This window comes from Arthrobacter sp. zg-Y179, from assembly GCF_020907345.1.
Classification (GTDB): domain Bacteria; phylum Actinomycetota; class Actinomycetes; order Actinomycetales; family Micrococcaceae; genus Arthrobacter_B; species Arthrobacter_B jinronghuae.
This window is the reverse complement of sequence record NZ_JAJJOB010000005.1, coordinates 563,241-675,766: the sequence shown is the minus strand read 5'-3', so window position 1 is coordinate 675,766 and position 112,526 is coordinate 563,241. Positions and strand designations below refer to the sequence as shown.

The window sequence follows — 112,526 nt, the reverse complement described above, 5'->3', positions numbered from 1 at the left end:
AGGCGTTGCGGGGAATCGGCGTGTATCTGGTCGGCGTCGGCGAGAACCTCCTGCCGTCCCTCCGCGGGCTCATGCGCCAAGCCAAGGCAGCCGGAGAGGCGATTGCGGACGCGGCGTCACCTGCCCCGCAAGCCCCTACCCAGGGGTGAGCGCTAGTCCTCGCGCAGCCGCCGGCGGACGATCAGGGCAATCAGCACTGCCACAGCGACCAGCACCACAGCGGCCGGAACAACCACCGGCCACGGGGATCCGGCGTCGTCGGACCGGTTAAGCACCGGGCTTTGACTTGCATCGGGCCGCAGGGGCGCAGCAGTAGACGGAGCGGGGGTGGCGGTGCCGGTGCCGGTGGCGGTGCCGCCGCCGCCGCCTGCCACCGTAAACCCGAATGTCCCCTCGATCGGGTGGGCGTCAGAGGACACCACGCGCCACTGAACCGTGTAGCTGCCGGCGGGCGCTCCGGTGCGGAGCTGCTGGGTGGCGGTGTTGTCCAGGATCCGCACCTGGCCCTGCGCCCAGTCTGTTCCATCCTCATCCAGGATCCGTACCTCGGAGCCGATGGCGGCAGGAACACTCGAAAAGGTCAGCTCCACGGATTCCGGAGCCGCATCCAGCACCGAGCCGTTGCCCGGAGTGCTGCCCGTCAGTTCGTCATGCGCCGCGGCGGGCGGAGCAGACACCAGCAGCACCGCGCAGAGGGCGAGCAGGAAAACAGCGGCCACGGGGGCGAAAACAGACCGGGAGAGGTAAGAGCGCACAGAAATCATCACCGTTTCAGCGTAACGGAGCGCCGTTCCGGGGCACCGTCATGTCCGGAACGATAAGATCTAAGTGCAGGATTCCCTCATCATCCCCCCACTGGTCAGTTCAGAGGACGCGTCATGCTCAAGCAAGGTTCAAAGCTGGACCGGTACTTCGAAATCACCAAGCGTGGTTCCTCCGTATCCGCCGAAGTGCGCGGCGGCCTGGCCACCTTCTTCGCCATGAGTTACATCGTGGTCCTTAACCCGCTGATCCTCGGCGGTGAGGACTCGATGGGTAACACCATGCCGGGGCCGGCAATCGCCGCGGGCACCGCCCTGGTGGCGGGCATCCTGACCCTCATCATGGGCATCTGGGCCAAGCACCCGTTCGCGATCGCCACCGGTTTGGGCGTCAACGCCTTCGTGGCCGTGACGGTTGCCTCGAATGACGGGTTGACCTGGCCGGATGTGATGGGCTTGGTCGTGATCGCGGGCCTGGCGATGGTGATCCTGGTCCTCACCGGATTCCGTACCGCGGTCTTCCGCGCCGTGCCGCCCAGCCTGAAGACCGCCATCGTGGTGGGCATCGGCTTGTTCGTGGCGCTGGTGGGCCTGGTCAATGCCGGATTTGTCCGGCGTAACCCGGATGCGGCCGGCACCACTGTGCCGCTGGGCCTGGGCAACGGCGGCCAGTTGCTGGGGTGGCCCACGCTGGTGTTTGTCTTCGGCCTGCTGCTGACCATTGTGCTGATGTCCCGCAAGGTGCGGGGCGCGATCCTCATCGGCATCGTCGCATCGACCGTTTTCGCCGTCCTTGTCGAATGGCTGGCCGATCCGGGCAGCCAGGGTGCCGGAGTGGCTTCCGGCTGGTCGCTGGTGACCCCGAGCATGCCCCAATGGGCTGCCCCGGATCTCTCCCTGATCGGCGATGTCAGCCTCGTAGGACCCTTCCAGACCCTGGGCGGAGTTGCCGCCTCGCTGCTGGTCTTCGTGATCCTGCTCAGCATCTTCTTCGACGCGATGGGCACCATGGTGGGCCTCGCCACCGAGGCCGGCAGCATCGACAAGGACGGCAACATCCCCCGCGTGGAGCGCGTTCTCCTGGTGGATGCCGCAGGTGCGGTGGCCGGCGGTGGTGCCGGTGTTTCCTCCAACCAGATTTTCGTGGAGTCCGGCGCCGGCATCGGCGAAGGTGCGCGCACCGGGCTCGCCTCCGTGGTAACCGGCCTGCTGTTCATCGTGGCCATGTTCCTGACGCCGCTGATCTACCTGGTGCCGTTCGAGGCCGTGGCCCCTGCCCTGGTGGTCGTGGGCTACCTGATGGTCTCCCAGGTGGGCAAGATCGACTGGAGCGACATCGGACTGGCCCTGCCGTCCTTCCTCACCTTCACGCTGATGCCGTTCACCTACTCGATCGCTGACGGCCTGGGTGCGGGGTTCATCTCCTTCACCATCATCCGCGTCTTCCAGGGCCGGGGCCGTGAGGTCCACCCCCTGATGTACGTGGTGGCAGCGGCATTCGCCCTGTTCTTCGGCATAGGTCCCATCAGGGAAATAGTGGGAATCTAGGCAGGGAGCTATTCCCCCGGTACTGCTAAACAAGAAGGGATCCGCGGCTGCGGATCCCTTCTTGTTTTTATCCGGTTTGGGCACCGGCAACCGCGTCAGCTAGGCAGTTGGAAAACGCTCCCACACCCGGTGGTTGGCCAGGAGCGCGGTAACGCCGGACGCAACTTCGGCGGCTCCGCCTACAACAACGCCGGCCGTTTGCGCCGGGATGCCGGCGGCCGCAAGAACCGAACCTCCGTCGCCCCAGGCACCAATGGCCTTGGCGTGGCGGAAGGCTTCGGCCAGGAGCAGGGTGACCCTCGGGTCAAGCGAGGGGTGCCCGCCGGGGTTGCCCGCCTTGGCATCCAGGCTGTCCGCCGCATCCGGTGCCGCGGCACCCGAGGCCGCCACGATCACGGCGTCGAATTCGGTGGAGCGGGCCGTCAGGTAGGTCCGCTGGACAGTGATTTCCGCACCCAGCTTGCCACCGTGCGGGGCAATGACCAGCGGAACCATGCCCTCCGCGTGGATAGCTGCCAGGACTTCGGAAACCGAGGCAAGGTCGGACGATTCATCGGCGACAACACCGACCACCCGACCTGCCACCGGCCAAGAGCCTCCGAGCTGGCTGAGCGCAGGGCTGGGGGCGGTATCGGCAACAGCGAGGGCGGGTGCCGGGGCCGTAAGGCCCAGGCCGGCTGCCACGTCGTCGGCAAGGCGCTTGTCGATATTGGCAAGCGACTGGAGCTGGCGCAGCCGGATGTTCTCCTCATAGCACTTGCCCAGTTCAAACGTGTAGGCCTGGACCACATGGTCCTGCTCCACCGGAGTCAGGGAACGGAAGAACATCCGCGCCTGGCTGTAGTGGTCATCAAATGTTGCCGGATTCTCGCGCACTTTACGGGCCGCGGGCACCTCGACGGGAACGTCAATGAAGGCACCCATGTCTGCTCCGGCCATAAAGGGGCAGCCGCCGTCGAGGGAGTTGGGCTGGTACGGCGCCACGCCGGAATGGTCCGCGCTCTGGTGGAACCCGTCCCGGAGCATGTCGTTGACGGGTGCATGCGGGCGGTTGATGGGAATCTGGCTGAAGTTCGGGCCACCCAGCCGGGTCAGCTGCGTATCGATGTAGGAGAACAACCTGCCCTGCAGCAGCGGGTCATTGGTGACGTCGATGCCCGGCACCAGGTGTCCGGGATGGAAGGCCACCTGTTCGGTTTCCGCGAAGTAGTTCGTGGGGTTCGCGTTGAGCGTCATGGTGCCGATGACCTGGACGGGGGCCAGTTCCTCGGGGACGAGCTTGGTCGGGTCCAGCAGGTCGATGCCCTCGAACATTTCGTCTTCGGTGTCGGGGAAGACCTGGATGCCCAGATCCCACTGCGGGAATGCGCCGGCTTCAATCGCGTCTGCGAGGTCGCGCCGGTGGAAGTCCGGATCCATGCCGTTAATGATCTGCGCTTCTTCCCAGACCAGGGAGTGCACACCCTGCCGGGGCTTCCAGTGGAACTTCACCAGGGTGGTTTCGCCCGCGGCGTTGACCAGGCGGAAGGTGTGGACGCCGAAGCCTTCCATGGTGCGGTAGGACCGCGGGATACCGCGGTCCGACATGTTCCACATGGTGTGATGCTGCGCTTCGGTGTGGAGCGAGACGAAGTCCCAGAAGGTGTCGTGCGCGCTCTGGGCCTGCGGAATCTCACGGTCCGGGTGCGGCTTCCCGGCGTGGATCACGTCGGGGAACTTGATGGCGTCCTGGATAAAGAACACCGGAATGTTGTTGCCGACCAGGTCATAGTTGCCCTCGGCGGTGTAGAACTTGGTGCTGAATCCCCGGGTGTCCCGGACGGTGTCCGCGGAACCGCGGGAGCCGAGCACGGTGGAGAAGCGAACAAAGACGGGGGTTTCCACGCCCTTGGCCAGGAAGCCGGCCTGCGTGACTCCTTCGGCGGCGCCGTTGGCCGTGAACACACCGTGGGCTGCAGCGCCGCGGGCGTGGACCACGCGCTCGGGAATGCGCTCGTGGTCGAAGTGGGTGATCTTTTCCCGCAGGTGGTGGTCCTGCAGCAGCACCGGGCCCCGGGGGCCGGCCTTCAGCGAGTGATCAGTGTCCCGCAACCGCGCACCCTGGGCAGTTGTAAGGAATTGTCCGCTCTGCGCGGTGGAGGCCTTCGGCGCCCCGGTGGCCACACCTGTGGCAGTAACGGTCTCCGGCCCGTCCTGGTCCGGTTTGGGCGGCAGCGGTTCGCGCGGCTGCGTCGGTTCGGCCAGTTCCGGGGCCTGCGACGCCGGGACGCCGGGAACGGGCAGGTCGGTTTCGGATGTGCTCTTGCTGAACATGTAGCCTCCATCGTGGTTGGTCCACCGCCACCCAAAGGCCGCGGCCGTCCTCACCACCCTACTGAAGTAAGCATGCTGACTGTTAACCCGAGGCTGCCGGACCGGCACCCTCCGGCGCCTCAGGGCACTACCCGCGGCGGGGCCGGACCGCCTATCCCGCCGGCACTTCCTGGACAGGATCGTCATGGAGGGGCCTGGAACCGGCAGCGAAGCTGCGCACCTTTTCGTCCGCCCACAGATGGGCGGGCACCGCTCCCCCAAGTAGGGTGCGGGGCAGGGACGGATCCTCCGCAAAGGGGGTGTCGCTGCCGGCCAGGATGATATTGCCGTAACGACGGCCCTTCAGCATGGCCGGATCGGCTATCGCCGCGGTGTACTCAAACGCCGCGCAGATGGTGGCGGCTTCGGCACGGGCGCCGCGCAGGTCCGGCGTGTCGCCGCAGTTCACCACGTAGACGCCGCCGGGGGCGAGCACCCGGGCCACATGCGCGGTGAATTCCGCCGTCGTCAGCGGCACCGGTGTCTTGGCGCCGGCAAAGACATCGCGGATCACCAGGTCGCGGCTGTCCTCATGCAGGGTTTCGGTGACTGCACGCGCCTCCCCCACCCGCAGCCGCAGCAGGGGTGCCCGGGGCAGGTCAAACCACCCACGGACCAGCTCCGCCAGCCTGCCGTCCAGTTCCACGGCAACCTGACGGGCACCGGGATAGACGGCGGCCAGGTACCGGGCCAGCGAACACGCCGCTGCCCCCAGGTGCAGGGCACGCAGCGAGGCATCCGGACGCCAGCGGGATTCCACCAGGGCGGCGATCCAGCGCATGTATTCGAAGTCCAGGTGCCGCGGGTCGGCAAGGTCGATATGCGAGCTGTGCACTCCGTTCACCATCAGGATCCAGCCGTCGGGGCTGAAGGAGTCCGGAACCAGTTCACACGTTCCCGTGTCGATCGGATAAGTGCCGGCCACCGGGCCGTTGCCCGCCACGGCGTCCACCGGGTCCTTGCCGGGGCGCTTGCGTCCCATCAGGGCCTCACCATCCGGATTTCCACCATGCCGGTGCCGGCCCAGACCTGCGGCAGGTCCTTGGAGGTTCCGTCTGCCGCGAAACCGTTGCGCCGGTAGAACGCCTGGGCGCGTGCGTTGTCCTCCAGCACCCAGACATACGCGGGTTCCGTTTCGACGGCGTGCTCCAGCAGGGCCTGTCCAACACCCTTTCCGTACGCTTCAGCCAGGATGTAAATGGACCACAGTTCCAGCGGAACGTCCGCGTCGCTGTCCCGTGCCGGGCCGGCGGACGCGAAACCAAGGAGCCGGCCGTCTTCCGAGTGGGCCAGCCAGTTCCGAATGGCCGGGTCCACTGCCTGTTCGGCCAGGGCTGCCCGCCGGTGTTCGACGGCGGCGCTGCGGTCCGCTTCCCGGCGCTGGAACACCTCATCCCCCAGTACATGGGCGTAACTCTCCCGCCAGGACTGCAGATGGACGGACACAAAGTCCTCGGCATCGCCGGGGAGTGCGCGCCGGATAGTAAAGCTCATGTCTCCAGCTTAAGTCGGCGCAGGCTGCGTCCCGGACGGCGAGCAGTCACAGCACCAGTGCGAGCGCGAAGCCGTCCCACCCCTTGCTCCCTACTGTCTGCAGTGCCGTGGCGTCGAGCCGAGGATGCGAGCCCAGGATGTCCACGGCGGCGCGGGTGCCCTGCACCGCTTCGTCGCCGGCGGGGTCCAGGACACTGCCGCCGCGGACCACATTGTCCAGCACAATCACGCTCCCCGGCCGGGACAGCTTCACCGCCCATTCCAGGTAGGCGGGGTTGTTGACCTTGTCTGCGTCAATGAAAAACAGATCGAACGGTTCCGCGCCGGCAAGATCCGGCAGGGTGTCCAAGGCGGCGCCCACCCGAATGGTCACGCGGTCCAGAAGCCCGGCCGCGGCGAGATTAGCGCGGGCCACCTCGGCATGGCGGGGTTCGTATTCACACGTGATGAGTTCGCCGTCGTCGGGCAGTGCCCTGGCCAGCCAGGCGGTACTGAACCCGCCCAGGGTGCCGATCTCGAGTATCCGCCGGGCACCGGCGATGCGTGCCAGCAGCATCAGGAACTTTCCCTGCGCGGCGGACACCTCGATGGCCGGAAGCGCGGCGGCCCCGGTCGCGGCGACGATGGCCTTCAGTTGGTCATCCGGCTGCACCACCCGGCTGCTGAGGTATTCCTCGACCTGCTCCCACTGCGACATCTCCTGCTCCCGTTCCGCCGGTGCGTCCGGCCGCTGCGTGCCTAGGCGTGCCCGCTGTTCTCGTCCAGTTCGCCGAGTGCCCTTTCCAGCCGTTCCACCTTGCCGGTCAACTCCCCCGTGTGCCCCGGACGGATATCCGCCTTGAGCACCAGCGAAACCCGGCTGCCGTACTGGCCAACCGCCTCCGTGGCCCGGCGGATAACATCCATCACTTCGTCCCACTCACCCTCCAGCGTGGTGAACATGGCGTCCGTGGAATTCGGCAGGCCGGATTCCCGGACGATTCGAACTGCGGCGGCCACGGCGTCGTGCACAGAGGCCGAAGGACCGGCGGCCGGGGTCTGTGGGCCGGTACCGGACGGAGCGACGGAAAAGGCTACAAGCATCTGCCCAGTGTGCCACTGCAGGCACCAAAAAACCCGCGCAGGCTGCCGGCCTGCGCGGGTTTAGAGGTTTGCTGGCGGACCGTGCGGCCCGCTGGACTCAGACTGCCGCGTCCCGGCTTGCACCGGCGGCGGCCACGTCTTCGAACTTCTCGTTCAGACGCGAATGCCGCTGGCCGTAGGCGAAGTACAGCAGGAAGCCGACGACCAGCCAGCCGGCGAAGTAGATCCAGGTCTCAACAGCAAGGTTGGTCATCAGGTACAGGCACAGCACCGCGGAAAGGACCGGGATCACCGGACCGAAGGGCACCCGGAAGGCCGGGCGCAGGTCCGGACGCTTCTTCCGCAGGACCAGGATGCCCAGGCTGACCACCACGAACGCGGAGAGCGTGCCGATGTTGATCATTTCCTCGAGTACATCGACCCGGGTGAACCCTGCCACTACGGCAACGAGGACACCGAGGATGATCTGCAGCCGGGCCGGCGTGGAGTGCTTGTCGCTGGTCCGGGAGAGCGAGCGGGGCAGCAGGCCGTCACGGGACATCGCCAGCACCACGCGGGCCAGGCCCATCAGCAGCACCATGATCACCGTGGTCAGGCCAATCAGGGATCCGACGGCGATGACCGATGCCGCACCGGTGTTTCCCACGAGGGCAAAGGCCGTTGCAAGGTTGGGGTCTTCGGCTGCGGCCAGTTCGGTGTAGGGGACCATGCCGGTCAGGGCCAGGGAAACACCGATGTAAAGCAGCGTGACCACGGCCAGGCCGGCGAAGATGCCCCGCGGAAGGGTCTTGCCCGGGTCCTTGACCTCTTCGGCAGAGGTGGCCACCACGTCGAATCCGATGAAAGCGAAGAACACGATGGCGGCGCCGGCAAAGACACCGAACAATCCGTACTGCGCAGGGGCGGCACCGGTCAGGAAGGAGAACAGGGACTGCTTCAGGACGCCCGAGCTTCCATCAGTGGCGGTGGAGACCGGATCCGGAATAAACGGCGTGTAGTTCTCCGCCTTGACGTAGAAGAAACCGGCGACGATCACGAAGAGCACCACGCCCACCTTGATGATGGTGAAAACGTTGCTCACCTGGGCGGAAAGCTTGGTACCCATGACCAGGAGGAAGGTAAAGACTGCGACGATCAGGAACGGTCCCCAGGTCAGCGAAATCACACCCAGTTCCAGCGTTGCCGGTACGTCCCAGCCGATCAGTGCAAAGACCTCGCTGAGGTAGATGCCCCAGTACTTCGCAATAACTGCCGCTGCGGTGAACAGCTCCAGGATGAGGTTCCAGCCGATGATCCAGGCAGCCAGCTCGCCCATCGTGGCGTAGGTGAACACGTAGGCGGAGCCGGCCACCGGAATGGCCGTGGCGAACTCGGCGTAACACATGATGGCGAGCGCGCAGGTGATTGCCGCCAGTACGAACGAAAGGGTAACGGCCGGGCCGGAGAACTGCCCCGCCGCCCGGGCGCCTACCGAGAAGATACCGGCGCCGACGGCAACCGCGACGCCCATGATCATGAGGTCCCAGGTGGTGAGTGAGCGCTTTAGCCGACGGCCGGGCTCGTCGGCGTCCGCAAGGGAACTCTCGATGGGTTTGGTACGGAAGAGACTCACGTGGATCCTCGCCTTATCTGAGGGAAAACTAACCGATCAATCGTAGGCTGGGCGCCATGCGGCTTTTATTTTAGTCTCACATGCTGAGACAACGGAGTCCAAGAAGCACCGGCTGCGCTACCGGCACCGGGGTGCTGGCTGGCAAGTGCCGCGGCCTTTTGGGAGGATGGATATGACTTACGCCACTTGCTAGCCAGGAGCGGCGAACCCCTGTTTCATCCCGGCAACGAACGGACGAGCAGCTATGGCCCGCGGAATCTATGTAAGCGCCATGACGCCCGGATCCGGCAAATCCCTGATCAGTTTGGGGCTGGCGGACATGCTCGGCCGGCATGCAGACCGGGTGGGCTTCTTCCGGCCGATCGTCGAGGGCGACAACCCGGCGCAGGATCCCATGGTGGAGCTGATGCAGAGCCGCTTCAACCTTGGGCCGGCCACCTGCCGCGGCGGCCTGACCCGGGCACAGCTGCGTGCGCTGCTGGTTGCCGGAGAGCGGGGCGAGGTCGATGCCCGCTGCCTGGCCGTCTACAGCGAAATTGCCGCGAACTGCGACGTCGTCATTGTCGAAGGCACTGATCTCTCCGGGCACGACGTCGCCCTGGAGTTCGACCTCAACGCCCGGCTGGCCAATGACCTGGGCACTGTTGTGCTCGCCGTCGTCAACGCCCAGGAAACCACCGCGGCGGAGACAGCCGACGCCGTCGACGTGGCCCGCCGCCAGTTGGCCGACGCGAAGTGCGACCTGCTGGCCGTGATGGTCAACCGGGCAGCACCCTCCGACGTCGAGGCCGTCACCGCCGCCATCCGGCCCGGACAGAGCGGCCGGCCGGTCTACGTCATTCCCGAACAGAGTGAAATCTCCCAGCCGTCGATCGCCGAAGTGCAGACGGCGCTGCAGGCCCGCCAGGTGGCCGGCAGCGCCAACCTCGAACGCGACGTTTCCGCGGTCAAGGTGGCCGCCATGACGGTGGCGAACTTCATCCCCCAGCTCTCGGACGGGACCCTGGTGATCGTCCCCGCCGACCGCGCGGACGTGATGGTCGCCACCCTGGCGTCCTCCTTCTCCTCCGACTTTCCCGTCGCCAGCGGCATGATCCTCACCGGCGGCATCGACGTGGAACCGGCCATCCTGGGGCTGCTGGCCTCGGCACCCTTTCCCGTCTTCGAAGTCGAAACGGACACCTACATCACCGCGCGCCGGGTCAGCCGGGTCCGCGGCGAGATTTCCAGCGGCAACCGGCGGAAGGTGGCGGCTGCGCTGGGCACCTGGTCTCGTCATGTGGATGAGGCAGAGATGCTGGAACGCCTGGCCCTCCCCCGCCCTGCCACCACCACCCCCCTGCGGTTCCTCAACGAGCTGATCGTGCGGGCCCGTGCCAGCCGGCAGCGGATCGTGCTGCCGGAAGGGTTGGACCTGCGGGTGTTGCAGGCGGCGGAGATCCTCAGCCGGCGCGACGTCTGTGCCCTGACGGTACTGGGGCCGGAGGGCCAGATCCGCGAGCTGGCAGCAAGCCAAGGCGTTGACCTGTCCAACATCAACCTCATCAACCCGGCAACCAGTGCCCTGCGGGAAGAATTTGCCCGCGAATACGCCACGCTCCGTAAGCACAAAGGCGTATCCCTGGAAGACGCCAACGAACGTATGCTCCACGGTGCATATTTCGGCACCATGATGGTGCAGCTGGGCAGGATGGACGGCATGGTCTCCGGCGCGGCCCACACCACAGCCAACACCATCCGGCCCGCACTGGAGTTCATCCGGACCCGGGACGGCGTCAAGATCGTCTCCTCGGTGTTCCTGATGCTGCTGGAAGACCGCGTCCTTGTTTACGGAGACTGCGCGGTGAACCCGGACCCGGACGCCGAGCAGCTGGCGGACATCGCCCTCGCCTCCGCCGGAACCGCCGAACAGTTCGGAGTCACGCCGCGGGTCGCCATGCTCTCCTACTCCACCGGATCCTCCGGAACGGGCGGCTCGGTGGAACGCGTACGGCAGGCCACCGAGCTGGTCCGCCGCGCCCGCCCGGACCTCCCGGTGGAAGGACCCATCCAGTACGACGCCGCGGTCGATGCCTCCGTAGCCGCTTCCAAGGCACCGGGTTCCTCGGTGGCGGGACAGGCCACGGTGTTCATCTTCCCCGACCTGAATACCGGAAATAACACCTACAAGGCCGTACAGCAGTCCGCCGGAGCCGTGGCCGTGGGCCCGATCCTGCAGGGCCTGCGCAAACCAGTCAACGACCTCAGCCGCGGCTGCACCGTTGAGGACATCGTGAACACCGTAGCCATCACCGCGGTGCAGGCACAGGAGGATTAAATGCTGGTTCTTGTCATCAATTCCGGTTCCTCTTCGCTGAAGTACCAGGTTCGGGAGACCGACACCCAGGAGCTGCTGGCCAAGGGGATCATCGACCGGATCGGCGACGTGGTCCCGGACCATGCGTCCGCGCTGGAGGAACTCAGCGCCCGGCTCCGCGACGAGCTGGACGGACGCACAATCGACGCCGTGGGGCATCGGGTGGTGCACGGCGGGGAACGCTTCAGCGAACCCGTACTGGTCAACAACGAAATTGTCCGCTCGATTGAACGACTCAGCCCGCTCGCCCCGCTGCACAACCCCGCGAGCGCCATGGGCATCCGCGCCGTCCATGACAAGTGGCCGAAGATCCCGCAGGTGGCCGTCTTCGACACCGCTTTCCACCGCACCCTGCCCGAACACGCCTGGCGCTACGCACTGCCCGACAGCCTGTACCGGCGTCACGGCATCCGTCGCTACGGCTTCCACGGCACCAGCTACGCCTACGTCGCACCGGCCGCTGCACGGTTCCTGGGCATTGCGCCTTCAGAGTTCGACGGCGTGATCGCCCATCTGGGCAACGGAGCCTCGGTGGCGGCGATCAAGGGCGGCAGGAGCATCGATACGTCCATGGGATTCACACCCCTGGAGGGCCTGGTGATGGGCACCCGCAGCGGAGACGTTGACCCGTCGATCCTCATTTTCCTGGCCCGGCAGGGGTACGACGCCGATACCCTGGACAACCTGCTCAACCGGGAGTCCGGGCTGCGGGCCCTGGCCGGCGAGTCGGACATGCGCGGCATCGAGGAAGCGGCCGACAGCGGCAATGAGCAGGCCCGGCTGGCCCTGACCGTGGCCGCCTACCGGCTGGCCAAGTACATCGGCGGCTACCACGTGGCCGTCGGCGGCGCGCAGGCGGTGGTTTTCACTGCGGGGATCGGCGAAAACGGCTGGAAGTTCCGCCAGCTGGTGGTGGACCAGCTGGGCCCCCTCGGCATCCGGCTCGATACCGAAGCCAACCTGGCAACCGGCAAGCAGGCCCGGCGGATCAGCACGCCCGACTCCGCCATTTCCGTCCTCGTGGTGCCCACCGACGAAGAGGAAGCCATTGCGGAGGCGACCGCCGCCGTCGTCGAACACCACACGGAATCCGCTGCTACGTTCTGAGCGTTTGCAACCGAAATCCGCCAAAAAGGCAAGAACGGCAGACAGCAGGACATCCGCGTTGGTACGGTGGCAGACCCGGTTAAGCAGCGGCCGGGAATACCTGTCGGCGTGGAGAAGACATGGAAAAGCCGCTTCGTGTTCTGGTCCGGATAGATACGCGGAATGCAGCCGCCTCGATTGAAGTCCGCGGAGCGCTCACGGGCGCCAGCTGCGGGAACCTGCTGAACATCCTCCGGCACACCGCCACCCTCGGCGCCGACATCTGCGTGAACCTGACGCGCACCGCCCGGATCGAAGCCGCTGCCTTGGAGGTGCTCGCCGGGGTCGCGGGCGACGTCGAGCGCTCAGCTCCCGCCCACCTGCAGCTGCGCGTGCACATCCAGCTTCCACCGGATGCCCTGCCCGGCCATCCGACCGCCGGCAGCCTTCCCCCGGGGAGCCGGGAAGCACTGGATAACGAGGCTGCACTGGAAATGGTCCTGCGCCGGGATACCCGGGTCCTTGCCGGACCCCGCGAAACCACCCCCGGGGACACCGCGGTACCCGCCGGAACCGCTCCGCGGTGGCGTAGCCTGCCGGCCCGGCGCTCCTAGCCTGCCCGCTCGCCCCTTCCTCCCCGCCGAAGGCATTCTGCTCGAGAAAACACCTGTTTTGTCAGTACGCTTATGAATTGACACAATGGGAGTTAGTTCTTTCAACGCACTTCAGAATGCAACCAGCAGGAGGATCGCACGTGAAAGCAGTTACATGGCAGGGTAAAGAGTCCGTCAGCGTAGAGGTGGTTCCGGATCCGGTGATCCAGGAACCAACCGATGCCATCATCCGCGTCACTTCCACAGCGGTCTGTGGTTCGGACCTCCACCTGTACGGTGTGCTGATGCCGTACATGAAGCCGGGTGACATCCTCGGCCACGAGTCCATGGGCATCGTGGAAGAGGTCGGCTCGGCAGTCACCAATCTGAAGAAGGGCGACCGCGTGGTCATTCCCTTCCAGATTGCCTGCGGCAGCTGCTTCATGTGCCGCCAGGGCCTCCAGACCCAGTGTGAAGTCACCCAGGTCCGCGAAAAGGGAATGGGCGCCCAGCTGTTCGGCTTCTCGGAGCTCTACGGTTCCGTTCCGGGCGGCCAGGCTGAATACCTGCGCGTGCCGCACGCTGACTACGGCCCCATCAAGGTCGGTTCGGAACTGCCGGACCACCGCTACCTGTTCCTCTCCGACATCCTGCCCACCGCTTGGCAGGGCGTGCAGTACGCCAACGTGCCCGACGGCGGCACCCTGGCCGTCTACGGCCTGGGACCGGTTGGCCAGTTTGCTGCCCGCATCGGCACCCACCTCGGCTACCGAGTCATCGCCGTGGAGCCCGAAGAGGAGCGCCGGAAGCTCGCTGCACAGTACGGCGTCGAGGTGCTGGACCTGCACAAGGACGTAGCCGACGAGCTGCGTGAAATGACCGACGGCCGCGGCCCGGATTCCGTAGTGGACGCCGTCGGCATGGAAGCACACGGCTCCCCGGTCGGCAAGGCTGCCCAGACTGTGGTTGGCCTCCTCCCGGACAAGCTGGCGCAGAAGGCCATGGAAACCGCCGGCACCGACCGGCTATCCGCCCTGCACGGCGCACTCGACGCTGTCCGCCGCGGCGGAACGGTATCCCTGAGCGGCGTGTACGGCGGCACGGCCAGCCCGATGCCGCTGATGAACATGTTCGACAAGCAGCTGAACCTGCGGATGGGCCAGTGCAACGTCAAGCGCTGGGTTGATGACCTGATCCCGCTGGTCGAGGATCCGGCTGATCCGCTGGGCGTAACCAACCTGGTGACCCACCAGGCCGGCCTCGATGACGCACCGGAGCTGTACCGGAAGTTCCAGGAGAAGGAAGACGGCTGCATCAAGGTCGTTTTCCAGCCCGGCATCCAGAACTAACCGATACCGGATCTGCCCTAAAAAGCCAGGACCCGCACCTTGCGGCGGGTCCTGGCTTTTAGCGGTTAAGCGCCCGGGCGGCTCGCCCGGGTTGCCAGCAGGGAAGGCGCGCAAATGTAATTCGCACCACAAGGCCCTGTGGCCCTACACTCATTGAGGTTCATAAACGAACACACGTTCGGCATGCGTACGGCATAGGCCGGGCACCCCCACCTCAAGAGCAAGTTAGGTAAGCCCCATGGAACTCAAGGAACGCATCGAAGCGGCTCCCATGAAGCGCATGCAGGTCGGCATTGTCGCAATCTGCGTCGCCCTGAACATGATCGACGGCTTTGACGTCCTGGTCATGGCTTTCAGTGCCAATTCGATCAGCGAGCACTGGGACCTCAGCGGTGCCCAGCTGGGCATGCTGCTCTCCTCGGCTCTCTTCGGCATGGCCGTGGGATCCATCCTGGTGGCCCAGGTGGCTGACATCATCGGCCGGCAGAAGACCATCCTGATCTGTGCCCTGGTGATTTCCGCGGGCATGTTCGCCTCCGCGTTCGCTCCGAGCTATGAAGTCCTCTTTGTCCTGCGCTTCATCACCGGACTGGCCATCGGCACCATGCAGGCGAGCCTCAACGTCTTCGTCTCCGAGTACTCCTCGGCCAAACGGCGCTCCACCGCGATCAGCTTCTACAGCGCCGGGCAGCCTATCGGCGGCATGCTGGGCGGCATCATTGCGGGCATCCTCATCGCGGCCTACAGCTGGCACGCGGCGTTCATTTTCGGCGGCATCATCACGCTGGCCATGATTCCGTTCATCCTGAAGCTGCTGCCCGAATCCCTGGACTACCTCATGACCCGGCGCCCGGACGGCGCACTGGACAAGACCAACCGGATCCTGGCCCGCCTGGACCAGCCGCAGATCACCGAACTGCCCCTCATCCCCAAGGGCACGGCGCTGACTATCGGCGCACGCTGGAAGTCCCTGTTCTCAAGTAAATACGCGGCAACCACCGTCTTCCTGTCCATCGCGTTCATGATGCTGATGGCCAGCTTCTACTTCGCGAACTCCTGGACGCCCAAGCTGGTCGCTTCCAGCGGCTTCACGGCGCAGGACGGCATCGACGCCGGCGTGCTCTTCAGCCTCGGCGCGATCATCGGTTCCATTGTCTTCGGACTGATCGCCGCCCGCTTCGCCGTCAAGTGGGTCCTGGTCACGTTCTTTGTCCTCGCTGCAGGCGGCTTCGGCGTGTACGCAGTCTCCACGGGCGCATTGCCCACGGCCCTGCTGGCAGCGGCCCTTCTGGGCTTCCTGGTGAACGCAGGCATCGCCGGCATGTTCTCCATCGGTCCCGTCTACTACTCCTCGGATGTACGGGCCACTGCAGTCGGGTTCATCACCGGCATGGGCCGGGTGGGTGCCATCATCTCGCCGATCGTGGCCGGTTCCCTGATCGACGGCGGCTGGGAACCCGGCAACCTTTACTTCCTCTTCATCGTTCCGATGCTTGTGGGCGGCGGAGCGATCGCCTGCCTGCGCACCAGCCGGAGCAAGGCGGCCGAACCGGCGGCCCTCCGCAAGGACACCGTCCCGGCCTGACCTGCCCCTAGTAACGCCCGATCTCCCGTGGTGGAAGCCGCTGGAGATCGGGCGTTACTGTTTTCCCGTCAATTTCCAGCCGCAGGTAGGTGCAGAACGGCTGCCGCCGACGGTCCGTGGGAGACCCGGGGTTCAGCAGGCGCATGCCGGCCGGCGTCACCGAGTCCCACGGGATGTGGCTGTGCCCGAAGACCAGCAGGTCCGTGTCGGGGAACTGAACATCCATGCGTGCTTCGCGCTTCAGGGAGGGCCCGGTCTCATGCACGACGGCGAGCCGCACCTCCTCGACCACCGCCCGGGCCACCAGCGGCAGCCGCTTACGCAGCCCGGCGCCGTCGTTGTTGCCGTAACAGGCGATCAGGCGCCGCGAGCGGGACTCGAGCTGGTCGAGCAGCTCCTCGTTCACCCAGTCACCGGCGTGCACCACAATGTCGGCGGCTTCAATGTCCGCCCAGAGGACCTCGGGAAGCACCTTCGCCCGCTTGGGCAGATGCGTATCCGAAAGCAGGAGGAGCTTCGTGGACATCCGCTATTTCCGCAGGTTCCAGGCCCAGAGGATCAACGGCAGCTGAAGCGGCAGGCGCAGGCTGTGGATTAACTTCTCCTTGTTCCCGCCGCGGGGGCCGAAGGCGCGCTGCAGGGCAGAGATATGCCCCGCGATGAAGGCAACGTACATGGCCGCCGTCCCCGTTGCCGCCAGCCGCCGCGTGCCTGGCAGCAGCAGTCCGGCCGCGGCCGCAAACTCAAGGACTCCGCTGGCGTGGGTCCACTGCCGCCGGGTCAGCACACCGAACTTCCCCTCGGTATCGGTGCTGATGCTGCGCGGAACCACCGCGTTGTAGAAGCGCGGGTTGCGGAAGTGGTTGACGGCGCTGGTGGTCAGCAGGGCCGCCATGGCCGCTGCTGAGAGCGTCTGTCGGTTCATCGGGTTCCTTCGGTTGTGGGGACGGCCGCCTGCCGGGATGGTGCGGGCGGCACTGCGGCGACGGCGACGGCGATCGCATCGGCTGCGCGGACCAGGGCCAGGTGGGAAAACGCCTGCGGGAAGTTCCCGGCCATGGTGTTGTTTTCTGCATCATATTCCTCACTGAGCAGACCAAGCTCGTTGGCGTACCCCACCAACTGGTCCATCAGCCGCCGGGCCTGGGGCAGCCGGCCCGTGTGGGCGTACTGCTCCACCAGCCAGAAGCTGCACGCCAGGAAGGGGTTCTCCCCCGCTGCCAGTCCGTCCACCCCGCTGTCGGTGGCGTAGCGCAGCAGGAGTCCGGAGCCGTTGAGCAGCTCCACCTCCAGCCGGCCAACCGTACCCAGCATTTTTTCGTCGTCGTACGCAACGAAACCCACATGCGGCAGCTGGAGCAGGGAAGCATCTACGGTGCCGCTGCCGTAGAACTGGGTGAACGAGTTCAAGGCGGGGTCCCAGCCTCGTTCCATTACCTCGTCGCGCAGCCCGTCCCGCAGGCCCTCCCAGACCTCCACCGGACCGTCGAGCCCGTAGGTCCTTGCGGCCTTGGCGGCCCGGTCGAAGGCAGCCCACATCATCACCCGTGAGTGGGTGAAGTACCGGGGCGTCCCGCGCATCTCCCAGATGCCGCGGTCCGGTTCTTCCAGGTGCCTTTCCAGGAAGGTCAGCAGCGCCCGCTGCAGGGGCCAGGAAAAGTGATCCTCCGGCACGCCCCTGTCCCGCAGCCGGTCCAGTGCCACCATCACTTCGCCAACGACGTCCGCCTGGTACTGCCCCACCGCCCCGTTCCCGATGCGCACAGGTGCAGCTCCGCCATAGCCGGGAAACTGCGGGAGGATCCGCTCAGGCAGTTCCCTGCTCCCGTCCACGGCGTACATGATCTGCAGGTCCTCCGGATCTCCGGCAACGGCGCGCAGGAGCCAGCTGCGCCATTGCAGGGCCTCGTCCTCGTACCCGTGGGTCATCATGGCCTCAAGCGTGAGGGCGGCGTCCCGCAGCCAGCAGTACCGGTAGTCCCAGTTCCGGTCCCCTCCTGCCGCCTCGGGCAGTGAGGTGGTGGGAGCCGCGACAATCCCGCCGGTATCCTCATGGGTCAGGGCACGCAGGACCAGCAGGGAACGCCGCACCGCCTTCTCGTAGGGGACGTCCCGCAGGAAGCGTCCGTCCCAGTCCTGCCAGTAGGCGGTGGTCCTGATCAGGGCGGCGTCCACATCCATGCGGGGCGGCACCGGCCGGTGCGAGGGATACCAGGTGAGGTCCAGGTCCACGCATTCCCCGGCCCGGACGGTGAAGCGTCCTACGTGGCGGTGATTGTCCGCGTCCGGCAGGCTCGGTCCGCGCAGGACAAGGGCACCGGGTCCTGCTATGGCGGAAAGGTGTTCGCCGCCGTCGTCCCGCCCCCGGAAAACCCAGGGAATGACCGTGCCGTAATCAAAGCGGATTTCCAGTTCCTGCCGCATCTGAACACTGCCGCTCAGGCCCTCGATCCGCCGGACAAGGGACGCCCGCCGGTCCTTAACCGGCATGAAATCCGTGACCCGAACCGCACCGGTGGGCGTCTGCCAGTGGGTCCGCAGCACGAAGGTGGACTCAACGTACCCGCGGTGCGTTACGGTCGCAGCAGTATCTTCCGGGGCCAGAAGCCACCGGCCGTGGTCGCTGCTCCCGAGCAGCGCACCGAACACCGACGGCGAATCGAACCGCGGCAGGCAGAGCCAGTCCATGCTGCCGGTCCGCGAGATAAGGGCTCCGGTATGCAGGTCCGAAACCAGCGCATAATCCTCTATGGGGGATGCCATGGCACTACTCAACCACACGGCGCCTAAGCAGATGCCTCGGTTCGTAGCGCAGCTGCGGCAATCACTGATTAGATTGGGGTGGTCCCGCGCAGAGGTTCCTTACGGCGGATCGGCAAGCAGGACCGGCACTGGATTAGGGAGCGGTATTGAAACACGCGTCAACCTCGAAGATGTCCTTCTCCGTGAAGGAGGTGCACGCGTGAGCGTGGTTGCCCAGCCCACCGATGAGCAGCGCGCCTATGCCCTGCGGCGCATGAAGATGCTCGCCACCGGCCTGCTGATCCTCCTGGCCGTCATCTTCCTCTTTTCCTTCGCACTGCAGGACAGGTACCCGTGGCTGGAATACGTCCGCGCAGCCGCGGAGGGCGGCATGGTGGGCGCCCTTGCCGACTGGTTCGCGGTCACGGCCCTGTTCAAGCATCCAATGGGTGTGAAGATCCCGCACACGGCCATCATCCCCGAGAAGAAGGACCAGATCGGGGCGTCGCTGGGCCAGTTCGTGGAACAGAACTTCCTGGCCGAGGACATCATCCGGGCCAAGCTCGATTCCATGCACGTCGCTGCGAAGGCGGGCGCTTGGCTGGCCCGGCCCGAGGGCGCCGAACGCGTTGCCACCGAAGGTGCCGCAGCCATCCGCGGGGCGCTGCGGGTACTCGATGACGACGCGGTCCGCGACGTCCTGGAATCCATGTTCCGCCGCCATGTGGTGGATCCGCAGTGGGGGCCGCCAGCCGGCAAAATGGCCCAGCGGATCTTTGAGGAGGGCCACCACCACCAGCTGGTAAACCTGATTGTGGACAGCCTGGCTGACTGGGTGCTGGCCAACCCCGAAGTGATCGGCCGGCTGGTAACCGAGCGTTCGCCGTCGTGGGTTCCCGCCTTCGTGGATGACCTGGTCGGCGAGCGCGTGCAGATCCAGGCCGAACGGTTCCTGATCGACGTGCAGGAAAACCCCAACCACCAGCTGCGCGTGGCATTGGACAACTACCTCACCGGAGTGGCCCGGGACCTGCAGGAGGATCCCAAGACCATGGCCAAGGCCGATGCCGTGAAGGAGCAGGTGCTGGACGACCCGCGGGTGCGCGAGTTGATGACCTCCACCTGGACCACCATCAAGAACGCGCTGATGACGGCCGCGGATGACCCGGACAGTGAACTCACCCGGAACTTCAAGTCCGCGCTGCAGGACTTCGGCACGCGGCTGATCAACGAGCCGGAGCTCGCGGCCAAGGTGAACGGCTACGTGGCAGACGCTGCGGGATACCTGGTCCGCACGTACAGCAACGACATTGCCGCCGTCATTACCGAGACGGTGGAGAACTGGGATGCGCAGGAAACCTCGGAGAAGATCGAGCTGCAGGTCGGCAAGGACCTGCAGTTCATCCGGATCAACGGCACAGTGGTCGGTTCGCTGGCCGGGCTGGCAATCTTCACCATCGCCACGGCTGTGTTCGGCTGAACCACCCCGTCTTCGGGTATGAAGGCACGCTTTACCCAGGAAAGGCCCGCCGGCAAATGCCGGCGGGCCTTTTTGCAGTTCCGGGGAAGCTGCCCCTAGGCGGACTTCTCCAGCTGGTCCAGTTCGCCTGCCAGCTGTCCGGGGATCGACGTCGGCGGTTCACCGAAGGCGGCCCGGGTCGCCTTGATAACGCCCTTGCCCATGGCACGGTTGCCCACGCCGCCGACGACGGCACCCACACCCAGCGGCAGGGCACGTCCGAGCAGGGCTGTGCCCTGCTTAGCCATGACCCGCTTGAGGAACTGCTTGCGGATGCTGCCGCCCACCGTGCCCATCAGGCCGGAGGGCATGCTGCCCATGCTGCTGCCCCAGGCCTGCGCGGTTCCGCGGCCGGAAAGGGACTGCATCATGGAGGTACCTTCCTCGCCCAGCATGATGGCCATGACCATGGTCCGGGACTTCTCCGGATCGGCCAGCCGGACTCCGTGCAGTTCAGCCACGGACTGTGCGTACAGGGCTGTGGCCTCGAGGAAACCAACCGTCGCTGCTGCTGACAGGCCAAGTGCCGCGACGGTTCCCACGCCCGGAACCACGGCGGTGGCACCGATGGCTGCGCCGCCGCCGGTCACCGCGTTGAGGTAGTGCCGGTCCAGGATGCTGATCAGCTCGGCGGCGTTGGCGGACGGGTTCTTGCGCTGCATCCTGCGGATGTTCGCCAGCACCAGGGGCCGCTGCACTTCCACGGCACGCTCGATGGCCTTTACGACCTGCGGCTTGGGCTTGCCGTCCGCACCCATTGTGGCTCGTCCGGCCAGTTTGGCTGCGGGATTGAACTTACGTCGCTTCACAGAACTCTCCTCGGGGAAATCCGGTACCGGCTACACACCTACGGTATTACTCCAACACCAACGGGTTTTACCTAAAGCAAAGGGCGGGGTCCGGCGGAATATTCCGCCGGGGCCCCGCCCTCTAAATCAACGCCGCGTCAGCGGCGCTTACGCGCTAATTAGGCGCGGTTGCCGCTCTTGCGGGTAACGAAGCCGTAGATCACCAGAACGATGAGGGCGCCGACGATTGCAACGAGCCAGGTCTGGATGGACCAGAAGGTGTCGAGCGGAACGTTGAACAGAAGGCCGCCGAGCCAGCCGCCCAGCAGGGCACCGATGACACCCAGGACCAGAGTGGCGATCCAGCCGCCGCCCTGACGACCCGGGAGGATCATCTTTGCAATTGCACCTGCGATGAGGCCAAGAATAAGGAACGCAATGAAACCCATGAGATTCTCCTTGCTATGTGAGTGACAGTGATTTGAAGCATGACCTTGTGAGCCACGCTTTCCTCCAGACTACTTGATCAGCAACCTTACGTCACAGTCCGGAGGGAATTCCCATCCAGCTGGGTGTGTGTTAGGTACCGCGGGTGTGGGCCCATTTCCATCCCATTGTTCCCGACGGCGTGTCGGCGTTCCCTACGGCGTGTCGGCGGCAAGGTATCGGCGGAGGAAAACCGCTACATCAGTGATTTCACGCGTACCTATGGAATGCCCCATTCCCGTATAGGTCCGTGCCGTCAGCGCCACATTCTCGTCAAGCCACTGCGCGGTGTAATCCACGGCATCTGCATTGATGACCCAGTCCTGCCGGTCCCGCCCCCAAAAGAACGGCACCCTCACGGGCAGCGGTTCCGCGGCGGCGAGGAGTTCGTTGCGGGCAATGAAACCGGAAAGGCCGACGACGGCGCGGAAATCCTGCGGCCTCAGCCGCAGGAGCGTTCCGGCCATGGCCATGCCCTGGGAGAATCCCACCAGCGAGATTCCGGTGAACCCGTATTCCGTCCGGGTCCGGTCCAGCCAGGCCAGCAGCGAGAGGGAGGATTCCAGGACCTCGGTGGTGTCCGAGTTCAGGAGCGGATCCAGCAGAAACCATCCGCTGGCTCCGCCCACGTCCAATGGCCCCCGCACGGCGGCTCCGACAGCAGAAGCCGGCAGGGCAATGAAGAGCCGCTCCATTGCCTGCTCGCCGGATCCGTATCCGTGCAGAAAGACCACCAGTTCGCGCCCCCGGCGCCGCTCCGCCGGTTCGGACCACGTTACGTTTTCCATCGGTTCAGCGTAGCGCCGCGCCCCGTTTAGAGGCCGTCGGCGCGGCCTCGCCCGGCGGCCATTGCCACGGGTGGTGCGGCAAAAGTAAAGTCGCATCAGCGCATAAACGTGGCCATCGCCACAGATCGCGGGCGTTCATGTATCCAAGCAGAAGCCACCTAAAGTACCGGGAACCGCACCGGCAAGCCGTTCTACTCCCTACAGCGGCCGGCCCTGGCAGGCACGGCCTGGACGGATCCCTTTCATGATCCTCACGCTTACTGCCAATCCCAGCCTCGACCGAACCGTTCAACTCCCCGGCGTATTGGAGCGGGGAGCAGTCCAGCGTGCCGTTGCCGCGGGAGAAGAACCGGGCGGAAAGGGCGTAAACGTCTCCCGGGCCTTGACCGTCTCCGGCGTCCGGTCCGTCGCCGTCCTTCCCGGCGCCGACGCCGATCCGGTCATGACCGGATTGCGGCAGGCCGGAGTCGAGTACCTGAACCTGCCCATCGAGGCGCCGCTGCGCAGCAACATCACGCTCACGGAGCCGGACGGCACCACCACCAAGATCAATGCTCCCGGTCCTCCGCTGAAGCCGGTGGAGCAGGAAGCACTGATCGCCCTGCTGGTCGGGGCCTGCACCGCCGGCGACAGTGGCCCGGGTTCCTGGCTGGTGCTGGCCGGATCGCTCCCCCCGGAGGTACCGCCGGACTTTTACGCTTCGGTGGCCCACACTGTGAGGGACCGGCTGGGGGCCCTGGCACCGCGCATAGCCATCGACTCCTCCGGACCGCCCCTCATGGGTGCGCTGCTGCACGGAGCTGAGCCGGACCTGCTTAAGCCCAATGCCGAGGAACTCGCCGAAGCCACGGGATTCTCTTCCGAAGCGGAACTCGAAGCGGACCCCTTGCTGGCGGCGCGGGCGGCGGGGATGCTGATTGAACGCGGCGTCGGCGCCGTGCTTGCCACCCTGGGCGCGAGGGGCGCACTACTGGTCACCGCCTCCGGAAGCTGGCTGGCCACCCGGCCTCCCGTGAAGGCCCGTTCGACGGTTGGCGCCGGCGATTCGGCCCTCGCCGGGTACCTGCTGGCCGAGGTCGCCGGTGCGGCCCCGCCGGACTGCCTCAGGCAGGCGGTGGCCCACGGGGCCGCTGCGGCCTCCCTTCCCGGAACCACTGTTCCCGCCGTGGCAGCTACTGATCCAGGAGCGGTAACGGTCACCACCCTCGACGGCACGGGCGGCGGTACCCCGCGGGGACCCGCGGCCGCCGGGAGCGCCACCGCTCCGCCGTCGTCTTCTAAGGAGGAAAGCTGATGTCGGACCTCATTACGCCGGACCTGGTCACGTTGGACGAGGATCTGGGCACGGACAAGAGCACTGTCATCGCGCATCTGGCCCGGGGTGTGGTAGCCGCGGGCCGGGCGACCAGCTACGAAGACCTCTATGCGGATGCGATGGGCCGCGAATCGAAGACCGCCACCGGTGTGCCCGGCGGCATCGCGATTCCGCACTGCCGATCCGCGGCGGTCACCAGACCGACGCTCGCTATGGCACGGATTCGTCCCGCTGTGGACTGGGGAGCGAAGGACGGCCCCGCCGACATCGTCTTTTTCATTGCGGCTCCGGAAGGAGCGGACCAGGAGCACCTCCAACTGCTCGCAAAGCTGGCCCGGTCCCTCATCCGTAAGGACTTCACCGCCTCCCTGCGTGCGGCTACTTCGCCGGTGCAGATCGTGGAACTGGTCGACGGAGCCCTCGGGCTCGGCCCCGCACCTGAGAGCGCCGGAAGCGCTGGAGGTTCGGGCGGCGCCGCAGCTGCGGGCACGGCCACCGGCGCCACGGCCGTGGGCAGCAACGCCGACTCCCGCGACGGGGGCCAGGCGGGCGGAACCGGCGACGGCGGACATGGAGCCGACGCTCCTGCCTCCGCCGGCGGCACCGGGGCGACCCACACGGACACCTCGAGGTCCCGGCACCTGGTCGCCGTCACCGCATGCCCCACCGGCATTGCGCACACCTACATGGCCGCTGATTCCCTCGCCGCGGCAGCTGCCGAGCGCGGCGTCGACCTGCAGGTCGAAACGCAGGGTTCAGCCAAATCCACTCCCTTGGATCCCTCGGTGATCCGCAACGCGGAAGCGGTGATCTTTGCCGTCGACGTCGATGTCCGGGACAAGGGGCGCTTCGCCGGGAAGCCGTTGATCAGCGGACCGGTGAAACGCGGCATTGACGAGCCGGGCGTGATGATCGACGAAGCCCTCAACGCAGTCAATGACCCGAATGCCCGGCGCGTGTCCGGGGGTGGCGGCGGCGGAGAGGAGAACGAAGGCGGCTCCGGCTCCGGCGGGGAAGGCTTCGGCGGACAACTGAAGCGGGCGTTGCTGACCGGCGTCAGCTACATGATTCCGTTTGTTGCCGGCGGCGGCCTGCTCATTGCCCTCGGCTTCCTCTTGGGCGGCTACGAGCTCGCCCTGTCGGTCGACGACGTCGCCAACGGCGACCGGATGCTGGACGGTACCTCGATCCTGAATCCGCCGCCGGAAGGCGTAATCCCCTATCTCGGGGCCGTGTTCTGGAAAATCGGCTCCCTGTCCATGGGCTTCCTGGTGCCTGCCCTGGCCGGCTACATTGCCTATGCCCTGGCTGACCGACCCGGCATAGCCCCCGGCTTCACTGCGGGAGCCGTGGCAGTGTTCATGGATGCCGGCTTCATCGGCGGCATCATCGGCGGCCTGCTGGCCGGCTATGCGGCCCGGTGGATCGGCGGCTGGAACGTTCCGTCGTGGATGCGGGGGCTGATGCCGGTGGTCATCATTCCCCTTTTGGCGTCAATCATCGCCTCCGGCCTGATGATGCTGGTCCTGGGCGGGCCCATTGCCGCCTTGACCCTGGGCCTGAACGACTGGCTCACCGGCCTCACCGGAGTGGCGGCCATCGGCCTGGGCATCATTCTTGGCCTGATGATGGGTTCCGACCTGGGTGGTCCGATCAACAAGGTGGCCTACGCGTTTGCCGTGGCCGGGCTCGGGGAAGGCAGCTTCGAGAACCAGGTGCCGTGGGAAATCATGGCAGCGGTCATGGCCGCCGGCATGGTCCCGCCGCTGGGCATGGCATTTGCCTCCACGGTGCTGGCAAAGAACCAGTTCAGCATGGCGCTGCGCGAGAACGGAAAGGCGGCGTGGCTGCTGGGCGCGGCCTTCATCTCGGAGGGCGCCATCCCGTTTGCCGCTTCCGATTTCTTCCGGGTTATTCCGTCCACCATGCTGGGCGGTGCGGTGGCAGGTGCGATCTGCCTGGGCACCGGGGTAACCTCACAGGCACCGCACGGCGGTATCTTCGTGTTCTTCGCCATCGGCAACCTGCTGATGTTCATCGTCGCCATACTGGCAGGAGCAGCTGTTACCGGCTTCGTCTACGTGGCTTTGAAGCGGTACGTAAAGCCCCGGAAAAAGGCGGAGGAACCAGCAATTGCCTAACGCACAGTCGATGAAGAGGAAGGCTTAGATGATGCGGACCATCCAGGGAATCGGAGTCAGTGCCGGACGCGTCCTCGGCCCCTCGCGCAGGATGCCGCCTCCGGTGCCCGAGCCTGATGCCGAGGCGAAACCCGCACCGGGCAGCACCGTGGACGGGGAGAAAAGCCGCCTCAAGGATGCCGCTGAAGCAGTTCGGGGGGACCTCAAGCACCGGGCGGAAACCGCCTCGGGCGACGCAAAAGCCGTGTTGGACGCCACGGCCATGATGGCTTCCGATCCGATGCTGCTCAAAGCGGCGGGCAAACACATCAACGCAGGCATGGCCACGGACCGGGCCATCTGGGAAGCGGGCATGGAGGTAGCTGCCATGCTCCAGAGCCTCGGCGGGTACATGGCTGAACGAACCCAGGACGTGCTTGATGTCCGCGCCCGGATTGTCGCCGAGCTGAACGGGCTGCCGGCACCGGGGATTCCGGCTTCCGATGTCCCCTTTATCCTCACGGCCGTGGAGCTGGCACCGGCGGATACGGCAACGTTGGACCCGGCAATGGTGATCGGGCTGGCCACCAGCGAGGGCGGCCCGCAGTCCCACACGGCAATCCTCGCCCGCTCCCTGGGCCTGCCCGCCGTCGTCGGAGCGCCCGGTGCGGACGAGGTGCCTGACGGCGCCGAAATCTTTCTCGACGGCGCGGCGGGCACCGTGGTGGTGGAACCCGGGGAAGAGGAACGGGAAGCCGCGCACAAATACGCAGCCCGCTCCGCACTCCCGGCATTCAACGGCACGGGGACAACCTCGGACGGACACAGGGTCCCGTTGCTGGCGAACGTTGGCTCCGGGAAGGATGCCCGGGCCGCGGCGGAAGCAGGTGCCGAGGGAATCGGGTTGCTCCGCACGGAGTTCTGTTTCCTCGGCAGGGACACCGAACCCACCATCGAGGAACAGGTTGCCGCGTACGGTGCGGTGTTCGAAGCATTCCCCGGCCGGAAGGTAGTGATCCGGACCCTCGACGCCGGTGCGGACAAGCCGCTCCCGTTCCTGACGGACGCAACGGAACCCAACCCGGCGCTGGGGGTACGCGGATTCCGGACCGACCGGACCACCCCCGGTGTCCTCGCCCGCCAACTGGAGGCTATCGCCGCGGCCGCCGGAGGCCACACTGCCGATGTGTGGGTGATGGCCCCGATGGTCTCCACCGCAGAGGAAGCCGCCGACTTCGCCGTGATGTGCGCGGCAGCCGGACTTGGCATGCCCGGAGTGATGGTGGAAGTGCCGTCAGCCGCCATTATGTCCGAAGCCATCCTTTCGCGGGTACGGTTTGCCAGCCTGGGCACCAACGACCTGACGCAGTACACCATGGCCTCGGATCGGCAGCTGGGTTCGCTCGCAGCACTGAATGACCCGTGGCAGCCTGCTGTCCTGCAGTTGATTTCCGCCACCGTGGCCGGCGCCTCCCGGGCTACGGCCCTGGACCCGGCAGCCGGCGCCAGGACCGTGGGCGTTTGCGGTGAGGCAGCCGCTGACCCGGCACTCGCCGTCGTTCTGGCCGGCATGGGAGTCAACACGTTGTCGATGACTCCCCGGGCGCTCTCCAGCGTGGGGGCGGTCCTGGCTTCCGTGAGCCTGGAGCAGGCCAAGGAGCTGTCAGCGAGGGCCCTGGCAGCGCACTCCGCAGCCGAAGCCCGGACCATTGTCCGCAGCCGGCTGGCCATCCTCGAGCAGCTCGGCCTGTAGGTGGTCAAGGCGGAACGAAAGCCAGCAGCTAAACCACGGAAGGAATGAAAAATGGCAGAGCGCAAAGCCACAGTGGCCAGCCGGGTGGGACTCCATGCCCGGCCGGCATCGATCTTCGCGGAAGCGGCAGCGGCCCAGCCCGTTGACGTGACCATAGCGATGGAAGGGGATCCGGCCGAAGAGGCAATGGACGCCTCAAGCATGCTCTCCCTGATGAGCCTGGGCGCGTCGCACGGAGATGTGGTGGTGCTGCGCTCGGACGGCGAGGGTGCGGAAACGGCCCTGGAGGAACTGGCAAAGATTCTCGAAACAGATCTGGATGCGACCTAGGCAGACCAGGCAAGAGGCGGGGCACCCATCCGTTCCATGAATGTCCCGCCCTTGCTTTCAGCACCGGCTACTGCCGGAAATGACGAAGCCAACGGCAGTGCCGTTGGCTTCGTTGTAACTTCACGCTGACCCCCCACAGGCAGCGGACGTTACATATTCATTATTCTGGCATACAAACATGAAAATGTGGACAACTTTACCCAATTGTCACCTTGTGTAGCTAGGAGTGAGCAGGCTCTGCTTTTCCTTGTTCTTTGCGGCGATACCGTAAAAGGCCACGGCCGCGAGCCCGGCTGTGAGAACAATGACCGAGGAATGCGGAAGGATGTAGTCCCACACGCCGGTCTGCCGGCCGGTCACCCACAGCACGGACCACGTCAGGATCTCGGCAAGGGCAACGCCTATCAGTGCCGATCCAACCCGCAGGAGGGCAGGCCGCCCCGCGGTCGCGGCGACACGGAAAGCCGGGATGATCAGGCAGGCGGCTATATAGGCGGGATAGATCCGGCCCAGCACCGAGTAGGCCCAGACATGTTCCTGGTGCATGTAGCCGTTGAGGCCCGGCGAAGACACAGGCAGGTCACCCATGCTGAACAGCACGGTGGTGGCTGTCACGGTTGCAGCCAGCACTACGAGTCCCGGCAACCCCAGAATGATTTGCTGTGCCTGGGGAGCCCGGAAGGCTGCAGCGGCACTGCCGCCAATAAGCGCTACGACTCCGTAGGTGGCATAACGGAGAATCAGGTTTGCATGGTTTTCTCCGCCCAGCAAAGCATCCACAGGCAGGTAAATCGACGGAATGCTCAGGGCCACTCCGACAGTGGTAGCGGCAAGCCCCCAAAAGAGCATTGGATTGCGGCCCTGCACAGCCAGCGGCAGCCGAACCAGGGTAAAGACCGCCACAACGGCCAGCGCGCCAAACTGAATGGCAGAGGCTATATTCATCCCAGGTTCTCCAAGAGCGTTAGATCATTTTCCACATCGTGTTCAAACTTCCTTAGTTGCTTTCCGACCCCGTCCAAGCGGTCCCGGGCCAGAAACAGCAGTTCCGAATCAGTGAGCGCAGCCAGAGCCTCCTGCTGGCCCTTCTGGGGCCAGCCGGCCTCGCCGGGCGTGACCAGGCCGGTGGCCACCAGTCCGCCCGGCAGCGAGGCACCCGCAATCCGCGCGGCCTCCACGGCCAATTCGGGTGCCAGCCGGCCTGCTGAAAGCTGCGCCGAAATATTCTGCGGTGCCACGCCGGTCCTGGCGCTGAGCTGCTGGCGCAGGTCTCCCGGGTCTACTGCCTCGAACCAGGAACGGATCGCGTTCCGGTGCGGATGCGTGGCAAGGTCCGGGCATTCGGGAGGCCCGGCCTGGGTGGCCCTGGCCAGGATCATCTGCAGGATGCAGATGTAGGAAACCTGGCTGATGAGTTCGGCGGGGCCGGGCCGCCACGGCCCGCCGAGCAGATCGGAGTATTCCTCGAAGTCAGAAAGTGCCTCTACCGGGTTTTTCCCGTACGCCCGGGCTACCCGGACGACGGTAATCTCCGCAACTTTGCCGCGGACAACCTGCTGGGCCAGAGTGGAGCGCTTGATGCCCGTCCGGCGGCAAACGTCCGCGTTGGATTCACCCGGAGCCACTGCGGTGCGCCAATTCTGGAAAGCCTTGGCAGACACCGCCATCTTCGGCCCCCTCGATTGGATTTACCCGGACAAATGGAATTATACTGTTGGAACTGGCTTCCCCTTCTGCGTTCCCCCCATATGCAGAGCGGGAAGCCAGCTTCAATTAACCAGCGGGACTGCCGCCCTGACTACTCCTGCGGCCAGGATACGTGGTGGCTGTATTCCGGATGCTTGCCCAGGTAGGCGGCCATGTAGGAGCAATACGGCTTGACCCGCCGCCCGCCGCCCACGATGTCCTCCACGGCGTATCGGGCCAGGCGTGATGAGTAGCCCTGATGCCGGAAAGCCGGCTCCATCTCTGTATGGGTCAAAGCAACGCCGTCCGGCTGTTCCTGATAATCGGCCATGCCCACGAGCGTGCCGTCCAGCCGCAGTTCGTACCGGTTCAGCGCTTCATTGCGCGTGACGCTGATGTCTTTGCTAGTCATGGCCCGAGACTGCCACGCATTCCCACCACGGTCCAGTCCCCGCAGTCAGGCCGCCTGCCCGCCGTCAGCTGCCGCTTCCGCACGGCGAAGCGAATCTTCCAGCGTGGTGACTGCTTCGGCGTAGGCAGCGGCCTCCGCCGCGGTGCCCACTTCGGGGCGCAGCTGCTCGGCAACCTTCAGCGCCCGGATAAAGGTCCGCGTTTCCGGGGTGCGTACATCCAGCAGCTGCGGGTTTTCCGCCGCGAGCCAGGGGTCCAGTTCATAGGCACTCCAGCGGGCCAGGACTTCCCGGTGCCGGGCGGCGGTGGCATTTACTGCGGCCTTCAGCTGTTGGCGTTCGCGGTTCCGACGACGACGCCGGTCCCGCCGCCCCACCCACAGGGACGCCGCGATGCTGCCCGCCACCACAACTGCCCCGACAGCGGCGGATGCGGCCGATGTGGCAGCCAACGCCCAGGCGGCGGTCAGGAGCACTCCCAAAAAGGCGGAGAACCCGACCCAGAAGAGGCCTTCCCCGTCCCGGGTAGCAAGCGCCCGGTCCACACCGGCAGACCCGGCCACGAGCACTGCCGCCAGCACCAGCAACGGCAGAACCGTTGAAGGATCCATACCGGGCATTTCCACCCTCCTGCGTATTGGCCGTCTTTATATTGGCCGTCTTTGCCTCCATTGCACCGAACCCGGCGGCAAAGGTCAATGCCGCCCCTTCCCGCCCGGGCAAACGGGCCCCTTGGGGCCGAACCAAGTATGCTGACGGTTTGGATTCGTTCCAACCACCCCATGAAACCCGCCGGAAAAGCGCCCTGTAGTGCGTTGTAAGGAAAGCAATGAAGATTCCCGCCCCGAGAGGGCCTGTCAGTGCCACCTTGATTGACCTCCTCCGGAACCGCGGCGGTTTAGGCCACGCCAACGCCTACGGTTCCTTGAACCTGCTGTTGGACGAAGCACTGGCTGCCACTGCGGATCTGCTCCGTGACGAAGACCTCCAGCTGACCCTGTTCTGCCTCTACGAGCTGCATTACAGCGGACTGGACGGAGTTGAGGATGCGGCCGAGTGGGATCCCGAACTGATCCGCGTGCGGGCACGGCTGGAGGCGGCCTTCGAGGATGTGCTGCGCCGCGCGGTGCCCGTCCCCGAGCTGCCCGCACCGGAAAGCGAAGCCGTCGCGGAGACCCTCTTCCGCCTGGCAGCCGACGACGACGGCCCCAGCGTTTCCCGGTTTGTCGCCAGCAAGGCCAGTGTGGAACAGCTTCGTGAGTTCCTGATCCTGCGCTCGGTCTACCAGCTGAAGGAAGCGGATCCGCACAGCTGGGCCATCCCGCGCCTGCCGGTGGGCCGCGCAAAGGCGGCGCTGATCGAAATCCAGGCCGATGAGTACGGCGGCGGGCGGGTGGAGCGGATGCACTCGAAGCTGTTCGGCACCACCATGGAGGGCCTGGGCCTGGATTCCGGCTACGGGTACTACATTGACCAGGTTCCCGCCCTGACCCTGGCGTCCTCCAACGCCATGTCGCTCTTCGGGCTGAACCGCCGGCTGCGCGGCGCCATTGCGGGGCACCTGGCGGCGTTCGAGATGACGTCCTCGATCCCCAACTCGTTCTACGCCCGAGGGTTCCGCCGGCACGGCTTCAACGACGATGTCACCTACTACTTCGACGAACACGTGGAAGCGGATGCCGTGCACGAACAGATTGCCGCCAGGGACCTGGCAGGCGGTTTGGCCGAGGCTGAGCCCGATCTGCTCGCCGACATCATCTTCGGCGCCGCGACCGTCCTGGCCATCGATGCCTTGCTCGGCGAGGAGCAACTGAATGCCTGGCAGGCAGGCGAGTCCGCACTGCTGCCCCTGGTGAATGACGGCGGCACGGCAGCGCTGGCGGCAACGGCGACGGCCGGCGGAGTGACCCCGTGACGGCTCCGGCAGCCGGCCCGGTGGATGCGCAGGACGCCAAGCAGGATGCGCTGACGGAGGCGAACGCCGGACAAGCGGAGGTCCAGGCGGAGGCGCAGGAGGCTGACTCGTGGAAGACGCGGGAAGGAGCCGCTCCCGCTTCCATCGTGGCCTGCCCCAACGGCCCCCTGCTGGTCCGCGGCGACTTTGAAATTGTCACGCCTGACGGGGTTCCGGTACCCCGGGACCGGGAAACCGTCGCCCTGTGCCGGTGCGGCGGTTCGGCCATCAAGCCGTACTGCGACGGCACCCATAAGTTGATGAAGTTCGATACCGCCCGCCGTCGTCCGGTTCCGGCACCGGCGCGCAAGGCGGCGGAAGAAGCGTAACCCGGCGGTGCCGGATACAGGAATGGCTTGCCTTCAGTGAAGGCAAGCCATTCTTTTTCTTATTGGGTGCGCCCAGCAGGGCTCGAACCTGCGACCCACGACTTAAAAGGACGTTGCTCTACCAACTGAGCTATAGGCGCTCCACCGACCGTTGCTTTTGACAGCGCACGGACCGACTGTCCCACTTTATCGCACACCACACAGATCGTGGAAAACCCCGGTCCGAGGCACCGCCCGGCAGCCTGGAGACCGCCTCGATTCCGCGTAAATCGCGGAGTATTCTTCCAGTATGAGTGAGTCCAATTCAACGCCGCGCCATCACAAGCCAAAGCCTCTTGCACCTGTGGACTTCGCCAACTTCCCCGGCGGTGCCGATCCGGCACGCGTTTCGGAGGCGGCCCATCTCGCCGCCCAGGCGCTGGTCCACCACGGCCGCGAGAGCACCGATCCGGAAGTCACCCGCCGGCTCGTCGAACTGACCGACCAGCAGGGGGTGGAAGCGGTGGCCGAGATGTGGGCTGAAAGCCCCGCCCGGTCCCTGCCCGGCGCCCTCTGGCGCCTGTATGCCCTCCGGGCGTCCATCCAGCGGAATCCGGAACGGATTGCCGCCTACTACGCGGCTGGCAAAGACGTTGCACAGGTATCCAAGGTAGTCGCCGGAGTAGCCGAGCCCCTGGGGGCGGATGAAGTGCGGGCTATGGCGGACACCATTCTTTCCGGTGCCTTTGAGGGTGATTTCGACGTCGCACTGGAGCGTTTTGCCGCATTCTGCCGCGTGGTGGCCCTCGGCCAGGCCAACCATGCCGATTCCTCGGAGGCCTCCAACGGGGACCGCGCCACCCTGCTGACGCGCAACGCGCGCCAGCTGGTACACACGGCCGAGGACCTGGAGCACTCGGCAGCCGCCTGGCGGCGCGGAGAGCTGGACTAGCCATGCCGTGCCGTGCACAGTGGCAAGGCCCACGGTGGCGCTCCTCACAGTGCCGCCCCGGCCCGCATGGCCGTGTTGACATCACCGGCCGAGCGTAGAAAACTGAAATTGGTGTCGGACTGCGGAACCCCCGGGCTTCAACTCTGAGCCGCTTCGAGCGGCCTTCCGCCGAGAGGCGCTCCCGGTCCGGCACCGTTACTTTTCCCCAGCTGGTTCTCAGCGGGATTCTTTCGCGGGCTTTCCCGTAATTCCAGCCCGGCCATCGGATATTCTTGGGGCTGTGAGCACCCTCGATACTTCCCCGGCCGATGTGTGTCCAGCGTGAAGCTTCAACTCTTCCCCCAAGAGAATGCGGGCCTTGAGCTGCTCTCCCGCATGGCGTCACAACTGCTGCGCGGCACCGGCGTGCTGGCGGAGATCCTCGGAGCCGAGCCCGAGGAATTCGAGCGTCTCACCGAGCAGCTGCATCAGATCGATGCCGAAACCACCGATCTGCACTTTGCACTGATGACGCAGATGCGGACCAGCTTCATCAACCCGCTCCCCCGTGAAGACCTCTATGAGCTTTCCCTGCTCCTGATGTCCGCCATGGAGTGCCTGGATGCCTCAGCGGAAACCATTTCCCTCTACAAGCTCACAGGGGTTTCCCGGCGGGCTTCCGAGCAGCTGGAAGTCATCGGCCGGCAGGCTGAGCTGACCGCCGCCGCCATGCGCCGGCTCGCCTCGCTGGAGGACCTGGAAGAGTACTGGATCGAAATGCTCCGGCTGGCCCGGCGGGCCGAACGGTCCCGCCGGATCTGGGTGGCGGAACTGATGCGTGAGTACAAGCCCATGGCCTATGCGCGGCACCGGGACCTCGCCGACCAGCTATCGGGAACCTCGGTGCAACTGCGCCTGACGGCCACATTCGTGGGCGGCGTCCTCGTCCGGGAATCCTAGGGTGGCGGCCTTCCTCCTGGCCGGCGTCGTCCTGCTCGCCGGAGCCTATGCCTTCCTCAACGGCTTCCATGACGCCTCCAACTCGGTGGCCACCTCCGTTCGTACGCGGGCGCTGACCCCCACCGTGGCCATCCTGCTGGCCGCCGGCTTCAACCTCCTGGGTGCGCTGGTGAGCACCACACTGGCCGTTGCCCTGACCGTCCGGTTCGTGGACCTTCCGGCCGGACCCGAGGGCCTCGGCATCCTGATTGCCGGGCTGCTGGCGGCCTGCGGATGGGGCGTGTGGACCTGGTGGCGGCGGATGCCGTCGTCGTCCACTTCCGCCCTGGTAGGCGGGCTGGTGGGTTCCGGCGCGGCCTCAACCCTGGTGGGCGGGCAGAACATAGCCGAGTCCTACCGGCTGATCTGGGAGCAGATAGCCCTGCCGCTGCTGCTGTCCCCCGTGATCGCCTTTGTACTGGCTTACCTGCTGGTTTTCCCGGCCACGTGGCTGATGCGTTACAGCTCTCCGCGCCGCGGGGACGCCGGAAACCGGATAGCGCAGTCCGTCTTCACCTCCGCCTTCTCCCTGGGCCACGGAATCCAGGACGGGCAACGGACCATGGCTGTGGTGGTGCTCGCCCTGCTGGCCGCGGGGCAAACCGTTGAAACCGGCATTCCCTTCTGGGTGCAGCTGTTTGCGGCGCTGGCCCTGGCCGGCGGCACGCTCTTCGGCGGCTGGCGGATCACGCACACGCTGGGGTACCGGCTGGTCCGGATGGACCCGCTGCGGGGCATGAGCGCCCAGGCGGTCAGCTCCGCCATGCTGTTCCTTGGTGCGCTCTGGCTGCACATTCCGCTTTCAAGCACCCAGACCATGACGTCCGCCATCGTCGGCGCCGGTACCAACCAGCGCTTTTCCACCGTCCGCTTCATTCCGCTGCGGGAAATCCTCGTCACCTGGCTGGTCACGGCGCCCGTAACCGCACTGCTCGGCGGGATCCTGCTGCTGGCCCTCAGCCCGCTCCTGTAGGCGCCGCTTATCCGAAGCGTCCGGAAACGTAGTCTTCCGTGGCCTGCTCGGCGGGGTTGCTGAAGATGACCGGGGTGTCGGCGTATTCGATCAACCGGCCGGGCTTACCGGTGCCCGCGATGTTGAAGAACGCCGTCTTGTCCGACACCCGCGCCGCCTGCTGCATGTTGTGCGTGACGATAACCACCGTGTAGTCACTCTTGAGTTCCTCGATGAGGTCCTCGATGGCCAGCGTTGAGATGGGATCCAGGGCGGAGCACGGCTCGTCCATCAGGATCACTTCCGGGGACACCGCTATGGCGCGGGCTATGCACAGGCGCTGCTGCTGGCCGCCGGAGAGCCCGGAGCCGGGCTTGTCCAAGCGGTCGCGGACCTCTTTCCAGAGGTTGGCGCCGGTGAGGGACTTTTCCACCAGGTCATCGGCGTCGGACTTCGAGATGCGCTTGTTGTTCAGCTTCACGCCTGCCAGGACGTTGTCCCGGATGGACATGGTGGGGAACGGGTTGGGCCGCTGGAACACCATGCCCACATGGCTGCGAACGGTCACCGGGTCGACGCCGGGGCCGTAGAGGTTCTCCCCGTCCAGCAGAACTTCACCTTCGACACGTGCGCCGGGAAGCACCTCGTGCATCCGGTTCAAGGTGCGCAGGAAGGTGGACTTGCCGCAGCCCGAGGGGCCGATGAAGGCGGTCACCGAGCGGGGTTCAATGTTGATGTTGACGTCCTGGACGGCAAGGAAATTGCCGTAATAGACATTCAGGTCTTTGACGTCGATGCGCTTGGACATGGTTTCCTTAAATCGCTTTACAGGGCTAGCGGGAGGTCCGGGGGGCGAAGATCCGGGCGATCAGGCGGGCGCCCAGGTTCAGCAGCATCACCATGATGATCAGGATCAGTGCCGCCGCCCAGGCCCGCTGGGTACTCGGATCTGTATTGGTCGGGGAGGTGGGGCTCATCAACTGCCGGTAGATAAAGGTGGGCAGCGTGCTCATCCAGCCCGCAAACGCGTTGAAGTTGATGGTGTTGACGAAGCCGGCGGTGACCAGCAGCGGTGCCGTTTCCCCGATCACGCGGGCAATCGCCAGGGTGACGCCCGAGGCAATGCCGGAAATCGCGGTGGGCACCACTACCTTCAGGATGGTCCGCCACTTACGCACACCCAGGGCGTAGGACGCCTCCCGGAGTTCGTTGGGCACGATCTTGAGCATTTCCTCGGTGGAGCGGACCACCACCGGGATCATCAGCACGGAGAGGGCGACGGCGGCAACGAAGCCGGTGCGGGTGCCCGGACCGAAGACGAGCCCGAAGAACGCGGCGGCAAACAGGCCGGCCACAATCGAGGGGATACCGGTCATCACATCCACAAAGAACGTTATGGCCCGCGAAAGTGTTCCGCCACGGCTGTATTCCACCAGGTAGACAGCGGCCAGCAGGCCCACGGGCACCGAGATGACCGTGGCCCAGAAGGTGATCAGCAGGGTGCCCACAATGCCGTGGTAGGCGCCGCCCAGCACCGCGGTCCCGTTCTCCATCGTGGCGTTGTCCACGGCGCCGGTCATCCCGCCCATGGAGGTGAGCAGGAAGTCCGGGCTGAGGCCGGGCAGTCCGCGGACCAGGACGGTGAAGATCACCGATACCAGCGGCAGCAGCGCCAGCAGGAAGGCACCGCAGACCAGGTTCGTGGCGAGGCGGTCCACTGCATGCCGCTTGCCCTCGACAATCCAGGTGACAACAGTGCCGCCGATAACGAAAAGCACGGCGGTGAAGATTGCGAAGGACGTGACGGAGAAACCGATGAGCGCGGACAGCGCCGCACCCAGGATCAAGGCAGCTGCCAGCACGATCCAGGGCGTATAGCGGGGCAGCCTGTTCTTGGTCAGCAGGGACCCGGGACGGCTGAGGGCGGAGGTTGTATCGAGCATCAGTTGGCTCCCGAGAATTCTTTGTGGCGGCTGATGATCCAACGGGCAACCACGTTGACCGCCAGCGTGATCAGGAACAGCACGAGTCCTGCAGCGATCAGTTCCGAGAGCCGGAGCCCGAACGCTTCAGGGAAGTTCAGGGCGATCTCGGCGGCGATGGTCTGGTTGCCCGGCCTGATCAGGCTGGCGATCAGCCCGCCGGAGGAGAGCACCAGCGCCACAGCCATGGTTTCACCCAGCGCCCGGCCCAACCCCAGCATGACGGCACTGATGACGCCGGGACGGGCGAACGGGAAAACAGCCATCCGGATCATTTCCCAGCGGGTGGCGCCCATGGCCAGGGCCGCTTCCTCGTGCAGCTTCGGCGTCTGCAGGAAGATTTCCCGGGTAAGGGAGGTAATGATCGGCAGCACCATCACGGAAAGCACGATTCCGGCCGTGAGCATGGTTTTGCCGGTCTGGCTGGCGGGACCGGCGAAAATCGGAATCCACCCGGCGTTTTCGGCCAGCCAGTTGTACGGACCCACCAGCGCGGGGGCCAGCACAGTCATGCCCCAGGCGCCGTAAACCACCGACGGGATGGCCGCGAGCAGGTCCACCAGGTAACCCAGTCCCTGTGCGAGCCGCCGCGGGGCATAGTGCGAGATAAACAGTGCGACGCCGATTCCCACCGGTGTGGCGATCAGCAGCGCGATAAGTGCCGCAATGACGGTTCCGATGACCAGCGGCAGGATGTACCGGCCGAACCCGCCGCCGCCGGAGATATCCGCCGGATCGGCCATGAACGTGGGCAGCGCCTGCCACATCAGGAAAACCGCCACGCAGAACAGGACGAACAGGATCAGGCAGCCGGCTGTCACCGTAATGCCGGAGAAGATCTTGTCTCCGGCACGGCCCGCGCCGCCTTCTCCCGTTATGGACTTGCTGGACACTGCTCAACCCTTCGAAATGCGTTGGTGCAGACTCTTTATCAGTGTAGGTACTCCGCCTTGGAGCGGACCCTGTCCTCCCCTGCAGAGAGCCGGGGAGGACAGGATCGGTGCGCTACGAACGCACCCGGATGGTTTCCATTGCCGCTTGGGCCCGGCTCCGGAGGTCCTCGGAGAGCGCCGCGCTGCCCGCGGCGTCGGACGCGGCAGCCTGGCCCTCGTCGCTCACTACGTAGTTCCCGAAGGCACGGACCAGATCCACGGTCTGCTGGTCCTCGTAGCTGGTGCAGAACACGTGGTAGCTCACCAGCACCACGGGATAGGCACCCGATTGTGCCGTGTCACGGTCCAGGTCCATGGCCATATCCGCTTCCGGACGACCCTCCCCTGTCACAGCGGTGGAGGATTCGACGGCGAGTGCGGCGGCGTCGGCGCTGAACGGGACGTAGGTATCGCCCACCAAGACGCTGACCTTGCCCAGGGAACCGGCTGCGGAGGCATCGGCATAGGTGATGCCGCCCTCGGTGGAGGCCACCGTGGAAATGACGCCGCCGGTGCCGGAGGCGCTTTCCCCGTTCGGCAGTCCGGCCGGCCATTCACCTGACGCCTTATCCGTCCACTTTTCCGGTGCTGCTTCGGCCAGGTATTCGGTGAAGTTTTTGGTGGTGCCGGATTCGTCGCCGCGGTGCACCGCCGTGATGGCAGTGTCCGGCAACTCCACTGCTTCGTTCTGTGCGGTGATGGCCGGGTCATTCCAGGCGGTGACCTCGCCGCGGAAGATCGCTGCAATGGTGGCCGCATCGAGGTTCAGATCCGTTACGCCGGGAAGATTGAAAGCCACCGCGATCGGCGAGATGTAGACGGGAACGTGGATGGCGCCGTCGGGACCGCAGACCTCCACGGCCGCAGCGGTTTCCTCTTCATCAAGGTAGGCATCGGACCCGGCAAACTGGACACCGCCGGCCAGCAGCGCTTCCCGGCCGGCACCCGACCCGTCCGGTGAATACTGGACGGATGCCTGCGGATTGGCGGCACCGAAGCCCGCAATCCAGGCCTGCATGGCCGCGTCCTGGGAGGACGCACCGGCGCCGGAAAGCGTGCCGGTGACGGAGCTTTCCGCACCGGTACCGGCCGGGACCGGCGCCGCACTGTCGGTGCCGCAGGCCGCGAGGCCCAGGGCAACGGCAGCCGAAACGGTTAGAACGGATGCAGTGCGGCCGAAATTCGAAACCTTCACCATCGGATCCCTTTCAAGGGGTTTGTTCGGCACTGGTGCGCCGGGAAGCTGATTGCGGAAAGCAGTCGAGCATGTGGAACCTCCAACACGTTCCTGTCCTAGGGTGGCGAACCAAGGTGAACGGAAAGTTAACGCCCGCCGGGCAGCCGCGGAACATCCGCTGGCCGCCGAATGTAACGCCGGATACAGCTTGCCCCCGGCTCCCCCTAGACTGGTTTCATGCCCCAACGCAGCTCCTTCGCCAAAAGCCGGGGTTTCCTGCTAAACCGGGCCCGCGTAGGGCTGCAGCGCAGCCGCAATTCCGTGGTTCCGGCCCTGCAAATGACCATCTGCGCCGTAGGGGCGTACGCCTTCGCCGAGTACGTGCTCGGACACGAGGGCCCGCTGTTCGCCGCGACGGCCGCCCTGATATCGCTGGGGTTCTCCCGGGAACCGCGGACCCGCCGCGTGCTGGAGGTGGGAATCGGCTGCACACTTGGCATCACCATCGGCGAAATCCTGCTCACCCTGCTGGGCAACGGTCTGGCCCAGGCCGCCGTCGTCCTCTTTTTCTCCGTGATGCTGGCCCGCTTTTTGGACCGCGGCGTCATTTTCACCACTCAGCTGGGGCTGCAGTCCCTGCTGGTGGTACTCCTGCCCGCCCCGGACGGCGGGGTCTTCACCCGCAGCGTGGACGCCATAGTCGGCGGTGTTTTTGCCCTGGTGGTGACCATGCTGGCGCCGCGGGATCCGCGCCGGGAACCGAAGTCCAACATCCGCGAGCTCCTGCACGAACTGTCTGCCGTACTGCGCCAGTGTTCCGAAGCCATCGCCAAGAGCGATTCCACCATTGCCTGGCATGCCCTGGTCCGGGCCCGCAATACACAGCCCCAGCTGGACACCCTGGCCCGCAGCGTCCGGGACGCACGGGAAGTCGCCCGGATTTCGCCCGCCTACCGGCGGTACCTGGCGGAATTGGGGGATCTGCGCGGCTCCATCGGCTATCTGGACCTGGCGGTCCGCAACAGCCGGGTTTTCGCCCGCCGGACGACGTCGGTCATTAACCATGCATCGCTGGGTGACGAGGCCATCGAGAACGTGTCGGAGGTGCTGAACGAGACCGCCGATGCCGTGGATGTCCTGGCCCGTGCGCTGGGCGGCGGTGAGGGGCCGGACGCCCGGCTCCGGCACCTTCGCCAGGCCCGCAACGAGCTGGCGGCCGTGGGTACCCGCCTGCATCCGAAATCACTGGGCATCACGGACCTGCAGGGCGACGCGCTCATCATGCTCTTCCGCCCCCTCGTGGTGGACCTGCTGGAATCCACCGGACTCACCCACGAAGAGGCGGTTACCTACCTCTCGGAGGTCTGAGCCCTGCGGAAAAAAGTGTCAGTGCCGCGGGATAGCCTGATTCCATGGCAACAAAGACTGCACGGCCCAAGACCGCCAACTTCCGCTGCTCGGAGTGCGGCTGGACTACGGCCAAATGGGTTGGACGCTGCGGCGAGTGCCAGGCCTGGGGAACGGTGGAGGAATCCGGCGAAGTCCTGGCCCGGACCACCGCCGCCGCCGTGGTTGCCCGCCCGGCCCTGCGGATCGGCGAGGTAGACGCGACCACTGCCGCCTACCAGGCCACCGGGGTAGGGGAACTGGACCGCGTCCTGGGCGGAGGCCTGGTGCCCGGTGCGGTCATCCTGCTGGCCGGTGAGCCCGGCGTGGGCAAGTCCACCCTGCTCCTCGACGTCGCCGCCCGCGTCGCCGGTCTGGGCCGCGACGTCCTGTACGTCACCGGGGAGGAATCCACGGCGCAGGTGAAACTGCGCGCCGAGCGGATCGGCGCCGTATCGGAGAACCTCTATCTCAGTGCGGAAACGGACCTCAGCCAGGCCCTGGGCCAGGTGGAGCAGGTCTCCCCCGGGCTGCTCATTGTCGACTCCGTCCAGACCCTGAGCAGTACCGCCGTGGACGGCAGCGCCGGCGGCGTCAGCCAGGTCCGCGAGGTGGCCGCGTCTTTGATCAATGCCGCGAAGACCCGGAACATGACCACCCTGCTGGTCGGCCACGTCACCAAGGACGGTTCCATCGCCGGCCCCCGGCTGCTGGAGCACCTGGTGGACGTGGTGTGCCAGTTCGACGGCGACAGGCACTCGCGGCTGCGGCTGCTGCGTGCGGTCAAGAACCGCTACGGACCCACGGACGAGGTGGGCTGCTTCGACCTGACCGAAGACGGCATCGAAGGGCTTGCAGACCCCAGCGGACTGTTCGTCTCGCGCACCAAGGACCCGGTCTCGGGCACCTGCATCACCGTGACGCTGGAGGGCAAGCGACCGTTGGTCGCCGAGGTCCAGTCCCTGGTCGCTGAAACCGGAAACGCCCAGGCCCGCCGTGCGACCAGCGGCGTTGACGCCTCCCGGGTAGCCATGCTGCTGGCGGTCCTGCAGCAGCGGGCTTCGATGAGTCTGGCCAAGGATGACAGTTACGTCTCCACCGTAGGCGGCGTGAAACTGGGCGAGCCGGCCACGGACCTGGCGGTGGCGCTGGCTGTGGCGTCGGCGAAGATGAACAAGCCGCTGCCGGCCCAGCTCATTGCCTTCGGCGAGGTTGGACTGGCCGGGGAGGTGCGTCCGGTACCCGGTATCGCCCGGCGGATCAACGAGGCCGAACGCCTCGGCTTCACGCACGCCGTCGTTCCGGCTTCCCCGAACGGACCGGGGAACGTCCCCTCCGGATTCAAGGTCCGGGAAGTCTCCACCTTGGCCGAGGCACTGGAACTGCTCTTCTAGCACTGCCGTTTCCGAAGATCCGGGCAATCACCGGTGAGCGGTATCACCGAAACTGTCTGACACGGCCTACTTGCCGGCTCGGGCAGGGACGTGCCGTGGTTCACGAGTTGGAGGGTCTGCCGCGATCTCCCACTAGTATAGGGACGGGCAAGCCTCAGCCCGGATCGTAGGCCCCCGGGCCGGAAGGAAGTGACCATGGCCCGCAGTCCCGAAGACGCGCTTAAGGCAACCCTGGCGCGGGTGGCACCCGGGACCGAGCTCCGCGACGGACTCGAGCGTATTCTGCGGGGCCGCACCGGCGCCCTGATCGTTCTCGGCTTTGACCGTGCGGTGGACAGCATCTGCTCCGGCGGGTTCGATATCGGCATCGACTTCTCCCCCACCAGGCTGCGGGAGCTGGCCAAGATGGACGGCGCGATCGTCTGTGACCGCGACGCCAGGAACATCCTGCGCGCGGCCGTGCAGCTGGTCCCCGACCACACCATCGAAACGCATGAATCCGGCACCCGGCACAGGACCGCCGAACGCGTGGCCATCCAGACCGGCTTCCCCGTGATTTCGGTCAGCCAGTCCATGCGGATCATCCAGCTCTACGTAGGCGGACTCCGCCACGTCCTGGAAGGATCCGAGCCGGTGCTGGCACGTGCCAACCAGGCCCTGGCAACCCTGGAGCGTTACCGCGCCCGGCTGGACCAGGTCACCAATTCCCTCTCCGCATTGGAGATCGAGGCGATGGTGACGGTCCGCGACGTAGCGGTCACGCTGCAGCGCCAGGAAATGGTCCGCCGCATTTCCGAGGAAATCTCGCAGTACGTCCTCGAACTCGGGGTCGACGGCCGCCTGCTGTCCCTCCAGTTGGAAGAACTGACCACCGGCCTCGGCCCGGGCAGCGAAATGATCCTGCGCGACTATGCGGACCTGAATGACGGAAAGCGCAACATCGAGGAACAGATCGCCACGCTTCAGAACATGAGCTCGTCCGAAATGGTGGATCTGGGCAAGATTGCCTCGGTGGTCGGTTTCCAGCCGGGCCAGGATTCGCTCGAAGCCGTGGTGCAGCCGCGCGGCTACCGGCTCCTGAGCAATATCAAGTCGGTTCCGCCAGCGGTATCCAACCGGTTGGTGGACCACTTCGGCGGCCTGCAGAACCTGATGGCTGCGAACATCGATGACCTGATGACCGTCGACGGCATCGGCGAGCAGCGCGCCCGGACCGTCCGGGAAGGCCTCTCCCGAATCGCGGAGACCAGCCTCCTCGACCGGTTTATGTAGGCCTATTCCAGTTCGAAAACAGCCGTTTCGCTGGTGACTTCGCCAAGCCTGGCAGTGAACACGTAGTAGCCCGGGTTCGGGTTGGAAGCCACGGCGGCGCAGCCCGGGGCTGACCGGTTCCGCTCCCAGGTGAAGTTGGCCGTCTCCGAGGCGCCCGGCTCCACCGTCTTGAGGTAGTCCTCACCGCCGTCCTGGCAGTCGGTGGAGGAGAAGATCCGGTCGGAGCCGCTGGCTACCGAAAACTCCATCTGCGAAGTCCCCACGTTGATCTCGCAGGCGGATTTCCCGGTGTTCGTGACGGTCAGCGCCAGGACCGGCGCCGCACCGGCCGGGTAGACCTGGGCATCGGTGGCGGCAGTAACCAAGACGGACTCTGCGGGGCAGGCGGATTCCGACGGGGTCGCCGCGGGTTTCGGAGCCTTCGGCGTTTTCGTCTCGGCCGCAGGCGTGGCAGCCGGGGCAGTAAGGACCGGAGACGGGACGGTGGCGTCGGCTACGGTCTGTTTTTCCGGTGTCAAAGGGCCAATCACGGCCGCAACCCCGAACCCGAGTCCCACCAGGAGCAGCACCGCGAGGACGCCTGCAACCAGCCGCCTCCGGCGGTAGACGGCGGGGCTCGGACGGCGCGGACCGGGGCGTGGTCCGGCCGGCTGCTGTCTTCCCATCCCATCCATGGTTCAAGGCTAGAGATCAGGACTCCGATTACGGGGCGCACCACGCCGGTTAGTAGAGTATTGCTGGTCATATGCAAGGGAGTGCAGCATGGATTCACAGGTGGAAGACCTGCACCGCCGGATTACCGGGTGGTTCGCCGGTAATGCCCGCGAGCTGCCCTGGCGGGACGCCGCGCGCACGCCCTGGGGTGTTCTGGTCAGCGAAATCATGCTCCAGCAGACGCCGGTGGTACGGGTACTGCCCGTCTGGACCGAATGGCTGCAGCGATGGCCGACGCCGGCCGGGTTGGCTTCGGAGCCCAGCGGGGAAGCCGTCCGGGCCTGGGGCAGGCTGGGCTATCCCCGGCGGGCACTGCGGCTGCACGCGGCAGCGAAGGCCATTGTCGAGGAGTTCGGCGGCGAGGTGCCGTCCACTTATCCGGAACTGCTGCGGTTGCCGGGAGTGGGCGACTACACCGCCGCCGCAGTGGCTGCATTTGCCTTCGGGCGGCACGAAACAGTGGTGGACACCAATATCCGCCGGGTGCATGCCCGGGCCGTAACCGGGAACGCCTTGCCCTCACCATCCCTTACCGCTGCCGAGATGCGGCTGGCCGCTTCCCTGCTGCCCCTCGACGCCGGCGACTCCGTGGCCTGGAATGCCTCTGTCATGGAACTCGGCGCACTGGTCTGCACCGCCCGCAGCCCTCGATGCCAGGAGTGTCCGATATTGGACCGCTGCGCCTGGGTGGCAGCGGGCAGGCCGGAACCCCATTACACGGCGAAAGGCCAGGCCTGGGCCGGAACGGACCGCCAGGTCCGCGGGGCCATGATGGCGGTGCTGCGCTCCGCGGAAGGCCCGGTCCGCCGGGAGTTGCTGCTCCATGCGCCGGTGGATCTGGCCGGCCCGAGGCTGGCGGCCGAACTGGATCCGCTGGGCACCCTGCACCGGCTGCAGGCGCCGCAGGAACAAATGGAGCGCGCTTTGGCGGGCCTGATCGCGGACCGGCTGGCGGCAGAAGACGCCAACGGAGTGTCGCTGCCGCTTTGACGGGCGGCAGGCTCAGATTTCTCCGAACCCGTTCCGCACCTGCTCGGCCACGAGTTCCACCGCCGTCGCCGCGTCGGGTCCGGTGGCGGTGACACTTAGCGTTTCGCCGGGCCGCAGGCCCAGCGTCATAAGCATCATGACCGATTTGCCATCCACGCCGTTGATGGTGATCTCTGCGTCCAGGTCCGCCAGTGACTGCGCCACGACTGAGGCCGGACGGGCGTGCAGGCCCATCGGGTTTATCAGCGTCCACGCGCCGCTGACGGTGTCCGCCGTATCGGGCGCCGGCTCCCCGGCGGCAGGCGGGCCTCCGGTGGCTTCGCCGGGTGCTGCGCTATCCGGAGTGTAGGACGCCCCCGCCGACTCCGCGGCGGCCGAAACCTCGGCAACGTTCCTTCCGGTCTGTGCCGCTACGGCTGCGGCCACCGTGCCCTCGACCAACGGCGCATCGGCCATGAGCACCCGCTGCTGCTGCTCCGGTTCGAGGAACTCCAGCGCCGATTCCGCCGTCATCACTGCGGAGCCAAGGTCCGTCAGCAGGACCGTGCCCTCGCCGGAGTCCGTGGCGGCAATACCGGCCATGATTTTTTCCAGGCTGGTGCCGATGCCGTCGTCGTCGGTGCCCCCTGCCGGAACTATCCGAACGTCCGCGGCCATCTGAGCCGCCAGCTCGCAGACCCCCTCGGCCAGCTTCCGGCTGTGCGAAACAACCACCAGGCCGACGCTCACGCCGCCGTCTCCGCCGCCGAAACCGCCGCCTGCAGGATCAGTGCCGTGGACGCGGCCCCGGGATCGAGGTGCCCCGCGCTGCGCTCCCCCAGGTAGCTGGCCCGGCCCTTGCGGGCGACAAGCGGTTCAGTGCCGGCCAGTCCGGCGTCGGCTGCGTTCGCGGTCGCCGTCAGGATCTCCACCGGACCTGAACCCGCCGACTCCGCCGTGACGGCGGCGTCCACCGCGGGAGTCCAGGCATCGATCATGGTCTTGTCGCCGGGTTCGGCCTTGCCGCGGGCAACTATTCCGTCCCGGGCGGCCGTCAGCACGGCGACCAGCTCGGCCGGTCCGAGGGCGGACGCACTGCCCGCCGCGGTGGAGGCACGCAGGAATGCCGTCCCGTACAGCGGTCCGGCGGCGCCGCCCACCTTCGACATGAGGGTCATGGCGACCGTTTTGAATACCGCTCCGGGGGTCTCCGGCACGCCGTCGGCGTCCAGTTTCTCCACCACCGCGCTGAATCCGCGTTCCATGTTCTCTCCGTGGTCGGCGTCGCCGATCTCCCGGTCCAGGGTGGTCAGCCGCTGGCGGTTCCCGCTCAGGGCAGCGGCGCTTAGCCGCATCCACCGATCTGCCCAGGCTGCATCCAGTTCCATGCCTATACTCCCCACCGCATGGCCGGGGTGTTTACCGGCGAGTCCCAGAGGTCCGTAAGTTCATCGTCCAGCCGCAGGACGGTCACGGACGCCCCCTCCATTTCCAGGGCGGTGATGTAGTTGCCCACCAGGGAACGCTCCACCCGGGCACCTCGGTCCGCCAGGATTTGGGCCGCCCGGCGGTACACGATGTACAACTCGCTCAGCGGAGTGCCGCCCATGCCGTTCACGAAGAGCAGCACCCGGTCTCCGGAGGCAACCCCGAGATCGCTGAGCACCGGTTCCATCAACTGGTCCGTAATGGAATCCGCCGTTGTCATTGGCACCCGGTGCCGGCCGGGCTCGCCGTGGATCCCCACACCCATTTCAATCTCGTCTTCCGCCAGGGTGAAGCTCGGTTCGCCGGCATGAGGCACCGTACATGGTGCCAGTGCAACGCCCATGGACCGTACGTTCGCGATTACGCGTTCGGCGATTTCCGCCACCTTGGCAAGGTCATCCCCGCGGTCCGCGGCGCCGCCGGCAATCCGCTCCAGCAGCACGGTCCCGGCCACCCCGCGCCTTCCTGCGGTGTAGGTCGAGTCCTCCACCGCGACGTCGTCGTTCACTACGACTGTGCGGATGTCGATGCCTTCGACGCCGGCAAGCTCGGCAGCCGTCTCGAAGTTAAGGATGTCGCCGGTGTAGTTCTTCACCACGAGCAGGACGCCGGAGCCCGAGTCGCTCTTCACGATGGCCGGGAGGATCTGGTCCGGGGTGGGCGAAGTGAACACGGCTCCGGGAACGGCGGCCGTGAGCATGCCCTGCCCCACATAGCCGCTGTGCAGGGGCTCGTGGCCGCTGCCGCCGCCGGAGACCAGGCCTACCTTGCCCTGTACCGGAACGTCGCGCCGGAGGACATAGTCCGGGTCCAAATGGATCTGGACCAGGTCGTGGTGGGCCAACCCGAAGCCTTCGAGTGATTCCGCCACCACCGAGCGGGGATTGTTGATGAGTTTCTTCATGACGCCGGGCTCCTTAGCGGTCGGACTGCCGAGCCCCGCGAGCACGCCAAGGCTCCCTTTCCCCCACCGACCCTACCCGGGCCGGAAGCAGTGCAACAGGGTGTCGGCGTGCCAGCTGCACCGGCAGCGCCTTAGAGTTCCAAAGCCGCCCGGGCATAAAAAAGCGGGAGGGGGCTAACCCCTCCCGCTCCTCGATAAAGCCTTACTTGCCCTTGAAAGCGTCCTTGACGTTCTCGCCGGCGTCCTTCAGGCTCGACTTGGCCTGGTCGCCGTGGCCTTCGGCCTCCATGCGCTCATTGCCGGTGGCCTTGCCTACGCCTTCCTTGACCTTGCCGCCAAGATTTTCGGCCTTATTCTGCATCTTGTCATCTGCGCCCATTGCTGAACCCGCTTTCTGATCGTGGCCCGTGTAAACACGGAACTGCTGCTGTTAGGCAACTTCTTACTGCTGCGCTCCACGGGACCGTTGATGATGCTAAGTATCCTGAGCTTATCCAGCTTCGAAGACAAAAGGCCAGCACGGCCCTGCCGGTTACTCTCTCTGCGAACGCGCCCCGGTCGGCCGCCGGGTTAGAACGAGCGGATCATCCGGGTGTTTCCCAGGGTGTTCGGCTTTACCCGGGCGAGGTCCAGGAACTCGGCAACGCCCTCGTCGGAGGAACGCAGCAGCTCGGAATAGACCTCCGGATCCACAGCGGACTGGTTGGCCATGACGGCGAATCCGTGCCGGCGGAAAAACTCCACTTCGAAGGTCAGGCAGAAAACCCGCCGCACACCGATTTCCACCGCATCGGCGAGCAGCTGTTCCAGCAGGAGATGGCCGATTCCGCTGCCGCGCAGGGCGGGATCAGCGGCCAGGGTGCGGACTTCGGCAAGGTCTTCCCACATCACGTGGAGTGCACCGCAGCCCACAATCCGCCCGTCAGCGTCCTCCGCAACCCGGAATTCCTGCAGCGCCTCGTAGTAGGCCACCGCCTCCTTGGCAACGAGGATCCGTTCCTCGGCCAGCGGCGCAACGAGGGCGCGGATGCCGGGAACATCGGAAGTGCGTGCACGGCGGATGGTGATGGTGGGTACGGAAGTCACCGGCCCAGTCTAGGACTGTCGGGGCGGCCGCACCCAACCTTCGTTTCTCCGTTCGACGCCGGACGGCCGGCCTTCGGACGCGAAAGGACCCGGCGGGCGCTCTGCCCGCCGGGTCCTTTACCCGTGCATGGTTGTACTGAGCGGCTGTTACTCGCTGACGCCGGCTTCGATTGCCGAGGTAGCTTCCTCAATCGCCTTCGGAACACCGCTGCCGACGAAAGTGAACTTCGCTTCGTCGCCTTCGCCCTCGACGTCCACCGCGATGGCCTCGCCGGGCTTGAGTTCCCCGAAGAGGATCTTCTCGGAGAGCTGGTCCTCGATTTCGCGCTGGATGGTCCGGCGCAGCGGCCGGGCCCCCATCGCGGGATCGTAGCCGCGCGTTGCCAGCAGCACCTTGGCGGCCGGGGTGAGCTCGATGGTCATGCCCTTCTCGGCCAGGCGCTGGCTCAGGCGGTTCAGGAACAGGTCCACAATCTGGACAATCTCTTCCTGAGTCAGCTGCGGGAAGACCACGGTGTCATCAACACGGTTGAGGAATTCGGGGCGGAAGTGCTGGCGCAGCTCCTCCGTGACCCGTGCCCGCATCCGGTCGTAACCGGTCTTGGTGTCCGTGCCGGACTGGAAGCCCGTCATAACGCCCTTGGAGATGTCCTTGGTACCAAGGTTGGTCGTCATGATGATGATGGTGTTCTTGAAGTCCACCATGCGGCCCTGGGCGTCGGTCAGGCGGCCGTCTTCCAGGATCTGCAGCAGCGAGTTGAAGAGGTCCGAGTGGGCCTTCTCCACTTCGTCGAACAGCACCACGGAGAACGGACGGCGGCGGACCTTTTCGGTCAGCTGCCCGCCCTCTTCGTAGCCCACGTATCCGGGAGGAGCACCAAACAGGCGCGAAACCGTGTGCTTCTCGGCGTACTCGGACATGTCCAGGGTGATGAGGGCGTCCTCGTCACCGAACAGGAACTCCGCAAGGGCCTTGGCGAGCTCGGTCTTACCGACGCCGGTGGGGCCGGCGAAGATGAACGAACCGCCCGGACGCTTGGGGTCCTTCAGTCCGGCCCGCGTACGGCGCATGGCCTGCGAGATGGACTTGATGGCCTGGTCCTGGCCGATGACGCGCTTGTGCAGTTCGTCTTCCATCCGCAGCAGGCGGGTGGATTCTTCCTCGTTCAGCTTGACCACGGGGATGCCGGTGGAGTTGGCAAGCACCTCGGCGATGAGTTCCTCATCCACCTCGGCAATGTCATCCAGGCCGCCGGACTTCCACTGGCGTTCCTTCTCCGCGCGCTGATCCTGGAGCTTCTGCTCCTTGTCACGCAGGGAGGCGGCACCTTCGAAGTCCTGGGAGTCGATTGCGGACTCCTTCTCCATCTTCAGCGCCGAGATCCGCTCGTCGATTTCCTTCAGCTCCGGCGGGGCCGTCATCCGGCGGATCCGCAAACGGGCGCCTGCCTCGTCAATCAGGTCGATTGCCTTGTCCGGCAGGAACCGGTCACTGATGTACCGCTCGGCCAGCGTAGCTGCGGAGGCCAGCGCGGCATCGGTGATGGAAACGCGGTGGTGTGCCTCGTAGCGGTCACGCAGGCCCTTGAGGATCTCGATGGCGTGTGCCACCGAGGGCTCGGCAACCTGGATCGGCTGGAAGCGGCGCTCCAGCGCGGCATCCTTCTCGATGTGCTTGCGGTACTCGTCCAGAGTGGTGGCACCAATGGTCTGCAGCTCGCCCCGGGCCAGCATCGGCTTCAGGATCGATGCGGCATCAATGGCGCCTTCGGCGGCACCCGCACCCACAAGGGTGTGGATCTCGTCGATGAACAGGATGATGTCGCCGCGGGTGCGGATTTCCTTGAGGACCTTCTTCAGGCGTTCCTCAAAGTCGCCGCGGTAGCGTGAACCGGCAACCAGCGAACCGAGGTCCAAGGTGTAAAGCTGCTTGTCCTTCAGGGTCTCCGGCACGTCTCCGCGCACGATCGCCTGGGCCAGACCCTCTACGACGGCGGTCTTGCCGACGCCGGGCTCGCCGATCAGGACAGGGTTGTTCTTGGTCCTGCGTGAAAGCACCTGCATCACGCGTTCCATTTCATGCTCGCGCCCGATTACCGGGTCGAGCTTGGATTCACGCGCGGCCTGTGTGAGGTTGCGGCCGAACTGGTCCAGCACCACCGATCCGGCGGGCTGGCCTTCCTGCTGCTGGCCACCGGTGGAGACGGGCTCTTTGCCCTGGTAGCCGGAAAGCAGCTGGATGACCTGCTGGCGGACACGGTTCAGGTCAGCACCAAGCTTGACCAGCACCTGCGCGGCTACGCCTTCACCTTCACGGATCAGACCGAGCAGGATGTGTTCGGTGCCGATGTAGTTATGGCCGAGCTGCAGGGCTTCACGAAGCGAAAGCTCCAGCACCTTCTTGGCGCGGGGGGTGAAGGGGATGTGGCCGGTCGGGGCCTGCTGGCCCTGACCGATGATCTCCTGCACCTGCTCGCGGACAGCACCAAGCGAGATGCCCAGGGATTCAAGGGCCTTAGCAGCGACACCTTCACCCTCATGAATGAGCCCAAGCAAAATATGCTCGGTGCCGATGTAGTTGTGGTTGAGCATGCGGGCCTCTTCTTGGGCAAGCACGACAACGCGACGGGCACGGTCGGTAAATCTTTCAAACATGAGGCACACTCCTAGCTAACGCGTAATTCGATGCTACGTGCCCCAGGGGTGCTTAAGGAGCTTGTTCGCCATGGGCGTGAGAGGCGGGCGGTAGGCCTAGCTCTGCGCGGCCCGGTAGGCGTCGATGATCTCGCTGTTTACGCGGCCGCGCTCTGAAACGGTGTAGCCGTTCTTGCGGGCCCATTCGCGGATCTGCGCTGCTTCATTGCTGCGGGTCGCGCCGGTGCCGCGCGGACGTCCGGTGCGGCCTCCGACCTTGCGGCCGGCATCCACGTAGGGCTTCAATGCATCGCGGAGAGTTTTCGCATTGTCTTTCGACAGATCAATCTCGTACTGTGACCCGTCCAAGGCAAACCGTACGGTCTCATCCGCACTTCCGCCGTCGACGTCATCCACGAGAATGATTTTTACCTTTTGCGCCATGACAGGCTCCTAAGCAGCTAAAAATGGGAAGACTAATTATGAGACCACTTAGAGTATGACGCAATTGGTAAAGCCCCGTCAAAGTACTTGGCTATTTATTCTCTTCTTCACTCGGTTTTTTCAAAGCTTCATGGTCTACACTCTGGTCAGCTTCCCGTTCTGCCTCGGCAAGGGCCTGCCGCTCCGACCGGTCCGAGTTAAGCAGGGCCCGCATCACGAAATAAAAGAGAGCTGCAACACAAATCGACGGCAGGAGGACTTCTACATATTCCATGGCTAACCCATTTCCGGCTTAAGGAGGGGAAACAGAATTGTTTCCCTGATTCCTGTATTCGTGAAAAGCATCACAAGGCGGTCAATTCCCAGCCCGATGCCGCCCATGGGAGGGGCACCATATTCCAAGGCCCGCAGGAAGTCCTCGTCGAGGGCCATGGCCTCGTCATCGCCGCCGGCAGCCAGCAGGGACTGCTCGGTGAGGCGTTCACGCTGGATAACCGGGTCAATCAGTTCCGAGAAAGCCGTACCGCGTTCCATGCCGCCGATGATGAGGTCCCAGGCCTCGATCAGGCGGGGATCTTCGCGGTTCGGACGGGCGAGCGGCTGCGCCGAGGGCGGGTAGTCGTACACGAAGGTCGGCTGCAGCAGCGTCGGCTCAACAATTTCGCCGAATAGTTCAATAACCAGCTTTTCCGCGTCCCACTTCGGATCCACCTTCACGCCGTGCTTTTCCGCAACATCGCGGAGCACGGCGGCGTCGGTGTCCGGGGTGATCTGCATGCCCACCGCTTCGGACAGGCCGGGGTACACGCTCAGCCAGCGCCACTCGCCGTCCAGGTCAATGGTGCCGGCAGCGGTTTCAATCTTCCGGCTGCCCATGAGGTCTGCGCAGTGCAGGATGATTTCCTTCATCCGCTCGGCCATCACAAACTGGTCCGCGTAGGCCTCGTAGCATTCCAGCGTGGTGAATTCAGGGGAATGCGTGGAGTCCACACCCTCGTTGCGGAAAATGCGCCCGATTTCGAACACCCGCTCAATCCCGCCCACCACTGCACGCTTGAGGTACAGCTCCGTGGCGATGCGGAGGGTCATCTTCTGGTCGAAGGCGTTCAGGTGCGTTTCGAACGGCCGGGCAGCGGCACCGCCGTGCACCAGCTGCAGCATGGGGGTTTCCACCTCCACATAGCCGTGTCCGTGCAGGGTGTCGCGGACTCCGCGGATGACTGCCGCGCGCTTGTAGACCATGTCCCGCGCTTCGTCGCGGACCATCAGGTCCACGTAGCGCTGGCGGACGCGGGTTTCCTCGCTCAGTCCGGCGTGCAGCACCGGCAGCGGACGCAGTGCCTTGGAGGCCATCGACCAGGACTGTGCCATCACTGAGAGTTCCCCGCGGCGGGAGGAGATAACCTCACCGCGGATAAAGACGATGTCGCCCAGGTCCACCAGCGACTTCCAGTCCGCCAGGGATTCCTCGCCGACAACGGCGAGGCTGAGCATGGCCTGCAGCCGGGTTCCGTTGCCTTCCTGCAGGGTGGCGAAGCAGAGCTTTCCGGTGTTGCGGATAAACACCACGCGGCCGGTAACGCCCACGGTCTCGCCGCTGGCTTCGTCGGCCTCGAGGTGGCCGAACTTTTCGCGTACTTCCTTGAGGGAGGCGGTGCGTTCCACCCCTACCGGGTAGGCCTCATCCCCCCGGTCGATGAGCCGCGCACGCTTCTCGGCACGGATGCGCATCTGTTCGGAGGTGTCTGCGGCTTCGGGAACGGGGTTAGATGTGGTCACGGTTATTAAGTTTACAGAGCAAAGCGCCGCTCCCGGTTCCTGTGCTCCGTGCACCCACCCCCGGGTAGGCACGGAGCACAGGTACTTTGCTACGGCAGCAGGGTGTTGTCGATCAGGCGGACCGGGCCTACCCGTGCAGCCAGCAGCGCCAGCGCGGTTCCGGCCAGTGGTTCGCCGGCAGTTCCAGCGAGCGGTTCAAGGGTCTGCGGATCCACCACCTCGAAGTAGTCCAGTTCCACTCCGGGCTGCGACGAGACGAGTTCGACGGCGTCGGGCAGGTCGAGGGGCCGGCCCGCCGCCGCGCGTTCCTTCAGCAGGTTCAACGCCCGGGACAGCACCAGTGCCGCCTGCCGCTGGCCGGCGTCGAGGAAGCGGTTCCGGCTTGATTCGGCGAGTCCGTCCGCCGCCCGGACAATCGGCACACCGGTGACCTCCACGTCGAAGTTGAGGTCCGAGACCATCCGCCGGATCAGGGCCACCTGCTGGGCGTCCTTCTGCCCGAAGTACGCCCGGAAGCGCGCCGGTACCCGCGGAGCAGCCAGGTGGAAGAGCTTGGCAACCACGGTCAGCACGCCGTCGAAGTGTCCCGGCCGGACGGCACCCTCCCAGCGGGTGCCCATGGTGCCGGCGCTCACACGGACCAGCGGCGCTCCGCCGGGGTACATTTCGTCCTCTGACGGCGCGAAGACGAGGTCCACCCCGGCGCGGCCCAGGAGCTCCAGGTCCGCGCCGAGGGTGCGGGGGTACCGCTGGAGGTCGGCCGGGTCGTCGAACTGGAGGGGATTGACGAACACCGAGGCGGTGACGACGTCGTTGTCCGCCCGCGCAGCGCCCATCAGGGAGGCGTGCCCTTCGTGCAGGGCACCCATGGTGGGAACCAGCGCGAGGGAGGGAAGGCGGGAGGGGTTGGCTGCGGCCGCTTTTTCGAGCAGCTCCTCAGTGGCGGAGCGCAGTTCGGCGGCGGTGGTGACGAGGCGGGGGGTGTTCAAAACTGTCCTTCGATGGGGGGGTTCGTTCGTTCGGGTGTTCAGGGATCCTGCGGGTCCCGAAGGGCGGCCAGGATGGCTTCGCCCTGCTGGGGGGTGAGCAGCCCGCGGTCAACGGCCCGGGAGGCGGTTGCGGCGGACAGCGCGGCGTAGGCGGCGCGAAGGTCCTCCGTGCCTGCCTCGGCAAGGGCACGGGTATGTGCGGACACGGTGCCGACGTCACCCCGGGCCACCGGGCCGGTGAGGGCCCCCTCCCCGGAGGCCAGCGCGTTTTCCAGCGACGCGCGCATGAGCGGCCCCAGGAGCCGGTCCGGATGTTCGACGCCGAGGCCGGCCAGCAGCTGCGTGGACTGGGAGGCGAGGGTGACCAGGTGGTTGGAGGCGTGCGCGAGGGCCGCGTGGTAGAGCACCCGGTCCGCTTCATCGATGACCACCGGTTCAGCACCCATCTCCACCACGAGTGCCTGGGCAATCGGCAGGACGGCAGCGGGGGCGCTGATGCCGAAGGAGCAGTCCGCCAGCCGGGTCAGGTCCAGGCTCATCCCGGTGAAGGTCATGGCCGGGTGCAGTGCGAGGGGAATGGCGCCCGCCGCCCGGGCAGGGGCAAGGATTTCCGTGCCGAACCGCCCCGAGGTGTGGGCTACCAGCTGTCCCGCCTGCCAGGCGCCGGTTTTCGCCAGCCCGGCGACAAGCGGACCCAGGGCGTCGTCCGGAACGGCGAGCAGGACCAGTTCCGAGCGTTCCACGATGTCCGGGATCTCAAGGATCGGCACTCCGGGAAGCAGGTTTTCCGCCCGTTCGCGGCTGGCGTCGGACACCGCGGAAACGCCGACGACGGCGTGCTCGGCCGCGCGCAGGGCAGCACCGAGGACGGCACCGACCCGGCCTGCACCGATGACGCCGACCCCCAGGCGGCCACGGCGCCGTCGTTCTTCGACGCTGGCTGAATCAGCGGTGTTCATGGGGAGGCTCCTCCTTGGAGACGGGTGGTGGCATAACCGGGGTCGTGGCGGTGGGTGCGGACTTGGCCAGGGAAGGGCCGGTGCCGCGCAGCCACTGTTCCGGGAGGTCCCGGCGGCGGGCGGTCCGGGCACGCTGTGCCTGTTCGTGGAGCAGTTGCCGGGCGGTGTCCGCATCGATTTCCACCACTCGTGGGGAAATCGGTCCGGGTGTGGAGTGCAGGACCAGGTCCGCCAGGCGCAGGCGGCGGGCCACCGGACCCTGTTCCAGGGCGAGCGACTGGGTCCTGCTGTGTGGAACCACTTGAAGTGACCGCCACAGGAATCCGCGCCGGGACAGGAGGGCGGTCTCCGTGACCAGGTAGCCGTTCCGCCGCCGGGAAAGCGGGGACAGCCAGCGGGCACGCCGCGGCGAAACGGTGAAGCCCGCTGCCGGGCCGGTCCCGTTCATGCCTGCGGTGAACACCCCCACCGGATCCTCGGTTCCGGGATCGGGGACAACCAGGGCCAGCATCCGCAGGACCTCCTCCGAGGTACCCGCGGGCAGCAGCCGGGTGCGCGCCGATGATTCGCCGTCGGAACCCGCTCCATACCCGGCAACGTTTACGGAAATCGAATACCACCCCGTGATCCGCCAAAGCGGCGGCTGCCGAACGGCCAGGGCCTGGATCCGTCCCGGCGGTACGGTCTGCGCGCGGGTGTCCAGCAGTCCGGAGCGGATCCGGATGCCCTCCCGTGACACGGAGGCGCGGAAGTTGAACCCGGAACTGAACAGGCTCCAGTACGCGCTGCCGAAACCGAAAATGATGGGCACCATGGCGGCGATGGATGCGGCCTCGCCCGTAACGGCCGTCAGGACAATTACTGCCGCGACGGCCAGTATCAGGAAGACGGTGGTCCCGGACAGCAGTACGGAGGCAATCACGCGTCCGGCCGACAGTGCCAGCACCTGCTGTTCGCCCGGCACCGTTGCCTCGCCGGCGCCGCTGCCGCCGTCGGACTGTTTTTCGTCGTCGGCGCCGGAGGCGTCCTTCAGGATCCGCTCCCGAAGCTTTTGTGCTTCCGGCAGGCGGAGGAACGCCAGTCGTACTGCGGACTCACCGGCGTCGGCTACCTCAAAACGCAGTTCGGCCAGCCCGAAAATCCGTGCGAGCAAGGGCTGGACGATGTCGATGGCCTGCACCCGGTCCAGCCGGGCCTGGCGTTGGCGGCGCACCACTATGCCCGAACGTACGCGGATGTGATCATGGGTGAGCTGGTAGCGGGTAAACCACCAGGACAGGAAGAAGGCGCCGGCAATAACCACCAGGGCAATCCCCAGCGCCAGGACTGTCCAGAACAGCGCTCTGCCTGCGGGCAGGTCCATGCCGCCGCCGGAGAACCACGACTCCACCTGGTCCCTGCCCACGAAATAGGCGAGGGCGGCCAATGCGATCCAGCCGCGGACCAGCGGGGAGACCGGGTGCACCCTTTTCCACTCGGGTTCAGTCCTGGTTGCCGGATCGGTGCCGGCGGTTCCGGGGTCCTCGCCCGGAACGCGGGAGGCGCCGGCGGTCACAGCCCGGCCAGCTGCGCTTCGCCGCGGGCGGACAAGTGCTCCCGCAGGCGGGCACCCTCGTCGGTCGGCAGCCCGGCAATGCCGGCGTTGGTGCCCGGGGCGGCGGTGTGGAGTTTCAGTGTGCACAGCCCGAAGGCCCGTTCCAGGGGTCCGACTGCTACGTCCACGTACTGCATCCGGCCGTAGGGAACCACCAGGGTGCGCTGGAAGAAGATGCCCCGGCGAAGCAGCAGGTCCTCGTTGCGTTCGGCGTAACCGATCGCACGAACCTGGCGGGGAAGCAGGAGTCCGCGCCACAGCAGGGTTACGGCAAAGAAGATGGGCAGCCCCCATGCCAGCCACGCGGGGTACCCGGGCCAGATTCCGGTGAGGCGCAGCACCAGGGGAAGGCCGGTCACCACCAGCGTGATCACGGTTTCAATGCCCCAGCTCAGCAGCCTCAGCCGCAGGTACTTCGGCGAGACGCGTTGCCACTGCACCGCTGAGGGGTCAATAGCCTCGCTAGGCATACTCTCCGCCTTCCCCAGAACCATCCCCCGTGCCGTTCCCCGTGCCGGGTCCGGAGCCGGGCCCGGTGCCATCCTTGTCATCAGGGGGCAGTTTACAGAACCGCTCTACGGTAAGCCCCGTGGCAATCATCAGGATCCCGCCTACGCTGACGGCGAGGGAGGACCAGGTGCCCGCGTGGCCCGGCCGCAGCGACCACAGGGGCAGCTGGGTGAGGAAGATTGCGGCATGCCAGCCAAGCAGCAGGGCACCGGCGTAGGCGAGTGCCTGCGCCAGGACAACCGTGCGGGCGGCCGCAAGGGGATCCAGCTCCCGGTCCCGCCGGCCGTTGCGCCAACTGCGCACCCGCAGTCCGAGGAAGAGGGTGGCACCGGCCACCAGGATGATGGCCACCAGCGCCACCGGGCCCAGCACGGGCGCGGGATAGCCGTTTTCCGACAGGAAGAAGTTCGCCGCCCAGCCCACAACGCCGGCAACGAGGCCGACGACGGCCAGCCACCGGTATTGGATGCTGCTCACGAGCTCATTCTCCTTCGAAGACTTCGAGTCCGGGCAGGTCCTCGGCACGGGCGGCCAGCTCGGCCACGGGCACCGAATCCAGCCGGGCGTCGGGTTCCATCCAGGCCCAGGGCTGCAGGACGAAGGCCCTCGTCGCTGCGCGGGGGTGCGGAATGATGAGGTCCTCATCATTCAGGTGCAGGTCCCCGTACGTGATGATGTCGACGTCGAGGGTCCTCGGGCCCCACCGGACAATGCGTTCGCGGTGGTGGCGTGCTTCGACGGCCTGGCAGTGCGCCAGCAGGGCGTGCGGTTCGAGTTCGGTTTCGACCGCCACCACGAGGTTGAGATAGTCAGGCTGTTCAGGGCCGCCGACCGGACGTGTGCGGACCACGGGGGAAACGGCGCTCAGCCGTACCTGCGGATGGTCGGCAAGCTCCGCTACTGCTGAGGAGAGCGTGTCCCGGCTCTCGCCGAGGTTGCTTCCAAGGGCAAGGATGGAATGGACGGCACTCATGCGCGCTCCCGGTGGATGGTGACCGCAACATCGCCGAACTGCACCGTGATCGGTGCCTTCGGCTTATGCACCGTGACCTCAACTGCGGCAAGGACGGAGAAGGAATTAAGGACGGCGTCCGCAATCCGGCCCGCCAGCGCCTCGATCAGGTTCAGCGGTTCCCCGGTGATGATTTGCACCACGAGTTCGGCAACCTCGCCGTAATGCGCCGTCAGCGTCAGGTCATCCGTGGCCGCTGCCGGCCCCAGATCGGTGAACAGGACCAGATCCACAACGAAAGGCTGCCCGTCCCGCCGCTCGTGGGGGAAGACACCGTGGAAACCGGTGGCGGTGATGCCGCTTAGGGTGATCCGGTCCCGCGTTCCGGAAACTCCGGAGCTCAGCATCCGGCTACCCTTTCCAGGCCGCGGCGACTTTTACGGCATCAAGGCTGGCCGGGACGTTGTGCACGCGCACTGCCCAGGCACCGGCGGACGCCGCCAGTGCGGACACCGCGACCGTGGCGTTGTCGCGTTCCAGCGGCTGGGCCGCCTTCCCGTAGCTGGTGAGCAGTGAGCCGAGGAAACGCTTGCGGGATGCACCGATAAGCACGCGGTGGCCCAAGGCGTTGAGGCGGTCGATTCCGCGCAGCAGCTCCCAGTTATGTTCGCCGTCCTTGGAGAAGCCCAGCCCGGGGTCGAGGATGATCTGTTCGGGGGCGGCACCGGCGGCGTAGAACCGGTCACGGACCTTCAGCATTTCCGCTGCCACCTCTTCGACGACGTCGGCGTAGCTGGCGTTGGGGTCATTGCTGCGGACGTTGCCGCGGCTGTGCATCAGGATGTAGGAGACTCCCGTTCGCGCTACAAGCCCGGGCATCTGGGGATCGGTTTCGGTGCCGGACACATCATTGATGATCGCGGCGCCGGCTTCAATCGCCTTTTCTGCCGTGGCGGCATTCATGGTGTCGATGCTGACGAGGGCCCCTGCACGGACCATGGCCTCGACCACAGGCAAAACCCGTGCCTGCTCCTCCTCCGGGGAGATGCGGACGGAGTCAGGCCGGGTGGATTCGCCGCCGACGTCGATGATGTCTGCGCCTTCATAGTGCATCTTCAGCCCCGCGCGGATTGCTGCGTCAGTATCGGCGAACTGCCCGCCGTCACTGAAGGAATCGGGCGTGACGTTCAGGACGCCCATGACCAGGGTGCGGTCGGCGGGAAGGTCGGAGAGCCTGCGCGCCTTACGGGCGGGCCGTACGACGGGCAACGGGGAGGTTGCCGGTCCAGTGCCGGGTGCGGCAGCGAGTGAATCCATGGTGGTCCTATCGTCCTAGTATCAGGCTCATTGCTTCTGCGCGGGTCGCGGTCTCGCGCAGCTGGCCGCGCACCGCCGAGGTCACGGTCTTGGCGCCTGGCTTGCGCACCCCGCGCATCGACATGCACAGGTGCTCGCATTCAATAACCACTATGGCACCGCGTGGGGAAAGATTGGTCATAAGTGCGTCCACGATCTGGGTGGTCAACCGCTCCTGGACCTGGGGCCTGCGGGCGTAGATGTCAACCAGCCGGGCGAGCTTGGACAGTCCGGTGACCTTGCCCTCGTGGGAGGGGATGTAGCCGATGTGCGCGGTGCCGTGGAACGGCACCAGGTGGTGCTCGCAGGTGGAATAAAAGGGAATGTCCTTGACCAGGACCATTTCCTCATGGTCCAGGTCAAACGTGGTGGCGAGCAGGTCCGAGGGGCTCTGGTGCAGTCCGGCGAAAATCTCGGTGTAGGACTTGGCCACCCGGCTCGGGGTTTCCCGTAGACCGTCACGGTCCGGGTCCTCCCCGATCGCGAGGAGGATCTCCCGGACCGCCCGTTCAATCCTTGGCTGATCCACCGGGGAATCCGCTGCCGCTTCGGCGGTCAGTAGGTCATCATCGAAATCGGTCACTGGTCGATCCTATCGCGCCGGCACTTCGTTCCCCGGCGATGCCGGGCGGCCCTGCAGGGCCGCCCGGGACCTACGCCTCGGGGGACGTGCTGCCGGTGCTTCCGCTCCGGCCGGGATGACTGCCGTTTCCGCTGCCCTGGGGCAGGCCGTTGCTGGACACATCGAAGTCCTGCGGCAGATCGGCGTCGGCAATCTGGTCCTGGGGAGCAACCGAGGACGGATCCGGGGCGCCGATTTCCTTGGCCTGGCGCCGTTCCTTCTGGGAGACCACCGGCGGCATGCTGTGGACCGGGCGGGTGGGCTTGGACAGCCAGACCTCCCGGACGTCGCGCTTGCGCACATCGGAGAAGACCTCGGCGATCTCCGCCTGGTTCAGCGTCTCCCGCTCCAGCAGCTCCAGCGCGAGCCGGTCGAGGACGTCGCGGTTCTCGGTGAGGATCTGGTACGCCTCGTCATGCGCGTTGTCCAGCAGGCGCCGGACCTCCTCGTCGACCACGTAGGCCACCTGGTCGGAGTAGTTGCGTTCCTGGCTCATGTCCCGGCCCAGGAACGGCTCGCCGCCGCCGGAGCCGAGCTTGACCGAACCGATCCGCTCGCTCATGCCGTACTGGGTGACCATCTTGCGGGCCGTGGACGTCGCCTTTTCGATGTCGTTGGAGGCACCGGTGGAGGGGTCGTGGAAGACAATTTCCTCCGCGACGCGGCCACCCATTGCGTAGGCGAGCTGGTCCAGGAGCTCGTTGCGTGTCACCGAGTACTTGTCATCCTGCGGCAGGACCATGGTGTAACCGAGTGCCCGGCCGCGCGGCAGGATGGTCACCTTGGTAACCGGGTCCGTGTTCCGCAGTGCCGCTGCCACCAGGGCGTGTCCGCCTTCGTGGTAGGCAGTGATCTTGCGTTCAAGTTCCTTCATCACGCGGCTGCGCTTCTGCGGGCCGGCAATCACGCGGTCAATTGCCTCATCCAGTGCGCGGTCGTCAATGAGGTCCGCGTTGGAGCGGGCGGTCAGCAGCGCTGCTTCGTTCAGGACGTTGGCCAGGTCCGCACCGGTGAAGCCCGGAGTCTTCCGTGCCACGGTCTCGAGGTCCACGCCGGGAGCCATCGGCTTGCCCTTGGCATGGACCTGCAGGATGTGCAGGCGGCCCTGCATGTCGGGGGCTTCGACACCGATCTGGCGGTCGAAGCGGCCCGGGCGCAGCAGTGCCGGGTCCAGGACGTCGGGCCGGTTGGTGGCAGCGATCAGGATGACGTTGGTGTTGCCGTCGAAACCGTCCATTTCCACCAGCAGCTGGTTCAGCGTCTGCTCGCGTTCGTCGTTTCCGCCGCCGACGCCGGCGCCGCGGTGGCGCCCGACGGCGTCAATTTCGTCCACGAAAATGATGGCCGGAGCGTTGGACTTGGCCTGTTCGAAGAGGTCGCGGACGCGGGAGGCGCCCACACCCACGAACATTTCAACGAAGTCGGAGCCGGAGATCGAGTAGAACGGAACACCGGCCTCGCCGGCGACGGCGCGGGCCAGCAGGGTCTTACCGGTGCCGGGAGGGCCGTAGAGCAGCACGCCCTTGGGGATCTTTGCGCCCACGGCCTGGAACTTGCCCGGATCCTGCAGGAATTCCTTGATCTCGTGCAGTTCCTCGACGGCTTCGTCGGCGCCCGCCACGTCGTCGAAGGTCACCTGGGGCATGTCCTTGTTGGTCAGCTTGGCCTTGGACTTGCCGAACTTCATGACCTGCGAGCCGCCGCCCTGCATGCGGGACATCAGGAACCAGAAAATCAGGCCGATGATGATGAACGGCAGGAACAAGCCGAGGAAGCTGGTGAACCAGTTGGTCTGCACCGGCTGGTCGGTGTAGTTAGCCCCGGAGTTGTTAACCGCCTGGACTATTTCCTCGCCGCGCGCAGTGCTGAAGTAGAACTGGACGTCAGTGACGCCCTTGTCGTCAACGCCGCTGTCATTCAATGTCAGGTCGACCCGCTGCTCGCCGTCATAGATCTTCGCCTGCGAGACTTTGTCCTGGTCGAGAAGCTCTATGCCTTCCTTGGTGTCCACCTGCGTTGCTCTGGTGGTACTAAGGCTAGGCACAAGGATCAAAAGAGCGGCCACTGCCAGCGCAATCCAAATGAGCGGGCCCTTGAAGAAGTTCTTGGATTTCATTCGACGTCAGGGCTAATGCCCCGTCCCTCCTGGTCAACAACGCTGGTATGCGCGGAATTTACCTACTAGCTATACACCGTCCCCCAGAAGAACACGGTCCGGGGAGGGGATTAGTTCCCTCAGGGCGTAGAGCATTGCGTCCGTGACGGTCCCCTTGTCGGGGACGGGGAGGAACGGGGCCGGAACCGTTATTCGTAAACGTGCGGCGCGAGGGTGCCGATGAAGTCCAGGTTGCGGTACCGCTCTGCAAAGTCCAGGCCGAAACCGACCACGAACTCGTTGGGGATTTCATAACCGACATACTTAACGTCGATTTCCACCTTGGCTGCATCCGGCTTGCGCAGCAGGGTGCAGATTTCCACGCTGGCCGGGCCGCGTGATTCCAGGTTGGTGCGCAGCCAGGAGAGCGTCAGGCCGGAGTCGATAATGTCCTCGACAATGAGCACGTGCTTGCCCAGCAGGTCCGTTTCCAGGTCCTTGATGATACGGACGACGCCGGAGGACTGGGTGCCGGAGCCGTAGGAGGACACTGCCATCCAGTCCATCGTGACGTGGCTGTGCAGGGCGCGGGAGAGGTCAGCCATCACCATCACGGCTCCCTTAAGCACGCCGACCAGCAGTACATCGCGGCCTGCGTAGTCGCGGTCAATTTCGGCCGCCAGTTCATTGATCCGGGTTTGGATCTGTTCCTTGGTGTAGAGAACGTGCTTGAGATCTGACTGGACGTCGTGTGAATCCACGAATGACTCCCGGGTGCGAAGTGTTGCAGCTTGGATGTTAGGTGCTGCTCTTTTTCCTAAAAACAAGATTGCCATAGCTTGGGGCGCCGTGGTGAACCGATTTGGCGCGCGGCTGGCGGTAGACGCTGACTTTCCCCACCAGTTGGACGGGTCCTGCCGACCCGGTGCGCCGCAGCAGCGCCTGGACCGCCGCGAGGCGTTCGTAGCTCGGCTGCGCACCCCCGAGTTCGAGCGCGGCGAGGGCCAATACGCGCTGGCGGACGGCGGGGGCAAGGTTCCGCAGCTGATCTTCGGGCAGCAGCAGCTCCTCGGAATCCGGGGCGTTGCCGGCCGGAACGGAGCCGCGGAGATCCGCAAAGGCCTGCGCCGCGACGGCGTCCAGGTAATCGGCGTCGGCGGAGAGGATACGTGAGGAACGGAACAGCGCTTCGGCGATGCCGGGGCCCAGTTTTTCTTCCAGGAACGGCAGCACTTCGGTCCGGACCCGGGACCGGGCATACGCAGGATCCTGGTTGCTGGGGTCGTGCCAGGGATCCAGCCCGGCATGCGCGCAGATCTCCAGCGTCTGTTCCCGGCGCAGGCCCAGGAAAGGCCGCAGGTATTTTCCCCGTACGGCGGGCATGCCGGCCAGGGACCGGGTACCGGAACCGCGCATCAGACCCAGCAGCACCTGCTCGGCCTGATCGTCAAGGGTATGGCCAAGCAGGACGGCGTCGGCGTCCAGTTCCTCGACTGCGGCGTCGAGTGCCGCATAACGGACAGTGCGTGCCGCCGCTTCGGGCCCCATGCCGGAGGCCGGCACCTCCACCTTCCGTACGAGAACGGGTTCCAGGCCCATCCCTTCCAGCTTGTCCCGCGCGGCGGCGGCGACGTCGGCGCTGCCCGGCTGCAGGGAGTGGTCAACGACGACGGCGCCCACCCGGTAGTCCCCCCGCCGGGAGAAGAACGAGGCGGCCAGCGCCAGGGCCAGGGAATCGGGGCCGCCGCTGCAGGCAACCAGGATCAGCGGCGGATGGTCTCCGCCCGGGGCCAGGCCGGCGTCGCGCAGGGTGTCACGGATGCTGTTGCGGGCATCCCCCAGCGTCGGAAGGAGCCGCTTGCGCACCCGCGGCGCCGGTCGGGCAGCGGCTGCTGTGCCCTCTGTGGAGCCGGAGTTGTTGAGGTTTTCGTCGAGCACGTTGTTGTTACAGTCCCATCCGGGTAATCCATAGGTCTGCGGAGTGGATCTCCGCTTCGGTCGGGAGGTTTTCGGGGCGCTCCCACACCCGGTTGAAGCCTTCCATGCCCACCTGGTCGGTGACGGCACGGACAAAGCGGGCGCCGTCGCTGTACTGGCGCATCTTGGCATCCAACCCCATGATCTGGCGGAAGAAGCGGTCAATCCAGGTGCGCTTGGCGCCGCGGTTGTTAAACCGCTGCCGGATGGTCTTGACGCTGGGCACGATGCTCGCATCCACGGCGTCCATGACCACGTTTGCGTGGCCTTCCAGGAGCGACATCACCGCCGTCAGGTGGGAGAGCCGTTCCTTGTCCTCCGGATCCTGCAGCAGGGAGAGCAGGTCCACGGACTTGTGCGGCACGCCGTCCGCGTCCACGCCGCCCTTGGGTGCTGCCAGCGCCTTCACGGCGGAACCCAGCCGCTCGGAAATGGTCTGCGCCTTGTCCATCATCCCGTTGGAGAGCTGGCTGATCTGCTCCAGCATGTGAGTCCGCAGCCACGGCGCGGCAGCGAACTGCACCCGGTGCGTCTGCTCGTGGAGGCAGACCCAGAGCCGGAAGTCGGCGGGCTCCACATTCAGTTCCCGTTCCAGCGTGACGATGTTGGGGGCCACCAGCAGCAGGCGTCCGCCGGGTTTGCCGACGCCGCCCAGGGCGGCGAAGGGATCGTACTGGCCAAGGACCTTGCTCGAGAGGAAGGCAAGGATGGTGCCCAGCTGCGCGCCGGTCATGGTTCCGCCCAGTGCCGTGTTGGCGGCGGCCAGCTGTTCCGGGCGGGTTTCGGCCAGATGCTGCAGGGCCGGTCCCATCAGCACCGAGAAGCTCTGCGAGTTGGCGCGGGCCCAGGATGCCCGGTCCACAATCAGCACGTCCGAGTCCCGCAGGTCCCGGGCCGCTTCCAGTCCGGTGATGCGGTGGACGTGCGCGACGGAGGCTTCAGCGGCGGCCCGCAGGTCCGCCACGGCGTCGCGGATCTCGCGGGCGGACATCTTCGGTCCGGGCGCCACCATGGCCGCGGCGGTGGAAGCTGCCAGGTCCCAGTTCACCAGCGACGGCGTCCCGCCGGCGGACGGGTGGGCGTCGGTATTTTTCCCTGCAGGGGCGGAAGGCGCCGGGACGGGGGTCGGACGGCTTCGCTCGTTGCTCTCCATTGCTCCATTCGACCACATTGCCTTCCGGCACCACACCACCTTGAGGGAACGGAGCGTCTGCCCGGTATTACCGGCACCCGCATCCGGCCAGCACGGCCGCCGCGGAATCCACGGCGTCCCGTGCCTGCTGGGTGTTTCCGTCCAGGCCGCTGGCAACGAAAGTGAAGGCAAGTACCCGGCCGTCGGCGTCGGCGGCGTACCCGGTCAGCGCGGTGACCGCCAGCAGGGTTCCCGTCTTGGCCCGCACAATTCCCGCTGCTGCGGAATCGGCTGTCTCGTCATAGCGCCCGGCCAGCGTTCCGCTCAGGGCGGCCACGGGCAGTCCGCCTGCGACGGCGCGCAAATCGGGGTCGGTAGTGGTGAGGAGGATCTGCATCAGCGAGGTCAACTGCGCGGCGGAAACCGAGGTTTCGCCGGACAGGCCGCTGGTATCCCCCAGCACCATTGCTCCGGCATCCACCCCGAGGGCAGCCACCTCGGCCTTAACGGTTTCAATTCCGCCGGCAAAGGATGCCTCACGGTCCGTGGCTGCCGCACTGAGCCGGGCCAGCACCTCCGCTAGGTAGTTGTCAGAGTTCAGCAGCATGTAGTCGACCTGTTCGGCCAGCGGTGCGGAGCGGACCTCGGCGAGGGCAACAGCGCCTGCCGGAGCGGTGCCGCGTTCAACAGACAGCTCTACGTCGATGCCCCTGGGCGCCAGGGCAGCAGCGAGTGCGGCGCGGTAGGACTCTCCGGCGGACAGGGCGGCGTCCTCAACGCGGGGTCCCGGCCCGGTGCCCTCCTCTGCCCATGCCGAGCTCACCGCAAGGGAATGGATCGGGGCGATCTCGCCCGCCGCGACGTCGGCTTCCCCCCAGGCGTCCGAAAGTGCCGGGCCGGTGAACAGCGAATCATCCACCAGCACCTTCACTGGTCCTGCGGTTTCCTTTTCGGCAAGTGCCGCGGCGGTCCGTTCGGCCAGGGTGGCCAGTCCGGCGTGGCCGGCCACGGACCCGGGATCCGAATCCCCAGCGGTCAGCAGCACATCGCCGCCGCCCCGCAGGACCACCGTGCCCGGGTCTTCCCCCGGCAGGGCGGTGGTGGGAAAGCGCGTGTCGCCGTCCATCGCGGACAGCGCCGCGGCGGCGGTCAGGACCTTGAGGCTTGAGGCGGGGGCCAGCCCGGTGGCGCCGCCGCGCTCATAAAGCACTGTGCCGGTGAGCGCGTCCTGCACCACGGCGGAGAAGGTGCCGCTTCCGTCCACGGCCAGTTCGGCGTCGAGCAGGCGGGCCAGCTGCTCCGCATCCGGCATCGGATCCGATGCCTTCGGAGCAGCTACCAGTGTGCTGTCCGTGAGCTTCGCGGGTGCCTGCTGGTAGCGGGGAACCACCTCGGCGCGCTGCACCCGGGGTTCGGTCAGGGACTGGGCAACCGGAGGGAGGGCATAGCAGGCCAACGGAACCAGCAGCACTGCGAAGACCAGGGCCAGCAGAGTGCCGGAGAACATCCGAGACATGTCCCACCGACTCTTTCATTTCCGCCGGCTTGCCCGGCCCGTTTCGGCCCTGCACACGTTCTGTGCACAGGACATATATCTTTAAGACTAGACCGACGCCGGCGCCGGCCCCGATCTTTCCGGTCGCGGGGCATGCCGGCGCATGATCGTCAGCCAAATCTTTCCAGTGGTTCCTCAGCGGGCCACGCCAGTGAGGAGTCGCAATGCCCGAAACGCCCATGACGCTCGACGTCACCATCGAGATCCCCAAGGGATCCCGGGTCAAGTACGAAATTGACCACGAAACCCACCGCCTGCGCCTGGACCGGGTCCTGTTCACGTCCATGGCCTACCCCACCCACTACGGGTACTTCGAGAACACCCTCGGCGAGGACGGCGATCCCCTGGACGCGCTGGTGATGCTGCAGGACTTCGACCTGATGCCCGGCGTACTGGTGGAATCCCGTCCCATCGGCGTGTTCAACATGGTCGACGACGGCGGCGGAGACGCCAAGGTTCTCTGCGTTCCGGTGGACCCGCGCTTTAACCACATCCAGGACCTCTCGGACGTCTCCGACTTCCTGCTCGACGAGATCAAGCACTTCTTCACGAAGTACAAGGACCTGGAGCCCGGCAAGTGGGTTGAAGCCGCTGACTGGGCCGGCCGCGAGGAGGCCGAAGCCGAGGTTCGGGCTTCCCTGGAGCGCTACAAGGCACACGGCGAAGGCCACGAAGAGGACGAGGCCCAGGGCCGCGACGTCGACGCCAACCCCGTCAACAACTAGTTCTTCCTATCGGCCCTGCCGGTACGACGGCGGTGCGTCCCTTGCGGGGCGGCCGCCGTCGGCGTTTAACTCCGCAATCTCAGTTGCCGCGCGCCTTGCGCTGCGCCCACGCGCGCAGGTCTCCCGCGTGGGTCCTGGCCGGAACAACCGCCACCAGCACGGCAACGGCAAGGACAATCCAGCTGGAGGTCAGCCATGCCGCCCACAGGCCCAGCAGGACAATGCCTGCCCCGAACAGCAGGGGAAGCAGCGGGCGGCGGTCCGGGCGGGGTGCTTGCTCCTGGCTGGTCATGCGCCCGACTCTACCGGGGTGCCGGGCCGGGCGCGCCACAACCGCATTCGGTTGTTTTCCGCCGGAGTCTGACATGCTGATGCCATGCATTTTGTGCTGACCATCAACCAGCGGGACTCCCGGGAGGTCGGGGACCTGGTTCCGGACCTGATCCGCTCCCTTCGGCATCTGCCTGCCGCCGTTCCCTTCCAGCGCACCGTCGGTGACGAAGCCCAGGGGGTGCTGACCGATGCGGCCACCGCGGTGGAAGCCGCGCTGACGGCGATCCGGCAGCGCCGCTGGCACGTGGGCGTGGGGGTGGGCGAGCTCCAGGTTCCCCTCCCGGAGAATCTGTCCGACGTGCGGGGCTACGGACTGGTCTATTCCCGGCGTGCCGTGGAGCGCGCCCAGCGCACCGGCGACCGTGTGCCGCTGGCGGTGGAGGGCCCGGATGCGGAACTGGCGGCGGAGGCGGAAGCCGTGCTGCGCCTGCTGGGCCTGATTGTGGCCGCCCGCTCCGAGGCCGAGTGGAAGGTGCTGGACCTCATGACTCCGGGAGCGCGCGGGCAGCAGAAGTTCGTGGCCCAGGAACTGGGAATCACCGCACAGGCCGTGAGCAAGGCGGTGGTCCGGTCCCACTGGAGCGAAGAATGGGCCACCCGTCCGGCCGCCGCACGGCTGCTGGGACTGGTCTACGGTCCGGCCTCGCTTCCGCCGGCAGCGCTCCCCTACCGGGCGTGAGCTAGGCCGTGCCGTCCAGCACGCTGGACAGCACGCTCGCCGCACCGTCCTCGTAGACCGTGCCGGTCACCTCGGAGGCTGCTGCCAGGACCTCGTCCGGCGCCTGACCCATGGCCACGCCTCGGGCGGCCCAGTCCAGCATCTCAATGTCGTTGCGGCCGTCACCCAGGCCAATGGTCAGCGTCGGGTCGACCTCCAGCCGGCGGCGGACCTGCTCCAGCGCGCTGGCCTTGGTGACACCGGACGCGGCGATATCCAGCCAGGCGGTCCAGCCCACGGAATACGTCACGCCGTGCAGTCCGATCGCCTCCACCGCCTCGCCGAATTCCTCTGCGGTGCTGTCGGTGCTGAAAACCACCACGCGGACGGCCTGTGCCTCCAGCATGGACTCGAAGTCCACCGCGAGGGCTTCGGCACCGAAGCTGGCGTCCTGGAACCGTTCGGTGGATAGGAAGCGCCCTTCCGCGTCCTCCAGGGCGAATTTTGCGGTGGGAAGCTTTGCGCGCAGCGCGGCCAGTGCCGGTTTCGGGTCGAAGACCACACGGTCCATTACTTCGTAGCCGTCTTCGAGGGCGGGATCCAGGCGCAGGGTCACGGCACCGTTGGAGCAGACGCAGTATCCCGTGGTCAGGCCCAGGAGTTCGAGGATTGGCAGCGCGGCCCCGTAGGACCTGCCGGTGGCCACCACAAGGTGGTGGCCTGCTTCCGAGGCCTTTCGTGCGGCCTCGCGAACGCCCGGGGACATGTGGCCGTCGTGGTCTACGAGGGTTCCGTCTACGTCGAGGGCTACCAGGTGTCGCTTGTCAGGGGTTCGCTGGTCTTCGATGCCAGCGGTACTCATAGTTGTCATCGTTTTATCTAAGCAGATCGGCAAGGAAGGCGGCTAGGACAGCTGCCACAGGGCCGGACCGGTGGACAGGGTTGATGCACGGCGGGACCCCGGGCAACACCCGAGGTCCCGCCGTCGTTGCATGGAGTTAGAGGACCGGAAGGACTTCCAGTCCGCCCAGGTACGGCTGAAGCGCAGCCGGGACATTAACGGAGCCGTCCGGGTTCTGGTGGTGTTCCAGAATTGCGACGATCCACCGGGTGGTGGCCAGCGTTCCGTTCAGGGTGGCCACGGCACGGGTGCCCTTGCCTTCAGCCTGCCGTTCGCGGATGTTCAGGCGCCGGGCCTGGAAGGTGGTGCAGTTGGAGGTGGAGGTCAGCTCGCGGTAGGCGTTCTGGGTGGGAACCCAGGCCTCGCAGTCGAACTTCCGCGCCGCGGACATGCCCAGATCGCCGGCCGCCGTGTCGATGACCCGGTAGGGCAGCTCGACCTTGGCCAGCATTTCCTCTTCCCAGGCCAGCAGCCGCTGGTGCTCTGCCGCTGCATCCTCCGGCCGGGCGTAGACAAACATTTCCACCTTGTTGAACTGGTGGACGCGGATGATGCCGCGGGTGTCCTTGCCGTGCGAGCCGGCTTCGCGGCGGTAGCAGGAGGACCAGCCGGCGTAGCGGACCGGGCCGCCGTCGAGCTCAAGAATTTCGTCTGCGTGGTAGCCGGCCAGCGGCACCTCGGACGTGCCCACCAGGTACAGGTCGTCTTCGGCCAGGCGGTAGATCTCGGCGTCGTGCGCGACGTCGAAGCCGGTACCCTGCATCGTCTCGGGGCGGACCAGGGTGGGGGTGATCATCGGGACGAATCCGGCCTTCACTGCCTGGTCCATCGCCATGTTCAGCAGTGCCAGTTCGAGGCGGGCGCCGACGCCGCGCAGGAAGTAGAAGCGGGAGCCGGAGACCTTGGCGCCGCGTTCCATGTCGATGGCGCCGAGCAGCTCGCCGATTTCCAGGTGGTCGCGGGGTTTAAAGCCCTCGGCCTCAAAGTCGCGGGGCTTGCCGACGGTCTTGACTACCTCGAAGTCGTCCTCTCCTCCGACCGGAACGCCGTCGGACACCAGGTTCGGGATCCGGCGCAGCAGCGCATCGGATTCGGCCTGGATGGCGTCAGCCTCGGCGCCGGCGGCCTTGACTGCGGCAGCCAGTTCCTTCACCTCGGCCAGGAGGGCCTGCTTCTCTTCACCCTTGGCGGCGGCGACGCGCTTGCCGAAGGCATTCTGCTCGGCGCGCAGGGTCTCGTAGCGGGTCCGGGCGTCGCGGCGGGAGGCGTCAGCGGAAATGATCGCGTCCACAAGGCTCTCGTCGGCCAGCCGGGCGCGCTGCGAGGCTCGGAATTTTTCGGGGTTTTCGCGGAGCTCATTTACATCGATCACGTCTCAAGGGTACCCAAAACCCGCCCGGCCTTTGCGCTGCGGGGCGGCGGCTATTCTGGGAGGCATCATGCCCGTTGAAATTACCCTCCTCCTTGTCCTGATCGCCGCCCTGCTGGCCTCCGCCCTAACCTGGGCCGTTGCCGGCACCCGCAGCAGGCGGCGGGCGGCGGCGGACGCTGCGGTGTTCGCCCCGCGCGGAGCGGCCCACCAGCGGGTGGCGATGGTCGTGAACCCGATCAAGGCGCTTGCTGCCGATGCCGAGGCGCTGCTGAGGGCTTCCTGCGAGCTCGCGGGCTGGGATCCGCCGCTGATCCTGGAAACAACCGTGGACAGCCCGGGCTACCTGCAGGCGCTGCAGGCACTGGAGTCCGGGGCCGACGTCGTCCTCGCCGCCGGCGGCGACGGCACCATCCGCGAGGTCTCGCGCGCGGTGGCGCATTCCGGTGCCGCCCTGGGCCTGATCCCGCTGGGCACCGGCAACCTGCTGGCCCGGAACCTGGACATCTCCGTGGCGGACCTGGCGGGAAACATCCGCAACTCGCTGCACGGGGATGTGCGGCGGATCGATATGGCCGACATTGTGCTCGAAGATGCCTCCACGGGCGGGCGTTCCCACAATGCGTTCCTGGTGATGGGCGGGATCGGCCTGGATGCCCAGGTAATCGCCGCTACCAGGGATGAGCTTAAGAAGCGGGTGGGCTGGCTGGCCTACAGCGAAGCCGGCGTCCGCCTGCTGCCGGGACGGCGGACGCGGATGACCGTCAGCATAGACGACGGTCCGGCGCAGTCACAGAAGGTGCACAGCGTGCTGGTGGCCAACACGGGACGCCTGCCCGCCGGAATCGATTTCATTCCCGACGCCGTGGTGGAGGACGGGCTGCTGGACGTCGTCATCATCAGCCCGCGCAGTGTCCTTGGCTGGGCCTGGGTGGCAGGCAAAGTAATGACGCGCTACCCCAAGGACCTCCCGGTGATCCGTCACCACCGGGTCCGGAAAATCACGGTGACCGTCGCGGAACCCACCCAGACCCAGCTCGACGGCGACCTGACCGGACCCGCCACCACCATCACGGTGGAGGTGGACGCCGGAGCCCTGCTGGTCCGGGTGCCGCCCTCGCCCGTCCTGCCGCCGGAGGCATAGAAACGGCGCCGCACCAGTGGGTGCAGCGCCGTTTCGCAGGAAGGCGTTACTTGCCGTCCTGGGTGCCCTCGGAGTCGGTGTAACCGCCTTCGCGGTCCTTGTCCGTCTTGGCGCCCTCTGCGGCGGTGTACTTGCCTTCGTCCTCGCTGGGGGAGGACTGCTCGCGGATCAGCGCCTCTTCCTCGGCAAAGCGGATGTCGTTGCCCTGGTCGCCGACATCGCCGCGGTAGTTATCGTCATTGGTGGAAACACCGCTGGGCTTCGGGTCCTTGAGCTGCTCTTGTTCGTTGGGGTACTCGCTCATGCCGGCACCTTCCTTCTTGGGGTGGTTGTCCAGTGCGCCAATACTGCGCGCGCCTTCCATCAGCATACTTATCGCCGGTCCCGGCGGAAACCCGGTTAATCCTCGAGCATCATCCGGGTTGCGGTCTCCGACGCGGAGAACCCCGTCACCGGGATGACCTGGCCGTCGAAGAAGCGGTCTACCACCCGGGGATCAATGTAGGACTTGCGGGCGATTGCCGGGGTGTTGCCCAGGTGCTCCGCCACGTCCCGTGCAGTTGCTGCCACGGCCTTCTGCTTCGCCCGATTGGTGGCGGCGGTCGGCGCCATCCGGGCCAGGGACATGGCTGCCACCACCGTGGCCTGCCAGGTGCGGAAGTCCTTGGCGCTGAATTCTCCGCCCGTGACTTCCTTCAGGAAGGCGTTCAGCTGGGCGGCATCGACGCTGTGCCAGGCACCGTCAGCCCCGAGGTAGGCCAGCGCCGTGTCCGCATCCGGGCGGCGGAGCATCGGTTCGAGGGCGTCCGCGAGGTCGGCATCCTTGATGGAGGTGTGCCATTCCTGGCCGCTCTTGCCGGGGAAGTCGAAACGCACTTCCGTTCCATCCAGCCGCACATGCTCGATCCGCAGGGTGGTGGTGCCGTAGGAACCGTTGGCCTCCGCATAACGGGTGCCGCCCACGCGCAGCGCGCCGGCGTCGACAATCCGCAGGGCTGCCGCCAGGGCACGTTCCGAACCGCAGCCCTCGGCGCGCAGATGCTTGGTGATCAGGCGGCGGGCCGCCGGAAGGGACTGGGCGAATGCGAGGGCGCGGTCGAATTTCTCCCGGTCCTTCATCTCACGCCACTGCGGGTGGTACATGTACTGCTTACGCCCGGCGGCGTCGGTTCCCGTCGCCTGGATGTGGCCGTTGGGGTACGGACTGATCCAGACATCCGTCCAGGCCGGCGGAATGGCCAGCGAACGGATCCGGGCCACTACCGTCCGGTCGGTGATGACGTTGCCGCGGACATCCCGGTAACTGAACCCCTTGCCCCAGCGGCGGCGGGAGTAGCCGGGATGTTCGCAGTTGCTTCGCCGCAGACGGCCCATGATGCGTCCCTTTCACCCGCCGCGGACCGGTTCGGCCGCAGGTTCCAGCCCTAGTATCCGTTCAGCAGGGACTCGAACCAAATGTCTGCGGCCCGAAACGCCTCGTCACTGGTGTGCCGGGGTATCTCCGACTCGCGGTGGTCCGCGCGCGGATAGGAGCCCAGGAAACGCAGCTCCGGACTGATCCGGTGCAGGCCCTTCAATGCATCCGCCATCCGGGCATCCGCAATGTGGCCGTCAGCGTCGATGCTGAAGAAGTAATCACCGAGGAACATACCCGTGGGACGGGACTCGATCCGGCTCAGGTTCACCCCGCGGGTGGAAAACTGGTCCAGGATTTCCATCAGGGCACCGGGGTGGTCCTCCGGCAGGGGAACCACCAGGGTGGTCTTGTCGGAACCGGTCGGCTCCGGAAGCAGTCCGGGCAGGCTGATCATCACGAACCTGGTCACGGCATCGCGCACATCGCCGATGTCCTCCCGCAGAACCTCCAGCCCGAGCCGCTGCGCCACCAGCGGCGCGCAGATCGCCGCGTCAAAGGACGGGTCGGACCCGCTGAGCTCCACTGCTGCCGCTGCAGTTGAGGAGGCAGGCAAATATTCCGCCTCGGGAATATTTGCCGCGGCCCATTCCCGGCACTGTGCCCAGGCATGGGTGTGGGTGGAAACCGTGCGGATATCCGCCAGGGCCACCCCCGGACGCGCCGCCAGGACAAACGTGATGGGGACCAGGATTTCCCTCAGGATCCGCAGTGAGGCACCGGCGGAAAGCGCATCGAGGGTGGCGCTGACGCCGCCCTCCACCGAGTTTTCAATCGGCACCACGGCAGCCGTGGCCTGCCCGGAGCGGACCATTTCCAGTGCGGAGTTCACGCTGGGCGCCGGAATGCGGACGGCGTCCTGTGCGCCCGGGATGGTCAGCAGTGCAGCCTCCGTGAAGGTGCCCTCCGGACCGAGGTACGTGTAAACCACGGTTTCCCCCAGCGGGCCGCGGTGGTGCGGAGCGGCCTGGGTGTCGGCGGCATGCGTCATTTAACGGTCGGTTCCTGCCCGTTGTCGGAAACCATGGGCTTCCCCGCCTCGAGCCAGGCACCCATCCCGCCGTTAACGTTGACGGCCGAGTAACCGTTGACTTCCAGCCACTGGGTGGCCCGGGCGCTGCGCCCGCCGGTGCGGCAGATGACTGCAAGGTCCTGGTCCGGGTCCAGATCATCAAGGGCATCGGGCAGCCGGTCAAGCGGGATGTGGAGGGCGCCGTCAACGTGGCCGGCCTCCCATTCGTAGTCTTCCCGTACGTCGAGGATCTTCGCGCCCTCGGGAATGGTGTCTACGGTTACGCTCTGCATCTCACTCATTGCTGCCCTCACTGTCGTACGGGTTGAAAGCTCCGCACCACGGTTCCGGGCACGCCCGGGCCCGCAGTACGGTGCCGTTTTGTCCAGCCTATAGTGGGACGCGGTCCGAGAGAATAAACGCCCGGACACCGCCCGCACCGAAAGGCACGCGATGCCCGCTCTCCACGAGATGACCGCCGTCGAACTCCGGGATGCCCTGGCCTCCGGCGGGCTCGGCGCGGAGGAAGCCACCGACCACTATCTGCGGCGCATCGAGGAGCTCAACCCGGCGTTGGGTGCCTTCCTCACGCCGACGCCGGAACTCGCCGTTGCCGAGGCGCGGGCTGCCGATGCACACCGTGCCCGGGGCGGACAACTTGGACTGCTGCATGGAATGCCGCTGGCGCACAAGGACCTCACGGACGTGGCGGGCGTGCGCACCACCATGGGCAGTGCGGCACTGAACCCGTGGACGGCCAGGGAGGATGCACCCCTGCCGGCCGTCCTGCGCCGGGCCGGGGCGATCAGCCTCGGCAAGACGCAGGTCCCCGAATTCGGGCTCAGCAGTTACAGCGAAAACCGGGTCGGTCCGCCGGCGCGGAACCCGCGCGATCCGCAGCTCAGCCCCGGGGGGTCCTCCGGCGGCAGCGCAGCAGCTGTCGCCGCCGGGCTGGTCCCCTTTGCTCCGGGTACCGACGGCGGCGGTTCCGTGCGCATCCCTGCGGCGGCCACCGGCCTGGTCGGCCTGAAGCCCAACCGCGGGAGGATCCCGGCCGGCTCGGGACAGCAGGACCTGGGCCAGTTCGTGGTGGCCGGCCCGTTGGCCCGGAACGCAGCAGATGCAGCACTGCTGCTGGACGCAATGGTCGACGAACCCAATTACCGTGCCACCAGCGCGGCTCCCGTCACCGGAACGTTCCTTGCGGCCGCACTGCGTGCCGAGGGCAGGTTCCGGATCGGGGTCAGCACCCGTTCGCCCTTCGAATCCAGGTTGGAGATCCGGCTTGAGCCCGAGGCAGTGCAGGCGCTCGACGCCGGTATCGCGGCCCTGACCGGCGCCGGCCACGACCTGCTGGACACGGACGTGGTTTATGACGAACGGTATCCGGATGCCTTCCAGGTGGTGTGGACGGCCGGGCTGGCCACCGCTGCCCTGGCACCGGGCGGGGAAGAACGGCTGACCGACCTTGCCGCCGTTATGCGTCAGCGCGCCCTTCGGCGCAGTGCGGCGGACCTGGTCTCCGCCGTCGACGTCCTCCGCTCCTTTGAAGCCGAGACCATCCGGCAGTACAGCGGCTACGACATGATCCTGACGCCTACCCTGGCTATGACGCCGCGGCCCCTCGGCTGGTACACCAGCGGCGATGCCGGCGCTGTTGACCGGGCGGACGAGGATTATGCACGGCAGTGCCGGTACTCGCCGTTCACGTCCATGGTTAATGTCTGCGGGCTTCCCGCGATTACCCTTCCGGTGCTGGATACCGCCGCCGGCCTGCCGATGGGTGTCCAGCTGATCGGGCGGCCCGGCGCCGAAGCGGATCTCCTGGCCGTGGCAGCCCAGCTGGGGTACTGACCTAGAAGAGGCCGGCCAGCAGCCGGTCGGATTCCCGCTGCCCCTCGGCATCGAAGGCGCCGCCGGTAACGAGCAGCTCGTCCGCACCGGAGGAAGCCAGCAGGCCCTCGAGCCTGCCGTGCACTTGTTCCACCGTGCCGTAGACAGAGGTCTCCAGGGTGGTGCGGACCAGGTCCTGCCGCCGTCCGGACAGTTGGGCGGCGCTTTCCGCTGCTGACAGGGCGGGAAACACCCCCTTGGTCCGGGAATCGGCCAGGGCATGCGCCTCGGGCAGCAGCAGTTCCCTTGCCCCTTCTTCCCTGCCGGCCGCGGCGACGTTGACGGCCGCAAGCACGTAGGGCCGGGGAAAACGGTCCGAGGGGCGGAAGGCTGAGCGGTAGCGTTCGAGTGCACCTGTATGCCCGGCGCTGTTCTCCCGGAACAACGCCGGGCCGCCGAGGACGACGCCCAGACCTGCCCGGGCCGCTATTTCCACTCCTGCTCCGGTGGCAAGCACAAACACCGGCGTCCGTCCGTTGTCCTGCGGGCGGGCGGTGATCGGCGCGGTGCCGTCGAGATAGGCGAGCAGTTCCGCCAGCTGCGCTTCGAATTCCCCTGCCTCGGCCGGTCCCGCCCGCAGTGCCGTCCGCACCGCCGGAGTGAAACCGACGGAACGGCCCAGGCCAAGATCAATCCGGCCGGGATACAGGGCCTGCAGCGTGGCTGCCTGCTCGGCTACGACCAGCGGCTGGTGGTTCGGGAGCATCACACCGCCGGAGCCGATCCGTATGCTGCGGGTGCGTGCCGCCAGTGCGGCCATCAGGACGGCGGGTGCCGAGCCGGCAATACCGGCCACGGCGTGGTGCTCGGCAACCCAAAAGCGCCGGTACCCCAGCCGGTCTGCCGATTCGGCACGTTCAAGCACGGCGCTAAGCGCATCCGACTCGGGAAATCCTTCGCGGGAGTTAGCGCGGTCAAGGATTGAGACGGGAACACTGAGGCTTGGCATACCCATGCCAACCCCCTGCCTGCTTAGGGAATTCCGGGCCGGTCGCGCAAATCGTTCCGTCATGCAGGCCCGCAAGCATGTAATGCGGGCAAAAGCATCCGTTTTGCCTGTGATCTTGGGCACTCAGGGATCGAAACCTTCCTTGTCTCCGGCGGATTCTTTCGGATTTGCCTGCTTGACCACCTGCCGAGGGTGGGAATATTAAACTCGTGAGCCATACCCCCAGTACCTCAGGCGTAAAAGAAGCGCGTAAAACCTTCTTCGGCCATCCCCGGATGTTGGCCAACCTCTTCAGCGTTGAGCTGTGGGAGCGATTTTCCTTCTACGGCATGCAGGGCATCCTGCTGTACTACATGTACTACAGCACCACCGACGGCGGCCTCGGCATCGACGAAGCCATTGCCGTCTCGCTGGTCGGCGCCTACGGCGGTGGCGTGTACCTCTCCACCATCCTCGGTGCATGGCTGGCGGACCGCGTCTTCGGCGCCGAACGAGTGCTGTTCTACGCTGCCGCACTGGTCATGCTGGGCCACATTTCCCTGGCCGTGCTGCCGGGCGCCGTCGGACTGGCCGCCGGCCTGATCCTGATCGCCCTGGGCTCCGGCGGTGTGAAGGCCAACGCGACATCGCTCGTCGGCACCCTGTACGACGAAAAGGACCAGCGGCGCGACGCCGGCTTCTCCATCTTCTACATGGGTATCAACATCGGTGCCCTGATCGGCCCGATCCTGACCGGCCTCGCCTGGACCGAATACGGGTTCCACTACGGCTTCGGCCTGGCCGCCATCGGCATGGCCATCGGCCTGGTGCAGTACGGGGTGACCCGGAAGAACCTGCCCGAATCCGCGCACGAGGTAGCCAACCCGCTGCCGAAGCAGCAGTACATGAAGGTCAGCCTCATCGCGGCTGCCGCCTTGGTTGTCATCGTGCTGGCCGTTGTCTTCGAACTGCTGACCGCCAAGAACCTTGCGGTGGTTATGGCGATCCTCGCCATCGTGGCCTCCGTCGCGTACTTCGTGATCATCCTCAGCAGCAAGAAGGTGAACCGGGTGGAACGCCGCCGGGTGTACTCCTTCATGCCGCTCTTTATTGCCAGTGCTGCTTTCTGGGCACTGTTCCAGCAGCAGTTCACGGTGGTGGCAATGTATGCGGACAGCTCGCTGAACCGCACCATCTTCGGCTGGGAAATGCCGCCGAGCTGGGTGCAGTCCATCAACCCGGTCTTCATCATCATCTTCGCAGCCGTCTTCGCCGGCGTCTGGACCAAGATGGGCGACCGCCAGCCGTCCTCCCCGCTGAAGTTCGCCATGGGCCTGGCCGTCATGGGCCTCGCCTTCCTGGCCTTCATTCCGTTCTCGGGCGGCGCGCCGAACAGCACCCCGCTGCTGGCCATGGCCGGCATCCTGCTGCTGTTCACGTTTGCTGAACTGTTCCTGTCCCCGATCGGCCTGTCCGTGGCAACCAAGCTGGCCCCGGAAGTCTTCCGGACCCAGATGGTGGCACTGTTCTTCCTGTCCGTCTCCCTGGGCACCACCCTGGCGGGCTGGCTGGCCCAGTTCTACGACCCGGCAACCGAAGTCAGCTACTTCACCTTCAGCGGCGTTACCGCGATCATCCTGGGCGTTGCCCTGGCCGCGGCTACACCGTCCATCAAGAAGCTCATGGGCGGCGTGCGCTAAGCACCCGGAGCTTTTCAAGGACGGCGGTACCGGATTTCTCCGGTACCGCCGTCCTTTTTATGTTGCGTCATTTGCTTGGAAGCGCCCCGCCGGCATGGCTAGGATGGTCCCAGCTTCAGGAGACACGGCCGCCAAGCTCCGACTTGGCCGTGCACCAACCCCATGCTTCGCGGGTGGTTCGGATGACGAAGCGGCCTGCACCGCCCTTCGGGCATCCGGTGCGGGCAAGAGCACGGATTCCCAAAGGATCACCGCCATGCGCAAAAGCACCGACCGTATTTTGACCACTCATGCAGGGTCCCTCCCCCGCACCCCTGAACTGATTGCCGCGAACGCGTCGCGGGAAGCCGACCCTTCGGATACCGAGGGCTACGCGGACCTGCTGCAGGCCGCCGTCGCGGATTTGGTGCGCCGCCAGCGCCAGGCGGGCATCGACATCCCCAACGACGGCGAATACGGGCACGCGATGTCCGCCGACGTCGACTACGGCGCGTGGTGGTCCTATTCCTTCTCCCGGCTCGGCGGCCTGAGCGTCGCGGAGACCGGAATCTGGAGCATGGAGCCGCGCCGCTCGGAGCCCGGCAACGTTGTCCTCACCAGTTTCGGGGACCGCCGGGACCGGCAGCGCTTCGCCGATGCCTACACCGACCCGACCTCGGGCATCACCACCGGGGCGCAGAAGGTCTTCCCCAAGGTCACGGGTCCAGTGGAATACACCGGGTACGACGCCGTGGCCAGCGACATTGCCAACCTCAAGTCCGGTTTGGCCGCGGCAGGTTTGTCCGAGGGTTTCCTCGCCTCGCTCTCCCCCGGTTCCTGTTCGCGGATTGCCAACGAGTACTACGCCACGGAGGAGGAGTTCATCTACGCCTGCGCGGATGCCATGCGGGAGGAATATCTTGCCATCGTGGACGCCGGGCTGATCGTCCAGATCGATGATCCGTCCATTGCGGAGAACTGGGACCAGATCAACCCCGAACCTTCGGTGGCCGACTACCTCAAGTTCACGCAGATCCGCGTCGAGGCCCTGAACTATGCCCTGCGCGGGCTGCCCGAGGAACAGATCCGTTTCCACCTGTGCTGGGGTTCCTGGCACGGGCCGCACACCACGGACATCGAGTTCCGCCACCTGGTGGACACCCTGCTGCAGATCAACGCCGGGGGCTACAGCTTCGAGGCAGGCAACGTGCGGCATGAGCACGAGTGGCGGGTCTGGGAAGATACCAAGCTGCCGGACGGGAAGGTCCTCATTCCCGGCGTCGTCTCCCACGCCACCAACGTGGTGGAACATCCGGAACTGGTGGCGGACCGGATCGAGCGCTTCGCCCGGCTGGTGGGGCGGGAGAACGTTATTGCGTCCACCGACTGCGGGCTGGGCGGCCGGGTGCATCCGCAGATCGCGGCGGCGAAGCTGCAGACCCTCGGAGAAGGCGCCCGGCTGGCCAGCGGCCGGCTCTGGTAGGTGATTGTCCGGGTGCCGTGCGGGCCGTTTGCTGCACGGCACCTGCATGCGCTCCCGGGTGCGGGCGTGTGTCTGCCGCCGGCGCCGTTTCTTTGGCATGCTTAGGGGTATGTCTAATCGTGCCGGCCAACGTGCCGAACCTTCCGACCTTGTAGACCTCACCGCGCTTTTGGACGCCTATTACGACGTCGTACCGGATCCTTCCAATGTCGCCCAGCGCGTCGTGTTCGGTACCTCCGGGCACCGCGGCTCCTCCCTCAACGGTGCCTTCAATGAGCAGCACATCGCCGCCATTACCCAGGCGATCGTCGAGTACCGCACGTCCGCGGGCATCACCGGGCCGCTGTTCATGGGCAAGGACACGCACGCGCTGTCCGAACCGGCGCAGAACACCGCGTTGGAAGTGCTGGCCGCCAACGGCGTCAACGTGCAGATCGATGCACGCAACGGGTTCACCCCCACCCCGGCCGTGAGCCATGCCATCCTGGTGCACAATTCCACGCGCACGGAACAGGCTGACGGCATTGTGGTCACCCCTTCGCACAATCCCCCGGCAGACGGCGGCTTCAAGTACAACCCGCCCACGGGCGGACCCGCCGGATCGGACATCACCAACTGGATTGCGGACCGCGCCAACCAGTTGCTGGAGAACGGCCTGGACGGGGTCCGGCGCATTCCGCTGGGCGAAGCACGCCTGGCGGATTCGGTGGGCACCTATGACTTCCTGGCGCACTACGTGGAAGACCTGCCCGCGGTGCTTAACCTGGATGCCATCCGCAGCGCCGGGCTCCACATCGGCGCCGATCCCCTCGGCGGCGCCGCCGTTGACTACTGGGGCGCCATCGCGGAACGGCACTCACTGAACCTGACCGTGGTCAATCCCAACGTGGACCCCCAGTGGGCCTTCATGACGCTGGACTGGGACGAGAAGATCCGCATGGACTGCTCCTCGCCGTACGCCATGGCATCGCTGATTTCCCGGGCCGGGGATTACGACATTGCCACCGGTAACGACGCCGACGCCGACCGGCACGGCGTTGTCACCCCGGATGCGGGACTGATGAACCCGAACCACTACCTGGCCACCGCCATTGACTACCTGTACCGCAACCGCTCCGGCTGGAGCGCCGACGCCATGGTGGGCAAAACGCTTGTCTCCTCCTCCATGATCGACCGCGTCACGGCGGACCTGGGGCGGGTCCTTATGGAGGTACCGGTGGGCTTCAAGTGGTTCGTGCCGGGTCTGCTGTCGGGCGAAACCGCGTTCGGCGGCGAGGAATCCGCCGGCGCGTCCTTCCTCCGGCTCGACGGCCGCCCGTGGAGCACTGACAAGGACGGCATCCTGCTGGCGCTGCTGGCCTCGGAAATGACGGCCGTCACCGGCAAGACCCCGTCCCAGCGGTACCGCGAACTGACCAATCAGTTCGGCGATCCCGAATATGCACGCGTGGACGCACCCGCCACCCGCGAGCAGAAGGCAGCGCTGGCCAAGCTCTCGCCGTCGGACGTTACCGCCACCACGCTGGCCGGCGAGGAAATCACCGCGCGCCTGACCGAAGCACCGGGCAACGGAGCGCCCATCGGCGGCCTGAAGGTGACTACGGAAAACGCGTGGTTCGCCGCCCGCCCCTCGGGCACGGAAGACGTCTACAAGATCTACGCCGAGTCCTTCAAGGGCGAGGAACACCTGCACCAGGTCCAGGCCGAAGCCAAGGCCATCGTGGACGGTGTGATTTCCTAGCTTCCGCCGCCGTAGACAGAAGGGGTGCACCGGCAGGTGCACCCCTTCTGTCAATCCTGCTGTCTATCCCGCAGCGCTTACAGCAGACGACGCAGGAGCCGCTTCTTCAGCCCCGTGTAGGGCGGGTACGCGAACCGGAGGGTGTCCACCAGCGTGCCCTTGGTGAAGACCGGCCGCAGCTGGCTGAACGTGTCGAAGCTGTATTTGCCGTGGTACGCGCCGGTGCCGCTGGCACCTGCACCGCCGAAGGGCAGGCCGGGCACGGCCAGCTGGACGGTGCTGGCGTTGTGGTTGATGCTGCCGGCCCGGACGCCCTCTTCGAACGTCTTCCGGTCCGCCGCGGAGTTGCTGTAGAGATAGGCGGCCAGCGGAACCGGACGGGAATTGATAAATTTCATTGCCTCCGCCAGGTCCCGAACCTCGATGATCGGCAGGATGGGTCCGAAGATTTCCTCCTGCATCACCGGTGAATCCGGGGCTACGTCGGTGAGGATGGTCGGTTCCAGGTACAGGCTGCCGCGGTCGCTGCGCCCGCCGGCCAGGACCGTGCCGCTGTCCAGCAGCCCCACCAGCCGTTCCCAGTGCTGTTCGTTGACAATCCGGCCCAGATCCTTGCTCCGGGACGGATCCTTGCCGAACTGCTCCGCGACCGCCTTCACCAGCTGCTTCTTCAGCGCCGGCGCTGCCTCTTCCGTCACCAGGACGTAGTCCGGGGCCACGCAGGTCTGGCCGGCGTTGAGCAGTTTCCCGAAGACCAGGCGGCGCGCGACGGCGGCCCAGTTGCCGTCCAGCACCACGGCCGGGGATTTCCCGCCCAGTTCCAGGGTGACCGGGGTCAGGTGTTCAGCGGCGGCCTGCAGGACAATCCGGCCCACCCGCTCCCCGCCGGTGAAGAAGATCGAATCGAAACGCTCCTTCAGCAGTGCGGTGCTGGCCTCCTGCCCGCCCTCGACGACGGCTACCGCTTCCGGGTCCACGTAGCGGGGCAGCAGGTCAGCCAGCACGGCCGACGTCGCCGGGGCCAGTTCGCTGGGTTTGAGGACTGCGGCGTTGCCGGCGGCGAGGGCACCGACCAGCGGCGCCAGGACCAGCTGCACGGGATAGTTCCACGGACCGATGATCAGCACCACGCCCAGCGGCCGGGGTTCGGTACGGGCCGACGCCGGCTGCAGGCCCAGCGGGACGGGAACCCGCCGGCTGCGGGCCCACTTCTCCAGATGCTTCAGTGCGTGTTCCGCCTCCGCCCGCACCAGTGAAAGCTCGGTGACGTAACTTTCGAGCGGATTTTTACCCAGGTCCGCGGCCAGCGCGTCCGCCAGCTCCTGTTCCCGCTCATGAAACAGCCGGACCAGCCCCTCGAGCTGCTGCCGGCGCCAGGCGAGCGGCCGGGTGCGGCCGGAGTGGTAGGTTTCCCGCACCCTGGCCAGCACAGCGGGAACCGCTGCGGGGGACCCGGCGAGGTCGGTGGTGGAATCGCTGGAAAAGAATGCGGAGACCATCTCGCTCATGCCTGCGTGCTTTCCTTCGTTGCTTCCGCTGCTTCGTCAGAGGAATCCGGTTTCCGGCCGGTGAAGTGGTCCATGGACTGGTAGACCTTGAAGACGCGCCCGGCCACCACGTCCCAGGCCGGCTGGGGCAGCACATTGCGCAGGGCACTGCCCAGGGCCACGGTCCACGGCAGCTGGATCCGCGCCTTCCCGGCGAGGAGGGCCTCCCAGGCCTTGTCGACCACGTATTCCGGTTCCATCAACGGAGTCATCAGCGGCCCCCTGGCCCCCTCGAACATTCCGGTCTTGATGTAGCTGGGGATCAGGGTGGTTACGGCAACGTGCCCGTTGCCCGATTCGGTGAGTTCCAGCCGCATCGAGTCGCTCCAGCCGATGACGGCCCACTTCGACGCCGTGTACACACTCATTTTCGGCACGGACAGCGTTCCCGAGGCCGAGGCCACGTTGAGGATGCGCGCCGGCGTGCGCCGCTCGATCATGCCGGGCAGGAACGCCCGGGTCACCTGCATGGGCGCCAGCGTGTTCACCTGCATCACCGCATCGATGTCCGCCTCCGGCGCGTGCTCCCAGAAGTACTTGCCGCGCACAATCCCGGCGTTGTTGATCAGGATGTCCGGCACACCAACCTCCCGGATGACCTGATCGGCGGTGGCAGTGATGTCCGGCAGGGAGGCAACATCCACCGCGAAGGGGTGGATTGCCGACGCGCCCAGTTCCCGCAACTGCGCGGCGGTGTCCTCCAGAGCCTCGGCGTTGAGGTCCCACAGCACCACTGATGCCGCGCCTTCACGCACGGCCCGCTCGGCGTAGAGCCGGCCCATGCCCATGGCTGCGCCCGTGATGAGAACTACGCGTCCTGCAACTGAAATGCTCATGCTGCTCCATCGTCCGATCGGTTGTAATCAAGGCCCGGCCCGTCACCGTGCACTGTTCTTATGCAACGTAACATCCCGGGAATCCTCCGGCGGATAGAATCGAGCCAACACACACATGTCTCCGGAAGGCACCACCATGAGCAGATTCGGTACGGACTGGACCCTCCACGGAGACGGCAAGACCATCCGGCCAGGCAGCTACGTTGCCCCCGAGGAACGCCTGAGCTGGCCGCGGACCATCAGCATCGGCTCCCAGCACGTGGTGGCCATGTTCGGCGCGACCTTCCTCGTGCCGCTCCTGACCGGCTTTCCGCCGGCCACCACCCTGCTGTTCTCCGGCATCGGGACCATCCTGTTCCTGATCATCACCGCCGGACGGGTCCCCAGCTATCTGGGTTCAAGCTTTGCCTTCATCGCCCCGATCGGAGCTGCCACCAACCAGCACGGTCCCGGCGGCGCCCTGGGCGGCATCATCATGGCGGGCTTTGTCCTGTTCCTGGTCGGACTCGCCGCGCAGCTTGCCGGCACCCGCTGGATCCAGGTCCTGATGCCGCCGGTGGTCACCGGCACCATCGTGGCCCTGATCGGCCTCAATCTGGCCGGTTCGGCACGGGACAACTACGAGCAGGGGCCGCTCACCGCCACCGTCACTGTAGTGGTGATCCTGCTGACTACGGTCCTGTTCAAGGGATTCCTGGGCCGGCTGTCGATCCTGGTCGGCGTGGTGGCCGGCTACATCACCGCCATGCTGCAGGGCGAGGTGGATTTCCAGGCCATCGGCGATGCCGCCTGGATCGGGCTGCCCGAATTCATGTCCCCCACCTTCCACTTCTCGGTTATCGGCCTTTTTGTTCCGGTGGTCCTGGTTCTGGTGGCCGAAAACATCGGACATGTGAAATCCGTGGCCGCAATGACCGGCCGCGACCTGGACCCGTACGCGGGCCGGGCGCTGATGGCTGACGGCCTGGCCACCATGCTGGCCGGTTCCGGCGGCGGTTCCGCCACCACCACCTACGCTGAGAATATCGGTGTGATGGCGGCCTCCCGCGTGTACTCCACGGCGGCGTATTGGGTCGCGGGCATCGTGGCCATCCTGCTCAGCCTGTTCCCGAAATTCGGGGCCATGATCGCCACGGTGCCGGGCGGTGTGCTGGGCGGTGCCGGCGTCGTTCTCTACGGCATGATCGGCATTCTCGGTGTGCGTATCTGGGTGGACAACCGGGTCAACTTCTCCAACCCGATCAATCTTTCCACCGCCGGCCTGGGCCTGATCATTGCCATCGCGAACTTCACCTGGGTAGTGGCAGGGCTGGAATTCGGCGGCATTGCCCTCGGCACCGGCGCCACCTTGATTGCCTACCACGGCATGCAGGCGATCGCCCGCTGGCGGGGGACGGATCCGGACGAGCCGCAGGAGGACACCGGGGCCAAGCCAAGCCGGCTCGGCTAGGCAGCCGGCCGGCCCCGGATCAGGCTCCTTCGAGAGCCTGGCGCGTAGCCCACGCCACGTACTTTGCCGCCTGCTCCATGGCATCCTGCGGCCGCTGGACCACATCCAGCAGGCTGACGGCCGCAACAATTCCGTACTCCTGCAGCTGGTCAGGGGTCAGGGTGATCCGGCCCGCCACGGCCACCACGGGGATGCCGGCGTCCCTGGCCCGGGCCGCCACCTCCAGGGGTGCCTTGCCGTAGCGGGACTGCTCATCCAGGGAGCCTTCGCCCGTGAGCACCAGGTCGCAGCGCGTAAGCGCCAGGTCCAGCCCGGTGAACGCGCTGAGCAGTTCGAACCCGGGGTTCAGCGACGCGCCGGTGAACGCCAGGAACCCGGATGGAAAGCCGCCTGCCGCGCCGGCGCCTGGAATGTCGACGTCGACGCCGGTCGCGGACTTCAGCAGTCCTGCCCAGTTACCCAGTGCGTCCTCGAGGACCGACTGCGCCCGGGAGTCGGCACCCTTCTGGCCGCTGAACACGGCCACCGTGCCTTCCGGGCCGAGCAGCGGGTTCGTTACGTCGGCGGCAATCTTCAGATCCACGCCGGCCAGCCGGGGGTCCAGGCCGGCGGCGTCCAGGGAGACGGCCTGCGCCAGGGCCGCTCCCCCGGGAGGCACCGGCGCGCCGGCGTCGTCGAGGATCTTCAAGCCCAGGGCCGTCAAGGCGCCGGCCCCACCGTCCGTCATGGCCGAGCCGCCGATTCCGAGGATGATCGTGCGTGCACCTGCATCCAGTGCCTCACTGATCAGCTGCCCGCTGCCGTAGCTGGTGGCCGCCAGCGCGGTCTCGGGGGTGGGATCCAGCAGCGTCAATCCGCTGGCCCGCGCGGTTTCGATCAGGGCAGTATCTCCGCTGAGCGCCCAGACGGCGGTGATTTCCCGCCCCAGCGGTCCCCGGACCCGGGCGGTGCGGGCCTCGGCCCCTGCTACGAGTGCAGCGTCAAGGGTGCCCTCGCCGCCGTCCGCCACCGGTACAGCGGTGACTTCGGCTTCCGGGTAGACCGCCCGCACGCCTTCACCCATGGCCGCCGCGGCCTCCGCGGCGGTGAGTGATCCTTTGAATTTGTCCGGAGCAATAACTACACGCATGCCCTTATCCTGCCAGTAGGGACGGACAAGACCTTCCAAGTAGTCGTTACCGCCACTGCCCGCGGTCTTTGAGGACGTCCACGAGAATGTCCGAACGGTCCGAAACGATGCCATCCACCCCGAGGTCCAGCAGCCGGTTCATGGTGGGCGCGTCGTTCACCGTCCAGACGTGGACCTGGATTCCGGCGCGGTGGCAGCTGCGGACAAAACCCGGCGTCACCACGCGCAGGGGGCCGAAGCGCAGCGGAACCTGAACGCACTGGAAACGGCCCAACCGGGCGAGGACCGCGGCTGCACCCAGCGGGGCGAGCAGACGCAGCGCTGCGGTCAGGGCACTGCCGGCGGAGCTGGCAGCCGGCCGGCCCAACCGGCGCAGGGCGCTAAGCCGGCGGATGTCCGAGAAGGACGCCACCAGGACCCGGTCATGGGCGGAGTGTTTTTCGATCAGGGCTGCGAGCAGTGCTGCTCCGGCAGCGTCCTTGACGTCTACATTCAGCCGCATTTGGGGCCACTCGGTCAGGAGTTCTTCGAAGGTGGGGATCCGTTCCGCCCCGCCCACCAGTACCTCGTCGAGTTCTTTTCGGGTGAGCTGGCTGATTTTGCCCACCACGCCGCCGGAAAGGCGGTCCACGGTTTCGTCGTGGAAGGCCATCAGGATGCCGTCGCGGCTGGTGCGCACATCCGTTTCCAGGTAGCTCAGCCCCAGGTCCGCGGCGGCGCGGAATGCCGAAAGCGTGTTTTCGTAGCCGTCGGGGGAAAAGCCGCGGTGCGCCAGGGCGATGGGTGCCGGCGGGGACTCCGGGGGCGCCGTTTCGTTGTCGCGGGGCGCACGGAAATATGGATAAGTAGCCAGCACATTCGTACCTTACCAAGGGCCGGACTGTACGGGGACGGGCCGCGCCCGGCCGCACGCGCCTAGACTGGCAGCACCTCGACCGGCAGCAGTCCCTGCAGCCGCCTTGTTCCGTGGAGGTCAGTACCGTGCCTGACAAACTTCCCGTGTGGCGCCGCTTCGGAGCACGCTGGCCGCTCCGGCGCCTGCGGAGAAGTGCCGGCAGGGCTCCTGCCACCCTCACCTTCATTGCCTTGTTCTGGATCCTGGGGGCGTTCACATCCTTCCGCGGCCCGGAAGGACCGTTGCTGGATTGGGCGGCCGCCTCCGTGAAAACCCTGGCCGGCAATCCGGCGCCCCTGCTCCTGTCCTGCTTTTGGGCGGGAGGACCGGCCGGCTACCTCGGCGGTACCCTATTGGCTCTGCTGGCCGGGTTACCCAGCGAGCGGCTATTGGGAACCGGACGGTTCCTGTTGGCCGGTTTCGGCGGCCAGATCACGGGCCTGCTGCTTTCCACCGGCTTCGCCTACCTGACCAGTGCCTCGATCGGCGACTGGTCCCGTGCCCTTGTCTCCGAGTCCTTCGTGGGTCCCGTGGCTTTCCTGGCTGCCGCGGCCGCTGCTGCCAGTGCCCGGCTGGGGACCCTGTGGCGTCGCCGCCTGCGGCTCACCCTGTTTACGCTGCTGATACTACTGGCGCTCTACGGCGGAACCTTCTCCTCCCTGACGGTTCTGGGCGCGGCCGCTGCCGGCGCACTGGCCGGGCCCTACCTTGCGGGTCGTCGGCCTTCAATTCCGCGCAGGCTGGTGAGCAGCAGGCGGGAGGCGCGGGTGCTGGTGGCCCTGGTTGTGCTGGCTTCCGCCGCGGGCCCGGTAATCAGCGCCCTGAGCAGCCAGGCCGTGGGACCGCTTTCGGTACTGCGGTACCTCTTTACGGACGTGGAGGTGAGGACTCCGGCAGAGCTGGAGCAACTGTGCGGTGAAGCGGCGGATTCAGCGCGGTGCATCGCCGCGCGTGTCCAGCTGCGTGCCGGCCCGGCCGCATTCTTCCTGGCTACCCTGCCCCTGGTGCTGCTGGCTGTTTTTTCCGACGGACTTCGGCGCGGGCGCCGCTTCGCCTGGCTGGCCGCACTGCTGCTGCAGGGGGCCATGACGGTGCTGGCCGCGGTGCGGATCGGCCGGCTATTGACCGGGGAGGAACCGGGCACCGTGGCCCCCGGCACCGGAAGTTACATCGCACTGGTACTGCCTATGGCCGTTCCGTTGGCGGTGCTGGTGCTCCTGGCTTTGACCCGCGGACTCTTCACGGTTTCCGCGCCTGTCGGCACCTATCGGCGGTTGGCGGGCACAGCCGTCCCGGCGGCCGTTTTGCTTGCCGCACTTTACCTGGGCGTGGGCCTGGTGAACCGGAACGGTTTCTCGCCGCCCGCGACCCCCGCACTGCTCGCGGCGGATCTTCCCGGACGTTTCCTTCCCGTCCTCGAGGTGACCAGCCGGGCCCCCGGCATTGTGCCGGAGAGCCTGCCAGCGGTTCTCCTGTATGAAGGAGTCGGGGTGGCCTTCTGGATCCTGGTGTGCGTCCTGCTGCTGCGTTCCTTCCTGGTTCCGCCTTACAGCCCGGCAACTGCTGATGCGGACCGCGCCCGTTCGATGCTTCGAAGCCACGGCGGCAGCACCATGGCCTGGATGACCCTCTGGGCGGGCAACAACTACTGGTTTTCCCCCAGCGGGAATTCCTATGTTGCCTACCGGATCGATAGCGGGGTGGCGCTGAGCGTCGGAGAGCCGGTGGGACCCCGGGATGAGCTGCACAGCGCCGTCGAGGGCTTCTCGGCTTTCTGCACCGCGAACGGCATCACCGCGTGTTTCTACTCCGTGGGTACCCAGGTGCGGGACATCAGCAGGGGGTTGGGTTTTTCCTCGCTCCAGGTGGCCGAGGAAACCGTACTCCAGCTGGGCTCCCTCGCGTTCAAGGGCAAGAGGTTCCAGGACATCCGCACCGCCATGAACCATGCCCGCAGGCAGGGCATCCGTGCTGAGTGGACCCGTTATCCTGCCGCACCGCTGGCAGTGAAGGACCAGCTGCACGCCATTTCGGAGGAGTGGGTGGCGGACAAGGACATGCCGGAGATGGGCTTTACCCTGGGCGGGCTGGAAGAAGTGGATGACCCGGAGGTGCGCTGCCTGCTGGCCATCGACGAAGACGGTACCGTGCATGCGGTGACGTCCTGGCTCCCGGTGTACCGGAACGGAGCGGTAGAGGGCTGGACGCTGGATTTTATGCGCAGGCGCAGCAGCGGCTTCCGGTTGGGGATGGACTTCCTCATCGCGTCCGCGGCACTGTCCCTCCAGGACGAGGGCTTTTCTTTCCTCAGCCTTTCCGGCGCACCCTTGGCCCGTGCCTACGGGGAGACGGACGACGACGGAACCGGGGAGGGGCAGCCCATGATGGACCGGCTGCTGGACCGGCTGGGGGAAACCCTGGAACCGGTGTACGGCTTCCGGTCCCTGCTGGCGTTCAAGGCCAAGTTCGCCCCGGAGTACCTGCCGTTGTTTATGACCTATCGAGACCCGGCGTCCCTGCCCGCCATCGCCAACGCACTGGCGCGGGCCTATGTCCCGGACCTGTCTTTGGGGCAGGGGCTGTCGCTGGCCCGCCGGATCGTGGACCGTACCGCATGAGGACGCCCCGGCCGTGATGGCCCTGTCCCTGGTTGACGGGATCCTTCCCGTCCTCGCTCTGGCACTGGGCGCGGCTGCGCTTCTCTGGCTCGGGATTGCGGGGAGGCGGCTGGGCCTGCGCCGGATCCTGGTCTACGCAGTAGTTGCGGCGGTCTGCACCGCACTGCTTTATGTGCTGGCAGAAGTTATATTCCATTGGTGGAATGCTTCGCTTCCGCGGACGCTCTACCTCTACTCTGCCCTGGCAATCCTGGGGCTTCAGTTGGCGTCCGGGCTCATGGCAGCTCCAGGCACCCCGTTGTCCCGCCGGGTAGCGGGCATTGCGGCGGGGCTCGGAATACTGCTGGGTTTGGCCTGCACGGTGAACCTCGCCTACAACCAATACCCCACGGTTGGATCCCTCCTGGACCCGCCCACGGCCACGGATGATCCCATTCCCGCTCCCGCCGACGCAGGAGCAGACCGGCCCGCTGCCTCCGAAAACAGCTGGTCGCCGCCGTCGAACCTGCCCGGCGAAGGCAGGGTCTACCGGGCAGAAATCCCGGCGGCAGCCTCTGGATACGCGTCCCACCCCGCGTTGATCTATCTTCCGCCGGCCTATCTGGCGGACCCGGGTGCCGTCAGCCTGCCGGTGCTGGTTTTGATCCACGGCCAGCCGGGCTCCCCGAATGACTGGCTGGTCAGCGGCCGGATAGCCGAAATGATGGACGGCTTTGCCGCCCGCCATGCGGGTCTGGCTCCGATTGTCGTAATGCCCGACGCCAGCAATGACTCCAACCCCGACTGGCCGCTGTGCCTGGACACCAAGGTCAGCGACTCGGCAACCTATCTGGCCCGGGACCTTCCCGCCTGGGTACGGCAGCAACTGGGGGCCGGGACGTCCGGGGCGCACCAATGGGCGATCGCGGGGTATTCGTTCGGTGGCACCTGCGCCGTGCAGCTGGCGGCAAACCACCCCGATGTCTATCCCACGTTCCTGGATATCGCCGGAGAGAACCAGCCCACCGATGCGGACGGGCAGCAGGCCCTGCTGGACACCTACTTCGGCGGCGACAAGGCCGCTTTTGCAGAACAGAATGCCGTGGACCGGTTTCGCCGGATGTCGTTTCCGGACCTTGCCGGGATCGTCGTCGTCGGCCGCGAGGACAAGGTGTACGCGCCGGAAGGCAGGCAGGTGTATGACGCGGCCCGGGCAGCCGGCGCGGACGTGCAGTTCCAGGAACTTCCGGGCGGACACTCCTGGCAGGTCTGGCGGGCCGGGCTGGAGAACAATCTGGACTGGCTGGGCAGGCGGCTTGGCATACTTGAGCCATGAGCTTGGACCCCGCGCAACATCCCTCCCCCGCCGCAAATCCGCTTAGGCGGCTGCTGCATGCAATCAGCCGCGCAACCTCGCCGCATGTGACCCTGCTGGTGATCCTGGCCGTCGGCCTCCTGCCGGCATTGGCCCTGACTCTCGTGTCCGCGGAGGTCTATGACTCGGTTACCGACGCGGACGGCGTGGCGGGCCTGGACCGGCCGGCACTGGAAGCGGCGCTGGGGCTGCGCACTCCCGCGCTGGATGCCGCCGTCACCGGTTTCACCAATCTTGCCGGGACCATCGGTATGCCCGTCATCGCCGGGCTCGTGGTGCTCGTTATGTGCCTGCGCTGGCGCTCCTGGACGCCGCTGATCCTCACGGCGGCTGCAGCCGCCGGTTCTCTGCTCATGACGGTCACCGGAAAGGCTTTGATCGGGCGTACCCGGCCGGAACTGGCGGATGCCGTTCCGCCGTACGAATCATCCGCCTCGTTTCCGAGCGGACACACCCTGAACTCGATCGTCATCGCGGGGATCCTGGCCTATCTGGTGATCCTGCACGTGCATAACCGCTGGGCGAAGGTCTTCACAGGGCTGGCGGCAGCGGTCTTCACGTTTGCCGTGGGCCTGAGCCGGGTCTACCTGGGCCACCACTGGCTGACGGATGTGCTGGTGGCCTGGACGCTCGGAGCGGCCTGGCTCGCGGTGGTGATTACCGCGCACCAGCTTCTGCGGAGGCTTCCCGAACATCGAGCAGCCGCTCAAGGATCACCGCCACGCCGTCGTCCGTGAAGCCCGGTGCCGTGTAGTCCGCCGCCTGGCGGGCATCCGGGTGGCCGGTTGCCATCGCGTAGCCCCGGCCGGCCCAGTCCAGCATGGAGATGTCGTTGGGCATGTCGCCGAAAGCTATGGTCTCTGCCGCGCTAATGCCCTTCCCCTTGGCGTAACGGGCCAGCGTGGCGGCCTTGTTCAGGCCCGGCAGGGACATTTCCAGCAGCGGCATCCGCGGTGCCGAATGGGTGGTTTCCACCAGTTCGGCTACCGCCGGCGCCACCCGGCGCAGGAACTCGTCCGGCGAGATGTCGGTTCCCCGGGCGAGGAACTTCGCCACACCGGGCTGGCCCGCAAGGGATTCGTGCAGCGGGCCGGGCACTATGCCGCCGAGGAGTTCCACGGATCCGGTGTCCACGAAGCCGTCCTCCAGATGCAGGCCGTCCACCGTCTCCGCCGCGAAACGTGCCCGCGGGAAAAGGCCCCGGATGACCTCCGCGGCGGCGAACATCTGCTCCAGCGGGAGCAGCTGCGTCGAAATGACCCGCTCGGCTGCCAGGTCATAAGTGATGGCCCCGTTGGAGCAGATCACAGTACCAACATGCCCGATCCGCTCGCGCAGCGGGTCCAGCCAGCGGGGCGGGCGCCCGGTCACGAAGACAACGTCGATTCCTGCTGCCATGCAGGCACGGAAAGCCCTCACGGTCCGGTCGCTGATACTGTTGTCCGCACCCACGATGGTGCCGTCCATGTCACTTGCTATCAGCCGTACCGGCAGCCGCTGTTCCTGCATGCCATCAAGCTTACTTCCGGCCCCGGCAGGGACCGGAACGGCGCGGAGCCTCCCCAGCGGGACTGCCTGCGGGACGCTAGTCCTCGCGGATTTCCGCTGTGCCGATCATCGTGGCGCGCGCCAGGGTATGGGTAAAGAGCGCGAAGCCCAGGGCAGCCGGTGTGGCGTCCGGCGGGACGTCCAGTTCCTCCGTATCCACGGCGTGGACCACCACGAAGTAGCGGTGCCGTCCGTGCCCTGCGGGCGGGGCCGCGCCCACGAAGCCGGCAAATCCGGCGTCGTTGGCCAACTGCACGGTGCCGGCGGGCATCTGCCCCGTATTGGCGGCATCCGCGGCGAGACCCGTGACCGAGGCGGGGATGTTGAAGGCCGCCCAGTGCCAGTAGCCGCTGGCGGTGGGTGCGTCGGGGTCATACATCGTCACGGCAAAGCTGCGGGTCTGTTCCGGGAAGCCGGACCAGGTCAGCTGCGGCGAGGCATCGCCGCCGTCGGCTACGCCCATCTTGGCGCTGTACTGCGCCGGTGCGAACGTGCCTCCGTTCGCGAATTCTTCACTCTCGACGGTGAACTCCGGCACCTGCGGCAGCGCCTCGTAGGGGTCTCGGCTTTCCACTGATTTCCTTTCGGGTAGTTGGCATCGGGGCCGCGGCGTGCGGCGGGATCAGGGAACTTCGCGGCGGTAGGGCGGGTTGGCTCCGGCGCGGGAAACGGTGACGGCTGCTGCGCGCGCGGCGAAGGAGAGCAGCTGCTGCAGTTCGCCGACGCCGATCCGGGCCAGCTCGCTGCGGCGGGCACCGCCGTCGAGCTCGCGGTCCATCAGCCCCACCAGGAGGGCGGACATAAACGAATCCCCGGCACCCACGGTATCCACCACGCTGACGGTCGGTGCGGCGACTTCGCATTCACCGGCCGCGGCCACGGCCCACGGTCCCTTCGAGCCCCGGGTGACCACTACCAGCGAGGGGCCCGCATCGAGCCAGCGCCGGGCGGATTCCTCCGCAGATTCGTTCGGATACAGCCACTGCAGATCTTCGTCGGAGGCCTTGACGACGTCGGCGAGGGCGACGAATTTCTCGGCCTGTTCGCGGGCGTAGGAGACGTCGGTGATGATGGTCGGCCGGCAGTTCGGATCGTAGGTGATGGTGCAGCCGGGCCGCGCCTGTTCCACGGCGCGCAGCACGTGGCTCGCACCGGGCGAGAGCATGGACGCGATGGAACCGGTGTGCAGCATGGTGGTGCCGTCCAGCAGGGCCGGAAGATCCTCCGCAAGGCCCGGCAGCTGCCATTCCAGGTCAAAGGTGTACCGGGCGCCGCCCACCGGATCCAGCACGGCCGTGGCCACGCTGGTCGGCAGGTCATCGGCTTCGAAGGCGGTCAGCACGGAATTGGTCCGCAGGTGCTCGGCGATCATCGCCCCGTAGGTGTCCGAACCGAAGCGGCCCACAAACTGCACGGGCCGGCCCAGCCGCGCCACGCCCACAGCTACATTCAGCGGGCTGCCGCCGGGGTGTGTTCGCCGCGGCGCCGTGTCGCTGACTACTTCATCAACAAGGGCTTCCCCAATAACTGTAAGCACACTGCCAACCTAACAGAGCAGTCTTCCGCTTGCCTTAAGGAACAGGTATTCCGGCCGCCTCACGGACCGCCTCGACGACGGCGTCCCATGCCGGGGTGCCGGGGGTGATCATCGCGAAGTGGTCGCCGGGAATGAGGCGCAGCTGAGCCTCCGTACCGCTTGCCTTGGCAGCGTCCACCCAGCTGCTGGAGGAACTGAGCGGCACCGTGCTGTCTTCCTCGCCGTGCAGCGCCCACACCGGAACCGGCAGCGGCAGTGCGCACATAGGGTCCGCGTCCCGGTAACGCCGGGGATCCTCTTCCGGCGTGCAGCCGAGGAAGTTCCGGACCGCGCCGTTGCTCAGGCCCAGTTCGTGGGCCTCGGCCAGGTTCAGGACGCCGGAGGAGCTGACGACGCCGGCCGGCACAACGTGCGGATCGGTCCGTGCCGCGGCCAGCACGGCCAGGTGTCCGCCGGCGGAGTGGCCCAGGAGGACCACCCGGGAGAGGTCGACGTCGTGCTCCCGTGCCGCCGGGGACAGCGCGTCGATTCCGGCGCAGACATCCTCGAACGTTTCCGGCCAGCCGCCGCCTTTGCCGGCCCGCCGGTACTCCAGGTTCCAGGCGGCAAACCCGCGGGCGGCCAGGTCCGCAGCCAGCGGCCGGCCCAGTTCCGCGTCATAGGCTGCACGCCAGTATCCGCCGTGGATGATGACCACAACGGCCTGCGCCGCGGCACCGCTTTCCGGAAGGGTAAGTTCGGCGTACTGGTCCGGGTCCGGCCCGTAGGAAATAGGCAGTGCAGGCGCTGGCATGATCTTCCTTCTGCTCGCGGGGCTTAATCTGATAGGGAGCCTATCGCCGGAGTCGGATAAACGCCGTGCCATAGGCTGGGGGCAGGCAGGGGAAAGGGAAACAGCTTTGAGCGCGTGGGACACACTGGATGAGCGGCTGCGGCCCACAGTCCAGGCCAGTACCGATGAGTACGCCCGGGTCCGGCCGGGACTGGAAGCGGTTACCGCGGAGATGGAAGCGAATCTTCGCGCTGTCTTTGCCGACAGTCCGGTCAAGCCGCTGTTCGTTGCCTCGCGCACCAAGAGCGTGGAGTCATTCCGGGACAAGGCCTCCCGGATGCTGCCCCCGGAGCACCCCGGCGAGCTGCCCTCCCTGCTGTTCCCGGAGCCGCTGCGCAACCTCACCGACCTCGTAGGCCTGCGCATCATCATGACGCTGCCGCACGAAGTCGATGAAGCAGCGAACCTGATCAAGCGGCAGCGGGCGGAGTTCGACTGCCGCGGCGACCGCGAGAAGGACATTGGCTCCATTGAATCCGGTACGTACGGCTACTCCAGCCGGCACCTGATCCTGCGGACCATCCAGAACGAGACTGTGCGGAACTACCACAAGCTGCTTGACCCGGACCAGCGGCCCAACGGCAGCTACCTGTTCGAAGTGCAGATCCGTACCGTGCTGGCCCATGCCTGGTCCGAGATCGAGCACGACATCCGGTTCAAGGCCGGCGATCCACGAGCCTGGAGCCCGTATTTCGACCGGCAGTTCACGGCAACCGCGGCCATGCTGGAGACGGTGGAAACCGCCTTTGCCGAACTGCACGAACGCTACGAAACCGTCACCGGCTTCTGGGACGAGGAAGGCCAGGGCAGTGCACCGCTGACTCCGAACCGGATCCGGGACATCTGGATGACACTGCTCCCGCACGTCAACCGCAAGTCCGGTGATGACTGGGGGTGGGCAGCGGAAATGCTGGCCGCGCACGGCATGAAGACCACCATGGACCTGGCCGGGCTGCTGCAGGCCGAAGCCATCACCAAGGTCCGCGCCGCCCTGGACCACCGCTACTCCCCCGGACCGGACCGGCTGCTCGATGACCTGCTGCTCTGGCGTTTCGGCAAGGAACACATCGACCTCACGGCCGAACCGGAGGATGCACCGGTCAAACCCCGCCGGGAGTCCCTGGGCCGCCGTTACCGGCTGATGCAGCTTTACCGGGCACGGGAAGCAGACCAGGGGCAGTAGCCGGTCCCCGGAACCTTGCCCGGCACCGCTGTGCCCGCATAGCTTTGCCCCGTGGTCATTTCTCTTTCAGGGCAGGATGCACGGCGGATGCGGCGCTCTTCCCAACTGCTGGGCGGTTCGGATCTGTCCCCAGCCGACGTCGTGCGGCGCGCTGTCGCACTGCAGGGCCAGGACCTGCCCGCAGTGCTGCGGGCCATTGCCGTCCGCTCCCGCCCCGGAACCACCGTCCAGGACGTCCGCGACGCGTTTGACCGCGGCGAACTGGTGCGCGGCTGGCCGATGCGCGGCACCCTGTTCGCCACCACGCCGGAGCATCTGGCTGCCCTGCTGTCCTTTACTGCGGATCGGGTCCGAACCATGACTGCCCGACGCCGGGCCGAGCTGGGGCTTGAGGAGACGGTACTCGCGCGGGGACGGGACACCCTGCGCGAGGCGCTGGGCGAGCGGCCCCTGGGGCGCTCCGAAGCGCTGGAACTCTGGGAAGCTGCGGGGATCGACACCTCCGACGGACGCGGGTACCACCTGCTGATGCACCTCTGCGTGGAGGGCCTGGCGCACTGGGGACGGTTTTCCGGTAGCCAGCAACTCCTCACCCTCACGGCACCGGGCGCCGTCGGCCCGGGCGCGGGCGACGGCGATCTTACCGCCCTGGTGCGCGGCTTCGTGCTGGCCCGCGGTCCGGTCACCGAAGCGGATCTGGCCTGGTGGACCAAGCTGCCCAAGACCGTGGTGCGCAAGGCGGCAGCCGGCGTGGCGGACCTGGTGCAGGTGGAAGTGGACGGTCGGCCGGCATGGATCATCGGTGAGCCGGAGATTCCGGAACCTTCCGGAGTGTCATTGGTGCCGGCGTTCGATGAGTGGATCCTCGGTTACGCGGACCGTTCCCTGGTTGCCAGCCCGGCGATGCTGGCGGCAATTGTCCCGGGAGGCAACGGGGTGTTCCGCCCGGCCGTGCTCGACGACGGCGTGGCCGTGGGAACCTGGCGGCTGCCCCGCACGTCCCGGGCCACCCCGGAACCGGTAATCGATCTGGTGGAACGGGTCTCGGCAGCCAAACGGCGGGCCGTCGAGCAGGCAGTGGCGAACTGGCCGCATGGCTGACGGGTTCCGCGCCGGGTTACCGGCCGCTCTGTCAGGCCGAGACGCGCCGCACCAGCCGGACCGGCGGCAGGCTAGGCTGAGCCGGCTGCACGGCAGATTCCGCACCTGATTCCGGCGCGCCCAGCGGAGCGTCAAGCGGAGCCACGGCCATCCGCGCGAAGCGTTCCCCCAGCTCCCGGGCGTCCATCCGTACCGTGGTCAGCGGCGGCACCGCCAGCGACGCCAGCGGAATGTCCTCAGCTCCAATCACCGCCAGGTCCTCCGGCGCACTCAGTCCGTGCGCGGCCAGCCCGGCCAGCAGGGCGAAGGCGTGCTCGTCGTCGAACGCGCAGGCTGCGGTCACCGGCTGCGGTCCTGCTCTCCAGCGGTCGACGACGGCCGCCGCCTCCCCTGCATCCAGGCCCAGCCGGGCGACGTCGGGCTGCGGAAGCCCAAGCCGGCGGCAGGCGTCTGCAATTGCTGCCAGCCGGACATCCACCCGCCAGGCGTAACCGGACTCCGGTGGAACCGCCACGCCGATCCGCCGGTGGCCCGCCGCGGCCAGGTGCTGTACCTGGCATGCCCCGATGCCGAGGTCCGGCGCCAGCGGGTCTTCCAGCGCCTGATGCAGGGACGCAACCTTGATGCCGCTGGCCGCCAGGGCTGCCAGTTCCGGTTCCGGGAGCGGGGTGAGGAGGATCAGCGCTGCCGGAGCCAGCGACTGCACCAGGGACGGCGCTCCCCCCTGCACCGGCAGGCGGTGCGCCACCAGACGCAGTCCCTGCCGTTCCACTTCCTCGGAGGCGGCATCGATCATGATGGCCAGGGCGCGGCCCAGGGGCTCGGGCGGCAGCAGCATCAGGACCAGATCGCTGCGGCCGCGGCGCAGGGTGCGGGCAGCCGTCGACGGCGTGTACCCGAGTGAGCGCGCTGCGGCCAGCACCCGGTCCTGCGTCGCGGAGGAGATACTCTGCCCGGCACGGCCGTTGAGCACGTAACTGACGGTGGCACGGGAGACGCCCGCGGCCTGCGCAACGTCGTTGGACGTGACCCTGCGGTTCATCCCGTCCCTCTTTCGCTTTGCCCTTGCGACCCGCCCAAACTCGGCGGTGCCAGCCCTTATCCCTTGGAGATTTCTCCGGTAGTCTGACGATACAGGCAACTTACACGTGTAACCATCGTGGTGAGCTGCCGATACCGGCGGCCGCAGATTACGGCCGCTCCCCGATCGAAAGGACCGGTTCGTGGCCAATTCGCCCATCACCGCCCAGAACACCGTCCAGCAGTGGCTCGACCACCCCGCCGGCGGCCCCGCCATCCGCGGTTTCCTTGCGCAGGCCGGAAGCGACGAGAACACACTCGGCCCCGCCCTGACCATGAAGCTGCAGCAGCTGGTTGACCTCAGCCAGGGCAAGTTCCCGCAGGCTGCCGTGGATGAACTCGTGAAGCAGGCCAACGGCGGCGTGATGCCCGAGATCGCCGAAACCGTCCTGCCGACCGTTGAAGGCCGCTTCGAAGGCCGCACCGTCATTGTCACCGGCGCCGGTTCCGGCATCGGCCGTGCCACCGCCAGCCGCATTGCCCGTGAAGGCGGCCGCGTGATTGCCGTCGACATCGCCGAGGTGAAGATCAAGGAACTCGCCGAAGAACTGGGCGAGGCCATTGTTCCGGTGGCGGGCGACCTGACCGACGCCGCCGCCATCGACAGCATCATGGCCGCTGCCGGCACCAAGATTGACGGCCTGGCCAACGTGGCCGGCATCAACGATGACTTCTCCCCGCTGCACGAGGTCTCCGATGCCATGTGGCAGAAGATCTTCGCCGTCAACGTGGAAGGCCTAATGCGTCTGACCCGCGCCGTGCTGCCGACCATGCTCGAAGCACGCAAGGGCTCGATTGTGAACATCACCTCCGAGGCCGGCCTGCGCGGCTCCGCCTCCGGTGTGGCCTACACGGCGTCCAAGCACGCCGTCGTCGGCATTACCCGCAGCACCGCGTTTATGTATGCCCGCGAAGGCATACGCGTAAACGCCGTTGCTCCGGGCGGCGTAGCCACCGGCATTCCGATGGGCGGCAAGACCAGCGAGTACGGCGAGGCGCGCTTGTCCCCGGCACGCGTGAATATTCCGGGCCTGGCCTCGGCGGAGGACCTCGCGGCCTCCATCACGTTCCTGCTCAGCGATGACGGCGTGAACATCAACGGCGCCATCCTGCCGTCGGACGGCGGCTGGTCCGCGGTCTAATCCCGCTGATCTACAACGCCGGCGGCCGGTGCCTTCCTCCGCGGAAGGTGCCGGCCGCCGTCGCGATTTTTGCCGGTCCTTGCCGCGGGTCAGAACCGGTAGACGGCCAGTTCCTCAGCCGCCTCAAAACCCTGCCGCGCGTAGAAGTTCTTCGACGCCTCAGACGGAGAGGTGACAATCCGCGCCGCCCCGATGCCCCGTGAATAGTCGACCGCCGCGGACACCAGGCCGCTGCCCACCCCCGCGTTGCGGTGCGGGGGCAGCACGTAGGCATTGGCCAGGTAAACCCAGACGGAGGCCGGCCTGCCCGGTTTCGGCATACGCTCGAAGATCGACAGGTTCACCATACCGACCAGGGCGTCGCCGGCATCGCCAACGGCGACGAAGAAGGTACGCGGGTTGGCTGCCAGCCACGTGCTGAACTCGGCCACAAAGCCCGCATCAGCCGGGCCGTCCCCGCCCGCCTCGGCCGCCCAGGCAGCCCGGAGCCGGGCGAGTTGGGGGATGTCCAGCGGTGTGCCTTCACGAATCATTGCGCCACCCTACACGACGGCGGCCGGCGCCCTCCCGAAGGAAGGCACCGGCCGCCGTCGTACGTTCTAAAAAAAGCCCCTAGGCTCCGGACACCGCTGCGGCGAGCTTGTTCAGCGAGTCCTCAAGGTCGTCCTTGGACACCATCGGGAAGGAAACCTTCTTCAGGGTTTCCTTGTCGGTGACGTGGGACCAGTCATAGGTCAGGGTCACCTCGGTGGAATCGGCGCCGTCGGCCTGAAGTTCCCAGACCCACTGCCAGCCCATGGGCTCGGTGCCGGCCGGGGCGGTCTGCCAGGCCAGCAGCTTGTTGTGGTCGTACCCGGTGACGTGGTTTTCCGTCTGGTAATCGCCCATTTTTTCGTTGTGCATGTTCATCTTGAAGACCTGGCCGGAAGCCGTAATGCGGTCGGTCTTCTCGTCCGAAACGACCATGCCGGAACCGTCCAGCTCGTGGTGGCGCTCGGGGTTGGACAACAGGTTAAAGATGTCTGCTGCCGAGGCATCGATGACCCGGGAAACTACAACGCTCGTCTGATCAGTGGTCAATGAACTCTCCTTCGATGGATGGATAGTACTTTTTCCACGGCGGGCTGCCCCTTACGGGCGCCGCCGAAGCCTGTGCGTACCGCGCCCGGCCGGTGAAACTCAGCCTGGCGTGTCCTGCTCTGCTTCCTGCAGGTTCCAGCCGGTGATGTACGGCGGATCCTGCCCTTCGTCGCGGGTGTACTGCCGGGCACGTGCCCGTTCGTCCTGCAAATGCTGCCGGAAGGACGCCTGCGTCGATCCCAGCGACGCTACCCGGTCCAGCACGTCGATGGCCAATTGGAACCGGTCAATCTGGTTCAGCATGGCCATGTCGAACGGCGTGGTGGTGGTGCCTTCTTCCTTGTACCCGCGCACATGCAGGTTGTCGTGGTTGGTGCGCCGGTAGGTCAGGCGGTGGATCAGCCACGGATAGCCGTGGTAGGCGAAAACCACCGGCTTATCCTGCGTAAACAGGGTGTCGAAATCCCGGTCGGAAAGCCCGTTCGGATGCTCGCGCGGATCCTGCAGCACCATCAGGTCCACCACGTTGACCACCCGGATTTTCAGCTCCGGGAGCTGGTCCTTCAGCAGCGCGGCAGCGGCCACTGTTTCCAGGGTCGGCACGTCGCCGGCGCAGGCCATCACGACGTCGGGATCGGTCCGGGTGCCCGGACCCGCACCTTCGCTGCCGGCGAAGTCCCAGATGCCGATGCCGCGCTCCACATGCAGCAGCGCCTGCTCCGGATCCAGCCAGACCGGGGCCGGCTGCTTGCCGGAGACCACCACGTTGACCCGGTCCCGGCTGTCCAGGATGTTCCCGGCCACCGCCAGCAGGGTGTTGGCGTCCGGCGGCAGGTAGACCCGGATGACGTCTGCCTTTTTGTTCACCACATGGTCAATGAAACCGGGGTCCTGGTGCGAGAACCCGTTGTGGTCCTGCTGCCAGACGTGGCTGGAGAGCAGGTAGTTCAACGACGCGACCGGCTGGCGCCAGCTCAGCCCGCGGCTGACCTTCAGCCACTTGGCGTGCTGGTTGAACATGGAATCCACAATGTGCACAAACGCTTCGTAGCAGTTGAACACGCCGTGCCGGCCGGTCAGCAGGTACCCCTCCAGCCAGCCCTCGCACAGGTGCTCGCTGAGCACCTCGGCCACGCGTCCGCTGCGGGCCAGGTGTTCATCGAGTTCGTCAATCCGCTGCTGCCAGGCCTTGTCCGTGACGTCGTAGACGGCCTGCAGCCGGTTGGACGCTGTCTCATCCGGCCCGAAGATCCGGAAGTTGGACGGATTCTTCCGGATCACTTCACGCAGGTAGCCGCCCAGGTTGAACATCGGGCTGACCCGCTCGGAACCCGGGTGGTCGATCTTCACCGCATGGTCCGCGTACTCCGGCAGGTGCAGGTCCTGGAGTAGGCGCCCGCCGTTGGCGTACGGCGTCGCGCTCATCCGCAGGTCCCCTTCCGGGGCCAGCGCGGCAATCTCTTCGACGAGCCGGCCTTCAGCGTCAAACAGCTCCTCCGGCCGGTAGGACTGCAGCCATTCCTGCAGCTGGGCCAGATGCTCCGGGTTGTCGTGGATCTCGGTCAGCGGCACCTGATGCGCGCGCCAGGTGCCCTCGACCTGCAGTCCGTCGACGACGGCCGGCCCGGTCCAGCCCTTGGGCGAGCGGAAGACGATCATCGGCCAGCGCGGAGCGTGCTGCTCCATGGCGTCGGCGCCCGGGATGTCCGGGGTCACCGCGGTTTTTCCGCCGGTGCGGTACGGCTCCTGGATCGCGGTGATTTCCGCGAGGCAGGTCTCCAGCACGGCAGCGAAGTCCTCGTGGGCCTGCCGGACGGCGGCCGGATCCTCCACGGTCACCACGTAGGGACGGTAGCCGTAGCCTTCGAGCAGTTTCAGCAGCTGCTCCTCCGGCATCCGGGACAGGACGGTGGGGTTGGCGATCTTGTAGCCGTTCAGGTGCAGGATGGGCAGCACCGCTCCGTCCACAGCCGGGTCGAGGAAGCTGTTGGAATGCCAGCTGGCGGCCAGCGGACCGGTTTCGGCCTCGCCGTCGCCGATCACCGTGGCAGCCACCAGGTCCGGGTTGTCGAAGACCGCCCCGTAGGCGTGGGCCAGGGAATAGCCCAGTTCACCGCCCTCGTGGATCGACCCGGGAGTCTCCGGGGCCGCATGGCTGGGGATTCCGCCGGGGTAGGAGAACTGCCGGAACAGGGTGCGCAGTCCTTCCTCGTCCTGTCCCACATGGCTGTAGATCTCCGAGTAGGTGCCCTCCAGCCAGGCGTTGGCAACATTCGCCGGGCCGCCGTGCCCGGGTCCGGTAATGAACAGGACGTTGCGTTTCTGCTCGCGGATCAGCCGGTTCAGGTGGGCGTAGATGAAGTTCAGTCCGGGTGTGGTCCCCCAGTGGCCCAGTAGCCGCGCCTTGACGTCGGATTTTTCCAGCGGACGGCGCAGCAGCGGGTTGTCCCGCAGGTAAATCTGCCCGGCGGAGAGGTAGTTCGCGGCCCGCCACCAGGCGTCCACGCCGTCCAGGGCACTGTCGGGATGCGGTTCGGTGCCGGGGATGCGGTCCGGCGGGGCAGCACTGGTCTCGGTCATCTTGGGTCCTTTCCGGTCGGTGTGATGCGGTGCGCCTAGGCGGTCTCCACCACGACGTCGGACGGTTTCTTATCGGGGCGCAGGCCGCGCCAGACGGGATGGCGGAGTTTTCCGGTGCCGGTGCGTTCGGAGAAGGTCACTTCGCCCACCAGTGCCGGCCGCACCCACTGGGCATCGGAGGCATCTGCGGACGGAACATCGTCCAGCGGCGCCGTTTTGCGGGACATCTTCTTCAGGCGCGGACCGATTGTGGCGAGGTCCTTCTCGCTCAGTCCGGACCCCACCCGTCCGATGTATTTCAGGTCCACCCCGTCCGGAACGGCAACCAGGAGGGAACCGACCTTGTTTTGCCGGTTGCCCTGCCCCGGCCGCCAGCCCACCACCACTACCTCCTGGGTGAGCTGGTTCTTCAGCTTTACCCAGTTCTTGGAACGCCTGCCGGGGTTGTAGGTGCTCGTACGGCGTTTGGCCATCACGCCTTCCAGCCCCAGTTCCCTGCTGGCCGCCACCGCCTCGTCCATGGACATGTCCAGTGCGGGGGGAACCTGGAGGTGCCCGCCGGGGACGGGCTCGACGGCCTGCTCGAGGATTTCCCGACGCTGTTCGTAGGTGAGGTCCGCCAGCGAGTTCCCGTCCAGCCAGAGCAGGTCAAAGACCATCAGATGCACCGGCGTCCGTCCGGCGGCGGCCGCGATTTCCCGCGGTTTGGTCAGGTGCATGCGGGGCTGCAGCAGGCCGAAGTCCGGCCGGCCGGCCTTGTTCAGCGCGACGATTTCGGCGTCCAGTACGGCCCGTTCCCCGTTGAGGTGCGCGCTGAGGTCCTGCAGTTCCGGATAAGCGGCGGTCATGTCGTTGCCGTTGCGGGAGATCAGCCGGGTGCCTTCCGGCGTCACCGTGACGACGGCGCGCACGCCGTCCCATTTCATTTCGAAGGCCCACTCGTCGTCATTGTTGATCTCGGCCCGGCTGCCGAGGGTTGCCATCATCGGCTCGACCGAGGGCACCGAGGCGTCTTCCGCGTCGCGGGCCACCTTCCCGACGTCGACGGACGAGGTTTTTGCCGGGGCGGCGGCCGTGGCGGGACGTGTCCGGGCGGCAGCGGCCACGGACTCCGTGGGCGATTCCGGCGCGTCCGCGGGCGCATCCGCAGGAGCGGCGGCGGACCCGTCCTCCGGGGCTTTGGGCGTTCCCTTCTCGCCCGGCTTCGGCTGGTTCTTCATGAGGTGGATCAGCCAGTTGTTGTTGGCCTTGTCGCCGCCCGAGCCGGTGTGGATCAGTGCGTAGCGCCGGTCGGCTGCCCCTTCCCGGGCCAGGCCGCCGTCGGGCTGGCCGTGGAGCACGGCGATGACTTCCTTGCCGTCCCGCCACTTTTCCCGCTCATACGTGCCGTGATCCCAGATGGTCACGTCCCCGCCGCCATATTCCCCTTTGGGAATATGTCCCTCAAACTTGCCGTAATCCAGCGGATGATCCTCGGTCTGCACGGCCAGGTTGTTCTTTCCGGACGTCGACGGCGGGCCCTTGGGCAGCGCCCAGGACACCAGCACGCCGTCGTGCTCCAGGCGGAAGTCCCAGTGCAGCCGGCGGGCGTGGTGTTCCTGGATAACGAAGCTGTTGCCCTCCGAGGGAGTGGACGGTTCCTCCGGGACGGGTTCCGGTGTCTTTGCGGCGTCCCGCATGCTCCGGTACTTGGTCAGCCGGTCCCCGCCGGAGCCGGCCTCGGTGTCCCCGGTCTCCGCTTCTTCGAGTGCCTCTGCCTCGAAGGCTCCGCTTTCCATACCGGCGAGCGGATCGGACCCGCTGCGGACGCGGTCCATCACCTGCAGATAGTCCAGCTGGGCGAGATCCGGATCCTCGAGTTCTTTCCAGGTCCGCGGGGCGGCCACCGTGGGGGTGAACCGTCCCCGCAGCGAGTAGGGGCAGATGGTGGTCTTGTTGCCGTTGTTCTGGCTCCAGTCCACCAACACCTTGCCCACGCGCCGCGTTTTCTTCATATCGCTGACCACCAGGTCCGGATGGTCTGCCTCCAGGGCGCGGGCCAGCTCATGGGCCACCGCATTGATGTCGTCGGAGCTCTGGCTGCCGTCCAGCGCGGCATAGAGGTGGATGCCCTTGGAACCGCTGGTCACGGGGCGGGCGTCGAGGCCCATGTCAGAGAGGATGACCCTTGCCAGGCGGGCCACTTGGGCACATTCGGCCAACCCCGCCCCTTCACCGGGGTCGAGGTCCAGCACCATCCGGTCCGCATTGCCGATCTTGCCGCGCGGCCCGAACTGCCACTGCGGCACATGGATTTCGAGGGCGGCCGACTGGGCCAGCCAGGTCAGCGTGGCCAGGTCATTCACCACCGGGTAGGTATTGGTGGAGGTTTTGTGCTCGATCGAGAACCGCTTTACCCATGACGGAGCGGAGTCCTCGAGGTTCTTCTGGAAGAACACCTGACCGGGATGCTCGGGAGTTCCCACACCGTGCACCCAGCGCTTGCGGGTCGCCGCGCGGTTGCGGGAGTGCGGCAGCATGTACTCGGCCACGGCAGCGTAGTAGGCAATCACATCCGCCTTGGTCGTCTCCGTTTCCGGGTAAAGCACCTTGTCCAGGTTGGTCAGGCGGAGCCGGTGCCCCTCCACACTGACGGTCTCCTGGTTTTTTCCTCCGCCTGTCGCCATGCCCCCTAGTCTTACCGGGATACCGGGCAAATGCCAGTATTTCATCAGGGGGCTTATCAATCCGGCGGTAACCGCAACAGCAAACCGGAAGAGTCTTCGGAAGGTTTCGCCCAGAGCGTCCGGCTGCCCTGACCATCCGCGGCGGCGCGCGCGTATGTTGGAAAAATGACGGAAAGCCAGCACATTCTGGTCACTGGAGCCACCGGTTATATCGGCGGACGGCTTGTCCCGCTGCTGCTTGAGGACGGCCATCGCGTGCGCGTCCTGGCACGCTCCCCCGAAAAGCTCTCGGATGTGCCCTGGGCGTCCGACGTCGAAATCGTCCAGGGTGACCTCTCGGACCGGGAATCCGCCGCGGCTGCCTTCACCGGTATCGACACCCTGTACTTCCTGGTGCACTCCATGGCGTCCGGGAAGGGTTTCGGCGGCCAGGAGGCGGCTATCGCCCACTTGGTGGCCGACGCCGCCGCGGAGGCCGGCGTGCAGCGGATCGTGTATCTCGGCGGACTGCACCCGGCGGAAGGCGAGTTGTCGCCGCACATGAAGTCAAGGACCGAGGTGGGGCGGATCCTGCTCGACGGCGAGGTGCCGGCCGTTGTCTACCAGGCCGGCGTTGTGATCGGTTCGGGTTCCGCCTCCTTCGAGATGATCCGGCACCTGACGGAAACCCTGCCCGTGATGCCGGCGCCAAGCTGGGTACGCCGGCGTATCGAACCGATTGCCGTCCGGGACGTCCTGCACTACCTGGTGCGGGCCGTGGATCTCCCCGCCGGCCTGAACCGCACCTTCGACATCGGGTCCCGGGAGGTCCTGACCTACGCGGAAATCATGAACGGATATGCGGAGGAGGCCGGATTGCCCCGGCGCCGCATCTACGCCCTGCCGCTGCCGGCGCCCCGGCTGGCCGGACACTGGGTGGCCCTGGTGACCCCGATCCCGCGTTCGATGGCGTTGCCGCTGGTGGAATCCCTGCAGCACGACGCCGTTGCCAAGGAACACGATATTGACCAATACCTGCCGCAGCCCGACGGCGGGCTGACGGACTACCACGACGCCGTGAAGCGGGCACTGGGCAAGGAGAAGCGCGGCGAGGTGGAGACCACCTGGGCCAGCGCCTCGGCGTCGTCCGATCTGGCCTCCGACCCCCTGCCCAGCGACCCGGACTGGGCGGGCCAGACGGTCTACGTGGACTCCCGGCAGCGCCGTGCGGCCGTGGACCCGGCCGCGGTCTGGCAGGTCATCGAGGGAGTGGGCGGCCGGAACGGCTGGTATTCGCTGCCCATGGCCTGGGCCATCCGCGGGGTGCTGGACAAAACCGTCGGCGGGGCGGGCCTTACCCGCGGCCGGCGGAACCCCACCACACTGTTCACCGGCGACGTGGTGGACTGGTGGCGGGTGGAACTGCTGGAGCGCGGCACCCTGCTGCGGCTGCGTGCGGAGATGCGGGTGCCCGGCAAGGCCTGGCTGGAGATGCGCGTGGATCCGGACGGCGAGGGCGGCAGCCTGTACCGGCAGCGGGCCATTTACTTCCCGAAGGGTCTGGGCGGCAAGCTCTACTGGTGGCTCATTGCCCCTTTCCACGGCCTGATCTTTCCCTCCATGGCCAAGAACATCACCCGGCAGGCAGCGCGCCTCACAACCCCTGCCGCCCCCGACACGGCCGTTTAGGCGACAATCGTGTAACGGCGTCCGAGAAATCCAAAGAAGCTAATATCATCGGTAGGACAATACGCGCCGGTCGAGCCGGCCCAGCTGCAACTATGCCGGTTCCGTCTTCCTGGCGGCCCCCGGCGTGTACTTGAGGGGACTTGGCTGTGCAGGACAAGAAGAGCCGTAAATGGCCAATAGCCGCGGCGGTTGCCGCGGTGCTCGTCATAGGCGGAAGTCTCGGCGCAGCCTTCGCCACCGGCCGTCTGGGCCCTTCCGAAACAGGTTCGTCTCCCTCAGCGGGCTCGTCCGCATCGGCGTCGCCCTCCGTGCAGGCCGCCCCGGTATCCATCACCACCACTCCGGCTGACGGCGCCGTAGGCGTCAACCCCGCAGATCTTCCCTCCGTCACTGCCACCAATGCAGTCATCAACAAGGTCATCCTGAAGCCGGAGGCAGGCGGAGATCCCGTGCCCGGCGTGATGTCCGGCGACGGTGCCGTCTGGACCGCCGATGCGCCGCTGGCCTTCAACACCAGGTACGGCATGGAGGTGGTCCTCACGGATTCCGCCGGCAAGGAAACCACACGCAGGCAGGGCTTCGAAACCGTGCTTCCCGCGAACGAAGCCAATGCCTTCATGTATCCGCAGAACGCCGCCAGTGTGGGCGTGGGCCAGCCCATCGACATCACCTTCAGCGAACCGGTCACCAACAAAGACGCCGTGGAACAGGCCATCACGGTCACCAGCACCTCGGGCCAGACCGGTGCCTTCTTCTGGATCACGGACAACCGGGTCCGCTACCGCCCGGAAGCCTTCTGGGCCCCCAACAGCGCCATCACCGTGGACATGCAGTTGTTCGGCGTCGACTTCGGCAACGGCATGATCGGCAACTTCAACGAAACCCGTACCTTCAACACGCACAACACCCGCCTGGCCGTGGTGGATAACAACACCAAGACCATGCAGGTCTTCCTGGACGGGCAGCTGGTCCGGACCTTCCCCGTCACCCTCGGCGAACCCACCTGGCCTTCGCCCGGCGGCTACCAGGTTGTCGTCAGCCAGCACGAGAAGCTGCCCTTCCGCGCCGAAAGCATCGGACTGTCACCCGGAGACCCGGACTACTACGAACCGTTCGACGCCTCGTGGGCCAGCCGCCTGACCAACAGCGGCGTCTTTGTCCACCAGGCCCTCGACGGCGCGGTGGGTGCACTTGGCCGGATCAACGTTTCACACGGCTGCGTCGGAATGTCCGCCGAGGGCGCCAAATACTTCTACGACACCTTCGACGCCGGGGACGTGGTGCAGGTGCTGAACACCGAAGCCGGGCCTGTCCCCATTGACGACGGCTACGGCGACTGGAACATCCCCTGGGACCAGTACGCCGGGCAGCCCTAGGCTTCTACGCGCAGGCCCAGCTGGGCCGCGAGCAACGGGGCCAGCAGCACCAGCTGTTGTTCGTCCACCGTGAACCCCTTAAGACCGGCAAGTCCGGTGATGCTCCGGAACTCGGATCCGCGCAGGTCGGCATCGACTGCCGTGCCGCCGCTTCCCAGCAGCAGGGAGTCGATCCGGCAGTCGCGGAACGCCACCCGGTTCAACCGCGCGCCGTCCAGGTCCAGTTCCCCGATGATGCAGTTGGAGAACAGCACGTTGGTCAGCGTGCAGCCGCGCAGGTTGAGGAAGTCGATCTTGCCGCCGTCAACCCGGACAGAGTTCCAGCTTCCGCCGTAAAGCTCAGCGGAACCCAGGCGCGGGTTGGAAATCTCCACGTCCCGGAACGTGGTTCGTGCCGCCCGGAACACCGGGGCGTACAGGTTTTCCAGGGTTGATTCCATAAACCGGGCGGCGGTGAGGTCCGCGTTGTCCAGGGACACTCCGGTGAGGCTGCATTCGGAGAACACTGCCCCGCGCAGCTCGAACCCGGCGAAGGACTCGCCGGTATAGGCCACCGCTTCCTGGTGGCTGCCCACCGGGACGCCGGCACCGTCGCTCAGGTCCTGCGGGCGGACCGGCTCCAGGACCGGCGGTTTGGTTCCGGTGCTGCGGGAACGCACCATGCCTAGGCGGACCGGCGGCCGAAGAGGAAGTATGCGATGGGACCGGCGAAGTTGATGCCGCACGCAGCCATCCACCATCCGCGGCTGCCGCGGATCTGGTCCTTCGATCGCTTCTTCAAATCCCGCAGAGCGGCTCCGGCGAGCAGGAACTGGAGTCCGGTCAGGGCTCCGAGGCCCTTTTTCTGTCCGCTGCTCAGGTCCTTGAGTTTTTTCTTTGCCATCGCCGTGCCTTCCGGTGGGTTGTTCCCGCCGACGGTCGTCGTACGGGTCTGAACCCGATTATCCGCTATTGGCCGCTTCCGGGAGCAACCGAGCCGGCCTGGCCGAGCACGGAGTGCCCGCCCAGGCGGTGATAGGTGCGGTTGTGGTAAACCAGCGGTTCCTGCTCCGTGCTGCCGGGGAGGATTTCCAGGACGGTGGCCGCGATCAGGATGGAGCTGCCCACCGGGATCCTGCCGTCGATCCGGCAGCGAAGTGCCACGGGAGCTTCTTCCAGGAGGGGTTCGCCGCCGGGCAGCGTGCGGGTTGGGGTGGAGCTGAACCGATCCGCGCCCTGCCGGGCGAAAAGTGCAGCGAGTCCGGCATTCTCGGCGCCAAGCAGGTGGACGACGACGGTCTCGGACCCGGCGATTACACCGGCCGTCCCGTGGGTTGAGGCCAGGGAGAAGGACAGGATAGGCGGCTCTGCCGAAACCGAGGAAACCGAGGAGGCGGTCAGGCCCACGGGGCCGCTGCCGCCGTCGGCCGTAATGATGGCCACGCCCGCCGGATGAGCCCGAAAGGCGTCTTTGAATGCATCCGTTACATTCCGCTCGCATAGAGCCGTATTCCGCGTCATCTCAAGTCCTTCCGCAGACCACCCATCGAGGGCATCCCTCAACGCTAGAACCTCAACCTTAGTTGAGGTCAAATCGTGCGGCCTCAGACGTCGAATGCCCGGGCCCCGGTGCCGGTGCCCGAATCCTCGGGATTCACGAACCGGCACTGGGCCAGCGAGAGGCAGCCGCAGCCAATACAGCCGCCGAGCCGGTCACGAAGCGCCTGCAGGTGGCGGATGCGGGTATTGAGTTCCTGCTGCCAGGCGGCGGAAAGCCGCTGCCAGTCGGCCTGGTCCGGAACTCCGTCCGGAGGCAGTTCGGCGAAAGCATGGTTGATTACGGCCAGCGGAATGCCTGCCTGCTGCGCCGCGCGGATCACGGCCACGCGCCGCAGCACCGATCGGTCGTAGCGCCGCTGGTTACCCTGTGTCCGCCGGCTGGAGAGCAAGCCCTGACGCTCGTAAAAGTGCAGCGCCGAGACGCTGACGCCGCTGCGCTCGGCCACCTGCCCCACAGACAGTTCCACACGCGCCGGCCCGAATCCGGGTGTATTCGCTTCCACGGCCTCGCCTTCCCTCGCTGCACCCATTATCCGCCCGCTGCTGACTTGCCGGAGGCAATGGAGGGGACGCGCCGGTCCGCGGAATCCATCACTTAGGATTCGGGCGGTTATATTCACAGCGCAGGCCACCGAATCCCCTATCTAAGAGGTAATTGTGAAAGTAGAAATCCGTCACAGCCCGGCATACGCAGTAGCTCGCTGCTTTCTTGCACCCCACGAGACAATAAAAGTGCAGCCGGGAGCAATGATGGCTCATTCCTTCGGAGTGACGCTTACGGCGAAGGCCGACGGCGGGTTCATGAAGGGCCTGGGGAAAATGATTGGCGGAGAGAGCTTCCACACCACCGTTTTCACCGCCCCCGCCCAGGGCGGCTGGGTCGATGTCATTTCCGAATCCGTCGGAGACGTGGTTTCCGTCGGGGTGGACAACGCAACAGGCTTCCGCTTGACGAAGGGGGCCTGGCTGGCAAACGACGGGAACCTCGACGTCGGCCCGGACGCCTCCCTGAATGGAATGTTCTCCGGCTCCGGCCTGGTTGTGCTGAAGGTCAGTGGTCAGGGCAACCTCCTGGTTTCCTCCTACGGCGCATTGGACGTTGTGTCCCTGAAAGCAGGAGAAGGCTTCACCCTGGACACCGGCCACCTCGTGGGCTGGGAGTCAAGCATCCAGATGAGGACGCGCAAGGCGGCCGGCATCCTCAACTCGCTGAAGAGCGGAGAAGGCCTGGTGGTTGATCTGCAGGGGCCCGGCGACGTGATTATGCAGACCCGCGTTTTCAG

108 protein-coding genes, 1 tRNA gene and 1 riboswitch (2 of these 110 cut by a window edge) are annotated in these 112,526 nt (G+C 66.5%); of the genes, 38 read left to right on the top strand and 71 right to left on the bottom strand.

Translation table 11 applies throughout. The features are described from left to right. Nucleotides 1-149, top strand: partial view of an FAD-binding protein gene (locus LOC56_RS06400; RefSeq protein ID WP_229951439.1) — the final stretch only. Its footprint begins 493 nt before the window's first position; the window shows 149 of its 642 coding nt (coding positions 494-642); its start codon lies beyond the left edge, outside the window; its stop codon occupies nt 147-149. 3 nt (nt 150-152) lie between these two features. Here the strand turns inward: LOC56_RS06400 and LOC56_RS06395 are convergent, their stop codons facing one another. After that, nucleotides 153-764, bottom strand: coding sequence for a copper resistance CopC family protein (locus tag LOC56_RS06395; RefSeq protein WP_229951534.1), 612 nt, complete (start codon nt 762-764; stop codon nt 153-155). A gap of 114 nt (nt 765-878) precedes the next feature. On the opposite strand from LOC56_RS06395, the gene LOC56_RS06390 reads away from it, so the two are divergent. Further along, nucleotides 879-2,309, top strand: coding sequence for an NCS2 family permease (locus LOC56_RS06390; RefSeq protein WP_229951438.1), 1,431 nt, complete (start codon nt 879-881; stop codon nt 2,307-2,309). Nucleotides 2,310-2,408: 99 nt separating this feature from the next. Here the strand turns inward: LOC56_RS06390 and LOC56_RS06385 are convergent, their stop codons facing one another. From LOC56_RS06385 to LOC56_RS06360, 6 genes are all read right to left on the bottom strand, one after another. Then, nucleotides 2,409-4,622 (bottom strand): catalase, encoded by a 2,214-nt coding sequence (locus LOC56_RS06385; RefSeq protein ID WP_229951437.1) that lies wholly within the window; start codon nt 4,620-4,622, stop codon nt 2,409-2,411. A 151-nt stretch (nt 4,623-4,773) separates the two neighbouring features. Then, nucleotides 4,774-5,643 (bottom strand): spermidine synthase, encoded by an 870-nt coding sequence (locus LOC56_RS06380; protein ID WP_229951436.1) that lies wholly within the window; start codon nt 5,641-5,643, stop codon nt 4,774-4,776. Next, a complete protein-coding gene (locus LOC56_RS06375) occupies nt 5,643-6,155 on the bottom strand; it encodes a GNAT family N-acetyltransferase (protein ID WP_229951435.1) in 513 nt (170 codons plus the stop codon). Before LOC56_RS06375 ends, LOC56_RS06380 begins: the two co-directional genes overlap by 1 nt. 46 nt (nt 6,156-6,201) lie before the next feature. Beyond that, entirely contained in the window at nt 6,202-6,852 is a 651-nt protein-coding gene (locus LOC56_RS06370; RefSeq protein ID WP_229951434.1) for an O-methyltransferase, read from the bottom strand. Nucleotides 6,853-6,893: 41 nt separating this feature from the next. Then, nucleotides 6,894-7,238, bottom strand: coding sequence for a thiamine-binding protein (locus LOC56_RS06365; RefSeq protein ID WP_229951433.1), 345 nt, complete (start codon nt 7,236-7,238; stop codon nt 6,894-6,896). A 97-nt stretch (nt 7,239-7,335) separates the two neighbouring features. Then, complete coding sequence (locus LOC56_RS06360) at nt 7,336-8,850, bottom strand: APC family permease (protein ID WP_229951432.1); 1,515 nt, start codon at nt 8,848-8,850, stop codon at nt 7,336-7,338. Nucleotides 8,851-9,094: 244 nt separating this feature from the next. Here LOC56_RS06360 and pta point away from each other — a divergent pair, with 244 nt between their 5' ends. The 5 genes from pta to LOC56_RS06335 all read left to right on the top strand — a co-directional run bounded on the left by pta (nt 9,095) and on the right by LOC56_RS06335 (nt 15,819). Then, the gene (pta, locus tag LOC56_RS06355) at nt 9,095-11,167 is read left to right on the top strand and encodes a phosphate acetyltransferase (RefSeq protein WP_229951431.1); all 2,073 of its coding nucleotides are present in this window, start codon (nt 9,095-9,097) and stop codon (nt 11,165-11,167) included. Further along, the gene (locus LOC56_RS06350; protein WP_229951430.1) at nt 11,168-12,313 is read left to right on the top strand and encodes an acetate/propionate family kinase; all 1,146 of its coding nucleotides are present in this window, start codon (nt 11,168-11,170) and stop codon (nt 12,311-12,313) included. 119 nt (nt 12,314-12,432) lie between these two features. After that, nucleotides 12,433-12,906 (top strand): hypothetical protein, encoded by a 474-nt coding sequence (locus tag LOC56_RS06345; protein WP_229951429.1) that lies wholly within the window; start codon nt 12,433-12,435, stop codon nt 12,904-12,906. Between the two features lie 140 nt (nt 12,907-13,046). Then, nucleotides 13,047-14,234, top strand: a complete 1,188-nt coding sequence (locus LOC56_RS06340) for a zinc-dependent alcohol dehydrogenase (RefSeq protein WP_229951428.1) — start codon at nt 13,047-13,049, stop codon at nt 14,232-14,234. Nucleotides 14,235-14,472: 238 nt separating this feature from the next. Then, on the top strand, nt 14,473-15,819 hold the full coding sequence (locus LOC56_RS06335) for an MFS transporter (RefSeq protein ID WP_229951427.1): 1,347 nt from the start codon (nt 14,473-14,475) through the stop codon (nt 15,817-15,819). A 7-nt stretch (nt 15,820-15,826) separates the two neighbouring features. On the opposite strand, the gene LOC56_RS06330 is transcribed toward LOC56_RS06335, so the two are convergent. Genes LOC56_RS06330 through LOC56_RS06320 form a run of 3 tightly spaced genes read right to left on the bottom strand, consistent with a single transcriptional unit; the run spans nt 15,827 to nt 18,600 of the window. Continuing rightward, entirely contained in the window at nt 15,827-16,345 is a 519-nt protein-coding gene (locus LOC56_RS06330) for a metallophosphoesterase family protein (RefSeq protein ID WP_229951426.1), read from the bottom strand. A gap of 3 nt (nt 16,346-16,348) precedes the next feature. Further along, nucleotides 16,349-16,744, bottom strand: a complete 396-nt coding sequence (locus LOC56_RS06325) for a DoxX family protein (protein WP_229951425.1) — start codon at nt 16,742-16,744, stop codon at nt 16,349-16,351. Then, nucleotides 16,741-18,600, bottom strand: coding sequence for a glycoside hydrolase family 15 protein (locus tag LOC56_RS06320; RefSeq protein ID WP_331460916.1), 1,860 nt, complete (start codon nt 18,598-18,600; stop codon nt 16,741-16,743). Before LOC56_RS06320 ends, LOC56_RS06325 begins: the two co-directional genes overlap by 4 nt. Nucleotides 18,601-18,835: 235 nt before the next feature. Between LOC56_RS06320 and LOC56_RS06315 the strand changes: the two genes are divergently transcribed. Beyond that, nucleotides 18,836-20,041, top strand: a complete 1,206-nt coding sequence (locus LOC56_RS06315) for a DUF445 domain-containing protein (protein WP_229951533.1) — start codon at nt 18,836-18,838, stop codon at nt 20,039-20,041. A 95-nt stretch (nt 20,042-20,136) separates the two neighbouring features. Here the strand turns inward: LOC56_RS06315 and LOC56_RS06310 are convergent, their stop codons facing one another. The 3 genes from LOC56_RS06310 to LOC56_RS06300 all read right to left on the bottom strand — a co-directional run bounded on the left by LOC56_RS06310 (nt 20,137) and on the right by LOC56_RS06300 (nt 22,142). After that, on the bottom strand, nt 20,137-20,889 hold the full coding sequence (locus LOC56_RS06310) for a hypothetical protein (RefSeq protein ID WP_442860073.1): 753 nt from the start codon (nt 20,887-20,889) through the stop codon (nt 20,137-20,139). 158 nt (nt 20,890-21,047) lie between these two features. Then, a complete protein-coding gene (locus LOC56_RS06305; RefSeq protein WP_229951423.1) occupies nt 21,048-21,317 on the bottom strand; it encodes a GlsB/YeaQ/YmgE family stress response membrane protein in 270 nt (89 codons plus the stop codon). Between the two features lie 192 nt (nt 21,318-21,509). Beyond that, entirely contained in the window at nt 21,510-22,142 is a 633-nt protein-coding gene (locus LOC56_RS06300; protein WP_229951422.1) for an alpha/beta hydrolase, read from the bottom strand. Nucleotides 22,143-22,386: 244 nt separating this feature from the next. On the opposite strand from LOC56_RS06300, the gene LOC56_RS06295 reads away from it, so the two are divergent. From LOC56_RS06295 to LOC56_RS06280, 4 genes are read left to right on the top strand one after another with little or no spacing between them, the layout of a single operon-like run. Beyond that, entirely contained in the window at nt 22,387-23,436 is a 1,050-nt protein-coding gene (locus LOC56_RS06295; protein WP_229951421.1) for a 1-phosphofructokinase family hexose kinase, read from the top strand. Continuing rightward, nucleotides 23,436-25,598, top strand: a complete 2,163-nt coding sequence (locus LOC56_RS06290) for a PTS fructose transporter subunit IIABC (protein ID WP_229951420.1) — start codon at nt 23,436-23,438, stop codon at nt 25,596-25,598. Before LOC56_RS06295 ends, LOC56_RS06290 begins: the two co-directional genes overlap by 1 nt. Before the next feature lie 31 nt (nt 25,599-25,629). Further along, entirely contained in the window at nt 25,630-27,330 is a 1,701-nt protein-coding gene (ptsP, locus tag LOC56_RS06285) for a phosphoenolpyruvate--protein phosphotransferase (RefSeq protein ID WP_229951531.1), read from the top strand. A gap of 51 nt (nt 27,331-27,381) precedes the next feature. Further along, entirely contained in the window at nt 27,382-27,660 is a 279-nt protein-coding gene (locus LOC56_RS06280; protein ID WP_229951419.1) for an HPr family phosphocarrier protein, read from the top strand. Between the two features lie 207 nt (nt 27,661-27,867). Here LOC56_RS06280 and LOC56_RS06275 read toward each other — a convergent pair whose 3' ends face one another. The 4 genes from LOC56_RS06275 to LOC56_RS06260 all read right to left on the bottom strand — a co-directional run bounded on the left by LOC56_RS06275 (nt 27,868) and on the right by LOC56_RS06260 (nt 30,376). Further along, nucleotides 27,868-28,605 (bottom strand): hypothetical protein, encoded by a 738-nt coding sequence (locus LOC56_RS06275; protein ID WP_229951418.1) that lies wholly within the window; start codon nt 28,603-28,605, stop codon nt 27,868-27,870. Continuing rightward, nucleotides 28,602-29,327 (bottom strand): hypothetical protein, encoded by a 726-nt coding sequence (locus tag LOC56_RS06270; RefSeq protein ID WP_229951417.1) that lies wholly within the window; start codon nt 29,325-29,327, stop codon nt 28,602-28,604. The genes LOC56_RS06275 and LOC56_RS06270 overlap by 4 nt, the downstream gene beginning before the upstream one ends. Before the next feature lie 131 nt (nt 29,328-29,458). Continuing rightward, entirely contained in the window at nt 29,459-29,758 is a 300-nt protein-coding gene (locus LOC56_RS06265) for a GNAT family N-acetyltransferase (protein WP_229951416.1), read from the bottom strand. 45 nt (nt 29,759-29,803) lie between these two features. After that, nucleotides 29,804-30,376: a hypothetical protein gene (locus LOC56_RS06260; RefSeq protein WP_229951415.1), complete on the bottom strand. Its 573-nt coding sequence runs from the start codon at nt 30,374-30,376 to the stop codon at nt 29,804-29,806. Nucleotides 30,377-30,585: 209 nt separating this feature from the next. Here LOC56_RS06260 and LOC56_RS06255 point away from each other — a divergent pair, with 209 nt between their 5' ends. Together LOC56_RS06255 and LOC56_RS16385 are read left to right on the top strand one after the other, a co-directional pair. Further along, on the top strand, nt 30,586-31,671 hold the full coding sequence (locus LOC56_RS06255; RefSeq protein ID WP_229951414.1) for an iron-containing redox enzyme family protein: 1,086 nt from the start codon (nt 30,586-30,588) through the stop codon (nt 31,669-31,671). Next, a complete protein-coding gene (locus tag LOC56_RS16385) occupies nt 31,668-32,039 on the top strand; it encodes a CDGSH iron-sulfur domain-containing protein (RefSeq protein WP_442860072.1) in 372 nt (123 codons plus the stop codon). The genes LOC56_RS06255 and LOC56_RS16385 overlap by 4 nt, the downstream gene beginning before the upstream one ends. 67 nt (nt 32,040-32,106) lie before the next feature. On the opposite strand, the gene LOC56_RS06245 is transcribed toward LOC56_RS16385, so the two are convergent. Continuing rightward, nucleotides 32,107-32,179: transfer RNA gene (locus LOC56_RS06245), tRNA-Lys, on the bottom strand. Between the two features lie 149 nt (nt 32,180-32,328). Between LOC56_RS06245 and LOC56_RS06240 the strand changes: the two genes are divergently transcribed. From LOC56_RS06240 to LOC56_RS06230, 3 genes are all read left to right on the top strand, one after another. Further along, the gene (locus tag LOC56_RS06240; RefSeq protein WP_229951413.1) at nt 32,329-32,970 is read left to right on the top strand and encodes a hypothetical protein; all 642 of its coding nucleotides are present in this window, start codon (nt 32,329-32,331) and stop codon (nt 32,968-32,970) included. 321 nt (nt 32,971-33,291) lie between these two features. Next, the gene (locus LOC56_RS06235) at nt 33,292-33,909 is read left to right on the top strand and encodes a DUF47 domain-containing protein (protein WP_229951412.1); all 618 of its coding nucleotides are present in this window, start codon (nt 33,292-33,294) and stop codon (nt 33,907-33,909) included. Nucleotide 33,910: 1 nt separating this feature from the next. After that, nucleotides 33,911-34,921, top strand: a complete 1,011-nt coding sequence (locus tag LOC56_RS06230) for an inorganic phosphate transporter (RefSeq protein WP_229951411.1) — start codon at nt 33,911-33,913, stop codon at nt 34,919-34,921. A gap of 7 nt (nt 34,922-34,928) precedes the next feature. Here LOC56_RS06230 and pstB read toward each other — a convergent pair whose 3' ends face one another. The 4 genes from pstB to pstS form a co-directional block, all read right to left on the bottom strand. Beyond that, nucleotides 34,929-35,708, bottom strand: coding sequence for a phosphate ABC transporter ATP-binding protein PstB (gene pstB, locus LOC56_RS06225; RefSeq protein WP_229951410.1), 780 nt, complete (start codon nt 35,706-35,708; stop codon nt 34,929-34,931). A gap of 25 nt (nt 35,709-35,733) precedes the next feature. Continuing rightward, nucleotides 35,734-36,843 (bottom strand): phosphate ABC transporter permease PstA, encoded by a 1,110-nt coding sequence (gene pstA, locus LOC56_RS06220; RefSeq protein ID WP_229951409.1) that lies wholly within the window; start codon nt 36,841-36,843, stop codon nt 35,734-35,736. Next, nucleotides 36,843-37,775, bottom strand: coding sequence for a phosphate ABC transporter permease subunit PstC (gene pstC, locus LOC56_RS06215; protein WP_229951408.1), 933 nt, complete (start codon nt 37,773-37,775; stop codon nt 36,843-36,845). The genes pstA and pstC overlap by 1 nt, the downstream gene beginning before the upstream one ends. Nucleotides 37,776-37,887: 112 nt before the next feature. Then, entirely contained in the window at nt 37,888-39,009 is a 1,122-nt protein-coding gene (gene pstS / locus LOC56_RS06210; RefSeq protein WP_229951407.1) for a phosphate ABC transporter substrate-binding protein PstS, read from the bottom strand. 219 nt (nt 39,010-39,228) lie between these two features. Between pstS and LOC56_RS06205 the strand changes: the two genes are divergently transcribed. From LOC56_RS06205 to disA, 3 genes are all read left to right on the top strand, one after another. Further along, complete coding sequence (locus LOC56_RS06205; protein ID WP_229951406.1) at nt 39,229-40,359, top strand: FUSC family protein; 1,131 nt, start codon at nt 39,229-39,231, stop codon at nt 40,357-40,359. A 44-nt stretch (nt 40,360-40,403) separates the two neighbouring features. Then, complete coding sequence (radA, locus tag LOC56_RS06200; protein ID WP_227920644.1) at nt 40,404-41,771, top strand: DNA repair protein RadA; 1,368 nt, start codon at nt 40,404-40,406, stop codon at nt 41,769-41,771. Between the two features lie 195 nt (nt 41,772-41,966). Then, the gene (gene disA, locus LOC56_RS06195) at nt 41,967-43,043 is read left to right on the top strand and encodes a DNA integrity scanning diadenylate cyclase DisA (protein WP_229951405.1); all 1,077 of its coding nucleotides are present in this window, start codon (nt 41,967-41,969) and stop codon (nt 43,041-43,043) included. A 2-nt stretch (nt 43,044-43,045) separates the two neighbouring features. On the opposite strand, the gene LOC56_RS06190 is transcribed toward disA, so the two are convergent. Further along, a complete protein-coding gene (locus LOC56_RS06190; protein ID WP_229951404.1) occupies nt 43,046-43,708 on the bottom strand; it encodes a hypothetical protein in 663 nt (220 codons plus the stop codon). Nucleotides 43,709-43,805: 97 nt separating this feature from the next. Between LOC56_RS06190 and LOC56_RS06185 the strand changes: the two genes are divergently transcribed. Then, nucleotides 43,806-44,747 (top strand): A/G-specific adenine glycosylase, encoded by a 942-nt coding sequence (locus tag LOC56_RS06185; RefSeq protein WP_229951403.1) that lies wholly within the window; start codon nt 43,806-43,808, stop codon nt 44,745-44,747. Between the two features lie 12 nt (nt 44,748-44,759). On the opposite strand, the gene dhaM is transcribed toward LOC56_RS06185, so the two are convergent. The 23 genes from dhaM to dacB form a co-directional block, all read right to left on the bottom strand. Continuing rightward, on the bottom strand, nt 44,760-45,476 hold the full coding sequence (dhaM, locus tag LOC56_RS06180) for a dihydroxyacetone kinase phosphoryl donor subunit DhaM (protein ID WP_229951402.1): 717 nt from the start codon (nt 45,474-45,476) through the stop codon (nt 44,760-44,762). Continuing rightward, on the bottom strand, nt 45,473-46,114 hold the full coding sequence (dhaL, locus tag LOC56_RS06175) for a dihydroxyacetone kinase subunit DhaL (protein WP_229951401.1): 642 nt from the start codon (nt 46,112-46,114) through the stop codon (nt 45,473-45,475). Before dhaL ends, dhaM begins: the two co-directional genes overlap by 4 nt. Nucleotides 46,115-46,116: 2 nt before the next feature. Then, the gene (gene dhaK / locus LOC56_RS06170) at nt 46,117-47,118 is read right to left on the bottom strand and encodes a dihydroxyacetone kinase subunit DhaK (protein WP_229951400.1); all 1,002 of its coding nucleotides are present in this window, start codon (nt 47,116-47,118) and stop codon (nt 46,117-46,119) included. A gap of 202 nt (nt 47,119-47,320) precedes the next feature. Next, nucleotides 47,321-47,497 (bottom strand): CsbD family protein, encoded by a 177-nt coding sequence (locus LOC56_RS06165; RefSeq protein ID WP_227920630.1) that lies wholly within the window; start codon nt 47,495-47,497, stop codon nt 47,321-47,323. 191 nt (nt 47,498-47,688) lie between these two features. Continuing rightward, on the bottom strand, nt 47,689-48,204 hold the full coding sequence (locus LOC56_RS06160) for an amino-acid N-acetyltransferase (protein WP_229951399.1): 516 nt from the start codon (nt 48,202-48,204) through the stop codon (nt 47,689-47,691). A gap of 147 nt (nt 48,205-48,351) precedes the next feature. After that, the gene (locus LOC56_RS06155; RefSeq protein ID WP_229951398.1) at nt 48,352-50,859 is read right to left on the bottom strand and encodes an ATP-dependent Clp protease ATP-binding subunit; all 2,508 of its coding nucleotides are present in this window, start codon (nt 50,857-50,859) and stop codon (nt 48,352-48,354) included. Nucleotides 50,860-50,955: 96 nt separating this feature from the next. Then, a complete protein-coding gene (locus LOC56_RS06150; RefSeq protein WP_229951397.1) occupies nt 50,956-51,282 on the bottom strand; it encodes a histone-like nucleoid-structuring protein Lsr2 in 327 nt (108 codons plus the stop codon). Nucleotides 51,283-51,373: 91 nt separating this feature from the next. Next, complete coding sequence (locus LOC56_RS06145) at nt 51,374-51,556, bottom strand: hypothetical protein (protein ID WP_227920624.1); 183 nt, start codon at nt 51,554-51,556, stop codon at nt 51,374-51,376. Nucleotides 51,557-51,558: 2 nt separating this feature from the next. After that, nucleotides 51,559-53,013, bottom strand: coding sequence for a lysine--tRNA ligase (gene lysS, locus LOC56_RS06140; protein ID WP_229951529.1), 1,455 nt, complete (start codon nt 53,011-53,013; stop codon nt 51,559-51,561). A 137-nt stretch (nt 53,014-53,150) separates the two neighbouring features. Continuing rightward, nucleotides 53,151-54,050, bottom strand: coding sequence for a pantoate--beta-alanine ligase (gene panC / locus LOC56_RS06135; protein WP_229951396.1), 900 nt, complete (start codon nt 54,048-54,050; stop codon nt 53,151-53,153). A 38-nt stretch (nt 54,051-54,088) separates the two neighbouring features. After that, nucleotides 54,089-55,009: a Rossmann-like and DUF2520 domain-containing protein gene (locus LOC56_RS06130; protein WP_229951395.1), complete on the bottom strand. Its 921-nt coding sequence runs from the start codon at nt 55,007-55,009 to the stop codon at nt 54,089-54,091. Beyond that, on the bottom strand, nt 54,996-56,564 hold the full coding sequence (locus LOC56_RS06125) for a PH domain-containing protein (protein WP_229951394.1): 1,569 nt from the start codon (nt 56,562-56,564) through the stop codon (nt 54,996-54,998). The genes LOC56_RS06130 and LOC56_RS06125 overlap by 14 nt, the downstream gene beginning before the upstream one ends. Next, entirely contained in the window at nt 56,561-57,073 is a 513-nt protein-coding gene (locus LOC56_RS06120; protein WP_229951393.1) for a PH domain-containing protein, read from the bottom strand. Before LOC56_RS06120 ends, LOC56_RS06125 begins: the two co-directional genes overlap by 4 nt. Further along, nucleotides 57,066-57,590, bottom strand: a complete 525-nt coding sequence (locus LOC56_RS06115; protein WP_229951392.1) for a DUF3180 domain-containing protein — start codon at nt 57,588-57,590, stop codon at nt 57,066-57,068. Before LOC56_RS06115 ends, LOC56_RS06120 begins: the two co-directional genes overlap by 8 nt. A 4-nt stretch (nt 57,591-57,594) precedes the next feature. After that, complete coding sequence (folK, locus tag LOC56_RS06110; protein WP_229951391.1) at nt 57,595-58,086, bottom strand: 2-amino-4-hydroxy-6-hydroxymethyldihydropteridine diphosphokinase; 492 nt, start codon at nt 58,084-58,086, stop codon at nt 57,595-57,597. Then, nucleotides 58,083-58,472: a dihydroneopterin aldolase gene (gene folB, locus LOC56_RS06105; RefSeq protein WP_229951390.1), complete on the bottom strand. Its 390-nt coding sequence runs from the start codon at nt 58,470-58,472 to the stop codon at nt 58,083-58,085. Before folB ends, folK begins: the two co-directional genes overlap by 4 nt. Before the next feature lie 4 nt (nt 58,473-58,476). Further along, a complete protein-coding gene (gene folP / locus LOC56_RS06100) occupies nt 58,477-59,382 on the bottom strand; it encodes a dihydropteroate synthase (protein WP_229951389.1) in 906 nt (301 codons plus the stop codon). Between the two features lie 7 nt (nt 59,383-59,389). Further along, nucleotides 59,390-60,004 carry a GTP cyclohydrolase I FolE gene (folE, locus tag LOC56_RS06095; RefSeq protein WP_229951388.1) on the bottom strand — a complete coding sequence of 205 codons (615 nt, stop codon included), beginning with the start codon at nt 60,002-60,004 and terminating at the stop codon, nt 59,390-59,392. Nucleotides 60,005-60,074: 70 nt separating this feature from the next. Then, nucleotides 60,075-62,159, bottom strand: coding sequence for an ATP-dependent zinc metalloprotease FtsH (gene ftsH, locus LOC56_RS06090; protein WP_229951387.1), 2,085 nt, complete (start codon nt 62,157-62,159; stop codon nt 60,075-60,077). 188 nt (nt 62,160-62,347) lie between these two features. Then, a complete protein-coding gene (hpt, locus tag LOC56_RS06085; protein WP_229951386.1) occupies nt 62,348-62,899 on the bottom strand; it encodes a hypoxanthine phosphoribosyltransferase in 552 nt (183 codons plus the stop codon). 37 nt (nt 62,900-62,936) lie between these two features. Next, on the bottom strand, nt 62,937-64,076 hold the full coding sequence (gene tilS, locus LOC56_RS06080; RefSeq protein ID WP_442860071.1) for a tRNA lysidine(34) synthetase TilS: 1,140 nt from the start codon (nt 64,074-64,076) through the stop codon (nt 62,937-62,939). A gap of 7 nt (nt 64,077-64,083) precedes the next feature. Continuing rightward, nucleotides 64,084-65,268: a zinc-dependent metalloprotease gene (locus tag LOC56_RS06075; RefSeq protein WP_229951385.1), complete on the bottom strand. Its 1,185-nt coding sequence runs from the start codon at nt 65,266-65,268 to the stop codon at nt 64,084-64,086. Nucleotides 65,269-65,335: 67 nt separating this feature from the next. Further along, nucleotides 65,336-66,754: a D-alanyl-D-alanine carboxypeptidase/D-alanyl-D-alanine endopeptidase gene (gene dacB / locus LOC56_RS06070; protein WP_229951384.1), complete on the bottom strand. Its 1,419-nt coding sequence runs from the start codon at nt 66,752-66,754 to the stop codon at nt 65,336-65,338. A gap of 227 nt (nt 66,755-66,981) precedes the next feature. On the opposite strand from dacB, the gene LOC56_RS06065 reads away from it, so the two are divergent. Then, nucleotides 66,982-67,527: an inorganic diphosphatase gene (locus tag LOC56_RS06065; RefSeq protein WP_229951527.1), complete on the top strand. Its 546-nt coding sequence runs from the start codon at nt 66,982-66,984 to the stop codon at nt 67,525-67,527. A gap of 79 nt (nt 67,528-67,606) precedes the next feature. Here the strand turns inward: LOC56_RS06065 and LOC56_RS06060 are convergent, their stop codons facing one another. Beyond that, nucleotides 67,607-67,819, bottom strand: a complete 213-nt coding sequence (locus LOC56_RS06060; protein ID WP_229951383.1) for a hypothetical protein — start codon at nt 67,817-67,819, stop codon at nt 67,607-67,609. A gap of 84 nt (nt 67,820-67,903) precedes the next feature. On the opposite strand from LOC56_RS06060, the gene LOC56_RS06055 reads away from it, so the two are divergent. Continuing rightward, the gene (locus tag LOC56_RS06055; RefSeq protein WP_229951382.1) at nt 67,904-68,539 is read left to right on the top strand and encodes a hypothetical protein; all 636 of its coding nucleotides are present in this window, start codon (nt 67,904-67,906) and stop codon (nt 68,537-68,539) included. Between the two features lies 1 nt (nt 68,540). Here the strand turns inward: LOC56_RS06055 and LOC56_RS06050 are convergent, their stop codons facing one another. Together LOC56_RS06050 and serS are read right to left on the bottom strand one after the other, a co-directional pair. Further along, nucleotides 68,541-69,389, bottom strand: a complete 849-nt coding sequence (locus tag LOC56_RS06050) for an HAD family hydrolase (RefSeq protein ID WP_229951381.1) — start codon at nt 69,387-69,389, stop codon at nt 68,541-68,543. 127 nt (nt 69,390-69,516) lie between these two features. Further along, on the bottom strand, nt 69,517-70,791 hold the full coding sequence (gene serS / locus LOC56_RS06045; RefSeq protein ID WP_229951380.1) for a serine--tRNA ligase: 1,275 nt from the start codon (nt 70,789-70,791) through the stop codon (nt 69,517-69,519). A 67-nt stretch (nt 70,792-70,858) separates the two neighbouring features. Between serS and LOC56_RS06040 the strand changes: the two genes are divergently transcribed. Continuing rightward, nucleotides 70,859-71,932, top strand: a complete 1,074-nt coding sequence (locus tag LOC56_RS06040) for a diacylglycerol/lipid kinase family protein (protein ID WP_229951379.1) — start codon at nt 70,859-70,861, stop codon at nt 71,930-71,932. 46 nt (nt 71,933-71,978) lie between these two features. Here the strand turns inward: LOC56_RS06040 and LOC56_RS06035 are convergent, their stop codons facing one another. The 4 genes from LOC56_RS06035 to LOC56_RS06020 all read right to left on the bottom strand — a co-directional run bounded on the left by LOC56_RS06035 (nt 71,979) and on the right by LOC56_RS06020 (nt 74,660). Then, on the bottom strand, nt 71,979-72,236 hold the full coding sequence (locus tag LOC56_RS06035; protein ID WP_229951378.1) for a hypothetical protein: 258 nt from the start codon (nt 72,234-72,236) through the stop codon (nt 71,979-71,981). A gap of 95 nt (nt 72,237-72,331) precedes the next feature. Next, nucleotides 72,332-73,306 carry a DNA topoisomerase IB gene (locus tag LOC56_RS06030; protein WP_229951377.1) on the bottom strand — a complete coding sequence of 325 codons (975 nt, stop codon included), beginning with the start codon at nt 73,304-73,306 and terminating at the stop codon, nt 72,332-72,334. Between the two features lie 50 nt (nt 73,307-73,356). Continuing rightward, nucleotides 73,357-74,337 (bottom strand): prephenate dehydratase, encoded by a 981-nt coding sequence (gene pheA, locus LOC56_RS06025; protein ID WP_229951374.1) that lies wholly within the window; start codon nt 74,335-74,337, stop codon nt 73,357-73,359. Beyond that, on the bottom strand, nt 74,334-74,660 hold the full coding sequence (locus LOC56_RS06020) for a rhodanese-like domain-containing protein (protein ID WP_229951371.1): 327 nt from the start codon (nt 74,658-74,660) through the stop codon (nt 74,334-74,336). The genes pheA and LOC56_RS06020 overlap by 4 nt, the downstream gene beginning before the upstream one ends. Nucleotides 74,661-74,811: 151 nt before the next feature. Here LOC56_RS06020 and LOC56_RS06015 point away from each other — a divergent pair, with 151 nt between their 5' ends. After that, complete coding sequence (locus LOC56_RS06015; protein ID WP_229951369.1) at nt 74,812-76,212, top strand: amidase; 1,401 nt, start codon at nt 74,812-74,814, stop codon at nt 76,210-76,212. Nucleotide 76,213: 1 nt separating this feature from the next. Here LOC56_RS06015 and LOC56_RS06010 read toward each other — a convergent pair whose 3' ends face one another. Beyond that, a complete protein-coding gene (locus LOC56_RS06010; RefSeq protein WP_229951367.1) occupies nt 76,214-77,206 on the bottom strand; it encodes an MsnO8 family LLM class oxidoreductase in 993 nt (330 codons plus the stop codon). A 203-nt stretch (nt 77,207-77,409) separates the two neighbouring features. Here LOC56_RS06010 and LOC56_RS06005 point away from each other — a divergent pair, with 203 nt between their 5' ends. The 3 genes from LOC56_RS06005 (at nt 77,410) to pgm (ending at nt 82,082) form a co-directional block, all read left to right on the top strand. Beyond that, entirely contained in the window at nt 77,410-78,879 is a 1,470-nt protein-coding gene (locus LOC56_RS06005; RefSeq protein ID WP_331460915.1) for a peptide MFS transporter, read from the top strand. A gap of 113 nt (nt 78,880-78,992) precedes the next feature. Next, nucleotides 78,993-79,116, top strand: a riboswitch (SAM riboswitch). Nucleotides 79,117-79,135: 19 nt separating this feature from the next. Beyond that, nucleotides 79,136-80,341 carry a cobalamin-independent methionine synthase II family protein gene (locus tag LOC56_RS06000; protein ID WP_229951365.1) on the top strand — a complete coding sequence of 402 codons (1,206 nt, stop codon included), beginning with the start codon at nt 79,136-79,138 and terminating at the stop codon, nt 80,339-80,341. A 109-nt stretch (nt 80,342-80,450) separates the two neighbouring features. Next, a complete protein-coding gene (gene pgm, locus LOC56_RS05995; protein WP_229951363.1) occupies nt 80,451-82,082 on the top strand; it encodes a phosphoglucomutase (alpha-D-glucose-1,6-bisphosphate-dependent) in 1,632 nt (543 codons plus the stop codon). Between the two features lie 77 nt (nt 82,083-82,159). Here pgm and LOC56_RS05990 read toward each other — a convergent pair whose 3' ends face one another. Further along, entirely contained in the window at nt 82,160-83,590 is a 1,431-nt protein-coding gene (locus LOC56_RS05990; protein WP_229951361.1) for an aldehyde dehydrogenase family protein, read from the bottom strand. Beyond that, complete coding sequence (locus LOC56_RS05985) at nt 83,587-84,465, bottom strand: SDR family NAD(P)-dependent oxidoreductase (protein ID WP_229951359.1); 879 nt, start codon at nt 84,463-84,465, stop codon at nt 83,587-83,589. The genes LOC56_RS05990 and LOC56_RS05985 overlap by 4 nt, the downstream gene beginning before the upstream one ends. 136 nt (nt 84,466-84,601) lie before the next feature. Here LOC56_RS05985 and LOC56_RS05980 point away from each other — a divergent pair, with 136 nt between their 5' ends. Further along, complete coding sequence (locus LOC56_RS05980) at nt 84,602-85,915, top strand: uracil-xanthine permease family protein (protein WP_229951358.1); 1,314 nt, start codon at nt 84,602-84,604, stop codon at nt 85,913-85,915. Nucleotides 85,916-85,934: 19 nt separating this feature from the next. On the opposite strand, the gene LOC56_RS05975 is transcribed toward LOC56_RS05980, so the two are convergent. Together LOC56_RS05975 and LOC56_RS05970 are read right to left on the bottom strand one after the other, a co-directional pair. After that, on the bottom strand, nt 85,935-87,044 hold the full coding sequence (locus tag LOC56_RS05975; protein ID WP_229951355.1) for a glycerate kinase: 1,110 nt from the start codon (nt 87,042-87,044) through the stop codon (nt 85,935-85,937). A gap of 46 nt (nt 87,045-87,090) precedes the next feature. Then, nucleotides 87,091-87,900, bottom strand: a complete 810-nt coding sequence (locus LOC56_RS05970; protein WP_229951354.1) for a glycerophosphodiester phosphodiesterase family protein — start codon at nt 87,898-87,900, stop codon at nt 87,091-87,093. 125 nt (nt 87,901-88,025) lie between these two features. Between LOC56_RS05970 and LOC56_RS16270 the strand changes: the two genes are divergently transcribed. Genes LOC56_RS16270 through LOC56_RS05955 form a run of 3 tightly spaced genes read left to right on the top strand, consistent with a single transcriptional unit; the run spans nt 88,026 to nt 92,648 of the window. Continuing rightward, the gene (locus LOC56_RS16270; protein ID WP_229951352.1) at nt 88,026-90,557 is read left to right on the top strand and encodes a bifunctional lysylphosphatidylglycerol flippase/synthetase MprF; all 2,532 of its coding nucleotides are present in this window, start codon (nt 88,026-88,028) and stop codon (nt 90,555-90,557) included. Nucleotides 90,558-90,573: 16 nt separating this feature from the next. Beyond that, on the top strand, nt 90,574-91,872 hold the full coding sequence (locus tag LOC56_RS05960; protein ID WP_229951525.1) for an alpha/beta hydrolase: 1,299 nt from the start codon (nt 90,574-90,576) through the stop codon (nt 91,870-91,872). Continuing rightward, entirely contained in the window at nt 91,869-92,648 is a 780-nt protein-coding gene (locus tag LOC56_RS05955) for a phosphatase PAP2 family protein (protein WP_229951350.1), read from the top strand. Before LOC56_RS05960 ends, LOC56_RS05955 begins: the two co-directional genes overlap by 4 nt. Here LOC56_RS05955 and LOC56_RS05950 read toward each other — a convergent pair. The 4 genes from LOC56_RS05950 to LOC56_RS05935 all read right to left on the bottom strand — a co-directional run bounded on the left by LOC56_RS05950 (nt 92,569) and on the right by LOC56_RS05935 (nt 95,789). Then, on the bottom strand, nt 92,569-93,420 hold the full coding sequence (locus LOC56_RS05950) for an HAD family hydrolase (RefSeq protein WP_229951347.1): 852 nt from the start codon (nt 93,418-93,420) through the stop codon (nt 92,569-92,571). The genes LOC56_RS05955 and LOC56_RS05950 overlap by 80 nt on opposite strands. Before the next feature lie 76 nt (nt 93,421-93,496). Next, a complete protein-coding gene (locus LOC56_RS05945; RefSeq protein WP_229951345.1) occupies nt 93,497-94,033 on the bottom strand; it encodes a YbhB/YbcL family Raf kinase inhibitor-like protein in 537 nt (178 codons plus the stop codon). A 48-nt stretch (nt 94,034-94,081) separates the two neighbouring features. Further along, nucleotides 94,082-94,996 (bottom strand): carbohydrate kinase family protein, encoded by a 915-nt coding sequence (locus tag LOC56_RS05940; protein ID WP_229951343.1) that lies wholly within the window; start codon nt 94,994-94,996, stop codon nt 94,082-94,084. A 34-nt stretch (nt 94,997-95,030) separates the two neighbouring features. Then, nucleotides 95,031-95,789 carry an alpha/beta hydrolase family protein gene (locus LOC56_RS05935; RefSeq protein WP_229951341.1) on the bottom strand — a complete coding sequence of 253 codons (759 nt, stop codon included), beginning with the start codon at nt 95,787-95,789 and terminating at the stop codon, nt 95,031-95,033. A 106-nt stretch (nt 95,790-95,895) separates the two neighbouring features. Here LOC56_RS05935 and LOC56_RS05930 point away from each other — a divergent pair, with 106 nt between their 5' ends. Together LOC56_RS05930 and LOC56_RS05925 are read left to right on the top strand one after the other, a co-directional pair. Continuing rightward, nucleotides 95,896-97,011 (top strand): GTP pyrophosphokinase, encoded by a 1,116-nt coding sequence (locus LOC56_RS05930; RefSeq protein ID WP_229951339.1) that lies wholly within the window; start codon nt 95,896-95,898, stop codon nt 97,009-97,011. Between the two features lie 51 nt (nt 97,012-97,062). Then, nucleotides 97,063-98,112, top strand: coding sequence for a winged helix DNA-binding domain-containing protein (locus LOC56_RS05925; RefSeq protein WP_229951337.1), 1,050 nt, complete (start codon nt 97,063-97,065; stop codon nt 98,110-98,112). A 31-nt stretch (nt 98,113-98,143) separates the two neighbouring features. On the opposite strand, the gene LOC56_RS05920 is transcribed toward LOC56_RS05925, so the two are convergent. After that, nucleotides 98,144-99,154, bottom strand: coding sequence for a LacI family DNA-binding transcriptional regulator (locus tag LOC56_RS05920; protein WP_229951335.1), 1,011 nt, complete (start codon nt 99,152-99,154; stop codon nt 98,144-98,146). Between the two features lie 181 nt (nt 99,155-99,335). Between LOC56_RS05920 and LOC56_RS05915 the strand changes: the two genes are divergently transcribed. Next, entirely contained in the window at nt 99,336-100,334 is a 999-nt protein-coding gene (locus tag LOC56_RS05915) for an SDR family NAD(P)-dependent oxidoreductase (protein WP_229951333.1), read from the top strand. Between the two features lie 89 nt (nt 100,335-100,423). Here LOC56_RS05915 and LOC56_RS05910 read toward each other — a convergent pair whose 3' ends face one another. The 4 genes from LOC56_RS05910 to LOC56_RS05895 form a co-directional block, all read right to left on the bottom strand. Further along, entirely contained in the window at nt 100,424-100,867 is a 444-nt protein-coding gene (locus LOC56_RS05910) for a GNAT family N-acetyltransferase (protein ID WP_229951331.1), read from the bottom strand. A 79-nt stretch (nt 100,868-100,946) separates the two neighbouring features. Further along, nucleotides 100,947-101,414 carry an SRPBCC family protein gene (locus tag LOC56_RS05905; protein ID WP_227920511.1) on the bottom strand — a complete coding sequence of 156 codons (468 nt, stop codon included), beginning with the start codon at nt 101,412-101,414 and terminating at the stop codon, nt 100,947-100,949. A 99-nt stretch (nt 101,415-101,513) separates the two neighbouring features. Continuing rightward, nucleotides 101,514-103,994: a phosphoketolase family protein gene (locus LOC56_RS05900; RefSeq protein ID WP_229951330.1), complete on the bottom strand. Its 2,481-nt coding sequence runs from the start codon at nt 103,992-103,994 to the stop codon at nt 101,514-101,516. A 35-nt stretch (nt 103,995-104,029) separates the two neighbouring features. Beyond that, entirely contained in the window at nt 104,030-106,660 is a 2,631-nt protein-coding gene (locus LOC56_RS05895) for an ATP-dependent DNA ligase (protein WP_229951328.1), read from the bottom strand. Nucleotides 106,661-106,825: 165 nt separating this feature from the next. Here LOC56_RS05895 and LOC56_RS05890 point away from each other — a divergent pair, with 165 nt between their 5' ends. Further along, nucleotides 106,826-108,328, top strand: coding sequence for an SDR family oxidoreductase (locus LOC56_RS05890; RefSeq protein ID WP_229951326.1), 1,503 nt, complete (start codon nt 106,826-106,828; stop codon nt 108,326-108,328). A 146-nt stretch (nt 108,329-108,474) separates the two neighbouring features. Continuing rightward, complete coding sequence (locus tag LOC56_RS05885) at nt 108,475-109,704, top strand: L,D-transpeptidase (protein ID WP_229951324.1); 1,230 nt, start codon at nt 108,475-108,477, stop codon at nt 109,702-109,704. On the opposite strand, the gene LOC56_RS05880 is transcribed toward LOC56_RS05885, so the two are convergent. The 4 genes from LOC56_RS05880 to soxR all read right to left on the bottom strand — a co-directional run bounded on the left by LOC56_RS05880 (nt 109,701) and on the right by soxR (nt 111,746). Further along, nucleotides 109,701-110,366 carry a pentapeptide repeat-containing protein gene (locus LOC56_RS05880; protein WP_229951322.1) on the bottom strand — a complete coding sequence of 222 codons (666 nt, stop codon included), beginning with the start codon at nt 110,364-110,366 and terminating at the stop codon, nt 109,701-109,703. The genes LOC56_RS05885 and LOC56_RS05880 overlap by 4 nt on opposite strands. A 2-nt stretch (nt 110,367-110,368) precedes the next feature. Further along, on the bottom strand, nt 110,369-110,587 hold the full coding sequence (locus tag LOC56_RS05875; RefSeq protein ID WP_229951320.1) for a PLDc N-terminal domain-containing protein: 219 nt from the start codon (nt 110,585-110,587) through the stop codon (nt 110,369-110,371). Nucleotides 110,588-110,652: 65 nt separating this feature from the next. After that, nucleotides 110,653-111,204 (bottom strand): flavin reductase family protein, encoded by a 552-nt coding sequence (locus LOC56_RS05870; protein ID WP_231703504.1) that lies wholly within the window; start codon nt 111,202-111,204, stop codon nt 110,653-110,655. 83 nt (nt 111,205-111,287) lie between these two features. Next, nucleotides 111,288-111,746, bottom strand: a complete 459-nt coding sequence (gene soxR, locus LOC56_RS05865) for a redox-sensitive transcriptional activator SoxR (RefSeq protein ID WP_229951316.1) — start codon at nt 111,744-111,746, stop codon at nt 111,288-111,290. A 154-nt stretch (nt 111,747-111,900) separates the two neighbouring features. Between soxR and LOC56_RS05860 the strand changes: the two genes are divergently transcribed. Then, on the top strand, nt 111,901-112,526 hold the 5' portion of the coding sequence (locus LOC56_RS05860) for a TIGR00266 family protein (protein WP_229951314.1). Its footprint extends 25 nt past the window's final position; 626 of the gene's 651 nt are visible here — the first part of the coding sequence; the start codon lies at nt 111,901-111,903; the stop codon falls past the right edge of the window.

What these genes read in the sequence shown, in the direction of transcription:
- LOC56_RS06305 (WP_229951423.1), bottom strand. Translation starts at nt 21,317, where the DNA reads ATGGGTTTCATTGCGTTCCTTATTCTTGGCCTCATCGCAGGTGCAATT.
- ftsH (WP_229951387.1), bottom strand. Translation starts at nt 62,159, where the DNA reads ATGAAATCCAAGAACTTCTTCAAGGGCCCGCTCATTTGGATTGCGCTG.
- LOC56_RS06035 (WP_229951378.1), bottom strand. Translation starts at nt 72,236, where the DNA reads ATGAGCGAGTACCCCAACGAACAAGAGCAGCTCAAGGACCCGAAGCCC.
- LOC56_RS06345 (WP_229951429.1), top strand. Translation starts at nt 12,433, where the DNA reads ATGGAAAAGCCGCTTCGTGTTCTGGTCCGGATAGATACGCGGAATGCA.
- LOC56_RS06010 (WP_229951367.1), bottom strand. Translation starts at nt 77,206, where the DNA reads ATGGGTATGCCAAGCCTCAGTGTTCCCGTCTCAATCCTTGACCGCGCT.
- LOC56_RS06330 (WP_229951426.1), bottom strand. Translation starts at nt 16,345, where the DNA reads ATGTCCACGAAGCTCCTCCTGCTTTCGGATACGCATCTGCCCAAGCGG.
- LOC56_RS06190 (WP_229951404.1), bottom strand. Translation starts at nt 43,708, where the DNA reads ATGGGAAGACAGCAGCCGGCCGGACCACGCCCCGGTCCGCGCCGTCCG.
- LOC56_RS06055 (WP_229951382.1), top strand. Translation starts at nt 67,904, where the DNA reads ATGCATTTTGTGCTGACCATCAACCAGCGGGACTCCCGGGAGGTCGGG.
- LOC56_RS06150 (WP_229951397.1), bottom strand. Translation starts at nt 51,282, where the DNA reads ATGGCGCAAAAGGTAAAAATCATTCTCGTGGATGACGTCGACGGCGGA.
- LOC56_RS06065 (WP_229951527.1), top strand. Translation starts at nt 66,982, where the DNA reads ATGACGCTCGACGTCACCATCGAGATCCCCAAGGGATCCCGGGTCAAG.
- LOC56_RS05870 (WP_231703504.1), bottom strand. Translation starts at nt 111,204, where the DNA reads ATGACGCGGAATACGGCTCTATGCGAGCGGAATGTAACGGATGCATTC.
- LOC56_RS06015 (WP_229951369.1), top strand. Translation starts at nt 74,812, where the DNA reads ATGCCCGCTCTCCACGAGATGACCGCCGTCGAACTCCGGGATGCCCTG.
- pstA (WP_229951409.1), bottom strand. Translation starts at nt 36,843, where the DNA reads ATGCTCGATACAACCTCCGCCCTCAGCCGTCCCGGGTCCCTGCTGACC.
- LOC56_RS06075 (WP_229951385.1), bottom strand. Translation starts at nt 65,268, where the DNA reads ATGGAGAGCAACGAGCGAAGCCGTCCGACCCCCGTCCCGGCGCCTTCC.
- LOC56_RS05980 (WP_229951358.1), top strand. Translation starts at nt 84,602, where the DNA reads ATGAGCAGATTCGGTACGGACTGGACCCTCCACGGAGACGGCAAGACC.
- LOC56_RS06350 (WP_229951430.1), top strand. Translation starts at nt 11,168, where the DNA reads ATGCTGGTTCTTGTCATCAATTCCGGTTCCTCTTCGCTGAAGTACCAG.
- pta (WP_229951431.1), top strand. Translation starts at nt 9,095, where the DNA reads ATGGCCCGCGGAATCTATGTAAGCGCCATGACGCCCGGATCCGGCAAA.
- LOC56_RS06050 (WP_229951381.1), bottom strand. Translation starts at nt 69,389, where the DNA reads ATGACAACTATGAGTACCGCTGGCATCGAAGACCAGCGAACCCCTGAC.
- LOC56_RS06380 (WP_229951436.1), bottom strand. Translation starts at nt 5,643, where the DNA reads ATGGGACGCAAGCGCCCCGGCAAGGACCCGGTGGACGCCGTGGCGGGC.
- LOC56_RS05950 (WP_229951347.1), bottom strand. Translation starts at nt 93,420, where the DNA reads ATGCAGGAACAGCGGCTGCCGGTACGGCTGATAGCAAGTGACATGGAC.
- LOC56_RS06325 (WP_229951425.1), bottom strand. Translation starts at nt 16,744, where the DNA reads ATGAACCGACAGACGCTCTCAGCAGCGGCCATGGCGGCCCTGCTGACC.
- LOC56_RS05895 (WP_229951328.1), bottom strand. Translation starts at nt 106,660, where the DNA reads ATGGCGACAGGCGGAGGAAAAAACCAGGAGACCGTCAGTGTGGAGGGG.
- LOC56_RS06165 (WP_227920630.1), bottom strand. Translation starts at nt 47,497, where the DNA reads ATGGGCGCAGATGACAAGATGCAGAATAAGGCCGAAAATCTTGGCGGC.
- LOC56_RS05935 (WP_229951341.1), bottom strand. Translation starts at nt 95,789, where the DNA reads ATGCCAGCGCCTGCACTGCCTATTTCCTACGGGCCGGACCCGGACCAG.
- LOC56_RS06205 (WP_229951406.1), top strand. Translation starts at nt 39,229, where the DNA reads ATGCCCCAACGCAGCTCCTTCGCCAAAAGCCGGGGTTTCCTGCTAAAC.
- lysS (WP_229951529.1), bottom strand. Translation starts at nt 53,013, where the DNA reads ATGCGCATCCGTGCCGAGAAGCGTGCGCGGCTCATCGACCGGGGGGAT.
- LOC56_RS06335 (WP_229951427.1), top strand. Translation starts at nt 14,473, where the DNA reads ATGGAACTCAAGGAACGCATCGAAGCGGCTCCCATGAAGCGCATGCAG.
- folP (WP_229951389.1), bottom strand. Translation starts at nt 59,382, where the DNA reads ATGGATTCACTCGCTGCCGCACCCGGCACTGGACCGGCAACCTCCCCG.
- LOC56_RS06145 (WP_227920624.1), bottom strand. Translation starts at nt 51,556, where the DNA reads ATGGAATATGTAGAAGTCCTCCTGCCGTCGATTTGTGTTGCAGCTCTC.
- LOC56_RS06395 (WP_229951534.1), bottom strand. Translation starts at nt 764, where the DNA reads ATGATTTCTGTGCGCTCTTACCTCTCCCGGTCTGTTTTCGCCCCCGTG.
- LOC56_RS06375 (WP_229951435.1), bottom strand. Translation starts at nt 6,155, where the DNA reads ATGAGCTTTACTATCCGGCGCGCACTCCCCGGCGATGCCGAGGACTTT.
- pheA (WP_229951374.1), bottom strand. Translation starts at nt 74,337, where the DNA reads ATGACGCATGCCGCCGACACCCAGGCCGCTCCGCACCACCGCGGCCCG.
- LOC56_RS06030 (WP_229951377.1), bottom strand. Translation starts at nt 73,306, where the DNA reads ATGGGCCGTCTGCGGCGAAGCAACTGCGAACATCCCGGCTACTCCCGC.
- pgm (WP_229951363.1), top strand. Translation starts at nt 80,451, where the DNA reads ATGTCTAATCGTGCCGGCCAACGTGCCGAACCTTCCGACCTTGTAGAC.
- LOC56_RS06130 (WP_229951395.1), bottom strand. Translation starts at nt 55,009, where the DNA reads ATGAACACCGCTGATTCAGCCAGCGTCGAAGAACGACGGCGCCGTGGC.
- LOC56_RS05990 (WP_229951361.1), bottom strand. Translation starts at nt 83,590, where the DNA reads ATGAGCGAGATGGTCTCCGCATTCTTTTCCAGCGATTCCACCACCGAC.
- LOC56_RS06275 (WP_229951418.1), bottom strand. Translation starts at nt 28,605, where the DNA reads ATGAATATAGCCTCTGCCATTCAGTTTGGCGCGCTGGCCGTTGTGGCG.
- LOC56_RS06120 (WP_229951393.1), bottom strand. Translation starts at nt 57,073, where the DNA reads ATGCCTAGCGAGGCTATTGACCCCTCAGCGGTGCAGTGGCAACGCGTC.
- folB (WP_229951390.1), bottom strand. Translation starts at nt 58,472, where the DNA reads ATGCTGAGCTCCGGAGTTTCCGGAACGCGGGACCGGATCACCCTAAGC.
- disA (WP_229951405.1), top strand. Translation starts at nt 41,967, where the DNA reads ATGGCCCGCAGTCCCGAAGACGCGCTTAAGGCAACCCTGGCGCGGGTG.
- pstB (WP_229951410.1), bottom strand. Translation starts at nt 35,708, where the DNA reads ATGTCCAAGCGCATCGACGTCAAAGACCTGAATGTCTATTACGGCAAT.
- LOC56_RS06390 (WP_229951438.1), top strand. Translation starts at nt 879, where the DNA reads ATGCTCAAGCAAGGTTCAAAGCTGGACCGGTACTTCGAAATCACCAAG.
- LOC56_RS06240 (WP_229951413.1), top strand. Translation starts at nt 32,329, where the DNA reads ATGAGTGAGTCCAATTCAACGCCGCGCCATCACAAGCCAAAGCCTCTT.
- LOC56_RS06370 (WP_229951434.1), bottom strand. Translation starts at nt 6,852, where the DNA reads ATGTCGCAGTGGGAGCAGGTCGAGGAATACCTCAGCAGCCGGGTGGTG.
- LOC56_RS06385 (WP_229951437.1), bottom strand. Translation starts at nt 4,622, where the DNA reads ATGTTCAGCAAGAGCACATCCGAAACCGACCTGCCCGTTCCCGGCGTC.
- LOC56_RS05880 (WP_229951322.1), bottom strand. Translation starts at nt 110,366, where the DNA reads ATGGTGCGTTCCCGCAGCACCGGAACCAAACCGCCGGTCCTGGAGCCG.
- radA (WP_227920644.1), top strand. Translation starts at nt 40,404, where the DNA reads ATGGCAACAAAGACTGCACGGCCCAAGACCGCCAACTTCCGCTGCTCG.
- LOC56_RS06265 (WP_229951416.1), bottom strand. Translation starts at nt 29,758, where the DNA reads ATGACTAGCAAAGACATCAGCGTCACGCGCAATGAAGCGCTGAACCGG.
- LOC56_RS05910 (WP_229951331.1), bottom strand. Translation starts at nt 100,867, where the DNA reads ATGATTCGTGAAGGCACACCGCTGGACATCCCCCAACTCGCCCGGCTC.
- LOC56_RS05975 (WP_229951355.1), bottom strand. Translation starts at nt 87,044, where the DNA reads ATGCGTGTAGTTATTGCTCCGGACAAATTCAAAGGATCACTCACCGCC.
- LOC56_RS06270 (WP_229951417.1), bottom strand. Translation starts at nt 29,327, where the DNA reads ATGGCGGTGTCTGCCAAGGCTTTCCAGAATTGGCGCACCGCAGTGGCT.
- LOC56_RS05900 (WP_229951330.1), bottom strand. Translation starts at nt 103,994, where the DNA reads ATGACCGAGACCAGTGCTGCCCCGCCGGACCGCATCCCCGGCACCGAA.
- LOC56_RS05985 (WP_229951359.1), bottom strand. Translation starts at nt 84,465, where the DNA reads ATGAGCATTTCAGTTGCAGGACGCGTAGTTCTCATCACGGGCGCAGCC.
- LOC56_RS06060 (WP_229951383.1), bottom strand. Translation starts at nt 67,819, where the DNA reads ATGACCAGCCAGGAGCAAGCACCCCGCCCGGACCGCCGCCCGCTGCTT.
- LOC56_RS06040 (WP_229951379.1), top strand. Translation starts at nt 70,859, where the DNA reads ATGCCCGTTGAAATTACCCTCCTCCTTGTCCTGATCGCCGCCCTGCTG.
- folK (WP_229951391.1), bottom strand. Translation starts at nt 58,086, where the DNA reads ATGAGTGCCGTCCATTCCATCCTTGCCCTTGGAAGCAACCTCGGCGAG.
- LOC56_RS06000 (WP_229951365.1), top strand. Translation starts at nt 79,136, where the DNA reads ATGCGCAAAAGCACCGACCGTATTTTGACCACTCATGCAGGGTCCCTC.
- LOC56_RS05875 (WP_229951320.1), bottom strand. Translation starts at nt 110,587, where the DNA reads ATGGCAAAGAAAAAACTCAAGGACCTGAGCAGCGGACAGAAAAAGGGC.
- ptsP (WP_229951531.1), top strand. Translation starts at nt 25,630, where the DNA reads ATGCGGACCATCCAGGGAATCGGAGTCAGTGCCGGACGCGTCCTCGGC.
- LOC56_RS05960 (WP_229951525.1), top strand. Translation starts at nt 90,574, where the DNA reads ATGGCCCTGTCCCTGGTTGACGGGATCCTTCCCGTCCTCGCTCTGGCA.
- LOC56_RS06155 (WP_229951398.1), bottom strand. Translation starts at nt 50,859, where the DNA reads ATGTTTGAAAGATTTACCGACCGTGCCCGTCGCGTTGTCGTGCTTGCC.
- LOC56_RS05955 (WP_229951350.1), top strand. Translation starts at nt 91,869, where the DNA reads ATGAGCTTGGACCCCGCGCAACATCCCTCCCCCGCCGCAAATCCGCTT.
- LOC56_RS06255 (WP_229951414.1), top strand. Translation starts at nt 30,586, where the DNA reads ATGAAGATTCCCGCCCCGAGAGGGCCTGTCAGTGCCACCTTGATTGAC.
- LOC56_RS06365 (WP_229951433.1), bottom strand. Translation starts at nt 7,238, where the DNA reads ATGCTTGTAGCCTTTTCCGTCGCTCCGTCCGGTACCGGCCCACAGACC.
- LOC56_RS06020 (WP_229951371.1), bottom strand. Translation starts at nt 74,660, where the DNA reads ATGAGTGAGATGCAGAGCGTAACCGTAGACACCATTCCCGAGGGCGCG.
- LOC56_RS06260 (WP_229951415.1), bottom strand. Translation starts at nt 30,376, where the DNA reads ATGCCCGGTATGGATCCTTCAACGGTTCTGCCGTTGCTGGTGCTGGCG.
- LOC56_RS05890 (WP_229951326.1), top strand. Translation starts at nt 106,826, where the DNA reads ATGACGGAAAGCCAGCACATTCTGGTCACTGGAGCCACCGGTTATATC.
- dhaK (WP_229951400.1), bottom strand. Translation starts at nt 47,118, where the DNA reads ATGAAGAAACTCATCAACAATCCCCGCTCGGTGGTGGCGGAATCACTC.
- LOC56_RS06280 (WP_229951419.1), top strand. Translation starts at nt 27,382, where the DNA reads ATGGCAGAGCGCAAAGCCACAGTGGCCAGCCGGGTGGGACTCCATGCC.
- LOC56_RS06300 (WP_229951422.1), bottom strand. Translation starts at nt 22,142, where the DNA reads ATGGAAAACGTAACGTGGTCCGAACCGGCGGAGCGGCGCCGGGGGCGC.
- dhaL (WP_229951401.1), bottom strand. Translation starts at nt 46,114, where the DNA reads ATGGAACTGGATGCAGCCTGGGCAGATCGGTGGATGCGGCTAAGCGCC.
- dacB (WP_229951384.1), bottom strand. Translation starts at nt 66,754, where the DNA reads ATGTTCTCCGGCACTCTGCTGGCCCTGGTCTTCGCAGTGCTGCTGGTT.
- LOC56_RS06290 (WP_229951420.1), top strand. Translation starts at nt 23,436, where the DNA reads ATGTCGGACCTCATTACGCCGGACCTGGTCACGTTGGACGAGGATCTG.
- LOC56_RS05920 (WP_229951335.1), bottom strand. Translation starts at nt 99,154, where the DNA reads ATGAACCGCAGGGTCACGTCCAACGACGTTGCGCAGGCCGCGGGCGTC.
- LOC56_RS06315 (WP_229951533.1), top strand. Translation starts at nt 18,836, where the DNA reads ATGAAGATGCTCGCCACCGGCCTGCTGATCCTCCTGGCCGTCATCTTC.
- LOC56_RS06295 (WP_229951421.1), top strand. Translation starts at nt 22,387, where the DNA reads ATGATCCTCACGCTTACTGCCAATCCCAGCCTCGACCGAACCGTTCAA.
- LOC56_RS06185 (WP_229951403.1), top strand. Translation starts at nt 43,806, where the DNA reads ATGGATTCACAGGTGGAAGACCTGCACCGCCGGATTACCGGGTGGTTC.